This window comes from Mesorhizobium sp. ESP-6-2, assembly GCF_020164675.1.
Taxonomy (GTDB): domain Bacteria; phylum Pseudomonadota; class Alphaproteobacteria; order Rhizobiales; family Rhizobiaceae; genus Mesorhizobium.
Map to the genome: position 1 here is coordinate 443,140 of NZ_JAIUGT010000003.1, position 110,423 is coordinate 553,562.

The following is a 110,423-nucleotide window of genomic DNA, read 5'->3' on the forward strand; positions in this document are numbered from 1 at the left end:
CACCGACTTGCCGGCCTCGGCGGCGTCGACCAGCGCGCGCACGATCGGGCTGTCATTGGAGGTGCGGTAAAGCGTCTGCTTGATCGCCACCACTTCCGGGTCGGCCATCGCCTGGCGCAGGAACTGAACCACCACGTCGAAGGATTCGTACGGGTGGTGGACGATGATGTCCTTCTCGCGGATGGCGGCGAAGCAATCGCCGCCATGCTCGCGAATGCGCTCGGGGAAACGCGGATTGTAGGGCGTGAATTTGAGGTCGTCGCGAGCAACGGCGACGATCTCGGAAATCTGGCTGAGCGCCAGCGGGCCGGTCAGGACGCTGATGCGGCTCGACGAAACGCCGAGTTCGCCGGCGACAAATTCGCGCAGTTCGGCCGGCATGAGCATGTCGAACTCGATGCGAATGACGGAGCCGCGGCGGCGACGCTTCAGCGCGGTCTCGAACAGGCGCACGAGATCTTCCGATTCCTCCTCGACCTCGATATCGCTGTCGCGAATGATGCGGAACGTGCCGGAGCCCTTGACCTCGTAACCCGGGAACAACTTGCCGATGTAGAGGCCGACCGCCTCTTCCAGCGGGATGAAGCGGACATGCTGCTTGCGGTCCGGCAGGCGGATGAAACGCTTCAGCGCCACCGGCAGGCGCAAGAGCGCGCTCATCTCCTCGCCATTCTTGCGGTGGCGAAGCTGCAGCGCCATCGAGAAGCCGAGATTGGGGATGAACGGGAACGGATGCGCCGGGTCGATCGACAATGGCGTGAGAACCGGAAACACCTGGTCCTGGAAGTGCTCCTCCAGCCAGGCCTTCTCGTCCTTGGTCAGCGCGTCGCGGGTGATGCTCTCGATGCCTTCCTTGTTGAGCAGCACGGTCAGCGCCGAGAGGCTCTTCTGCTGGTCTTCCTGCAACCGTTCGACCTCGCGCAGCAGCTGTTCGAGCTGCTGCTCGGGGGTACGCCCGTCCGGGCTTCTCAACACGATTCCTTCGCGAACCTGGCCGGCGAGACCGGCGACGCGCACCATGAAGAACTCATCGAGATTGGCGGCGGAGATCGACAAAAACCGCACCCGCTCCAGCAGCGGATGGTTTGTGTTCTGCGATTCCTCGAGCACGCGGCGGTTGAACTGCAACCAGGAGAACTCGCGATTGACGAAACGATCCGGATTGCCTTCCGGGCTTGCCGCTTCCGCATTGATGAACTCGCTCTGGACCGGCTTCAGTTCGTTCATGGTTCCTGCTCTTCCCACGTCTGGTTGCTTCGCCGCTTTTTCGGGCGGCGCCCAGGCTGTTGTGCCTGGCTGCGATGCTCCAGCCGGTTAACCGGCTTAACTTATCCTCTGACAGGCTTTTGCGACAGTTTCATTTCATCGAACTTGCAAACAGACCGGTTATGATCCAAACGCTGAGCAGACTGCGCTAAAGGAGACGACGATGGCAGGCGGTTCCATTCCCCATTTCCAGAACGATGCGGGCCATCCGGCGATCGATATCGGCGTCAAGGAATTCATGTGCACCGGGGCCAACCCGCCCTTCGACCATCCGCATGTGTTTCTCGACATGGGCGACGACAATGAGAAGGTCTGCCCCTACTGCTCGACGCTCTACCGCTATTCGCCGAAGCTGACGGCGATGGAAACGCTGCCGGCCGGCTGCCTCTACATCGACCAGGCCGCCTGACTTCCAGCGGCCGGGCCAATGGCAGAGGCACAGTCCCGGCAAGTCATCATCGCCGGGGCGGGTATTGCCGGGCTGACCGCGGCGCTGGCTTTCGCCGAGCGCGGCTATCCCGTACGGATCTTCGAACAGGCGCAGCGCCTCGAGGCGGCGGGCGCTGGCATCCAGCTTTCGCCCAACGCGACACGCATCCTGCGTGAGCTCGGCGTACTCGACGCACTTCTTCCCAATGCCGTCAGGCCGGAAGCCGTGGTGCTGAAGAATGCGGCAACCTTGGGCGAACTGGCGCGCGTACCTCTTGGACGAGCCGGCGAGGCGCGCTGGGGTGCGCCCTACCTCGTGGCGCATCGAGCGGACCTGCAAAACGCGCTGATGACGCGCGTGGCTGCCATGCCCGATGTTCATCTCACTACCGGCGCGCGCCTTGGCAGCGTCACGATCAGCAGTTCAGGCATCACCGCGGCAGCCGATGTGGGTGGCAGGCCCGTCGCGGCGGAAGGCTTCCTTCTGGTCGGCGCCGATGGCGTCTGGTCGTCGGTGCGCGGACTTGCCGACCAAGGAAGGAAAACCAAGCCTGCGAAAAGCCACTTCTCCGGCGAACTGGCCTGGCGGGCAACCGTCAGCGCAGACGGTCCTGCCGGGCAAGCTTTTGCAGAGATCGGTGCGCCGGACTGCGTCACCACCTTCCTGCATCCCGGCTTTCACATGGTCGCCTATCCCGTCAGCAAGGGCAGCGCCATCAACCTCGTCGCTTTCACCAGGGGCGAGCGTATCGCCGAAGGCTGGTCCGGCCACGCCGATCCCGCAATCCTGGCCGGCGCCATGCGCCGCACCGCGCCAGCGCTGGCAAGGCTTGCGGCGTTGGCCGGGCCGTGGGCGGCCTGGCCGGTCCATACGGTCGATCAGAAGCAGCCATGGGTAAGGTCGGGCCGCATCGCGCTGGTCGGCGACGCGGCGCATGCCATGACGCCGTTCGCGGCACAGGGCGCCGCGATGGCCATCGAGGATGCCGCCACGCTTGCCGACGTCATGGCCGCCTCTCCTGCCGACCTGGCCGGAAGTCTTCAAATCTGGGAAGGCCTGCGCCGGCCGCGCGTCGTGAGAGTGGCACGTCGCGGCGCTCTCAACCGCCTTGCCTGGCATGCCTGGGGTCCGGTGGCGTTGGCGCGCAACCTTTTCCTGAAAATGCGGACGCCGGAGAAGCTCGCCGCGGATTTGGACTGGCTTTATGGGTGGCGGGTCTAGAACTCGAACGAGGCGTTGGCGTTATCTGCGCGACCTACCAATTATACAGCCGCAACGACCACCCGAGCGAGACCGGCAGCGGGTTCCACCAACCCGTGCGCAGGCCGGCGGTCCGCAAGGCGGCGGCGGTCCAGGTATTGCAGCCGGCCAGCGCATTGAAATGGCCGTTCGCCTCATAGAAGCGGTCGAAATCGGAATAGGCGGCCCCGGCGATGACGATCGGCCCGCCTGGTCCTTGCTGAAAACTCGCATCGATGAAGTCGAGTAATGCGGCAAAGCGGTCTTCCGGGATGTCGAAGCCGGCGACATCGGGTCCGGAGATATCGCCGGCGACCTCGACATGCATCACTGAAGCGTCAAGCGTCAGGGCCTTGAATACGGGCATAACCTTCAGCTGCGACCAGGTCGGCGTCTCCAGGTAGAAGGCGCGGCCGCCCCAGCCGAAGACGATGTAGCGCACCTCGGGCGCGTCGGAAGGCTGGCCGGCAACGGCGAGGAAGCGAAAGCGCCGGCGCACGCCGTCATCGACGGGAATGGCGATGTCGGTGTGGATCGGATTGTTCTGCACCAGAATGTGCCTGACGCCCTCGCCGGCCGCGGCAGCCGGCCAGAGTGGTCGCGGCACCAGCGTGCCGAGTGCCGCGACCAGCACCACCGCGGCAACCAGCACTGCCAGGAAACGAAGGCGTTTTCTCATCCGGGCATAGTTTTTGCGGTTCCATCACATTTCAATCGAAACGATCCGATCGGCCAAATGTGAAAAAGCCCGACCGTGGCGCGGCCGGGCTCCTTCCATTTCGACCAAGCAGCGCTCAGTGCAATATCTGCGACAGGAACAGCTTCGTGCGCTCGTGGCGCGGGTGATCGAAGAACTCGGCCGGCGTGTTCTGCTCGACGATCTGGCCCTGATCCATGAAGATCACCCGGTTGGCGACTTTCCGCGCAAAGCCCATTTCGTGCGTGACGCACAGCATGGTCATGCCTTCCTCGGCAAGGCTAACCATGGTCTCCAGCACTTCCTTGATCATTTCCGGGTCGAGTGCCGAGGTCGGCTCATCGAACAGCATGATGCGCGGGTTCATGCACAGCGAACGGGCGATCGCCACGCGCTGCTGCTGGCCGCCGGAGAGCTGGCCCGGATATTTGTTGGCCTGCTCGGGGATCTTGACGCGCTTGAGGAAATGCATGGCCATCTCCTCGGCCTGTTTCTTCGGCGTCTTGCGGACCCATATCGGCGCCAGCGTGCAGTTCTCCAGGATGGTCAGGTGGGGAAACAGGTTGAAGTGCTGGAATACCATGCCGACCTCTCGGCGCACCTCGTCGATCTTCTTGAGATCGTTGGTCAATTCCTTGCCGTCGACGAAGATCTTGCCCTTCTGGTGTTCTTCGAGCCGGTTGATGCAGCGGATCATGGTCGACTTGCCGGAGCCGGACGGGCCGCAGATGACGATGCGCTCGCCGCGCATCACCTTGAGGTTGATGTCCTTCAGCACATGGAACTCGCCGTACCATTTGTGCATGGCGATGATGTCGATGGCGACATCGGTGGTCGAGATGTGCATCTTCGCGGCATTGACCTTGATCTCTTCCGCGCTGACGGCGTTTTCGGTGGCCATGAACCAATCCCCTTTTTATCGTTTGTAACCGGTGTCGAGCCGGCGTTCCGTATACATTGAATAGCGCGACATGCCGAAGCAGAACAGCCAAAACACGAAGGCGGCGAACACGAGACCGGATTTCGCGGTCTGCGGCGTCGCCCAGTTGGCGTCCGAGAAGTTCTGCTTGACCACGCCGAGCAGGTCGAACATCGAAATGATGAGGACCAGGCTGGTGTCCTTGAACATGCCGATGAACGTGTTGACGATGCCGGGGATGACCAGCTTCAGCGCCTGCGGCAGCACGATCAGGCCCATCTTCTGCCAATAGCCGAGGCCGAGTGAATCGGCGCCCTCATATTGGCCCTTGGGGATCGCCTGCAGGCCGCCGCGCACCACCTCCGCCATATAGGCGGCGGCAAATAGCGACACGCCGATCAGGGCCCTCAGGTATTTGTCGAAGGTGACGCCGGCCGGCAGGAAAAGCGGCAGCATGACGCTGACGAAGAACAGCACGGTGATCAGCGGGATACCGCGCACGGCTTCGATGAAGATGATGCACAGCATCTTGACGATCGGCATCTTGGAGCGCCGGCCGAGCGCCAGCACGGTGCCCAGCGGCAGCGACACGGCGATGCCGACGAAGGAGAGGCTGAGCGTGATCAGCAGTCCGCCCCACCGCGACGTCTCGACATGCGGCAGGCCGAACACGCCGCCGACCAGAAGGAAGAAGGCGACGATCGGCAGCACCAGGAACAGCAGGATGGCGTTCAGGCCCTTGCGGGGCACGCTGGGGATCAGCATAGGGACCAGCAGCGCCGCGAACAGGATGGCGACCAGGATCGGCCGCCAGCGCTCCTCGAGCGGATAGGTGCCGAACATGAACTGGCCGAACTTGGCGTTGACGAACGCCCAGCAGGCTCCGCTCCAGCCATCGGGCTGGATGCCACCTTGTGCCACGGTCGCGCAGACGGTCCGGTCCGGTCCGGTCCACTGGGCATTGATGAAGGCCCAGTTGATGACCTGCGGCAGGACCCAGGCGACGATGATGATGCCGAGGAAGGTGAGGATGGTGTCGCCGACCGAACCGACGAGGTTCTTGCGGACCCAGGCATACAGGCCACGCTCGCTGATCGGCGCCGGCTCCGCCAGGGCCATTTCGGTGCGCACCCAGGACATGTCGTGTTCCTGCATGGCCCTACCTTTCCACCAGCGCCATTCTGGCATTGACCACGTTCATCACGGCGGAGGTCACCAGGCTGAGGATGAGATAGGCGATCATCATGATCAGCACGCCCTCGACCGCCTGGCCGGTCTGGTTGAGCACCGTGCCGGCGGTCGCCGTCAGGTCTGGATAGCCGATGGCGATGGCCAGCGAGGAGTTCTTGGTCAGGTTGAGATACTGGCTGGTCAAAGGCGGGATGACGATGCGCATGGCCTGCGGCACCACGACCAGCCGCAGGATCGATCCCGAGCGCAGGCCAAGTGCGGCGGCGGCCTCGGTCTGGCCCTTGCTGACACCCCTGATGCCGGCACGCACGATCTCGGCGATGAAGGCCGCTGTGTAGCAGGACAGCGCCAGATAGAGCGACAGGAACTCCGGCTTGACCTGGAAGCCGCCGGTCAGGTTGAAGGTCGACTGTTTCGGAAAATCGAAGCTCAGCGGAAAGCCGCTCAGCGCGTAGGCGAGCAGCGGCAGGCCGACGATGAGCGCGACGGACGTCCACAACACGGGAAACTGCTGACCCGTCGCCATCTGCCGCTGGCGCGCCTTGCGGGCGACGAACCAGGCCATGGCGATGCCCACGATGAGCGCCACGAAGATCAGCCATGAGCCCTCGCCCCAGACGGCGCGCGGGAAATAGAAACCGCGCTGGTTGAGGAAGGAACCGAAAGGCAGGTTATAGCTCTCGCGCGGCGGCGGCAGCACGGCCAGCACGCCCGAATACCAGAAGAAGATGACCAGCAGCGGCGGGATGTTGCGGAAGATCTCTACATAGACCGTGCAGATCTTGCGGATCAGCCAATTCTGCGACAGCCGGCCGATGCCGATGACGAAACCGATAATGGTCGCGGTGACGATGCCGGCCACGGCGACGATGATGGTGTTGATCAGGCCGACAATGATGGCGCGACCATAGGTCGAATCCGACGTGTAGGCGATCGGCGTGTCCGAGATGTCGAATCCGGCGCGACCCCTGAGGAAGCCGAAACCGGAGGCGATGTGAAGACGCTGCAGGTTGTCGATGACGTTCTGCACGATCCACCAGACAGAGCCGAACAGAACGACGACGACCAGTGTCTGGAAGAAGAGACTGCGGACTTTCGGGTCGTTGATAAAGGAGCCGCGACTTGTGTCCTCGCGAAGGATTTCCTGCGATGCCATATCACCGTCCCCTGTGAAAGAGAAACCGGAAGGCAGATGGTTCTGCCTTCCGGATCACATTTCGATCAGCGGATCGGCGGAGCGTATTGCAGGCCGCCCTTGGTCCACAGCGCGTTGATGCCGCGGGCGATCTTCAGCGGGCTGCCCGAGCCGACATTGCGATCGAACATTTCGCCGTAATTGCCGACCGCCTTGACGATGTTGACGACCCAGTCGTTGGAGACGCCGAGATCGGTGCCGATCTTGGTGTCGGCTTCCTGGCCGAGCACGCGCTTGATCTCAGGGCTGGCCGAGTTCTTCATCTCGTCGACATTGGCCTTGGTGATGCCGAGTTCCTCGGCATCGAGCAGCGCGAAATAGGTCCACTTGACGATATGGTACCACTGGTCGTCGCCCTGGCGCACCGCCGGTCCGAGCGGCTCCTTGGAGATGATCTCCGGCAGCACGACGTGATCGGCCGGCGCACCCAGCGTCAGGCGGATGCCGTAAAGGCCCGATTGGTCTGTGGTGTAGACGTCGCAGCGGCCGGCGTCATAGGCCGCGTTAACCTCTTCGAGCTTCTCGAAAACGACCGGATTGTACTCCATCTTGTTCGCCTTGAAGTAGTCGGCGAGGTTGAGCTCGGTGGTGGTGCCGCTCTGCACGCAGACGGCGGCGCCGGACAGCTGAAGCGCCGAATTGACGCCCGGCAGCTTCTTGGCGTTGATCATGAAGCCCTGGCCGTCATAGTAGGTGGTGCCGATGAAGTTCAGGCCAAGTGCGGTGTCGCGGTTTATGGTCCAGGTGGTGTTGCGCGACAGGATGTCGATTTCACCGGATTGCAAGGCGGTGAAGCGCTCCTTGGCGCTGAGCGGCGTGAACTTGACCTTGGAGCCGTCACCGAAGACGGCGGCCGCCACGGCGCGGCAGAAATCGGCATCGATGCCTTGCCAGTCACCCTTGTCGTCCGGCGCCGAGAAGCCGGCCAGGCCCGTCGAGACGCCGCACTGGATGAAGCCCTTCTGCTTGACCGTGTCGAGCGTGGTGGCTGAAGCCGTTGAAGCCACGGCTCCAAGCGCGGCGGCTCCAAGGATGCCGATTGCAATGTGTTTCATGACCCACAGACCCTTTTCTGTTTTCAGGCAAACCTGATCATTTTTTCCCGCGTGAACGCAGCCTTCCGTTCCGGCCCATTTCCGGAACTCCGCATCGCAGTCGACGCGCCGCCTCCCATTCACGAACAGCATCGAAGGCGATAATTCCTGTGAGGTCAAGGAAAATGACCGAATTCAGATGGGTTTGAAAATCGTTTGCCGCAATTGCCTGAATCGCAGACAAACGCGCCCGCAATTTAGTCACAAGCGCGAATAAAGCCGGCGAAGCTCGCCCCACGCCAGGCTGCGCTCTGTCCGCAAAAAGCCCATCCGCCGGGATTACTCTGCGTTACTGTGCTCTGCCGGCCGGTTGCGTGCCGATGTCTGCGCCCTCTGGCTGGATCTGGGTCATGGTGAGGTGCGCTTTGCGTTATCAGGCGACGCATGCCGCTGCCGGCGGCGGGCTTTCTGGCCGCCGCATTACCGCTTGCAGTGGGCCTGCGGCGGCTCGGCAATTGGCACATTCGAAGTCGGGGTCCTGGCGAAAGCCGGCTGTTGCGCGGTCCATGTCGCCGCACTATGGCTAGCGGCTTACCAAAAAAGGCGACGACGAATGGCAAAAGACGGCAACGGGCCGGTGACTGGCGAAATGGGCATCAACACGCGGCTTGCCCATTCGGGCAACAACCCGCACGACTATTTCGGCTTCGTCAATCCGCCTGTCGTGCACGCCTCCACGGTGCTGTTCCGCAATGCCGCCTCGATGGCGGGACGGGACCAGAAATACACCTACGGCACGCGCGGCACACCGACCACCGACGCCTTGGCCCAGGCCATAGACGCGCTGGAGGGGTCGGCCGGCACGATCGTGGTCCCGTCGGGCCTGGCGGCGGTGACGGTGCCGCTGCTTGCCTTCGTTTCGGCGGGGGACCACCTGCTGATCGTCGACAGCGTCTATCATCCGACGCGCAACTTCGCCGACACGATGCTGATGCGGCTCGGCGTCGAGGTCGAGTACTATGCTCCCGGCATCGGCGCGGGCATCGCCGCCTTGATCAAGCCGAACACCAAGGTGGTGTTCACGGAATCGCCGGCCTCAAACACGTTCGAGGTGCAGGACATACCAGCCATCGCCAAGGCCGCGCACGCCGCCGGTGCCATCGTCATGATGGACAATACCTGGGCAACGCCGCTTTATTTCCGTCCGCTCGACCATGGCGTCGACATCTCGATCCATGCGGCGACGAAATATCCCGCCGGCCATTCGGACGTGCTGCTGGGTACGGTGTCGGCCACCGAGGCCTGCTGGAAACAGCTGTATGAAAGCTTCTGCACGCTTGGCTGCTGCGCCGGACCCGACGACGTCTACCAGGTGCTGCGCGGCCTGCGAACCATGGGCGTGCGCCTCGATCACCATCAGCGCAGCGCGCTTGCCATCGCGGCGTGGCTGGAAGGCCAGAAGGGCGTGGCGCGCGTGCTCCACCCTGGCCTTCCCAGTCATCCCGACCACGCCCTGTGGAAGCGCGACTTTTCCGGCTCCAGCGGCATCTTTTCCATCGTGCTTGCCGGCGGCGGCCAGAAACAGCAGCACGCGTTCCTCGACGCATTGCGGATCTTCGGTCTCGGCTACTCCTGGGGCGGTTACGAGAGCCTTGCCGTGCCGGTCTGGCTCGGCGACCGCGTCGTTGCCAAGGGCCCCTATCAAGGGCCGTTGATTCGTCTGCAGATCGGCCTCGAGGATGTCGAGGACCTCATGACCGATATTCTTCGCGGGCTCACCGCCGCCGCAGCGGCCTGACGCGACCTTCCGGACCATACCAGCAACGCCCGCAACGCCTTGACGCGATTGAGCAAACGGGGGCCGCTCGCGGCACCCCGGTTCGGCCATGTCGGCAATATTATTCTCCCCATCCGCAGTTTTGCGGATTTGTTTGACTTCCAAATTGCCGGCTTCCGCTTCATTGCGGCAGCGGAAATTGTTCCCCCAGCCACCGCACCAAGAGCCTGCCCATGGCGTTCCGCCTCTTTGTTCCCATTCTTGCCGGCGCGACGCTGCGCGAACGCATCATCGCCTGCGTCGGTGCGATGATCGGCATTGCGCTGACTGGCGCGATCAGCGGACTCACACTGGGTAGCGGGCCACATGTGCCGCTGCTGGTGGCGCCGATGGGAGCATCGGCGGTGCTGTTGTTCGCGGTGCCCGCCAGCCCGCTGGCGCAGCCCTGGTCGATCATCGGCGGCAACACGATCTCGGCGCTTGTCGGCGTGATCGTGGTGCAGTTCGTCCATCAGCCGGTGCTCGCCACCGGTATTGCGGTAGCGCTGGCGATCGCCGCCATGTCGTTCACGCGCTGCCTGCATCCACCCGGGGGTGCGGCGGCATTGACCGCGGTATTCGGCGGTCCAGCCGTCATCAGCGCCGGCTTCCTGTTTCCCTTCATCCCGGTGGCGGTCAATTCGATGCTGCTGGTGGCGCTTGGCTACGGCTTCCACAAGCTGGCCCGGCGCAACTACCCGCACGTGCCGGCCCCGGCGCCGGTAAACAGCCACGGCACCATCGATCCGCCGGCGCAATTGCGCGTCGGTTTTCGCTCCGAGGACATCGATGCCGCGCTTGGAGCACTCGACGAGACCTTCGACATCGACCGGGGGGATCTCGACCGGCTGCTGCGGCAGGTCGAGTTGCAGGCCATGGTGCGCGAGCATGCGACGTTGCGGTGCCAAGACATCATGTCGCGCGACGTCATCTCGGTGGACGAGCACACGCCAGCCGCCGCTGCGCGCCAATTGCTGCTCGACCACAACATACGCACCTTGCCGGTGGTGGATGCCGAGGCAAGGCTGGCCGGAACCGTGGGCTTGCGGGAACTGACGCTGGCGGCCGGCACGGTCGGAGCCGTGATCTCGCCGGCGGCAACCGCAACTGCCGGCTCGGCCGCCATGGCGCTGCTGCCGGTGCTGACCGACGGGCGCAGCCACGCCGTCATCATCGTCGACGATAAAAACCACATCCTCGGGCTGATCACACAGACCGATCTGCTGGCCGCGACGGCGCGGATGCAAAACACCGGCAGGGAGCCGGCCAAAGTGCTAGCATAGGCAGCCAGGCGATCGGCCTGGCGTGATTTTTCGGGAACCTTTTTTCGAAACCTGCATCCAATCTTTCGTGCAAGGATCGATGGAGGACACATGCCCGCGCTGACGGCAGCATCAACCGCGACGGACGAACTCCAGCTCGTAGCCCGCGCGCTTGCCCGCGACAGCGATGCCTTTCGCAAGATCATGAAGCTGAATAACCAGCGGCTCTACCGACTCGCGCGCGGCATGGTGCGCAATGACAGCGAGGCCGAGGACATCGTGCAGGAGGCCTATGTCAGGGCCTTTACCAATCTTGGCACCTATCGCGGCGATGCTTCGCTTTCCACCTGGCTGTCGCGCATCGTCATCAACGAGGCACTCGGGCGGCTTCGCAAAGGACGGCGAACCGTGGCCATGCCTGAAAACCCGGAAGCGCAGATCATCCGGTTTCCCCTCAACCCAAGCGACGATCCGGAGCGGACGATGGCGCAGCGGCAGATCCTCGGGCTTGTCGAGCGGGCGACCGACAGCCTGCCCGACGCCTATCGCGCGGTTTTCCTGGCCCGCGTCATCGAGGGCCTGAGCATCGAGGAGACCGCCGACGTGCTTGGCGTGCGGCCAGAGACCGTCAAGACGAGACTGCATCGCGCCCGCGCTTTGCTGCGCAAGGCGCTGGACGACGAGATCGGGCCGGTGCTGCTCGACGCCTTCCCCTTCGCCGGCCGGCGCTGCGAGCGGCTGACGCAGGCCGTGATGAAGCGGCTCGGATTTGAGGGGTGATCTTCAAGGCCAGATCTTTCGCCGATTTGTCGGGAACGTTTCTGCGCCATCCTCATCCAATGAATGTCAACCCAGATGAAGCCCGCTGCCCAGGCTGTCGGGCGGAAGGAGATGCCATGCTTATCCGACACACCGCAGCGCTTGCCGCCCTCTTGCTGCTTGGCGCTGCCCCATTCGCGCAAGCTGCCGACAAGCCGACCGACCCGCAGATCGCCCACATCGCCTACACTGCCGACATAATCGACATCGAGGCGGCCAAGCAGGCAATCAAGAAATCCAAGAACAAGCAGGTCGTCGATTTCGCCAAGGACATGGAGCGCGACCACGAAGCGGTGAACAAGCAGGCGCTCGACCTGCTCAAGAAGCTCAAGGTGAAGCCGGAAGACAATGCCACAAGCCAGGCTCTGACCAAGGCGGCGAAAGAGGAACATGCCAAGCTCGCCAAGCTGAAAGGGGCTGCCTTCGACAAGGCCTATATCGAAAACGAGGTGGCCTACCACAAGCAGGTCAATGGAGCGCTCGAAACCCTGCTCATTCCGTCAGCCAGCAATGCCGAACTGAAGAGCCTGCTCGAAACCGGCCTCAAGATCTTCCAGGGGCATGAGCAGCATGCCGAACATGTCGCCGGCATGTTGAAATGAAAGCCGCGCTGATCCGACCGCTCCTTGTCGGGCTGGCGCTGGTGCTTGCCGCCGGCCCGGCGCCGGCCGCGACCATCGAGGTGATGATCGACAAGCTCGTCTTCTCGCCGGCAACCATCGACGCCAGGGTCGGCGACACGATCGAGTGGGTGAACAAGGATGGATTCGCCCACACGGCCACGGTGAAGGGCGGCTGGGAGGTGATGATCCCGCCGAAGGCGAAGGGAAAACTGACCCTCAAGACAGCGGGAACGGTTGATTATTTCTGCCGCTTCCATCCCAACATGAAAGGCCGATTGATAGTGGCGCCCTGAAAATCTGGGCCAGTGGCGGGACTTGCAGGCAAATACCAAGCCCCGCCACTCCGGAGCGCCCGTCACTCCGCAGCAATTGAGCACGGAACAGTCGCGCCAGGGATCAGAGCGCCAGCCATGCCGTGCCGGCCGCCAGCGTCAGCAGCGTCAATGGCAGGCCGACTTTGAAGAAAGCGCCGAACGACAGCGACGTGCCGGCGGCGCGCGCCTGCTCGGCAACGATCAGATTGGCGACCGAACCCAGGAGCGTGAAATTGCCGGCCAGCGTCGAGCTCATGGCGACGACCAGCCAGGCGCGCTCGGGGTTGTCCAGGCCGGGGATGAAGGGCCGCAGCGCCAGCACGGCCGGCACGTTGCTCATTATGTTGGAGAGCAAGGCGGTGAAGCCCGACAGGCGCCAGACGTCGTCCAGCCCGAGGTTCTTGGCCGATGCGACGATGTCCGGTGTCAGCAGCGTTCGTTCGGCGCCGGCAACCACGATGAACAGGCCGGCGAACATGAACAGCAGTGGCCCGTCGATTTCGCGATAGATGCGCTCTGGTTTGATGGCGCGGGTGAGCAGGAGGATGGCGCCGCCGATGAGCGCCGCCTTGGCGACAGGCACACCGGCGAAGAAGGCCACGGCCAGTCCGATGCAAACCACCACCGCTTTCAGCACCTGGCGGCGATGCATGCGGCCGCGCGAGACCTGCGGCGTCAATTCGCCGTTGCGCGCGAATTCGGTGCGGTAGACGATGCGAACAATGGCGATGACCGCGCCGAGACCGAACAGCGCAACCGGAGCCAGAGCCGCTGAAAAGGCCGGATAGGAAATGCCCGACAGCGCACCGATGACCATGTTTTGCGGATTGCCGGTCATGGTGGCGACACTGCCGCAATTCGAAGCGGTGGCGGTCGCGATGAGGTAAGGAACCGGGTTGCGCTTGATCGCGCGGGTGACGTGAACGACGATCGGCGCCATGACAAGACAGATGGCGTCATTGACCAGGAAAGCCGACAGCAGGCCGGTCAGCAGCGTCACCATAACCAAAAGCATGAACGGCGCATGCGCGTGCTCGATCGCAATGGCGCCAAGACCGCGAAAGGCGCCCGAGACCTTCAGATGCGCCACCACGATCATCATGCCGAGCAAAAGCGTGATGGTATCGAAATTGATGGCGCGATAGGCGTCCTCCATGCTGATCGCGCCGATGGCGATCATCGCGGCCCCGCCGAGCAGTGCGATGCCCGCCCGGTCGAGACGCAGCCCCGGTATGCGGCCGACAGCGACGCCGGCATAGGTCAGGACCAGGATCAGCAGTGCCGCCGCGCCCATCAATGTCATGCGAAGAAGGCCCTGCCCGATGCATTCAGCCCCGGCCGGAGCTGTGGCCACCACCTTTAGCGGGTGGCGCGCAAAGCGAAAATACCTTCTGCGTGATAGCTGTTGAAATCCCCGGCAACGCGCCCCCGGCCCCAGTGGCTGGCCGGATTCGCCTCAATGAACCGTGATTGTCGCGGCTGGCGGCGTTTGCTGGGAAACCATCGGATCGAAACTGACCTGGTCGCGTCCATTCGATTTGGCGGCATAGAGCCGCCTGTCGGCAGCAGAGAAGATCTCCTCGTATGTGGTCGGTCCGTTAAAGGCGGTGCCGCCAATGCTGACGGAAAGCGGACAGGACCGGCCGCCGGGCGAAAATTCCACCTCGCGAATTCGCCGGCGGATGCTTTCGGCAACCAGCCAGGATTGCGAGGGATCGACGCCGGGAAGAAACACGCCGAATTCCTCACCGCCGATGCGGCCGACGATGTCGGTGCCGCGGAGCTGATCCTTGATCGTCTGCGCGATCAGCTTGAGCGCCTGGTCGCCGCAGTCATGACCAAGCCGGTCGTTGATCGATTTGAAGTGATCGGCGTCGATGATCAGCAGCGCACCGGAATTGGCCGACGCCTGCTTGCGGACCTGTTCGAGATAGGCCTCGACAAGCATGGAGAAAGCGCCCCGGTTGAGCACTGCCGTCAGGCTGTCGGTGGCGGCAACGACGCTGAGGTCACGCTGGGCAATGGCCAACTGGCGTATCTTCCACATCAGGAAGAAGAGAAACGATCCACCCAGCACCAGCGGCAACAGAATGTCGGTCAGTTGTGCCCGCCACACAGCCTCGGGCGAAAGATAGGGGAAATTGAACGAATCGACGAAAAACGCCACGCCAATGAAGAACGCCGTGCCGGCGGCGGTGACGGCGATCACCCTGCCCCAACTCGTCGGCGACAGGTCGAGCTTCATCTCTTCAACTCCGTTAGCCGCGTCTACTATGACGCGCCAACGCAAACAAAACGATAAGACTTTCCCTTCAATTCGACAGCAGAAGTCGCAGGATCACGGCCGCCGGACCGGCGGCCGCCTCCGGCCTGCGTCTCGAAGATTTGTCCGGATGATCGATCCGGACCTACGACAGGAGGGGCCTGCCGTCAGCCGTTGGGCGCCGATTCGCCCAGCGTCTCTGCAACAAAGGATGCCGCGATCAGATCGTCGGCATCCAGGCCTAGAGAGCCTTCGCCCGCCCCCATGATGGCGGCAACCTTGTGGAAGGTCTTCATCTCATGGTCGGAAATCTGGGCGGTTTGCATCTTGGCTTTGAGCTCGGCGATACGTCGCCCCAAGGCGGGCGACGTTCCAATTTCACGTTTCGACATGACGGCGTTCTCTCCTTCCCCAACCCGTATTTGTTTGCCCGCCATTCGCAGCCCGCATGCTTATGTTTATGAGACGCCGCGAATACAAGGCCCCGAACGCCTGATCCTTGCGAAGGTTCCCGCGCGACAAGGTCACGAAATAATACGGAAAGGGCGCGGCGGCGGCGAGGTCCCGCCGGCTCGGCTGCAAGCGCATTCGTAAAGACGAAAAGGGACGAGAAGGCCCAACCGGGTTCCTGCCCGCGTTGGAACTTTTCCCTTCTGGAGCAGCTAAGCCGTTGAAAAAATTGGCGATCCCGACAGGATTCGAACCTGTGACCATCGGCTTAGAAGGCCGGTGCTCTATCCAGCTGAGCTACGGGACCGCTGGCCGGCTCGGAGCCGGTAAGATGTCTGCGCTGGCGCCCGCCCGGGCTTTTGCCGGTCAATGCGTCCAGGGCGTCCTGCGGTCATAGCGGAAATTTTCCGCATAGGAAATCTGGCGGCGCTTGGGCTCTTTCGGCTCCTCGACGCGGTAGGCGAGCCCTTCCTTCTCGGCATAGGCCACGGCCTCTTCGCGCGTGTCGAAGGTCAGCTTGATCTGGCTCCTCATGTCGCCGGAAGTGGTGTAGCCCATAAGCGGGTCGATCTTCTTGCGCATCTCGGGATCGAATTCCAGCACCCAGTGGCCGGTCTTGGCCGTGCCGGACTGCATCGCGGTTTTGGCTGGACTGAAAATGCGCGCGGACATGACCACCTCATTGCTGTGCAAGGCAGCATGGCCGCCTCTTCGCCCGTCATTACTGCGCAATGCCGACGGCGGCAAGGTTTTTGCACTTGCAGGTTTTTGCACTTGCCATGGAACACTGAAATGAATAGGCAACAGACCGTTCGGAGTGTAGCGCAGCCTGGTAGCGCATCTGGTTTGGGACCAGAGGGTCGGGAGTTCGAATCTCTCCACTCCGACCACCTTCTTCATATTCCGTGCGAACTATGCGCCCGCCACCAAAGACGCGATCACTTCCGCTGCCCTCGTCGTGCCTTTGATTGTCCTCTTTTCGTCGGGGAAGGCAATCCATCCCTCATTAAACCCATCGAGCATGCGCATGCGCGGCTGCGGGTTCTTCATGCCTTGCGAACGGAAAAGCGCTTCCCAGGTCTCGCGCGGTACAGGGACGGCGCGGACCGGCTTGCCAAGCGCGGCCCCGAAGGCCGCGGCGAGATCATCGGGCGATACACGTGCCGGGCCTTCCAGTTCGACGATACGCGTGCCGGTCCAGTCTTGCTGGATGAGTTCTGCCGCTATCCGTCCGACATCCCGGGCGGCCACCATCGGCAGCGCCCTGTCCGTCGGCGCGAGCGGGCTGTGGACGAGGCCTGTCTCGCGTGCCGATGCGACGTCCCAGACGGCATTGTCCAGGAACCAGGCGGGCCGCAGAAAGGTGACCGCCCCTGGAAGCGCGCTCAAGGCGGCCTCAATCATCGTATGTTGCGACAGCAAATTCTCCTCCGCCGCATCGGCACCGACCGTCGACAGGCAGACAAATTTGGCCGGCCTCGATGCCTTCCACGCCGTCACGACGCTGTCGATTACCGATTGCGCTTCGGGATAGCCGGGCTCCGGATCAAACACCGGCGGCGGCAGCACGAACACCGCCGTTGCGCCCTTAAAGGCTTGCGTCAGCGCTTCCGCATCCTCCAAGGCGGCGACCGCGACCTCGCAGCCGAGCGCAGCCCATGGCCCACCCTTGGCGGCATCGCGTACAACGGCGCGAACGGGCTCGCCGGCGGCGAGCAAGGCGTGCGCCAACGTGCCGCCGACTTTGCCGGTGATGCCGGTGATTGCATACATGATCCGTCTCCATTTCAGTGTCGGCGCGCCTGCATGGCGCGGATGACGGGTCTATAGGTCGAGACCAACTGTTGCAGTGAGTGCTATTAAATCATATGATTGTTGATCTGAAATCAACGAGTCCAGCCATGGCGTTCGATGGACGGGTGATCTCAAATGTCGGCGTGCTGGCCGCGATTGCCGAAGGCGGCAGCTTTGCCCGGGCGGCCGACGCACTCGGCCTGTCGCGCTCGGGTGTCAGCCGTGCGGTTTCGCGTCTCGAAGCCCGTGTCGGCGTCCGGCTGCTCGACCGCACGACGCGCGCGGTATCGCTGACCGACGAGGGCCGTCGGCTTTACGCCGAGGTCGCGCCATTGCTGACGGGGATCGAAGACGCAGTAACCGTGACCTCCGGCACGTCGGTCGCGGTGCGCGGCCGGCTGCGCGTCAATGTGGACGCCTTCTTCTCGCGCCAGCTGTTCGCGCCGCATATCCGCGAATTCCTGTCGCTCTACCCGGACCTTTCGCTCGAGCTGGTTGCGAGGGACCAGTTGGGGGATCTGGTGGCCGAAGGGTTCGACATCGCAATCCGCTTCGGTACGCCGCCGGTTTCGTCGCTGGTGGCACGGAAACTTGTGGAGACCCGCACGGTCACGGTGGCCGCCCCCACCTACCTGAAGACGCACGGGTATCCTGCTATCCCCGCCGATCTCGTTGACCATGCCTGCATCCAGGTTCGGGATTCGCTGACGGGCCAGCCAGTCGAGGAGTGGCGGTTTCGGTGCGGTGATGAGGTCGTCGATGTGAGGACCACCGGCCGCCTGATGGTCACCGAATTCGGCACGATGCTCGGCGCCTGTCTCGACGGTGTCGGCGTCGCCAGGATCAAGGCGATTGGCGTGCAGCACCTCATCCGGCAAGGCGCACTGGTCGAAGTCCTGCCGAATTGGCATGGCGAGAGCTTTCCGCTCTACGCGCTCCACCCTTCGCGGCATTTGCCGCCGGCCAAGGTGCGCGCCTTCATCGATTTCGTGCAATCGCGCATGGTTTGAACGGCCCGCACCGTATGGCAGTCCTCAAAGGATCGACTCGCATGTTCAGGCGACTCACCCCCTGTTGATCTGCGCGCGCTGCATCGTCCCACAACGGGATTTGGAACCCCCACCCCATTCAAAAGTTCTCCGGTTATGACCGATCCGTCAAAGACCCCGAAGATCGCTCGCATCTGGCGCGGCAGAACCTTGCCTGATAAGGCCGATGCCTATGAAGCCTACAACTACGAGGCCGGCATCAAGCCGCTGATCGAGAAGGCACTGGGCGTCCAGACCTTTCGCCAGGACACTGCCACGCATTCGGAATTCATGACCATCTCCTATTGGGAGAGCGTCGAGGCGATGGCGCGTTTCACGGGCGGGGACGCCAGCAGCATCCATCACCTCGATCGCGATGAGGAATTCCTGATCGAGCTTCCCTCGCATGTACAGATATTGCGGCTTCTCACCAGCCACGGCCGAACCGGGTGATCCTCGGCCGACAAAGGGGCGCAACTTTGGACGACATACATTAGAGCGCGCCTTCTATGTCCGTCTCCGAAAAATCGGATCCGACATAAAGCAGAGGGCAGCCGTGTTCCTTCGCCACCTCATAGGAGAAACAATCGCCGAAATTGAGCGCGGCCGGGTGAATGCCCTTACCCCATTGCATGTAAGCCTCAGCGATACGCCGGGCAGAGGCCGGCGTCACCGCCACCACCTCGAAACCCCCATCGATCAGGCTTGATAGCTCCTCGGCAACACCACGGTGCGGCGCGACGATAAGCGCCTCGGCGACCGAGCCGGCGGAATCAGCAAGCCGCTCTCTCGGCCACGCAGGCGTCGGCCTGCGGTTCGTCAAGCACGATCGCCATCAACGCCGACGTATCGACCACGATCATTCGGGCATGCCGTCATCGCCATAGAGAAAATCCTGGCTACGGGCGGCCGACGGTCCGGCCTTCGCTTTGGCCGCGCCAGCTGTGCGTGCCGCTTCCAGGAGCGCGCGACGGCTTCTCCTGTCGGGCACCGCCCTGATCGGAACCAGCCGCACCGCTGCTTGACCGTGACGGGTCAGAACAATCTCGTCGCCAGCCTCCGCGCGGCGCACCAACTCGGTTAGTTGCCCCTTGGCGTCGGTGGCGGATACCGGCATTGACGCTCCGCATGCTCCGGTCCATATCTCAAGAAATAGACCATCGAATGGTCCTTTTCAACAGATCACAAAATGGAAGCTGATGGTCGCCGTCCGTCCGACTACCGGCTTCGGCAGCATCGGCGATCACATGGTCCATAGAAGGCAAGCTCGCCGGGCGAGAACCCCAACCGCCCCACTCCCGGCGAGCCTACAACCTGATTTGGAACGCAATCAGGACCGGGGTCAGCCGGCAAGCTTGTATCGCAAGATCGGTGCCAGCTTTTGTTTCCCGAAATGGGACGGCTAAAGGGACATGGAACCACCGTTTGCTGGCCGGCCGACCATCGCGCGCTAGACCTCGAACTCGCCCTGCCCCTCGTCCATGGCGCTGACGGTTTCAGCCGCCAGCGCCCGGGTGATCGGCGTCTTGCGTTCGAGCGCGGCGCGGTCCAGCCGCTCCACCACGCGCATGGCCGTCGCAAGAGAGCGCTCGATGCGGCGCACCAGATATTGCACGACATGCGGCTCGACCTCGACCTGGCGGTCGGCGAACAGCTTGGTGATGACACCTGCCAGCAGGAGATCGTCGGGTTCGTGGATCTCGATGGTTGCCGCCGCCTTCAGCCGCGACGCCAGATCGGGCAGCGTAACGCCCCAGGCCGAGGGAAAGCGGCGCGCCGTCAAAAGCAAATGCGAGCCGCTGCCGCGCACCGCATTGATCAGATGAAACAGCCCTTGCTGGTCGACGGTCCCGGTATCGACATCGTCGATCAGCGCCGGCCGGGCACCGAGATTTGCGATGCTGTCACCGACGCGGCGCGCGTCGACCTGAACGGCATCCGCCCGTGCCCGCCAGATCGAGGCCAGATGGGTCTTGCCGGAACCAGCCGGACCGGCCAGCACGACCACCGGCGAGGGCCAGTCCGGCCAGCGGTCGACCAGCGCCACTGCCTGGTTGTTGGTGCCGGAGACGACGAGTTCGTCTCGCGAATAGCCAGTGCCATGGCCGAGATCGAGCGGCAGCTGGCGCGGCGGGTCGGCCCTCTGGTCGCTCATGCCAGGCTCAGCCGCGCGACCCGGCCAGGCCGGATCATGGATTGATGCCTTTGCGACGACCGGCCGGCAATGGCGGCACGGCCTTGCCGTGACCCTTGTAGAGCGGCGATTCCAGATAACGCGCAATGGCAAAGCGCACCAGCACCGCGACCGCGGCCGACGCAGGCACCGCAATCAGCAGGCCAACGAAGCCAAACAGCGCGCCGAAGGCGAACAGCGCGAACATCAGCCACACCGGATGCAAGCCGACGCTTTTGCCGACCAGCCGCGGCTGCAAGATATTGCCCTCGATGAACTGGCCGATAAAGAACACCACCGCAACCGCGACGACCATGGTCCAGTCCGGCCAGAACTGGACGAAGGCAACGCCGACGGCCAGCACCAGCCCGGTCAGCGAGCCGACATAGGGGATGAAGGAGATCAGCCCGGCGAACAGGCCGATGAGGATGCCGAAATTGAGACCGGTCAGCGTCAGGCCGGTGGCATACATGGCGCCCAGCACCAGGCACAGCGTGCCCTGCCCGCGCACGAAGCCGGCCGTTGCCGTGTTGATGTCCCTGGCGATGGCGCGCACCGTGGCGACATTGTCCCGCGGCACCCAACTGTCGATCACCGCCACCATGCGGTCCCAGTCCAGCAGCATGTAGAAGGCGACCACCGGCGTCACCACGAACAGGCTTATCACCGAGACCAGCGCCACGCCCGAACTCCATATCGAGGTGAACACGGTCGTCAGCAGACCGAAGCCGGATGTCAGCAGTGAGTTCAATCCGTCGCGCAGGCCATTGGCGTTGACGCCGAATTTCTGTTCCAGCCATTTCGGATCGAACGAGGTGATCAGGCTCTGAAGCCGGGTCAGGTACTCAGGCAATTTGCCGGCAAAATCGGCCATCTGCGTCGCCAGCACCGGGATGAGGATGACGAAGGCCAGCACCAGAACGACAAGGAAGGTGATGAGGATGACCACCGTAGCCATGAAACGGCTGAGGCCGAGCCGCTGCAGCCGGTCGGCCACGGGATCGAGGAAATAGGCGAGCACCATGCCGGCCACGAAGGGCAAGAGGATGGCGCTGAAAACATAGAGGAAAAGCGCGAGCGCGGCGACGCCGGCGAGCCAAAAGAAGATCTGCCGGCGGAATCCGGCGGATGGATCATCACCGGCTGCCGCCGGCGCGCTCGCCGCAGCTTCTTTGTCAGGTGCCCGGGGTGGAGCCTTCGCCATAGCCGCTCATATGCCTCAGCCAAGCCACGAGATAGGCTGCGGCCGAAGCCACGGTCAAGACCCCGGACAGCATTATGAGGGCGGGACGAAGTGGATCGAGATGGATCGAAAAAGCAAGCTCACCCAGCACCAGCGCCGCCAGTACAATCTGGACGGCGGTGTTGACCTTGGAGACGAGGAGCGGCTTCATCTCGACGGGATGGGCCATCACGGTGGACAACAGCACCGCGCAAATGATCAGCGCGTCGCGCGATACCATGGTGACGACCAGCCACAGCGGCAATTGCCCGATGAAGCCAAGGACGACGAACACGGAAACCAGGAGCAGCTTGTCGGCCACCGGATCGAGATAGGCGCCGAGCTTGGAATGCTGGTTGAACCGGCGGGCGATGAAGCCGTCGATGCCGTCGGAGACGCCGGCAACGAGGAACCCGGCAAAGGCCCAATCCCAGCGCGCCTGGAGCATGGCCAGCACCACGGCAGGCACCAGGACAAGGCGCATGATTGTTATCAGGTTGGGGATGGTCAAGCGCATGTCCCGTCGCTTCTGTCTGAACGATAGATGATGGAGATGGGGGATGGGTGCAAGAGAGAAGCTGCCGAGCTTCCCCTGGTGGGGAGCGGCAGTTTCAGTGCCGTTTTCCTTGCGGACCGAAACCGTTCATGCGAAGAGCCGCAAAGGAAACAGCGACAAGCCAGATATGAAGCGCGATACAGTCAAGCGTAAGAACGGGCTCACCTATGCCGATGCTGGCGTCGACATCGATGCCGGCAATCTCATGGTCGAGAAGATCAAACCGCTGGTCAAGGCGACGCGCCGGCCGGGCGCCGATGGCGAGATCGGCGGTTTCGGCGGCCTGTTCGACCTCAAGGCCGCCGGCTTTGCCGACCCGGTGCTGGTCGCCGCAAATGACGGCGTCGGCACCAAGCTGAAGATCGCCATCGACGCCGGCAAGCACGATACGATCGGCATCGACCTGGTCGCCATGTGCGTCAACGACATCGTCGTTCAGGGTGCCGAGCCGCTGTTCTTCCTCGATTATTTCGCCACCGGCAAGCTCGATCCAGACCAAGGTGCGGCGATCGTCGGCGGCATCGCCACGGGCTGCCGGCAGGCGGGCTGTGCGCTGATCGGCGGCGAGACGGCGGAAATGCCGGGCATGTATCACGGCAAGGACTATGACCTTGCCGGTTTTGCCGTGGGCGCGGCCGAGCGCGGCCAGCTTCTGCCCACCGACGACATCGTCGAGGGCGACGTGCTGCTGGGGCTGGGTTCGTCGGGCCTGCATTCCAACGGCTTTTCGCTGGTGCGCCGCATCGTTGCGACCAGTGGCCTGGCATGGACCGATCCGGCTCCCTTCAACGACGAGGCCACATTGGCAGAGGCGCTGCTCGAGCCGACCCGGATCTATGTGAAATCGATCCTGAAGGCGATCCGCAACACGCACGGCATCAAGGCGCTGGCCCATATCACCGGCGGCGGCTTCCCCGAAAACATCCCGCGCGTTCTGCCGAAGGAGTTCTCGGCCGAGCTCGATCTCGACGCCATCGACGTGCCGCCTGTGTTCTCATGGCTGGCCAAGACCGGCGGTGTGGCGCCCGAAGAGATGATGCGCACCTTCAACTGCGGCATCGGCATGATCCTGGCGGTGGCGTCCGGCCAGGCGGCGCAGGTCGCTGCCGTCTTGCAGGAAGCCGGCGAGACGGTGACGCCGATCGGCAGGATCGTGCCGCGCCGCGACGCCGGCGTCATCTACCGGGGTTCGATCGGTCTATGAGCGCGCAGAAGAAACGCACTGTCGTTTTGATCTCGGGGCGCGGTTCCAACATGACGGCGCTGATCGCCGCCGCCAGCGACCCGGCTTTCCCCGCCGAAATCGTCGGCGTCATCTCCGACAAGGCGGATGCCGCCGGGCTCGGCATGGCGAGGGCGCGCGGCATCGCCACCCAGGTGATTTCCCGGGCCGACCATGCCAGCAAGCAGGCGCATGACGCCGCGATCGATGCGGCGCTCACGGCCTTCAATGCCGAGATCGTGGCACTGGCCGGCTATATGCGCATTCTGACCACTGGCCTCGTCCAGAAATGGCAGGGTCGCATGATCAACATCCACCCCGCTCTGTTGCCGGCCTTCAAGGGGCTCGACACGCATGAGCGCGCGCTGGCGGCGGGCATGCGCATCCATGGCTGCACGGTGCATTTTGTTACCTCTGAGATGGATGACGGTCCGATCATCGCACAGGCGGCGGTGCCGGTAATGGTCGGCGACAATGCCGACACACTAGCCGCTCGCGTGCTCAAGGTCGAACACCAGCTCTATCCGCTGGCGCTGGGGCTGGTCGCCGAGGGCAAGGCGCGTATGGAAAAGGGCCGCACCGTGTTTGCCCGCTTCGCCGACGATGCCGACAATGCAACCTCGATGATCATTGCACCGAGCCCGCTGCGCGAGGAAATCGATTTCGAGCAATTGGCGCGGATCACGCCGTAAGGACTCGGATCGGGGATGACGGCATGTCGCGTGGCTCGGAATCGCTAAATCGGAATTCGCGCCAGATCGAAACGGATAGGCTGCGCAGAGCTTGGTTTGAGGGATTGGAAAGCGGCCCATTCGATTCCTTCGACACAGAGGCGATCAAGCAAAAGGCCCGCACGGGTCTGGCCAGATTCGCCGGCCCTGACCAATGCCTGTGAAACAGCTTCTGCTGCTGCGCCATGCCAAGTCGAGCTGGGACGATCCCAACCTCCCCGATTTCGACCGGCCGCTCGCCGGACGCGGATTGAAGTCGGCCCGATTGATAGGGCGCGAACTCGCGGCCCGCGGGTGGTTGCCGGACCGGGCACTGGTATCGCCGGCGCTGCGCACCCGCGAGACTTGGCGGCTGGTGGACGCGGAGTTACCGGCGCATCCACGGGTCGCGTTCTCCGATGCGCTTTATGAAGCCTCGGCGACGGATATCCTGGGCCAGATTCGTCACGTCGATTCGTCGAACGACAGCTTGCTGGTGGTCGGCCACAATCCCGGTCTGCAAGATCTGGCGAAACAGCTTGCCGGGCCAGGGTCAGAGGCCAAGGCGCGCAGGAGGCTCGAAGGAAAATTTGCAACGGCAGCCTTTGCGCGCCTCGTTTTCGAGGGCGCCTGGTCCAACCTGTCGTCCGCGCGGCTGACGCATTGCCTGCGTCCGAAGGACCTGCGCTAGAAATCCGGGGTTTAGCTGGCAACCAAAGGCCGCTGCATGCGCGGGACGTTAATTGCCCCAGATGCCCTGGCCGGGTTCGGGCCAGTCCGTAGCGGGCTTCGTCTTGGCATCGCCTGTCTCTTGGCCGGCCATGCCCGTATCCTTGAGCGCGCCGGTGACAACGTGGTCCACGCCCGCTATCGGGGCGACGGGCTGGTTGGCATTGTCGGAGCCATAATGGTCGCTGCCGGCAAAGGCGCTGCCGGTCGCAACGAGGATGGCGGCGGTGGCGAGGGCGATCTTGTTCATTTCAATCTCCTGGGTTCATCTGTCAGGCGGCGTCTTGGGAGGACGGTTCCGCTAAGGACAAGACCCCAGGCAGTCCTGTTTTATTCCTGGCTCGGATTGTTTTCTGCCGAGCTTGGAGGATTGGTAATGTGCAAAAAACAAGAGCGGCGGGCCAGGCCCACCGCTCTTTGTGGTCGAAGACCAACAGAATCAACGGCCCCAGATGCCCTGGCCAGACTGAGCCGGCACGTTGGCGTTCGCGTCGCCCTGCGCCTTTACGGACTTGGCGATCGAGCCGGTATGCGTGGTGTCGATGTTGGAGGTCGACTGGTTGGCAACCGGCTGATTGACATTGTTGGAACCATAATTGTCGCTGCCGGCAAAGGCGCTGCCCGTGGCAATGAGAATGGCGGCGGCGGTAAGAGCGATCTTGGTCATTTCTTTACTCCTGAGTTCAAGTGGTTGATGTCGGCAGTCGCAATTAGCGGCCGAAAAGGTTGCGGTCGGCGCCCTGCGAAGCCGGGGCCTGGACGGTTCCGTTCGTCTTCGAGGTCGAAGCGGTAACGGAATGGTCGACAGCGGCGGCGGGCTGATTGGCGTTGGCCGAACCATAATTGTCGCTGCCGGCGAAAGCTGTGCCCGTGGCAACGAGGATGGCGGCGGCGGTAAGAGCGATCTTGGTCATTTTGGTTACTCCAGTATGTTTGTTCTGTCCGTCTAGTGGCGTGCCCTTGGGAGGATTTCGCGTCGCTCGGACCACCCCGAGATGGGTCTGCGATGTTGTCGTTTCCAGTCACGAAAATGTGCCGAAAAAGCTCTGGGAATGACCCTTGAAATTGAAAACCCTCGCTGCATGCCACAATTTTATCGTTTCTATTCAGTGTCTTATTGAGGGAACTCTATTGCGCCTACCCGTTTTTGCGGAGCCTGCGTTCACCGTTTGATGCACGGTCCGTCAATAGAAATCGAACCGAACGGTTCGGTTTTATGCAGGAGCGGTCGCGCGAGCGGCATCCGGGCGTTGAGCTGGATCGGGATTATGGCTTGCAAACGGGGTGGAGGACGGCCCAGAGGCGCGCCGTATTCTCCACGGGGTGGCTTCGCACTCGCCGTGGCAGGCCCGAGCCTTCAGTCATTTGGCGACTGGAGAAATGGAAAGCGGCGGGTTCTGGCCCGTCAAGAAGCGCCAAAGCCAAGGACGTCGCGCATATCGTATTGACCGGGCGGTCGCCCGGCCACCCAGAGGGCTGCGGCGAGGGCGCCACGAGCGAACATGACGCGATCCTCGGCCGCATGCGACAGGGTAACGGTCTCGCCCCTGGTGCAGAAACTGACGCTGTGCTCGCCGACGATGCTGCCGCCGCGCAGCACCGCGAAGCCGATCTCGCCGGCAGGCCGCGCACCGGTGACACCATCGCGAACACGCCTCGCCATCGCATCGAGCTCGACATCACGTCCGTCGGCAATGGCTTGGCCGAGCATCAGGGCGGTGCCCGATGGCGCGTCGATCTTGTTGCGGTGATGCGCCTCGAAAATCTCTGCATCCCAGTCCGCGGAACCGAGCGCTCTCGCCGCCTGCTCGACCAATCCGACCAGCATGTTGAGCCCAAGCGAAAAGCTGCCGGAGCGCACGATGGCGACGGCTTTCGCGGCATCGGCGATGGCTGCCAATTCAGCGTCATCGAAACCGGTCGAGCCAATGACCATGGCAGGCCCGCGACGGCCGGCGCAGGCTCTCGCCAGATCGGCCGATGCCGCCGGCGTGGTGAAATCGATCACCACATCGGCCAGGCCGAGCGCCTCGTCGCGGCTGACCAGCCCATCGCCGGCAATCCCCGGTCGATGAAAGCGGGCAGTGAGCGCCAGCCGCGAGTCGGCCTGCACAGCGTCCGTCATCTGGCGCCCCATGCGGCCGAGCGCACCGGCAATTGCGATCCTGACTGGCGCCATCGCTGCGGCTATTTCCACATGCCGCGCATGCGCGCGCCAATGTCGACGCGTATCTCCGGCCGGGGCGCCCTGCCCGGTGCTGCTTGCGCTGCCGGCCATACCGTCTGTTCGAATGCCGCAAGGAGGGAAGCCGGGATGAAGCGCGTGCGCGAGGCATAGACATGGCGGTCGCCGCGCGCCGCCTGGCCATGCGGAAAGAAGCGCTGCGGCATGACCAGGTTGAGGCTGTCCTTGGCCCTTGTCATCGCCACGTAAAGCAGCCGGCGCTCCTCCTCGATATCTTCCCTGGTACCAACGCCGAGATCGGCCGGAATGCAGCCATCGACAGTGTTGAGCACAAACACGTTCTTCCATTCCTGCCCCTTGGCCGAGTGGATCGTGGACAGGATCAGATAGTCCTCGTCGCGATGCGGCGGCCCGGCCTGGTCGCTGGTTGCATCGGGCGGATCGAGGGTCAGCTCGGTGAGGAAGCGCTCGCGCGAAGCGTAGCCGGATCCGATCTGCTCGAGCTGCAAAAGGTCGGCCCTGCGCGTGGTTGCGTCCTCGTGGATGCGCTCGAGATGCGGCTCGTACCAGAGCCTGACCTGTTCGAGATCGGCCGGCCATTTGGCGCCGGCGCGCAGGCCGGAGTAGAGCGAGACGAACCCCGGCCAGTCATCCGCCGCGCGCTGCGGCGGCCGCCAGCCGGCAAGGCCCATCGCCTCGTCCAGCGCCGATGTCATCGTCTCCACGATCTGCGCGGCGGCCGAGGGGCCGATGCCCGGCAAAAGCTGCAGCACGCGAAATCCGGCGACGCGGTCACGCGGGTTTTCGGCAAAGCGCAGCACCGACAGCACATCCTTGACGTGAGCGGCATCGAGGAATTTCAGCCCCCCGAACTTGACGAAGGGAATGTTGCGCCGCGTCAGCTCGATTTCCAGAGGCCCGCTGTGGTGCGAGGCGCGAAACAGCACCGCCTGTGATTTCAGCGCCGTGCCGGCCTCGCGCTCGGCCAGGATCACCTCGCAGACGAAATTGGCCTGCTCGACCTCGTCGCGTACAGTCACCAGCCTCGGCTTGGCGGCGGATTTGCGCTCCGACCACAGGTTTTTGGTGAAGCGCTCCGAGGCCTCGCCGATCACCGCATTGGCGGCGGCCAAAATGGTTTCGGTCGAGCGGTAGTTGCGCTCCAGCATCACCACATCGGCGGCCTGCGCGAACTGGTTTGGGAAGTCCAGGATGTTGCGCACCTCGGCGGCGCGGAACGAATAGATCGATTGCGCATCGTCGCCGACCACCGTCAGGCCGGCGCCATCGGGTTTGAGCGCCACGAGGATCGAGGCCTGCAGCCGGTTGGTATCCTGGTATTCATCGACCAGCACATGGTCGAAGCGCCCGCCCAGGTGCGTCGCTATCTCCGGTTCTGCCGTCATCTGCGCCCAGTAGAGCAGCAGGTCATCGTAATCGAGCACGTTCTGCGCCTGCTTGGCCTCGACATAGCCGGCGAACAGCTGCTTCAGCTGTTCAGCCCATCCGGCGCACCATGGAAAGGCGGAGCCCAGCACCTCGCCGAGCGGCGCCTGCGCGTTGACGGCGCGCGAATAGATGGCAAGGCAGGTGCCCTTGGTGGGAAAGCGCGCTTCCGTCTTCGAGAAGCCGAGCTCGTGGCGCACCAGGTTCATCAGGTCGGCCGAATCCTCGCGATCGTGGATGGTGAACGCCGGATCAAGGCCGATCTCCTGCGCGTAGTCGCGCAGCAGCCGTGCACCGATGCCATGGAAGGTGCCGGCCCAGGTCAGCGCGTCAGTGACGATCGAGGCGTCACGGCCGAGCACCTCGCCAGCGATGCGCTCGACGCGCCTGGCCATTTCGGAGGCCGCGCGACGTGAAAACGTCATAAGCAGGATGCGGCGCGGATCGGCGCCCTTGACGATGAGATGGGCGACGCGATGCGCCAGCGTGTTGGTCTTGCCCGAGCCGGCGCCGGCAATGACCAGCAGCGGTCCGGCGATCCTGCCGTCGCCATGCTCGACGGCCTGGCGTTGGGCATCGTTCAGCCTTGCGAGATAAGCAGGCTGTTCGGTCGGTTCCCGAAATGTCGAATCAAGAGCGGCAAGGTTCATCGCCCATCAAGCATCGTTTCCGCTTTGTTCGCAACAAGGAAGCGGCGCAGCGAGCTCAAGGTCGACAGGTCAGCGTTCCGGATCGACACCCATCGCCGCAGACTGCCTGCGCAATGCCTCCCGATCATTTTTTGGGACCGGCAGCAACAGGGGATCGACGGTGTCGGGCACGTCCTCGATCAGCTTGCGCGCGAGGCGGTAAGTGACAAAGGCGATGGTGCAGGCCAAGAGCAGACGGATCATCCAGCAGTCCTCCTTTGCCTGATCCAACCGAAGACATGAGCTTTTGTTCCTCGGCTTGATCGTCGCAACCAAACCGGGGTCGTCTCGTTGTCAGGCGAGAGGAGGTAGCGATGAAGAAGCTCTCCCTAGGCCTCTTGCTGATCATTCTGGCAGTCTCGGCCTGCGACAACAACGTCCCGCCAACCAAGGCTCCGGCAGCGGAAAACCCACACGCCGACGGCAATCCTGTAGCCGATAAGACCGGCAAATGAGTTGGGCATGCGTGCAGCAACGCCGCGGACCATAGTGGGACAGCACCAGGCACAGGCTGGAAAAGACGGCCGGCGCCGCTTGGGAGGTGCCTGATAGCGCCGGCCAGGCGGATATCAGGTCCGCCGCAAAGTGGATGTTAGCTGAGTCTTGCCGCAGCGTCATGGGGATTCCACCCCTTTGGCTTCCCGCAAAGTTCCGGAAGGACCGCGCCGTTCATGCTCCCAATCGACGTCTAACGACCGCGGCATGGAAATTCGTGCCGAACAGCAGGCCGTCATCGTTGAAGTCGTAGCTCGGATTGTGCAGCGGCGCCGTATCGCCATTGCCGAGGAAGACAAAGCAGCCGGGCACGTGATCGAGGAAACGGGCAAAATCCTCAGAGCCGGTCATCGGTTCGCGGGCGAGGGCGACGCCTTCGGGCGCGAACACGTTTCCGGCGGCTGCAAAGGCCTCGTCGACCAATTCGGCGTCGTTGTGCAGCGGCACGAATTCCCTGCTGTAGGCGACCTCGGCGGTGACGTTGTAGGCGGCGGCGGTGCCGGCGGCGATGGTGCGCATCTGCTTCTCGATCTCGGCGCTGACCTCGGGGCGAAAGCTGCGGGCGTCTCCCAGGATACGGGCAAGGCCGGGCAGCGCGTTGCGGGTGCCGTCGGTGATCAGTTCGGTTACCGAGACCACCGATATGTCGGCCGGGCTCAGCCGGCGCGAGACGATGGTTTGCAAATTGGTGACCAGCGCGCAAGCGGCGACCAGTGTCTCCTGGCCGTCGTGCGGCCCGGCAGCGTGGCCGCCAAGACCTCTCAGAACGATCTCGAAGATATCCTCAGCCGACATCATCGGGCCGGGGCGGGTTTCGAAATGGCCAATCGGCAATCCGGGCAGATTGTGCAGGCCGAAAATCTCATCGAAGGGAAAGCGGCGCATCAGCCCATCGTCGAGCATGGCCAGCGCGCCCCTGCCCCACTCCTCGGCCGGCTGAAAGATGAAGCGCACCGTGCCGTTGAACCCGCCCTCCCCGGCCAGCAGCTTGGCCGCGCCGAGCAGCATGGTGGTGTGGCCGTCATGGCCGCAGGCGTGCATGATTCCGGGATTTTGCGAGCGATAGGCCACGGCCGACTGCTCGGTGATGCGCAGGGCATCCATATCGGCCCTGAGCGCGATCGCCCTGTTGCCGCTGCCGCGCTTCAGCGTGCCGACGACACCGGTGCCGCCGACGCCCTCGGTCACATCGTCGAGGCCGAATTCGCGCAGTTTGGCGGCGACGAAGGCCGCGGTGCGCTTTTCCTCGAACCCGAATTCCGGATGGGCATGCAGATCGCGCCGCCAGCCCGTCATCTCCTGCTTCAAGGCATCGAGATCGATTTTGGCCATTTCTCCGCCCCTCTCAACTAGGTTGCAAGTCGGGTGACGACATCGAGCAGAATGTTGGCGCCGGCGACGAGCTCGGTATCGCCGGTGTATTCGCGCGGATTATGGCTGATGCCGCCGGCGCTCGGCACGAAGATCATCGCGGCAGGTGCGATACGCGCCATCATCTGCGCATCATGGCCGGCGCCGGACGTCATGCGCTTCGAAACCAGCCCGCGATTGTCGGCGGCGGCCTCGATCAGCTCCACGATGCGGCTGTCGAAGATCACCGGCTCGAAGCGCGCCAGCCGCTCGACCGAGATCGTCACGCCTTCGGCGGCGGCGAGTTCTTCGAGGTGAGCGGCGAGTGCTGCTTCCTCCGCCTGCAGCCGGTGCTCGAAAGGATCGCGCAGGTCGATGGTGAAGACCGCTCGCGAGGGAATGACGTTGATGGCGTTGGGCTCGAAACGCATCGTGCCGACGGTGGCGACGGTCGGCGTGTTCGAAGCCTTGGCACGATCGTGCAGGAAGGTGACGACACGCGCGGCCGCATGGCCGGCGTCGCTGCGCATCGACATCGGCGTGGTGCCGGCATGATTGGCGACCCCGTCGATGGTGATGCGCTGCCAGGAGATGCCTTGCAGGTTTTCCACCGCGCCGATCGGCACGCCTTCGCGCTCCAGCACCGGGCCCTGCTCGATATGCAGTTCGAGATAGGTATGCGGCTTTAGGAAGCCCGGCTGTTCGTCGCCGGCATAGCCGATGCGCGCCAGTTCCTGCCCGAGCACGCTGCCGTCGGTCCCCACGGCCGCCAGCGCCTCCTCGATCGCGACGCCGCCGGCATGAACCAGCGAGCCCATCATGTCGGGGGAATAGCGCACGCCTTCCTCATTGGTGAAGGCCGCGATGGCCAACGGGCGCGACGGGACAAAGCCTGAGGCCTTCAGTGTCTCGATTGTCTCCAGTCCGGCCAGCACGCCGTAGCAGCCGTCATAAATGCCGGCATCTATGACCGTATCGATATGCGAGCCTATCAGGATCGGCGCCTGCCCGGCATTCTCAGGCGTGCGCCAGATGCCGAAGATATTACCCATGCGGTCGATGGCGACTTCGAGCCCCGCCTCGCGCAACCAGCCGACGAAGCGGTCGCGGCCCTGCCGGTCGGCCTCCGAGGCGGCAAGCCGCACCAGCCGGCCCTCGCCGTCGCGGCCGATCGCGCCGAGGGCCCGAATACGGCCAAGCAGCCGCTGCGCGTCGACCGAGATCATGGCGTTGCTCCAGCAAGTACCTTGCCCGCAAGCACGTCCGCGGCGGCCACGCCGACGAGTTCGGCATAACGCTTGGGATCGGTGGCGCCTTCGGTGTTGACGACGAGCACCCGCGAGGTCCGGTCGAGGCCGAGTTCGGCCCTGTTGTCGGCGAGCGCCCGGATCAGTCCGGCCAGGCCGACCCCGCCGCTTTCGCCGGCAACGATGGCCGGATCACCTCCGGCCGGCCGCGCAAGCCTCCGCATCACGGCGACCGCATCCTCCTCGTCGACGGTCATGAAGGCATCGGCGGCACGCGCCAGCACGCGCCAGGCGACAGGCGACGCCTCGTAGCATTCGAGCATCGCCATGACAGTCGCTTCGCCATGCGCGATCTTGACAGGATGGCCAGCCCTGGCGGCGCCCAAGATGCAAGCGGCACGTGCGGGCTCGACCACCGTGAAGACCGGCCTGGCATCGCCGAGCACGATGGCGAGATGACCAGCCAGGGCAGCGGCAATGCCGCCGACCCCGGCCTGGACGAAGACGTGGGTGGGCGGTTCGCCGAGCTGGCGCAGCGCCTCGCGCATGATCGCGGTGTAGCCTTGCATGACGAGGCCCGGAATGCGCTCATAGCCGGGCCACGAGGTGTCCGACACGACGGTCCAGCCTTTGTCCGCCGCCACGCGTGCGGCTTGCCTGACCGAATCATCGTAGTTGCCGTCGACGCGGATGATCTCGGCGCCGTAGCGGGCGATGGCCGTGATGCGTTCGTCGCTGACGCCGGCATGGACGAAGATCGCCGCCCTCGCGCCGACAAGCTCGGCGCCCTGTGCCACCGAGCGGCCGTGATTGCCGTCGGTGGCGCAAGCCATGGTCATGGAAGCGGCGACCGCCCTGACATCGGGCTGATCGAGATCGGCGATGTCGAGCGGCCTGCCAAGCCGGCGGCCGGCTTCCTCCAGCACCAGATGAACGACGGCATAAGCACCGCCAAGCGCCTTGAAGCTGCCGAGACCGAGGCGAAAACCCTCATCCTTGAGGTGGATGGCGCCAATGCCCAGTTCCGCGGCCAGCGCCGGCAACGCATGCAACGGCGTCTCCCGATTGATGTCGCGATGGGACAGGAAACGCTCGGCCGCGTCGGCCCCCGCAACCCCGAGCGTTTCGGCGTCGACCGGATCGAGTGGGCTGCCGTGAAAGGCATTGCGGTTGAGCAGGAACATCAAGGCCTCCTTGGCTGACAACGAGACTATATTGCAAGGCAGGCGCAAAAAGCGCTGTATTCAAGGCCCCGAAATGCAAGTTTGTTTCTTCAGGACATGCCATTGCCCGCCTTGCCATCCTCGCTCGACAGTTTCGACCTCGCCATTCTCGCCGTGCTGCAGAAGGACAACACGACGCCGCAGCGACTGATCGGCGAGGCCGTCAACCTGTCGGCGCCGGCGGTGCAGCGCCGTATCAAGCGCATGCAACAGACCGGCGTCATCGCGGCCAATGTCGCGGTCATCGAACCGGCGGCGGTCGGCCAGCCCATCACCATCTTCGTCGAGGTCGAACTCGAAAGCGAACGCACCGAACTGATCGACGCGGCCAAGCGCGAATTCCTGGCGGCGCCGGAAGTCCAGCAATGCTACTATGTGACAGGCGAGGCCGACTTCATCCTGGCCATCACAGTGGCCGACATGAGCGCCTATGAGGCGCTGACACGGCGCCTGTTCTTCGACAGCAACAATGTCCGTAAATTCCGCACCTTCGTGGCCATGGACCGCGTCAAGGTCGGCCTGACGGTGCCGCTGCCGGGATGAGCGATCGGGTTGCATGTCTGGCATGCTTTCGCCATTCTCCGCATCGCGAATTGGCGGGAGGCGCGCTTGGACGACACCACCCCGGTTGCGATTATCGGTGCCGGGCCGGCGGGCCTGGCCGTTGCCGCGTGCCTGCGGCAGGCCGGTGTCGACTTCATCCTGCTTGAAAAAGAACAGCGTCCCGCTCCCGCCTGGCGACGCCATTACGAGCGCGTCCACCTGCACACGACCAAGCGCTATTCATCCCTGCCCTTCGTGCCCTTCCCCAGGGATTACCCGCGCTATGTGCCGCGCGATCTGTTCGTCGAATATCTCGATGCCTATGCGCAACGCTTCGATCTGCGGCCCCGCTTTGGAGAAGCGGTGCGGGCGATCGGCCGGCAGGGCAGAAGCTGGCGCGTCGAAGCGACATCCGGCACCGTGCGCGCTTCCCATGTGGTGATTGCGTCCGGATACAATGCCGAGCCGCGGATGCCGGCATTCGCCGGCGCCGGCAGTTTCAAGGGCAAAAGTCTGCACAGCGCCGACTACCGCAACAACACGCAGTTTGCCGGCCAGTCGGTGCTGGTCGTCGGCATGGGCAACACCGGCGCCGAGATCGCGCTCGACCTGGCGGAAGGCGGCGCGCATCCGACGATCTCCGTGCGCGGCGGCGTCCATATCGTGCCGCGCGAACTGCTCGGTGTGCCCATCCAGGTCGTCAGCATGGCGACGCGCCTGGGGCCGCGACGCGTCAACGACGCCGTCTTTCCTATTATTCTCGATCTGGTGTTGGGCAGGCTGGAGAAATATGGGCTCAAACGGCCCAAGCAGGGATTGCTGGAGCAGATATCCCTGGCGTCGCGCATCCCGGTGATCGATGTCGGGACCATCGGCAAGATCCGCGAAGGCGCGATCAAGGTCGCGCCCGACATTGCCGAGATATCAGAAGGCGGCGCCCGTTTCGTCGATGGTCGGCACAGCGACTTCGACGCGATCATCTTCGCTACCGGCTACCGCCCAGCCTATGCCAAATTCCTCGAACCCGGCGTCGAGCCTGGCGCCAGTGGCGTGAATACGCGCGCTTCGGAACTCGGCCTTTATCTCGTCGGCTACCACAATTCGGTCACCGGCCTGCTGCGCGAAATCGGAATCGAAGCCCAGGCGATCGCCGACGACATCCGTCTCCTGCAGAACAGAAAAAGGACGGTAGAAGCCCTGCCGGTGTGAGCTGGTCAGACCGCTCACCCCGCCTTGCGCAGCCACACCTTGTTGTCGTGGAATGCCGCGCCGCCATAGGGTGCGGGCGCATCGGCGCCAGTCAGCACGTTGATGCCCTCGCCGCGCTCATGCGCGCTGTTCGGCCAGATGCCTTCGGCGATCACCACGCCGCGCTTGATGCCGTCGAACAGCCTTGCATGCAGCACCACCTCGCCGCGCGCATTACCGACCTCGACACGGTCGCCCTCTGCCAAACCGTGTGCGGCGGCATCGTCGGGATGCAAGAGCAATTCCGGCCGGCCCTCCTTGGCCTTCGACACCGGCGTTTCGGAAAAGGTCGAGTTGAGGAAGTTGCGCGCCGGCGACGTAGCCAGCCGGAACGGATGCGCCTCGTCGGCAACCTCGATCAGGTCGACATGATCGGGAAATTGCGGCAACTGCTCCACCGGGCCGAACAGGCCCATGCTTTTCGGCGGCCGGTTGGGGGCGGCTTGTCCGGCCCAGTCGGCGCGGAAGCGGAATTTGCCGTCAGCATGGCCGAAGCCCTTGGTGAAATGCGCGGTTTCGAAATCCGGCTGCAGGTCGACCCATTTCTGCTCCTTCAGACTGGCGAAGCTGCCCAGCCCGCGCTTGCCGAGGATGAGGTCGATGTGCTGCTGCTCGGTGAGGCCGAAGCCCGGCCTGTCGGCGACGCCGAGGCGCTCAGCCAATTGCTCGATGACGAAATGGTTGGTGCGCGGCCCTTCCGGAGGCTCGATCAATTTTGGGCCGAGCGTGATGTGCTGGTTGCCGCCGCCCTTGTAGATGTCGTCATGCTCGACGAACATCGTTGCCGGCAACACGACGTCGGCGAGCCTGGCCGTGTCGGTCATGAACTGCTCGTGCACGCAGGTGAACAGGTCGTCACGCAAGAAACCCTGCTTCACCAGCCGCTGCTCGGGCGCGACATTGGCCGGGTTGGTGTTCTGGATGAGCAGCGCCGTCACCGGCGGCCCGCCATACAGCGCATCCGGCGCCCCCGTCAGCACCGGGCCGATGCGCGAATGATCGAGATAGCGGATCGAGGGATCGCGCATGCGCGTGCCCTCCAGCACCTCCTGGTTGAGCTTGAAGATGCCGGAATTGGAGTGGAAGGCGCCGCCGCCCTCATATTGCCAGGCGCCGGTGACCGCGGCGATACAGGAGGCGGCATGCATGTTGACCGCGCCGTTGCGCTGGCGGGCAAAGCCGTAGCCGAGGCGGAAATAGGTTTTCCTGGTCGTGCCGACGAGACGGGCGAAGTTCTCTATCTCGGCCACAGTCAATCCGGTGATCGCGGCCGCCCATTCGGGTGAGCGCGTGCGCAGGTGGGCTTCCAGACCTTTCGGGTCATCGGTGTATTTCTCGAGATAGGCGCGGTCGGCCAAGCCTTCCCTGAACAGCACATGCATGACCGCGCAAGCCAGCGCGGCATCGGTGCCAGGCTTCAGGACAAGCCCCATATCGGCCTGCTTCATCGTGGCGTTCTCATAGACGTCGATGACCACGATCCTGGCACCGCGCTCCTTGCGCGCCTTGATGGCGTGGGTCATGACGTTGACCTGGGTCACCACGGCATTGGTGCCCCAGATCACCACGCAATCGGACTTGGCCATTTCGCGCGGGTCGGGACCGCGCAGCGCGCCCGCCCCCATCATCCAGCCGGTCCAGGCCAGGTTGGTGCAGATCGAGCCAAAGAAGCCCGAATATTTCTTCGCATGCCGCAGCCGCTCGATGCCGTCGCGCTGCACCAGCCCCATCGTGCCGGCATAAAAATAGGGCCAGACCGTCTCCGAGCCGTATTTTGCCTCGGCCGCGGTGAACTTTTCGGCGACGAGGTCCAGCGCCGCCTCCCAACTTGTTTCCTGCCAGGCGCCCTCGCCCTTGGCGCCTTTGCGCACCAGCGGCTTCAGCAAGCGGTCGGGATGGTGGACGCGGTCGGCATAGCGCCCGACCTTGGCGCAGACGACGCCCGACGTGTAGGTGTTTGCCTTGGCGCCATGGACGCGGCCGATGCGGTTGCCGTCAAGCAACTCGACCTCGAGCGCGCAGGTCGACGGGCAATCATGCGGACAGGCCGAATGGCCGATGCGAAGGCTGGCGTGCTGGTTCATGGCACTTGTTTAGCCGCTTTCGGGCAAGGCGGGTAGGGCCAGATCTGACCCTCCCCATGATGGGGAGGGTAACTACTCCGCCGTGCCTTCCTCGTACTCTGCCGACATGGTCAGCCATTTTTCCTCTTGGCCGGCAAGCGTCTGGGCGAGTTGCGATCGCTCCTTCGCCAGCCTTGTCGCCGTCGACGGATCCTTTTCGTAGATCGCCGGGTTGGCCAGTTCGTCCTCGATGCCGTCGATGCGCTTGCGGATGCGGTCAATCAGCGCTTCGGTGGCGCGAATTTCCTTGGCCAGCGGCTCAAAGGCGGCGCGGCGCTGGGCCGCCTCGCGGCGGCGGTCGGCCTTCGAGGCTTTTTCCGCCTCGCGCCGCTCGCGCCTGTCGCCCGACACGCCGGTGACCAGCGTCTTGTAGTCTTCGAGGTCGCCGTCATAGGGATTGACCGCGCCATCCTTGACCAACCACAGCCGGTCCGCCGTCGCCTCCAGGAGATGGCGGTCGTGCGAGATCAGGATGACGGCGCCGGGGAACTCGTTCAGCGCATGGATCAAGGATTCGCGGCTGTCGATGTCGAGATGATTGGTCGGCTCGTCAAGGATGAACAGGTTCGGCCCCTCGAAGGCCGACAGACCCATCAACAGCCGCGCCTTCTCGCCGCCGGACAGGTCTTTCGCCGCCGTGTTCATCTTTTCGGTGGTGAGCCCAAACTGGGCGACACGGCCGCGCACTTTCGATTCCGGCGCTTCCGGCATCAGCCTGCGAACATGCTCGTAGGCGTTTTCCTCAGGCCTGAGATCGTCGAGCTGGTGCTGCGCGAAGATAGCCACCTTCAGCCCGGGCGCCACGGTCATGGTGCCGGTCTCCTGCTTCAGGCGGCCGGAGAGAAGCTTGGCGAAGGTCGACTTGCCGTTGCCATTCGCGCCAAGCAGCGCGATGCGGTCGTCGGCATCGATGCGCAAGGTCATCTTCTTCAGAATCGGCTCACCGGGGGTATAGCCGACATTGACATTGTTCAGCGCGACGATCGGCGAGGCCACCGTCTTCACCGGCTCCGGGAAAGAGAATGGCCGCACCGTGTCGTTCACGATGGCCGTGATCGGCTTCATCTTTTCAAGCGCCTTGATGCGGGACTGAGCCTGTCTTGCCTTGGAAGCCTTTGCGCGAAAACGCTCGACGAAGGATTCCATATGCTTGCGGGCGGCTTCCTGCTTGATGCGGCCCTTTTCCTGCTGTTCTTTCTGCTCGGTGTACTGGCGTTCGAACTGATCGTAGCCGCCGCGCCAGAAGGTCAGCTTCTTCTGGTCGAGATGGACGATCGAATTGACGGCGCGGTCAAGCAGGTCGCGATCGTGCGAGATCAGCAGCACCGTGTGCGGATATTTGGAAACATAGTTCTCGAGCCACAGCGTGCCTTCGAGATCGAGATAATTGGTCGGCTCGTCGAGCAGCAGAAGATCGGGTTCGGAAAACAGCACGGCAGCGAGTGCCACGCGCATGCGCCAGCCGCCGGAAAACGAGGAGGCCGGGCGGCGCTGCGCCGCGTCGTCGAAGCCGAGACCAGCGAGAATGGTGGCGGCGCGCGACTCGGCCGAATGCGCGTCGATATCGGCCAGCCGCATATGGATGTCGGCGATGCGGTGCGGATCGGTCGCCGTCTTTTCCTCCTCGAGCAGCGCCGTGCGCTCGAGGTCGGCTTTGAGGACGATCTCGATCAGCGGCTCCTCGGTTCCGGGCGCCTCTTGCGCCACCTGGCCGATGCGGGTGTTCTTCGGCAGGCTGATCGAGCCCGTCTCGGAAGGGAAATCGCCTGTTATGGCCTTGAACAGCGTGGTCTTGCCGGTGCCGTTGCGGCCGACAAGTCCGGCCTTGGTGCCGGCCGGCAAGGTCAGCGAGGCATGGTCGAGAAGCAAGCGCCCCGCCATGCGCAGCGAGAGGTCGTTGATGATAAGCATGGCCGCGCTTTTGCACGGGAGACCGGCGCTTCGCAAGACCTTGCGGGCCGCTTGGCCACGCAAGGCATGAAAACGGCGCGCGCAATGGCGCCGTCAACATCGCAGCTCAGTGGCTTCCGGCTGCGGTCGGCCGCGCTCAGGCGCTGGCTTTGCCGCGCTTTGTCGCCTTGGCCACAGGGGCCGGCGCTGCCGGCTTGCGGCCAAGTCCCGTCGACTTCGCCAGCGCTGACCGTGTCGCTGAGTAGTTCGGAGCGACCATCGGATAGTCGGGGGGCAGGCCCCATTTGGTGCGATACTCATCCGGGCTCAGCCCATAGTCCGTCCTGAGGTGCCGCTTGAGCGACTTGAACTTCTTGCCGTCCTCCAGGCAGACGATGTAGTCGGGAAAAACCGACTTCTTCGGGTTCACCGCAGGAACCAGGCTTGGGCTTTCGGCGACAACCGCACCTCCGAGCTTTCGCACCGAGGCACTGACGCTGGCAATCAGGTCAGGCAGGCCGGAAACCGGCAGCGGGTTGTTGCCGACATAGGCCGAGACAATGTCAGCGGTCAGCTCGATAACGGTCTTATCCTCGATATTTGACAAATCTTTCACCCTATTTGCGACAAAATCGTCTACCCCAGAGAAGAATTTCGTCGATGCATTTATTTAACCGCATCCCCCAAACGGACCAGCAAATCTCAAAACGAATCAAGACTTGCAGTCAAATATTTTTTACGGAAATCGGCTCCGTGCAAATTAGAAAAGCTAATTTTTGGGGTCGGCAGACTTAGGCGGCCCGGTTGGGAGGCCAATATCTCTAAAACACGCGCCGCCGGTCATAACGCGCTCCAACGTCTTTCGGCCTTCAGTTCGCAGTTTCCGTGAAACGGTGAAAACTGCTCTACCGGAGCCGGCGGCCGAAATCAGGCGTATGCGCGCCCTTCCTCGGTGCGCTGGAAATGCGCCAGATCGAGCTGCACGGAAGGGCGGCCCAGAACCGTCAGGATCATATGGGCCTGGCCGCGGTGGTGGGTCTGGTGGTTGAAGACGTGGTCGAGCGCCGGAGCCAGCCGTTGCGAGACGGTGCGCATGTCCGATACCGTCATGTATATAAAGCGGCCCGACAGCGCCTTGTCGCTCAAACCGCCAACCCAGTCGACGATCCGCCGGTCCTCCGTCTCGCGCGCCATGCACAGGCCCGGCAACGCCTGGTACAGTATGGCGTCCAGCGCCGTCGGCGCATCGCCCTCGCCGGTAAAGCGCTTCATCCAGATGCGATCGGCGGCCAGGAGATGGTTGAGTGTGCCCTTCATCGAGCCGAAGAATGCGCCGACGTCGCGATTGAATTCCTCTTCGTCGAGATGGGCGGCGGCATCGTAGATGCGGCCATTGGCCCATTGATTATAGGCCGCAAACATCATGAAGTGCCGTTTCATCTTTTCTCCCGCCGGCCTGTGTCGAGGCGTTGCGGGATACCTAAACCGCAAGGAAGCCGCCGCCAATGACCATTCTGCTTTATGATCTCGTCGGACGCGACGCCAGCCGCCCCTTCAGCCCGCATTGCTGGAAGGCGACGATGGCGCTGGCGCATAAGGGGCTGGAGATCAGCGCGGTACCGACGCGTTTTCTCGAAGTGCCCCGCGTCGAGGGCGGTACCTCGAAACTCGTGCCGGTGATCCGCGACGGCAAGACGGTCGTCGCGGATTCCTTCGCCATCGCGCTTTATCTCGACGAAACCTATCCGGACCGGCCGTCGCTGTTTGGCGGGGAAGGCGGCAAGGCTATGGCGCGCTTCATCGAGCGCTGGTCGCAACTGACCATCCATCCCTATGTGACCACCGCAGCGATCATGGACCTTTATGCCATGCAGGATACGGAGAACGCCGCCTATTTCCGCCAGAGCCGGGAGCAGCGCCTGGGCAAGAGCCTGGAAGAGGTGATGGCCGCGCGGGACGCCGGGCTTGGCAATTTCAGAGCTTCGCTGGAGCCGCTGCGCTCGATGCTCGCCTATCAGCCATTCATCGGCGGAGATTCGCCCCTGTTTGCCGACTATATCGTGTTCGGCGCGCTGCAATGGGCACGCATCGCCTCGCCCTACCCATTGCTCGAAGACCATGATGTCGTGGCGCAGTGGTTCGCCCGCTGCCTCGACTTGCATGGCGGGCTGGGTCGGGCGGTTGCGGCGGCCGCGTGAAACCGTAGCGCCTGTCCTTGCGGCAGGGCTAACGACGAGCCATCGGCTCCGATATGGCCAAATCTTATTTGGCCGCCTTTTTTGGCTTGCCGGTCTTGGCCTCTTTGGGCGCGGTTTTTGCCTTGCCGGCGACGGGCGCCTTTCTTGCTGACTTCTTCACCGCGGATGACCCTGCATCCTCCTGGTCGATGTCGGCCGTCGCCTGTTGCCAATGGCGCTCATGCTGTCCGGCCGGTTGCCCTTCTTCCTGCCAGATCTGATGTGCGCGGCTGCGAATGCGCTCCTGGCGATCGTCTGTCATGGTCATGGTCTCCATCCGGGCCGACCTCAGCGCGGCGCCGACACGCGACTATAGCAAGCAAAGCCTTATATTGCAGCCGTCCGATCTCGGGCTGGCGGCGGCATCGCCGATAATCGGCCCGGCACGCAAACGCGCATGGCGTCGACTTCCCCCGTCGACACCTCTGGCGACTTCCTCTTGGCAATGGGCCGGCCGGCTTGTATAGAGCCCGCCACTCCCAATCCAACCAGACAAGGACGACCCATGGCGCTCGAACGCACCTTTTCCATGATCAAGCCGGACGCAACGCGGCGCAATCTCACCGGCGCCATCACCAAGATGCTGGAAGATGCCGGTCTGCGCGTCATCGCTTCGCGCCGCGTGTGGATGAGCCGCCGCGAGGCGGAAGGTTTTTACGCCGTCCACAAGGATCGTCCGTTCTTCGGCGAGCTGGTCGAATTCATGTCGTCGGCGCCGACGATCGTGCAGGTGCTGGAAGGCGAGAACGCCATTGCCAGGAACCGTGAGGTGATGGGCGCCACCAACCCGGCCAACGCCGCCGAAGGCACCATCCGCAAGGTGCATGCGCTGTCGATCGGCGAGAATTCGGTGCACGGTTCGGACGCGCCGGAAACCGCCGCGCAGGAGATCAAGTACTGGTTCTCCGACACCGAGATCGTCGGCTGAGCCGACCTTGGCATTGTGACCGAAAAGGCCGGCGGATTGCCGGCCTTTTTCATTGAAACGGATCGATCCGGCACTGCCGTTGAACCCTTGCCCGCGCTAAAGTCGGTCAGGCACAGGGAGCCGGCGAAGCATGACCAGCACCATTCCCGGTTTCTTCCAGGGCACCGAGATGCCATCGAGCGGCTGGTGGGAGGTGCTGTGGCCCGACCCCGGTGCCGTGCTTTCGTCAACGGGACTGAAGCCGGGCATGGAGGTGGCCGACCTCTGCTGTGGCGACGGCTGGTTTACGTTGCCCATCGCCAAAGTCGCCCGCCATGTCGTCGGCATCGATATCGATACCGACCTGCTCGACGTCACCCGTCGCCGGCTCAATGAAAACGGCACGAGGAATTTCGATCTCGTCGCGGGCGATGCCTATGAACTCGCGAGCCTGATATCCCGCCCAGTCGATTTCATCTTCATGGCAAACGCCTTTCACGGCGTGCCGGACCGGCCACGGCTGGCGCGAGCCATCAGCGAAGCGCTCGTCCCTGCCGGACGCTTTGTTGTCGTCAACTGGCATCGGCAGCCGCGTGAACAAACCACGGTGCTCGGCGAGCCCCGCGGACCGAAGACCGAATTGAGGATATCGCCGGAACAGACCATCACGGCCGTCGAGGCGGCCGGCCTCAAATTCATCGAGCTGGTCGAGGTGCCGCCCTACCACTATGGCGCCGTGTTCGAAAAAATGAGCGGCTGACCTCCGCCGACAGCCGTTTCATGACATCAGCTCGCGGCGCTGAAACGCAGGATCTCGCGGCCGTTCCCGTCGGCGATGGTCAACTTGCCGGCATCGACTTTATACGAAGCCGCCTTTGCCAGAGCCTCAAACAGCGCCTTTTCCTCCGCCATCACCTCGGGCGCGCAGGCCTTGTAGGTCGAGCCGATGTCGCTGATCGCGATCTCCTGGCCATTGAGGTTGGCGGTGGCAAAATAGCTGTTGCAGGGACCGTTGCCGCCCGCCTTGCCTGCTTCACTCACCCGGAATGTCGCTTGCGCGGTGATGGCTACGCCGTGGACATAGTCGAGCAGCCAAAGCTGATCGAGAACGGAAGCAATGGGCTCGGGGCTTGGCGTCACCATCTTGAGCATGATTGTTTGCGGCGCATAGGTCAGCGGATCGACTTGATGGCGCTCATCCGAGATGAACAGGAGCCTGTCGCCGACGGTGATGCGGGCCTGCAACGCATAGGTCATCCGCCGCTGGATCCGGGACGGATCGAATGTGACCGTAAAACTGATTGGCACCTGGCCTGCGGGCGTCAGCTTCTGCTCGCCGATGATTTTGGCGGGAGCGTCGGCGAGCGACACATCGGCAAGCTGGACCGAGAGCACGGCATTGGGCGGCAAGGCGATGCGCTCGCGGTAGGTCACCTCGCCCTTCAGGGCTTTTTCGGCGGCCACGGAGAGTTCCGGCACGGCAAGTATACCGACGACCAGAGGCACGAAACCGAAGACGAAGAACTCCGCTATCCTGTCCAGCATGACCATCTCCTTCCCCGGGCTGGCCACAGCCCAGGCTGACCAACAACGAATTGGCCAAAGGATTGCGGTCAATGCGTGGCTGAGGCCGAATTTATTCGGACGGTGGCCTCCAGCGTCCTGCCGCCTGTTCGTCTTTCTCCTTGGCCTCGACCCAGCCGCCTTCGGAGCCGTCAGCGCGATGCTCCTTCTTCCAGAAGGGAGCGCGCGACTTCAGATAATCCATGAGGAAATTCGCCGCCTCGAACGCGGCTTGCCGATGCGCGGAGGCCGCCACCACCAGCACGATGTTCTCGCCCGGCCGAATTCTGCCGTGGCGGTGGATGGCGGTGATGCCCTGCAGCGGCCAGCGCTGAACCGCTTCGGCCGCGATGCGGCCGATTTCGGCCTCGGCCATGCCCGGATAATGCTCGAGCTCAAGCGCCGAGAGCGTCCCCTGCTCGTCACGGCACAGGCCCGAGAAGGTGACCACAGCGCCGATGTCGGCGCGGCCTCGCGTCAGTCTGGCGATTTCGGCGGCAACGTCAAAATCTCGGCGCTGGACGCGCACGGCAGGTACGACCGCGCCGGCCATCTCAGCCCCCGGTCATCGGCGGAAACAGCGCGATCTCGCGCGCGCCTGATATTTTCTCGCCGTGCTCGACATGTTCCTGGTTGATAGCGACGCGGATCACGTCGGGATATCGCAGCGCATGCTCGTATTCCTCGCCGCGCGACTTCAGCCAGCGCAAGAGGTCCGCGACGGTGTCGACGCCATGCGGCAAGTCCACGTCTTCGTCCGGCTTGCCGATTCGCTCCCGCACCCAGGCGAAGTAGATGAGCTTCGTCATCCTATTCGTCCATGATGTGCTTGAGGCCGGCGCGGAAATAGTCATAGCCGGTGTAAAGCGTGACCAGGGCTGCGATCCACAACAGCACCAGGCCGGTCTGTGTGGTGAGCGGAAAAATCTTGTCGCCGGCCGGACCGGCGAGCAGGAAGGCGATAGCGACCATCTGGATGGTGGTCTTCCATTTGGCAAGCTGCGTCACCGGCACGGAGACCTTGAGCGCCGCCAGATATTCGCGCAGCCCCGAAACCAGGATTTCGCGGCACAGGATGATGATCGCCGCCCACAGCGACCAGCCGGCAATGCCGGCATGGCGGTCGGTGTCGGCGGCAAGCAGCAGCAGGCATGTCGCGACCAGCAGTTTGTCGGCAATGGGGTCGAGCATCTTGCCGATGTTCGAGGTCTGCTTCCAGGCGCGGGCGAAATAGCCGTCGAAATAATCGGTGATGGACGCAAGCAGGAAAATGATCAGCGCCGACCAGCGGGCGAAGTCGCTCGACTTCAGATGTCCCTCGAGGAAAAAGCACAGCACCACCAGCGGCACCGCGATAATGCGGGCGTAGGTGAGGATGTTCGGGAGGTTGAACGCGCGCTGAGCCATATTCGGGGGAACTCTTTCTGCCTGCGTACTCAAATCAGAAGCTGATGTAGGGGGTCAACAGGCCAAAATCGATTGGCCAGCAAAAATAGGCCAATCTCGTCATCTCGCGGGCTCCGCCGCGCCGCTCCTTGCTTCGCCCGGGAGCTGACGGCGGCTTTCGGGCGACATGCATCAGTTCTCGTGGAAATGGTTGTAAACCAGTCTGGCCACCTGCTCGGAAATGCCGTCGACCTTTACCAGGTCCTCGATTGCCGCGCGACCGACCGCCTTGGCGGTGCCGAAATGCATCAGCAGCGCCCGTTTGCGGCTGGGACCGATGCCGCCGATCTCGTCGAGCGGGCTCTTGACCATCTCCTTCTTGCGGCGAGCCCGGTGCGAGCCGATGGCGAAACGGTGAACCTCGTCGCGCAGGCGCTGGACAAAATAGAGCACGGGATCGCGTACCGGTAGGGAAAACGAGTCCCTGCCCTTGACGAAGAAGCGCTCGCGGCCCGCGTCGCGGTCCTGGCCCTTGGCGATGCCGATGGCCACGACCCGGTCCTCGATGCCGAGATCGGCGAGGATCTTGCGCACGGCGCTCATCTGGCCCTGGCCGCCATCGATCAGGATAACGTCCGGCCAAGCAGGGAAGCCGCCTGACATGTCGCCTTCATCGCTGTCCGCCTCGCCTGCCGCAGCATCGTCGGGCGTCACATCGCCATGCTCCTTGAGCAACCGTGAAAAGCGCCGCTCCATCACTTCGCGCATCATGCCGAAATCGTCGCCGGGCGTGATCTCGGTCGAGCGGATATTGAATTTCCGGTACTGGTTCTTCACAAAACCTTCCGGCCCGGCCACGACCATGGCGCCGACGGCGTTGGTGCCCATGATGTGCGAATTGTCGTAGACCTCGATGCGCACCGGCGGCTTTTCGAGGCCAAAGGTCTCGGCAAAGCCGGCAAGCAGCCTGGCCTGCGTTGAGGTTTCGGCCAGCCGGCGGCCGAGCGCCTCGCGGGCATTTTGCAACGCATTATCGGTCAGGTCCTTCTTCTCGCCACGCTGCGGCACCGAGATCGACACCTTGCGGCCGGCGCGGGTCGAGAGCGCCTCGGCCAACAGTTCCTGGTCCTCCACGGCGTGCGACAGCAGAATGGCCCGCGGGGTCGGCTTGTCGTCGTAGAACTGCGCCAGGAACGAGCCCAGCACCTCTGCGCCTTCCAGCGCCGGATCGGCCTTAGGGAAATAGGCGCGGTTGCCCCAGTTCTGGCCGGTGCGGAAGAAGAACACCTGGATGCAGACCTGGCCGCCCTCCTGATGGATTGCGAAGACATCGGCCTCGTCGACGGTCTGCGGATTGATGCCCTGGTGGCTCTGCACGTGCGAGAGTGCCGCCAGCCGGTCTCGATAGATGGCGGCGCGCTCGAAATCGAGATCTTGCGAGGCCTGTTGCATGGCGGCCGAAATCTCGGTCTTCACCTTCTGGCTGCGGCCGGAAAGAAAATCCTTCGCCTCCGCGACCAGCTCGGCATAGTCGCCATGCGAAATCTCGCCGGTGCAGGGACCGGCGCAGCGTTTGATCTGATAGAGCAGGCAGGGCCGCGTGCGGTTCTCGTAGAAGGAGTTGGTGCAACTCCTCAGCAGGAAGGCGCGCTGCAAGGAATTGATGGTGCGGCCGACCGCGCCCGCGGAAGCGAATGGGCCGAAATAATCACCTTTGCGCGAACGCGCGCCGCGATGCTTGTAGATGCCGGGCGAGACATGGTCACCGGTCAAGAGGATGTAGGGAAACGACTTGTCATCGCGCATCAGCACGTTGAAACGTGGCCGCAGCCGCTTGATGAGGTTGGCCTCCAACAGCAGCGCCTCGATCTCGGTGCGGGTGACGACGAACTCCATCGTCGCGGTTTCGCGCACCATGCGGCCGATGCGGTTGGTGTGGAAGCGACCTTGCGCGTAATTGGTGACGCGCTTCTTCAGGCTGCGGGCCTTGCCGACATAGAGCACGTCGCCATTGGCATTCATCATGCGGTAGACGCCCGGCGCATTGGGCAGCCGCTTGACCAGCGTCTGGATCACCTCGGCGCCGACCATGCCGTCGGCATCGCCGGCATGCGGCGTCCAGTCGATGGCGGTGAAGGCGACGTCCGGGCCGGCCGGTTCGACGATCTCCTCCGCCGCCTCGTCCTCGACGTCGATTTCGGGAGGCAGATCGTCGGCGCCGCCACGCATCTTGTGTTTCTGCTCTGCAGGACTCATTCCGTCATGCCTGTCACATCAGGTGTGCGCCATGCAAGATGCTGGCCGCCATCAAGCGCGATCATCTGCCCGGTGATCGAGCGGGCTTCCCAGAGATAGCGGATTGTGGCGCCGAATTCCGGCAATTGCGGGCCGCGTTTCAAAATGAGACCGGCGAGTTGCGCGGCAAAGTCGCTGTCGTCCTGGTGCGCGTTCTTCAGGGTCGGGCCGGGACCGATGGCGTTGACGCGGATGCGCGGGCCGAGCGCCTGCGCCATCATCTGGGTTGCCGTCCACAAGGCGGACTTGGACAGCGCATAGGAGAAGTAGCGCGGCGTCGGCCGCCAGACACGCTGGTCGATCATGTTGACGATCAGCCCCTCTCGCCTGTCCGGCAGTGCCCGGGCAAAGTTCTGCGCCAACAGCGCCGGGGTCTTCACATGAATGGCGAAGTGGCGGTCCCAGCCCTCCCAGTCGAAGTCAAGAACCGAATCGTCCTCGAACAGCGAAGCGTTGTTGACTAGTAGCGAGATCGGCCCGAGCGCGGCTTCGGCGCGGCCGATCAGGCCGCCGACGTCGGCCATGTCGGTCAGATCGGCGGCGACCACGGCGGCGTGGCCGCCGGCGCGGTTGATCCGCTGGGCAAGCGCATCCGCGTCGTCGCGCGAGCGGTTGCAGTGAATGGCGACGGCAAAACCGTGGGCGGCGAGATCCTCGACAATCGCGCTACCGATCCGTTTTGCCCCGCCCGTCACCAGCGCCGCGGTGGCTTTGCTCATCTGTTGTCAATCCTCGGTTTCGGCGCGAAGGAGGGCGCCGGCAAATTATGGCCCGCCACCCGTTAAATGGCGTTCGCACCTGCGGCAGCATTGTGGCGAAACGGCCGGTTCGGCATCTCTAGCCGGCCCGCAATGAGCCAGCTTCGAAACAATATAGGGGGCCGGACTCCTTGCACCAAGCCGCGTACGGCGAAGCACGGCCCATCTGCTGACATTTCGCTGTTGCGAAGATGCAACGTCACGTTTCTGCCTCATTCGCGCCGGGGAATGACCCAAGTTCAGGTTCGCTTCAGCCGCATTTCGACACGACATTTGGAACCGACGAACGCCAGATCCGTTTCACCCCCCGGACGGGTTGATGGGCGATCGTAAGAACAAGCCTGTGTCCTGTGGCTTAAGGAGTAACAACAATGCAAGCCAATCTCAAATTCGCACGGCCGCTGGCCGTAGCGCTCGGGCTCTTCGCCCTCGGTGGAACTGCCTATGCCGCCGATGTGGTCCAGGAAGAGCCGCCGGCACCTGCCCCGGTCGCCGAACTGCCCGTCGCGTCCTGGGCCGGCCCCTATGCCGGTATTAATCTTGGCTATGGCTTCAGTGGCCGTACCAAGGAAAAGGATTTCGACGTTGACACCGATACCAACGGTTTCATCGGCAGCGTCTTCGGCGGCTATCAGTGGCAGCAGGAGAACTTCGTCTACGGCGGTGAAGCCGAACTCGGCTACAACGGCGTTAAGGGCGACGATAATGGCATCGACTCCAAGGCCGGCTTCGAAGGTTCGCTTCGTGCCCGTCTCGGCTACGCTGTGACCCCGGAAATCCTGCTCTACGGCACCGGTGGTCTCGCCGGCAGGAGCCTGAAGGTGGAGGACAGCGTCCTCGGCGCCAGCGATCGCGCCACCATGATCGGCTGGACCGCCGGTCTTGGTACCGACATCAAGCTGACCGACAATGTGTTCGGCCGCGTCGAATACCGCTACACCGACTTCGGCAGCAAGGACTTCGATGGCATCGGCAAGGTCAAGGCCACCGACAACCGCGTCACCTTCGGCGTCGGTATGAAGTTCTAAGTCGTTCAAGCCACGACACGAAGAAGCCGGGCCTCGCGCCCGGCTTTTTTATTGTCTGCCGCTCACGCGGGAACGCAGGGTTTCAGGTCCGGGAATTTCTCATCGAAGCGCGCGGCCCAGCGGACCAGCCGGTTGCGGCCTTTTTCCCATTTCCCGGCGAAACGCAGCGCCAGGTACCCGAGGCAGGCGCGCAGCGCCATCTGGCCGGCGGTGATCTTCTTCGGCAGTTTCGGCGGATTGGCATTGAGCAGATCGAGCGCGGCGGTGATCTTCGCCCATTGGCGGTCGAGCCAGGGCTGGTAGACCATCTCCTCGGGCCGCGTGCGGCGCTCATAGACCATCGACAGCGCACAGTCGCAGATGCCGTCCGCCAACGCTTCCAGCACTTCCGCTTCCAGCCGCTTGTCGGGATTGCGCGGAAACAACGCGCTCTTCGACATCCGGTTGAGCTGCTGGGTGATGGCTCGGCTGTCGTGGATCGAGCGGCCGTCGTCGAGCACCAGCACAGGGATCTTGCCCAGCGGATTGGCGCCGATCAGTTCGGCCGGCTTGTCTTCGGTTTTGACAGGCGCCAGGTCGACGGCGATGCCGGCATAAAGGGCCGCCATTCGTACCTTGGAACTGTAGGGGGACGTGGAGGCGTAAAGCAGTTTCGGCATGATCGGGTTCCCGTTGGCAGGCCGTCACTGTTGACCGGGCGCCCTTCCCCGCGCAACAGCCAGAAGCGGAAAAACCAGCCGCCAGCAACCGGCGACCACTCCTGCATGCCTTGGTCTCTTGTACGCCTTTATCTGGATGCGCCACATGTGACGACGGCAACACTCCGACAGGCCGGACAAACCAACGATCGTTCCGCCGCCGCACGATAGCGCACAACAAAAGCCCACCGGACTTCGCCCTGCGGCGAAGTCCTGGGAGTTGCGAAAGATATCTGGCGTCCGCCCCTCTCGTTGCGCCCCAATGCCAGAGCAGAGGGCGAGGGCCTCAACGGCACCTGCCCTCATTTCTGCCGACACGGTCCCCGGCGCGAAGAAACGTGACTACTTCTTCGCGGTCTTCGCCGGCGCTGCTTTCTTGGCGGCGGGTGCCGCCTTCTTCACCGGTGCCGAAGACTTCGCCGCGGCGGCCTTGGCCGGAGCCTTGGCCGGAGATGCCTTCTTCGCAGCGGGCTTGGCTGCGGCCTTGGCAGCGGGCTTCCTTGCCGGAGCGGCTTTCTTTGCCGGAGCGGCCTTCTTGGCCGGTGCAGCCTTCTTCGCGGATGCGGCGCTGGCCTTGGCGGGCGCTGCCTTCTTCGCCGCCGGTTTCGCGGCGGCCTTGGCTGCCGGCTTCTTGGCCGGTGCCGCCTTCGCCTTGGGCGCTGCCGCCTTCGGCTTGGCAGCGGGTGCTGCTTTCTTGACTGCGGTCGCGGCTTTCGCCGCTGCCGCTTTTACAGGTGCTTTCTTTGCCGGTGCCTTGGATGCCGGCGCTTTTGATGACTGCTTAGCCATGCGATGCCCCTTGCGTTATGCCGACGACCGTTAATGGCCCGGCGTGTCATGCTTATCTGACTCGCGCCTCGCTAGCCAGCGAAGCAATGATATGATTTTCTCAGCTTAAATTTTCGTTGCGATCGACGCATGATCGCACTCATCATCGCAAAAATATGGCGTGATCTTCCGATATCGCCAGAAATTTGGCACCGACATTCTCGATACGCTGCGAGGGCGCGCCTGCCATGAGACTGCAAAGGTCAGGAAGCAGCTTCGCGCATTGATCTTCGCGCGCGAATATCATGAGCTGCGGCTTATAGAGAATGATCATCTTTTGCAGGCGACCGGTCCCTTCGGATTACAAGTGCAATGCGATGCGCCGATCTGGAGATCACCTTGTCAAGCCTGGTTTCATCACTGAATTGACAGATTACTCTGCATGCCAGAGTATTCTGTCAAATGCGTTCGATGTCGTTCACAAGGGCGAATGGTTAGTACTGCCCGAGGCTGCAGAGCCATAGGGTGACAGCTCAAAGTACGCAGCATTGGAGCCGATTGATGAGTGCCGACGACATCGTCCATCAGAGTACACGGCTCAGGATCATGGCCGCCCTGAACACGCTGGAAAGACGCGAGGCGCTGGAGTTCACGCAGCTGAAAGCCATGATCGAAACCACCGACGGAAATCTCGGCGCGCATCTCGATACGCTGGCCAAAGCGGGCTACGTCGATGTTGAAAAGCTTTTCATCGGGCGACGGCCGCGGACACGGATCAGAGCAACGACGATCGGGCGCCGCGCTTTTCGCGGTCACATTGCCTTTCTTCGAAAGATCATCGGTGAAGCCGAAGCAAAACGGGGCAGGAAATAGCACTGCGATCGGGGAGAAATTGTCGGCGCGTGGCGCGCGGCACATATTTTCGTCAGGGCCGATACCCCGGGTCGCAGAAAAGGCCCGCGGCTTGAGCCGCAGGCGCTAACGAAATCGAAACTGGAAACCGCCCGCTAGCGCAGGATGCGGCAGCGGCCGTTGTAGACCATCCAGCGGTCAAAGCCCGAGACGCAGAATTCGACATTGTCGCCGATCGAGGCAAAGCCCTGGCCTTCCTCGATCAGATACCAGATGGCGCGGTCGCGGCCATCCGAGAGGGCGACCGTAGCGCCGCAATAGCGACGGCCGATCGGCCATTCCTCGCTGGCCGGCAAGTAGCGATGCTGGTGGATGCGGTGGAAATCGGTGATCGCGACATCCGGCAGGTGCGGCACGTGCCGCACCTGGTAGGAGAAGCGGCTGGTGATCTTGTTCAGCACCCAGGCTTCGCCGCAAATGCCGCTGTCCTCGTCAGAATAGACGGCAAGATCGGCGGCTTGCGCCGCCTGGGTGAAGCCAAGCGATGTGCCAAACGGCGTGCAGAGCGAGATCAGGGCGGCAAGGGCGGAGCGGGCGAAGCGAGTCATGGCAGCCTCTCAAGGTCGATTGCGCGCACTGTGCGGGATTCGCCGGGCGGCGGTCAAGCGATTGCATTGACAATGGTTTCCAGGGTGTGGCCGCCGGCGTTGGCCACCGGTCATCAGCCGAGGCGCGCCGCCAGCAGCAGCCCGCCGATAACGGCGATGTTGACCAGGAAGGCGGACCTCAGCACCTGCCTTTCCGGCCCGTGATGGCGCCAGAAAGGCAGGACGAGCAGGTTCGCCGCCACCGTGAACAGGATCAGCGCGCCGGCGGCGTAGGGCACCGCGATGCCGGCGGCGAGACAGAAGCCAGCCACCACCTCCAGCACCGAGCCTGCGGCGAGCAGGAAGGCCGGAGCCGGAAACCGCCGCGCCACCAGATCCTCGCTGATGGTCCTGAACCTGACGAAATGCTCGACCCCGGCCCAAAGGAAAACGCCGCCGATCAGCAGCAGACCGAACGCAGATGCAATATCGGTGACCATGGCCAGGCTCCGCCCGCCTCAGTCTTCGGGAACGAAGGCAGGATTGTAGACGACCTCCCAGAGATGGTCGTCGGGATCCTGGAAGTAACCGGCATAACCGCCCCAGAAAGTCTTCTGGGCCGGCTTGACCAGGTGCGCGCCGGCCTTGACCGCCTCAGCCATCACCGCATCGACCTCAGCCTCGCTGGCCACATTATGGCCGAGGGTGAGCTCGGTCGGGCTGCGGCCACTCTGGCCGATGTCCGCATCATGGGCGATGCCTGCATCATGTGCGATGCTGCTGCGCTCGAAGATGGCGAACTTCAATCCGCCGTGCAGGGTGAAGAAGGCGACGGCGCCGTGCTCGAATTCGCGGCCGATGATGCCTTCGCTCGGAAGCCCCAGCCCGGTGCGATAGAATTCGAGCGATGCTTCCAGATTGTCAACGCCAAGCGTGATGACACTTATTCGGGCTTTCATGTCCATTCTCCTTTCAAGGATCAGCGTTGTTTCGCCGCCGGGCGGGGAGCGGGTATGACTGGTCCGCGCAACCATCGCCGACAGGCTGCGTTTGATTTGCCATGGCGGAGGCGCCGCGAATTGAAGATTTCGGCCAAAATGCCGGCGCGCAGGCCGGGAAAACTGGCGAGAGCGGATGAATGGAAGCGGTACTGGCGCAGACCACCGGCTCTTTCCGTGAACGCCCCGCACATCCGCGGCTGGGCGGCGCGTTCGCTTCGGTGTGGGTCCACTCCATGCAGGAAAAGGACGCACCACCCGTCATCATCACGCCGGATACGACGATCGACCTGCAATGGATCGACGGCCGGTTCCGCATCGCCGGGCCGGACAAGGAGCCGCAGGTCGAGGCGCTGCCCTCCGGCGCCCTGGTCATCGGCTTCCGCTTCCGACCAGGTGCCGCTGCGGCCTGGCTGGGCATGCCGGCGAGCGAGATCGTTGGACAGCGGCTCGACCTGAATGAGTTATGGGGTGCCAGGGCACGCCAGCTCGCGGGCCGTGTCCGTGCAAATCCCGATCTCGCTGCCCTGGTGAAATCCCTGGAGAACGCCGTCGGCCAATCCGGCGACGGGCATGAGGTCCTCGATCCGGTCATGCATCATGCTTATGACGCCATTAACCGCGGCCTGCCGGCCGGCGCGCCTCTGGTGCCCTTTCTGCTTCGCGCGCTGCACCTGAGCGAGAGGACCTTGCGCCGCCGCTTCGAAGAGAGTTTCGGCTACGGGCCGAAGACGCTCGACCGCATCCTGCGCTTCCATCGCTTCCGTCGCCTGCAACGGGTGTCCGGCGATGCCTCGACCGCGGTGCTGGCGGCCGAAGCCGGCTATTCGGACCAAGCCCATCTCATCCGCGAAAGCCGGCGGCTGTCGGGCATAACGCCCTCGGCATTGGCGCACGGCATATCGCGGAATCGGAGCGGAGCCGGGTCGGCTGAAGAACCGCTTTGACTGTTTAATCCAGTCCATTATGAGAACGCGGCCTGCACTCGGCATTCCGCCGCCGCTGCTACTCCCCTGCCAGCCAGTTCAGCGTCCAGTGCGCCGGCTTTTCCAAGACCAGCAATTTGTGCAGGGCCGGCAGGAGAATGCGCAATTCACCTTCCAGCGTGAAGGGCGGGTTGGCCACGACCAGGCCGCTGCCGTCGAGGCTGGGCTCTTGCGATGCGGGCCGGATTTCGAATTCGATGTCGAGCAATTTCGGAACGCCGGTTTCCTTCAGCGCCTTGCGGAAGCCAATCACCGCCTTGCGGTCCTTGATCGGATACCACAGCGCATAGATGCCGCCCGGCCAGCGCTTGTACGCCCTCGCCAGCCCGTCGACGAGGCGGCCGAACTCGCCCTCTTCCTCGAATGGCGGATCGATCAGCACCAGCCCGCGCTTTTCCTTCGGCGGCAGGTGCGCGCCGAGCGCCAGCCAGCCGTCGAGCTCGATCACCCTTGTCTGGAAATCGCCGGCGAATTCCGTCTTCAGCTTCGCGACATCCTTCGGGTGCAGCTCGATCGCCGACAGCCGGTCCTGCTTGCGCAGAAGGTGCCGCGCGACCAACGGCGAGCCCGGGTATTTTTTCAATTGACCGTCTGCGTTGCACGCACGCACCGCGTCGAGATAGGGCGCGAGCAGCATTGCGGCCTGGGCTTCGGGCGCAGCATTGACCAGCCGGCCGATGCCGCCTTGCCATTCGCCGGTCTTCTGCGCCTCGAGCGAGGACAGATCGTAGCGGCCGGTGCCGGCATGGGTGTCGATGATGCGAAAGGCCTTGTCCTTCCGCTTCAGATATTCGAGCAGCCGCGTCAGCACGACGTGCTTGACGACGTCGGCAAAATTTCCGGCGTGATAGGCGTGGCGATAGTTCATGTGGTGCCCCTGCCCCAGCGTGGCGGCGGTGGCTGTGAATTCGGATTTTGCGGCCGGCCGCCGGCAGAACGCAAGGACAGCAGGAAGCCGATCAGGCCGATCGCCATCAGCGCGAAGCCAACCGGTCGCGCACGGCTGTCGGTCTCGCCGACACCGGAGCGCAAGACAAGATCGACCGCGCGTATCGGAATGTCCTCGGCGTCGCCGGGACCGACGGTGAAGACGTAGGGGCCGGGGCCGACGGTCCGGATCACGCCAGCCTCGTCGCGGAAGATCTTGTCGGGCAGTTGCGGGCTCGCCTGACGCGGATTGTCGGAATGATTGAACTGAAGCGTCGAGGCAAGCGCCGTGCGACCGCCGGTGGCGGCTGTCAGCGTCAGCACCGTGCGCTGCTGCGAAACGATGCGCTCGGCCCTCGCGGTCAAGTCGACCAGCACTCTCACCGGCGCGTCGCGCGCGGCAAGCGGCACGGTGACTTGCTTGAAGCGGCCGCCCTCATAGACCCGCCAGCTGCCGATCTGGTGACCGGAGAAATTGGTCATCGCCCATGGATAGATGGCGCCGACGCCGATGCCGGCGAGCAGGATCAACAGGAACAGAAAGCGCATTCAGGGAATCACCTTGTAATCGGGCGTTGCCGGACAATTAGCCTGCATTGGCGCTGTCGCGCAGGCGCTCCATTTCGTCCAATAGCATGTCGAGGCCGAGTTCGAACGTCTTGTCGAAACCGCCGGTGCCGAAATAGGTCCCGGCCGCCATGACACTGGGGAAATCCTTCGCCAGTTGCTCGTCGTCGACGGTGGTCACCGCCGACGGGCCCTTGGCGTAGCCCGCGGTCTCGTCGAGGATCGCGCCCATGAGGTAATAGCTGGCGGTGCGAAATAGCCTGGCGCTGAGTTCCGGGCCGAAACCGCCAGCCTCGAACAGGCCGATGACACCGTTCAGCATGGCCAGGCAAGGCGGCGAATTCATCCGGTAGACGACAAGGAATGGTGCGAAGGCCGGGTGCTCACTCGCAACACGGCGAAACTCATGCATGACCATCCGAATCCTGTCGCGCCATGGCATGCTGTCGTCGGGGATAACCATCCCGCTGACCTGGCGATCGACCAACGCCTCATAGAGGTGCGCTTGCGAGGGGAAGTGATGATAAATGCTCATCGCCTCGCAGCCGAGCACGGCGGCGAGCTTGCGCATCGAAAACCCGGAAAGGCCCTCCTTCTCGATCACCTCGAAAGCGGCATCCTCGATCATCTCGCGGGACAGCCGTCCGCGTGCTCGCTTTTTTTTGATCGATGAGTCCATGGCCGCGCTTGACAACTTACAGCGTAAGGTTCATTTTTCACTTTACCTTACACAGTAAGGCTAACAAAGACCAGAGGAGGAACACATGTCACACCATCGCATTGCCAAATCCATGCATTCTTCCCTCCATCGTGCGTTGGCACTAACCGCCGTGGCCTGCGTCCTCGCCGCGGCCCCTGCCTATGCCGATGACTACGATGCAACCATAAAGGACATCCAGTCGACCATGGGCGGCGTGCCGAGCTTTGTGAAGCAACTTCCCAAAGCCGGTCTGCCCGGCGCCTGGGCCGAGGTCAAGGCCATCGAACTCAGCGACAAGACGGCGCTGCCGCCAAAGGTCAAATCGCTGATCTCGCTTGCGGTGGCGGCGCAGATCCCGTGCAACTACTGCATCTGGTCGGACACGCGAGACGCCAAGCGCGCCGGCGCTACCGATGAGGAAATCCAGGAGGCGGTGGCGATGGCGGCGCTGACCCGCCATTGGAGCACCATCTTCAATGGCATGCAGGTCGATTTCGACACGTTCAAGAAGGAAATGGGCGGGCAGTGAAACCACCTGCGGTGGTCCGCGCCTGCGGGCCATCGCAGAACCGCCGTCATCGGGCAGCGCCATGATCTTCGCCTTCGATTGTCATCCAGCGGGAAATGCCGCATTGAAAGTGCAACCGCAAAGCATGGACGAGGGCCGCTGATGGCGCCGGTCAAGGTCGACCCCGACAAGGTGCATGAATTCGAGGACGCCGAGAGCTTTTATACCTGGCTCGGCGAGCATCATGACAGGGAAACCGAGGTCTGGATCAAAATCCACAAGACCGGCTCGGGACTGAGGTCGATCTCACCGAAGGAAGCGATCGACGTCGTGCTGTGCTGGGGCTGGATCGACGCGGTGCGCAAGGGGCTCGACGACAAGAGCTTCCTGCAGCGCTACACGCCGAGGACGAAGAAAAGCATCTGGAGCCAGATCAACATCGACAATGTCGCCCGGCTGATCGACGACGGCCGGATGACGCGGCATGGGCTGGCCGAGGTCGAAGCCGCCAAGGCCGATGGCCGCTGGGCGCGTGCCTATGCCGGCGGCAAGGACATGAAAATTCCCGATGACCTGCAGGCCGCGATCGATGCCGAGCCAGAGGCTCGGCAAATGCTCGAAAAACTCAGCGCGCAGAACCGCTTCGCGCTCGCCTTCCGTATCCACAACATGAAGACCGAAGCCGGCCGCAGGAAGAAGATCGAGACTTTTGTCGAGATGCTCAAGTGCGGCGAGACGATCCATCCGCAAGTGAAGAAGTAAGGCTGCTCATGTGACGAGCGACAGGTTTCTTCCGGCTCGATGATCGCGATCCACATTATCAACAAGGCAGCGATCAGCCGCCGCTGACGTCCCTTAGGCTTTGCGCTCCCAGCGGCGGTCGGGCGTCTGCTGCCAGTAGGTCACCGCATGGCCGGCGTCTTTCATCGTCTTCCAGTGCCCGCGGGCGGCCTCGACCTGGGCGGCATCGTGACCGTCGAACAGGAACACGGCGCGCTCGTAGCCGCCAAGGTCAGGGGGTGCCGCTCCGTCCACCAGGAAACGTATCTGCGCCGCGTTCGGGTTGCCTTCGGCGGTGGTCAAAAGGATCGGCTGCTCGGCGGGATGGGCTTCGCGATCAGTGGCGTGCGCGAGGAAGGAATCGTCACGGAACGTCCACAGATGCTGGTCGAGCGCGTCGCGCCGCTCCTCGGTGCCGGTCTGCACCACGGCGCGCCAGCCGCGATCGACGCTGCGCTCAAGAAGGCCTGGCAGCGCATCCTCCAGCGTCGATTCGGTCAGGTGATAAAACAGCACGTCGGCCATGGGTCCGATCAGTTCTCGTAGTGGTCGCGCACGAGCCGGTCGAGCAGCCGCACGCCAAAGCCGGAGCCCCAGGACTGATTGATTTCGTTCGACAGCGCTCCCATGGCGGTGCCTGCGATATCGAGATGTGCCCAGGGCGTGTCCTTGACGAAGCGCTGCAAGAACTGCGCGGCGATGATGGCGCCGCCATAGCGGCCGCCGATGTTCTTCATGTCGGCGTTCTTGGAATCGATCAGCTTGTCGTATTCGGGACCGAGCGGCATGCGCCACAGCCGCTCCTGCGTCGACTGCCCGGCTGTCGCCAGGCGTTCCGCCAGTTCGTCATTGTTGGAGAACAGACCGGCATAGTGCTGGCCGAGCGCGACCATGATCGCGCCGGTCAACGTCGCCAGATTGACCATGAACTTCGGCTGGAAACGGTCATTGCAGTACCAGAGCGCGTCGGCCAACACGAGGCGCCCTTCCGCATCGGTGTTGAGCACCTCGATGGTCTGGCCCGACATCGAGGTAACGATGTCGCCGGGACGCTGCGCATGGCCGTCGACGGCGTTTTCCACCAGCCCGATGATGCCGACGACATTGGCCTTCGCCTTGCGGGCGGCGAGCGCATGCATCAGTCCGGTCACCGCCGCGGCGCCGCCCATGTCTCCCTTCATGTCCTCCATGCCGGATGCCGGTTTCATCGAATTGCCGCCGGTGTCGAAGGTGACGCCCTTGCCGATGAAGGCGACCGGGCTGTCCTTGGCCTTGCCGCCGCTCCACTGCATGACGGCCATGCGGGCGCCGCGCGGCGAGCCTTGCGCGACGCCGAGCAGCGACCCCATGCCGAGTTTCTTCATCTCCTTCTCGGCCAGGATCTCGACCTTGACGCCGAGGGCTTCCAGTTCCTTGGCGCGGGCGGCAAACTCGACAGGTCCCAGGACGTTTGCCGGCTCGTTGACGAGGTCACGCGCCAAAAGCACGCCGTCGATCACAGCCTCGGTCTCGGCGAAAGCCTTCTTCGCACCCGCCGGATCGGCGGTGTGGATGGTTATCTTGGCCGGCTTTTTCGGCTCGGCCCTGTCGCCTTGGCCATCGTCCTTGTCTTTCCTGGTCTTGTACTTGTCGAAGGAATAGCTGCGCAGAAGAATCCCGGCGGCAAGGCTGGCCGCCTGCGCACCGCTTGACGAGGCGCCGACCACGTCGAGCACCACCGCTACGTCGGTCGCCTTGCGCAGCGACGCTGCGATGGTGCCTCCCAGCTTCGTCCAGGCGTATTCGTCGAGCCCCGATACCTTGCCGGCGCCGATCGCGACCAGCCTGTCGAGCGAGCTTGCCTGCGGCGTCAGCACTTCCACCACGCTGGCAAACTTGGCCGTGAATTCGGCCACCGGGAAGGCCCGTTCCAGCGTCTTGCCGGGATCATACGCCGCGGCGGTTTCGCTCAGGCCGCCATCATCCGCCGCCAGCACGAAGACCGTCCCCTTCCTGTTCGCGGCGGTCTGCGGCGCGGCGAATTTTGCGAAGGCGATCGAGGGTCTCTGGTTCATCATGTCCTGCTTTCGGGGAATGCGCGGCTCGCGCGAAGCGGTTGGAAGCGATCCGCGACATTTGGTCGTTTTCCGGCATTTGGCAAGACTTTGCCAAGTTGGCTCCCCATATGGCACATGAATCGATGGCGATTCGTCGCGGCACGGCTCCGCTTTTTGGCCGCAACCTGTTGTTAACCATCGATGTTCGCCCTTTTTTATCCAATCCCGCCGACACTCCGGCCCAACGTGGCGCGCGATGTGGGACGGGAACCGGATCGTCTGCCTGACAGAGCCCGACGCAGCCAGTTGTGCGGGCGTCGCCGGACGGCTACCCTTATCTGGTGGCATGATGCCGTTCGAGAAAATTGAGAAAAGCCTTCATGAAGGTCGTTGAACGCTACATCATGCGCCGCGCTTTCGTGGTCTTTATTGCAGCGCTGGCCTGGACGCTGGCCATTGTCTGGACGACGCAAGTGCTGGCCAAGATCGACCTCGTCACCGACAGCGGCCAGTCGGCGCTGACCTTCTTCGAGGTTGCGGCCCTCATTCTTCCCTCGATCATTCCGATCGTGGTGCCCTTCGCGCTCGTGGTGGCGGTTGCCCAGACGCTCAGCGTCATGAATTCGGATTCGGAGCTCGCCGTCGTCAACGCAGCAGGCGCCTCGCGCTGGACCATCGTGCGGCCGATCATGATTCTCGCGGCCGCAGCCAGCGTCTTTTCCTTCGCCGTCGACAATGGCATCGACCCCTATGCGCGCCAGAAGAACCGGATGCTGGTGGCGGAGTCACGCGCGGATCTTCTGTCGCTGATCATCCAGGAGGGCACATTCCGCAAGATCGATGACGGGCTGTTCCTGCAGATAGGCGAGCGGCTCCCCGACAACCGGCTGGGCGGCATCTTCGTCGCGGATTCGCGTGAGGAAGGGGTCAACCTCGTCTATTATGCCAAGACCGGCAGCATCGTCGAACGCGGCGGCGAAAAGGTGCTGATGATGAATGACGGCGTCATCCATCGAAAGACGCTGACCGGCGACCTCTCGGTCATCCGCTTCACCTCCTATGCCTTCGACATGTCGGCCTTCATGGCGGCAGCGTCGGAGGTGACGCTGATGCCAAAAGACCAGACGACCCAGTACCTGCTCAACCCGAGTGCCAACGACAAGGTCTATCAGCAGCGCCCGAACGAATACCGGGCGGAGGTCGACCAGCGGTTCTCGGAATGGCTCTATTCCATGGTTTTCGCCCTGATCGCACTCGCGGTCGCCGGAGATGCACGCTCGCATCGGGAGGCGCGCGTCAATCCGCTGATCACGGCCATCGCGATATCGCTGTTCGTGCGCTGGCTGGGCTTCTTCGCCGCCAGCAAGGCCGACGAGGTCCCGCAATATGCGTATATGGTCTACGGCGTGCCCATCGTGTCGTCGGCGGTGGCAATCTGGTTCATCGCATCCAACCGGACGATGGAACTGCCGGTGGCCTGGGCAGATTGGCTGACGAATCTCGCCAGCCGCATGGCTGACGCCTGGAATGCCGTCAAGCTGCGCCTGTCCCGGCGCAGCGCCTCGGGCCAGGGGGTCAGCTAATGGGCTGGACGCTGGGACGCTACTTCTTCTTCCGCTATGTCACGATCACCGTGTGGTTCTTCATCGGCCTGCTTGCGCTGGTGTTCCTGATCGATTTCACCGAGCTTTCCGGCCGCACGACCGGCCTGCCCGGCTTCACCTATGGAACGGCGCTGGCCATTTCCGGACTCAGGATGCCGATGATCATGTTGCAGACCGTGCCGTTTGTCGGTCTCTTCTCGGCGATGGCGACGCTGGTCTCGCTCAACCGCAGGTATGAACTGGTCATAGCGCGCTCGGCCGGCGTTTCGGCCTGGCAGTTCCTTCTGCCGTGCTGCATCGGAGCGCTGTTGTTCGGCGTCCTGTCGGTCGGTCTCATCAACCCGCTCGCCGCGCACGCCTTTTCCTGGTCCGAACAGATCGAAACCCAGTTGCGCTCGGGCAAGTCGAATACGGTGTCGGCCGACGCCGCGCCCTGGATCCGGCAGAAAACCAGTTCCGGAGACACCATCATCGGAGCGCGCGCCATCCTCAACCAGGGCCTGGAGATGGCTGACGCTGTCTTTTTCATCCTCGACCCGCAAGGCGATATCGTCGAGCGCAAGGATGCCGCGCGCGCCTACCTGCGGGACGGCTACTGGGAATTGCAGGACGTCAAGACCTTCAGGAACGGCACCATCCAGCCTGCGGCAAACGATCGCGTGCCGACCAATCTGAAGCCCGAATTCGTGCAGGAGCGGCTGGCGCGCCCGGAGACCATTCCATTCTACGATCTGCCGGGAAAAATCGAGGTTGCCCGTTCCTTCGGCCTCAAGGCAAATGCCTTTGCCATGCAGTTCGATTCGCTGGTGGCGTTGCCGTTCCTGCTCGTCGCCATGACGCTGATTGCGGCAACAGTTTCAATGCGATTTGCGAGGATGGGGCAATCGGCAACGATGATTCTGGGTGGCGTCGTTGCCGGGTTTCTGCTTTATGTCGTTTCGGTGCTGGTGAAGGCATTCGGCGTGGCGGGGTTCGTGCCGACTGTCGTAGCTGCCTGGGTGCCGGTCGTGGTAGCTATGTTCTTCGGGGTGACTTTCCTGCTATACAAGGAAGACGGCTAGTGAGGGAGGCCTTTTTGCCCAGTAACAGGCAGGCCGGTTTGGCGCGCCTTTATGCGGCGACCGCCTTGGCATGGCTGTTTGCATGCGCGGTTCCGCTGCCTGCGTTCGCGCAGGATGTCGGCGACATGGCGACCAAGGTGCCGTCCGGCTCGCAGATGCTGCTGGCGGCCGATACGCTGGTCTATAACAACGACAATCAGACCGTGACCGCCGTCGGCGGCGTGCAGATCGACTACGGCGGCAACCGACTTGTCGCGCAGAAGGTCGAGTACAACCGCAACACCAAGCGCATGGTCGCAAGCGGCAATGTCGAGGTGATCAACAGCGACGGCACCAAGATCAATTCGGATCATATCGACATCACCGACGACTTCGCCGACGGTTTCGTCAACGCGCTCCGCGTCGAAACCATCGACAAGGCCTATTTCGCCGCCGAAAGCGCCGAACGCATGGGCGGCGTGCTGACCACCTTCCACAATGGTGTCTACACTGCCTGCGAACCGTGCGAAGACAAGCCCGACAAGGCGCCGACCTGGCGCGTGAAGGCCAGGAAGATCATCTGGAACGGCGAGAAGAAGACGGTCCGCTTCGAGAACGCGAATTTCGAATTCTTCGGCTTCCCGCTCGCCTACCTGCCGGCGTTCGAGATCGCCGACCCGACGGTGAAGCGCAAGAGCGGCTTCCTGATCCCCGGCATCGTCTTCAAAAGCGATCTGGGCGTGGGGGTGAAGGTCCCCTATTATTTCGCGCTCTCGCCGACTTACGACCTGACCGTCACCGGCACCGGCTTTACCAAGCAGGGCTTTCTCGGTGAGGCCGAGTGGCGCCAGCGCTTCAACAATGGCGAATACAGCCTGAAGATCGCGGGCATTCAGCAGCGAGACCCCGACGCCTTCATCGATGCCGCCGGCCGCAATGTCGATTCGGGCGAGGCGGGCGATCCCAACAAATTCCGCGGCATGATGGGCACACAGGGCCAGTTCGCCATCAATGCGCGCTGGAATTTCGGCTGGGACGTGCTGCTGCAGACCGACAAGAACTTCTCGAACACCTACGCCATCGACAAGTACAACGCATATGTCCACCAGTCATCGGTTTACCTGACCGGCCTCGACGGCCGCAATTATTTCGACGTGCGCGCAATGCATTTCGAGGTGCAGGAAGATACGCTCGACAGCAATATCGCTGCGCGAAGCGGCCAGCAGCCCTGGGTGCTGCCCTCGCTCGACTATGCCTACATTCCGGATACATCGGTCGCAGGCGGCCAGTTGTCGTTCAACGTCAATTCGCGCGTCATCCGCCGCGATGACCTCGACGAGACCTATTTCACCCCCTTCTACCCCCCTTCAGGCACCCAACGTGTGCGCGGCATCGAGGGCGAATCCGGCCGGCTCACCGCCCAAGCCGAGTGGAAGCGGTCATTCGTCACCGATGACGGGTTGGTGCTGACACCCTTGCTGGCGCTGCAGGGCGACGTCGACTATGTCAACGCGTCATCAGCTTCACTCGCAGCCGTCAACCAGATGGCGACGAATTTGGGCGAGCAGGACGATATGCGCTCGTCTTTCGCCCGCTATATGGCAACCGCCGGACTCGAGATGAGCTGGCCGCTGCTGTTTTCCATGGCCAGCGGCTCCAGTCATGTGTTCGAGCCGATGGCGCAGGTGTTCCTGCGCCCCAACGAACAATATGTCGGCGGCCTGGCTGTGCCGAACGAAGATGCCCAGAGCATGGTCTTCGACGCGAGCACCTTGTTCGAGCGCGACAAGTTCTCCGGCTATGACCGCATCGAAGGCGGCTCGCGCGCCAATGTGGGCCTGCGCTATTCCGGTTCCTACATCAACGGCTGGGGCACCAACGCCATCTTCGGCCAGTCCTACCAGATCGGCGGCGAGAACTCCTTCGACGCGCCGGACCTGGTCAATGTCGGCGCCTATTCGGGCCTCGAAAACACCAAGTCGGACTATGTCGGCCTGTTTGGCGTCAGCAGCCCGAACGGGTTCGCCGCCTCGGTCAGCGGTCGTTTCGACGAGCAGAGCTTCGAGGTTCGCCGCGCCGAGGTAAAGGCCGCCTATTCCGGCCTGCCGGTGTCGCTGAGCGCCAAATACGCCTTCATCCAGGCTCAGCCGCTCTATGGCTTCACCACCGACCGCCACGAGGTCACGCTCGGCGCGTCCACGCATCTTGCCGAGAACTGGCGCGTGTTCGGGACGGGAACCTATGACCTCGAGGAAAGCGTGCTGGTCAAGGACGGGGTCGGTTTCGCGTACAATGATTCCTGCTTCACCTACCTGATGACGTACTCGCAGTCGCGCGACCTGCACACCAGGGAGGTGACGCAGAGCGTCGGCTTCAACCTGTCGTTCCGCACCCTCGGCGATTTCGGATCGTCGAGCAGCGCCTTCGATACCACCCAGTAGCCCGCGACATCGTTTCGCCGCATAGGGCTGGCAGGGACTTCACAAACCCCGAAGAAGGATGAAGTTGGGCGGGACCGGGACAGAATTGGGATGTTTGCGATGAGGAAATACCTCTTTTCAGCAGGGTTGGCGCTGCTTGTGGCGGCGACATCCGTGTCGATGACCATCATCACGCCGCCGGCTTTCGCCAGCGAGATCAAGTACGTCGTCAACGACATACCGATCACCAGCGGCGACATCGCGCATCGCGCCGCCTTCCTCAAGCTGCAGCGCAAGAAGGGCGACGCCGGCCAGGAAATGATCGATCAGACCTTGCGCATGGCCGAAGCCAGACGGCTTGGGATTCACATCAGCGACGCGCAGGTCGAGGCCGCGTACCAGCGCTTTGCCTCGAGCAACAAGATGCAGCTCAGCCAGCTCGACGGCGTCATGGAAAAGTCCGGCGTCAGCAAGGGCCATTTCAAGGAGTTCATCCGCGCCCAGATGGCCTGGAATCAGGCCTTGAGCGCACGGTACCGTTCCGGCGAGGGCGGCAGCGTGACCGAGCAGGACGCGGTCAGGCGCATGCTCGACAAGGGCGGCTCCAAGCCGAGCGCCACTGAATACATGCTCCAGCAGGTCATCTTTGTCGTGCCGGCGGCCGAACGCAGCGCGACGCTGGGCAAGCGCAAGCGCGAAGCCGACGCCATGCGTGCCCGCTTCAACGGCTGCAACACGACGCGGCAGTTCGCCAAGGGCCTGATCGACGTCACCGTTCGCGATCTCGGCCGGGTGCTGGCGCCGCAACTGCCGCCGGACTGGGCCGAGCAGATCAAGGCCACCAAGGTTGGCGGCGCCACGCCTACCCGCCAAACGGAGCGCGGTGTCGAGTTCATCGGTATCTGTTCGTCGCGCGAGGTGTCCGACGACAAGGTCGCCCAGATGGTGTTCCAGAACGAAGGCTCCAACGACAAGGCGGCCGACGATCTCAGCAAGAAATATGTCGACGAGCTGAAGGCAAAAGCCCGCATTGTCAAGCGCTGAGGTGGACAGGGCGATGCGCGCGCTGGCGTTGAGCGTCGGCGATCCTTCCGGCATCGGACCGGAAATCGCGATTGCCGCGTTTCTGGCGCGTACAGCCGCAGCCCTTCCGCCCTTCTATCTCCTCGCTGATCCCGCGCTGATCGCCTCGCGGGCGCGTCGCCTCGGCGTTTCGCTGCCCATCGAGGAAACGACGCCAGCGCAGGCAACCGAGGTCTTTGGCCGCGCACTGCCGGTCGTTACGCTGGCTGCCCGTTTCATCGACAGCCCCGGCCAGCCGGACCCGGCCAATGCGGCGGGCATCATCGAAGCGATCGATCGGGCGGTGGCCGCTAGCCTCGCCGGCGATGCCGCGGCCGTCGTCACCTGCCCTATCGCCAAGAAGCCGCTCTACGACGCAGGCTTCCGCTTTCCCGGCCACACCGAATATCTGGCGTATCTGGCGGCGCGGCATAGCGGCGTGGAAGCGATGCCGGTGATGATGCTGGCAGGCCCCGACCTGCGCACCGTTCCCGTCACCATTCACATCGCGCTGGCCGAAGTGCCGAAGGCGCTGACCACCGACCTGATCCTCGCCACGACGCGGGTCACCGCCGCCGACCTCAGGGACCGCTTTGGCATCGCCAACCCACGGCTCGCCCTCGCCGGCCTCAACCCGCATGCGGGCGAGGATGGCTCCATGGGCTTGGAGGACCAGCGCATCATCCGACCGGCGATCGAGATCCTGCGGGCCGAAGGCATCGACGCGTTCGGGCCGTTGCCCGCGGACACCTTGTTCCATGCCCGGGCCCGGGCCGGCTACGACGTGGCGCTGTGCATGTATCACGACCAGGCGCTGATACCGGCCAAGGCGCTGGCCTTCGATGAAGCGGTCAATGTCACGCTCGGCCTGCCCTTCATCCGCACCTCGCCCGACCACGGCACCGCCTTCGATATCGCCGGCAAGGGCATCGCCCGGCCCGACAGCCTGATGGCGGCGCTGCGGCTTGCACGGCAGTTGGCCGACACCGACGCCAAATTTGTCACGCAATGAGGCTCAACTCATGAGCATGGATGGGCTGCCGCCGCTGCGCGAGGTCATCGAGCGCCACGGCTTGCAGGCAAAGAAGGCACTGGGCCAGAATTTTCTGTTCGACCTCAACCTGACCGGCAAGATAGCGCGCGCCGCCGGCAGCCTGGCGGAGACGACCGTAATCGAGGTCGGCCCCGGCCCTGGCGGGTTGACAAGGGCCCTGCTTTTCAACGGCGCGCGCAAGGTCGTCGCCATCGAGCGCGACGAACGCTGCCTGGCGGCCCTCGCTGAGATATCGGCCCATTATCCCGGTCGGCTGGAGGTCGTTTCCGGCGACGCCCTGAAGATCGACTTCCCCACGCTTGCCGCGACCGGCGGTGACGGCGGGCTGGTCAGGATCGTTGCCAACCTGCCCTACAATATCGGCACGGAACTGCTGGTCCGCTGGCTGACTGTCGCGGAGTGGCCTCCCTTCTATGCCTCGATGACCCTGATGTTCCAGCGCGAGGTGGCCCAGCGTATCGTCGCCGCGCCTGGCAGCGAGGCCTATGGCAGGCTCGGCGTGCTGGCGGGGTGGCGCACGCAGGCCAGGATAGCGTTCGACGTGCCGCCCCAGGCGTTCACACCGCCGCCCAAGGTAACCTCTTCCGTCGTGCATCTCGAGCCGCGCGTGACGCCGCTATGCGCCGACGTGAAAAAACTCGGCCGCGTCACGGAAGCCGCCTTCGGCCAGCGCCGAAAGATGCTGCGGCAGAGCGTTAAGAGCCTCGGCGGCGAGGCCCTGCTCGAACGCGCCGGGATCGACCCGACCCGGCGCGCCGAGACGCTCGATGTCGAGGAATTCGTGCGGCTGACCAATGCGGTGTAGCGCCGCCGGCCCTGGAAGCGCGGCGCAATCCGATCCTTGTCGAGCGCATGCTTCGAACTACACGCCCAACACCGCTTTCACGCGCTCGCGCGTGTAGGGCAGGTCATAGATGCGTTTTCCCGCGGCGTGGCGGAAGGCGTTGGCGATCGCGCCGGCTGTCGGGCCCTGCGCTGCTTCCGCAACGCCGAGATAGGGCGTGCCGGGATTGTCGACGACATGCACTTCCACGCTGTCCGGAACAGCGCTGAAGCGCAGGATCGGATAGGCCGACCAATCCGCGCTCAGGATGCGGGTGTCGTCGAAATGGACGGCCTCGTAAAGCGTCCAGCTCAGCGACTGCAAGATTCCGCCTTCGGTCTGGTTGACGATCGAATCCGGCGCCACCGCTTCGCCGCAGTCGACTGCCGAGACCACGTGCGAGATGGCGATGGCGCCGCTGTCGCGATCGACCTCCGCTTCAAGCGCGACTGCGAGATAGGCGGCGTGGTTCTTGTACTTGGCGAAGGCGAACCCCCGGCCGCGGCCCTCCGGCATAGGATTATTGCTCCAGCCGAATTTTTGCGCCGCAACCTCGATCACCTTCCTGGCGCGCGGGTCCTTCATGTGCCTCAGCCGGTATTCCACCGGGTCGGCGCCGGCCGCGAGGGCCAGCTCGTCCATGAAGCTTTCGATCGAGAACACGTTGCAGTAGGCGCCGAGGCCGCGCAGCGACGAGACGCGCACCGGCATGTCGGCGACGAAATGCCAGTTTACCCGCTGGTTCGGCACGTCGTAGAGCGGGATGGCGTTGCGGTCGCCATTGCCGAGCGGCGAGATCTGCAGCTTGGCCGGATCGGGCGGGAAATGCTTCGCCATCAGCCGGCCGGCGATCAGCGAACCGGCCGTTCCCGGCCGCGTGCCGTGGCTGTTGCTCCACAGATCATAGTGCCAGTTGACGATCTTGCCGCTGGCGTCCAGCGTTGCGCTGGCGCGCGTCAGCATGCCAGGGCCATAAGGCTCCCACAAATGCTCCTGATCGCGCATCCACTGCACGCGCACCGGCGTGCCGGGCAGCGCCTGCGCGATCAGCGCGGCGTCGGCCGCCGCGTCGTCGGCACCATTGTGGCCGTAGCAGCCTGATCCCTCGGTGTGGATGCAGCGCACCTTTTCCGGTCCGACGCCGAGCATCTCGGCGATCGCCTTGCGGTCTGGATAGACGCCTTGAGTATGCGTCCACACCGTGATGAGACCCTTGTCCGACAGGGCAACGGCAGCGGAGGGGCCGATCGACCCATGCATCTGGTAGGCGCGGGTGAACTGTGCCTGCAGCGTCTTTGCGCCGGCTGCCGTTTCCGCGCCGACCGAGGTCACGGTGCCGACCTCGGCGACCGAGCGTTCGAGGAAGGCGGGGATATTGTCCTGGTCCGGCAAGGCCGGCTGCTCCTGCCACTTCGCCTTGGCGGCCATGGCGCGCATGGCCTGGACCGCCTGGAATTCCTGCGTGGCCACAACGGCCAGGAAGTCGCCATCGTGGATCACCGCCACCACGCCCGGCATCGTCTTGATGGCGGCCTCGTCGACGCTGACGAGCTTGGCCGAATAGCTTGGCGGGCGAACGACGCGGGCATGCACCATGCCGGGAAGCCGCATGTCCTGGACATAGGCCTCGCCGCCCGTCACCTTGGCCGGAATATCGACGCGCGCGAACGGCTTGCCGATCGCGTGATAGCTGTCCGGCGATTTCAGCGCTGTGTCGGCCGATGCGTCCACATGCAGCAAATCCGCCACCACGAGTTCGCCATAGCCCACGGACTTCCCGTCCGGCCCGGTGATCCTGCCGCTTGCCGCCTTGAGCTGGTCGGCCGGAACGCCGAGCTTCTCGCTCGCCTTGGCGATAAGGATCTGGCGCACCTGCGCCGAGGCGTAGCGTATGGCGGTGCCGCTGTTCTGGATCGTCTGGCTGCCGGCGGTATAGCCTTCGTTCGGCGTCAGCGCGGTATCGGCGGTGATGAGCTTGATGGAAGCCGGCTCGACCTCCAGTTCTTCGGCGGCGATCTGGCGCAGCGACGTCCTGGTGCCCTGGCCGAGCTCGGCCTTGCCGGTGAAGACGGTGATCGAACCGTCGGCATCCAACCTGATCCAGGCGTCGAGCGAGGGGGTATCGGCAAGGCTGCCCGGCAGTTTCTTGGCCGGGGCCGGCGTCGCGGGCGTCTGCGCCGGGGGCGCGGCCTCCTGAGCCTGCACGGGAATGGTGAAGGACACGACCAGCGCGCCGGTCCCGGCGAGAAAGCCGCGTCGTGTCAGCTCGGGAAAGGTTGGCGCGTTCATCATGCCCTCCCTGCGGCCGCGGCCGGCGCCAAGCCAGCCGATTTCGATTTCATCAGGTCGCGCGCGCGGCTCACCGCCCGCAGGATGCGCATATGCGTGCCACAGCGGCAGAGGTTGGGTTCCAGCGCCTGCCGGATATCGGCGTCACTGGCATCGGATTTAGCCTCGAGCAGCGCCTGCGCCCGCATCATCATGCCGGCGATGCAATAACCGCATTGCGCCGCCTGCTCCTCGATGAACGCTTTCTGCATCGTACCCGGGTTCTCGATCGTGCCCAAACCCTCGACCGTCTTGACCTCGCGGCCTTCCACCAGCATCGCTGGCGTCAGGCAGGAGAAGACGGGCTTGCCGTCGACCATCACCGTGCAGGCGCCGCATTGGCCAAGGCCGCAGCCGAACTTGGCGCCGTTCAGCTTCAAATCGTTGCGCAGCACATAAAGCAGCGGCGTCGCGGGATCGACGTCGACGTCGTGGGAGATGCCGTTGACGTTGAGCTTGATCATCTGTCCTTCGCTCCTACATTGTCCGGGCCGCGCTCGATGCCGTCCGAGGGCCGGACGCTGACCTCGTATTTTCCGCTCCTGGTGTCGGCGATCCTGGCCGCCGCATCCTGCCAGGCCGGCTTGCCGGCAAAGGCATCGCGCAGATAGGCCAGCAAGTCATTCACCTGGTCGTCCTTCAGCGTCGCCGCGAATCCCGGCATGATGGCGCTCGGGCGTCCACCCGCCGCCGGCAGGCCGAACAGCACGGTGTTGATGACGTTCTGCGGATCTGGCGCGTTGACCGCGCTCGACAGATGGAAATTTATACCGCCAAAAGGCGGCGGACGGCTGCCGTCGTGGCAGGTGGCGCATGCTGCCTGGTAAATGACGGCTCCACGCGCCGCCGGCGTATCGGCGGATGTCGGCACCACGGCGGCGGTCGACGCCGGGTCGGCCGCGGCGCGGCCGCGGGTAGCCTGCGCGGCTGCCGTCCGTTCGGCGGATGGTTCGCCCATGAGCGACATGACGTAAGTGGCCATGGCGTCGATGTCGGCGTCGGGAAGCCGGCCGAGATTGCCCGTCACTTCGCCCATCGGGCCATTGGCGACGCCGTGGTCGGCATGCCAGCCTTGCCTGAGATAGGCAAACAGGCTGTCATGCGTCCACGGTATGGGCGCCGGTGAAGTGCCGTCGAGCGCAAAGGCCGTCCAGCCTTCCGCCTCGCCGCCGGCCATGTGCGAACCCTTTTCTTCCGCGCCGAACCGATTGCGCGGCGTGTGGCAGGCGCCGCAATGGCCGAGCCCATCGACCAGATAGGCGCCGCGGTTCCACTGCGCGCTTTGCGAAGCATCGTTTTGATAGGCGCCCCTGTCGAAGAACAGCAGCTTCCAGCCGGCGAGCACGAGGCGCACATCGAGCGGGAAAGGCAGCTCGTTCGGAGGCGGCCGGTTGTTCACCGGCTGGCGCGTCATCAGATAGGCATAGAGCGCACGGTTGTCCTCATCGGAAACACGCGTGAAATGATCGAACGGGAAGGCCGGGTAGAGATGCCTGCCCTCGCGGTCGACGCCTTCGCGCATGGCGCGGTTGAAGGCTGCCTGCGACCAGCGGCCGATACCGGTCTGCGGATCTGGCGTGATGTTGGTCGAATAGATGGTGCCGAACGGCGTCGGCACGGCGAGCCCGCCGGCAAAGGACTTTTCACCGGGCCTGGTGTGGCAGGAGGTGCAATTGCCGACCGAGGCCAGCACAGCGCCTTTCTCGATCAGCGCCGGGTCGAACGACGATCGTTGCGGCGGCTCGACAGGATCGATCGCCGGCTTCCACGCATAGGCGAAAAACCCGGCGCCGCAGACAATGACAATGGCAAGAACGCCCAGCCAGAAGCGTTTCAATATCTGCTCTCCCTCATGGCTACGGTGAGACTCCGCCGAACCGGCCGTTACCGACCACGCGCGCGCGTTCGTGCCGGAGAAACTAGGGGCATTACCCTCTTCGTCAATTGTCTGATTTATGTCGCCGAAAAATGCATCTGGCGCGACCTGCTCGGGCACATCGTTTCGGACTTGTCGGCCTTCGGCCTGTCCGCCGGCCCATGTTCGTGGGCAGAGGAAAGTGCTAGCTCGTCTTCTCGTCCAACAGTCCCGAGACGAAATCGAAGAGCCCGGGCCGACGATCGCGCCGCAACCGCTCGGCGACAACGATGCCGCGCACTTCGGCGAAGGCGCGATCGAGGTCATCGTTGACGATGACGAAATCATACTCCTTCCAGTGTTCGATCTCATTGCGCGCGTTCTTCAGCCGCGTCTCGATCACCGCTTCCTGGTCCTCGGCGCGGCGCTTCAGCCTTGCCTTCAACTCCTTCATCGACGGCGGCAGGATGAAGATCGAGACGATGTCGGCGCGCATCTTCTCCTTGAGCTGCTGGGCGCCTTGCCAATCGATGTCGAACAGCATGTCGCGCCCTTGAGCCAGCGCCAGTTCCGCCGGCTCGCGCGGTGTCGCGTAGCAATTGCCATGCACCTCCGCCCATTCGAGCAGGGCGTCCGAATCGCGCAGCCGCTCGAACTCGCGCATGGTGCGGAAATGATAGTGAACGCCTTCGATCTCCGAGCCGCGGCGCGGCCTGGTGGTGACGGAGACCGAGAGTTCGAGGCTGGAATCGCTTTCCAGAAGGTTGCGCGCAATCGTCGACTTGCCGGCGCCCGACGGCGACGACAGCACGAGCATCAGGCCCCGGCGGCGAATGCGGGACCCCAAATCCCTGGCGACCATCGGCTACTCCAGATTCTGGACCTGTTCACGAAACTGATCGACCACGGCCTTCAGTTCCAGCCCGATGGCGGTGACCGCGGCGGCGTTCGACTTCGAGCACAGCGTATTCGATTCGCGGTTAAATTCCTGTGCCAGAAAATCGAGCTTGCGGCCGACGGCGCCGCCGCCGGAAAGCAATGCCCGACCCGACGCCACATGCGTCTTCAGCCGGTCGATCTCCTCGCGAATGTCGGCCTTGGTGGCGAGGAAGGCCGCTTCCTGGTGCAGGCGGGCGGCGTCGAGGTTGGCCGAAGCATCCATCAAGAGCCGCACCTGCTCGGCGAGGCGTTCGCGGATCGCCGCCGGTTCGCGCGAGGGATCCGCTTCGGCATTCAGTGTCAGCGCTTCGATGGCGTCGATGTGGCCCAGCAGAAGGGTGCGAAGTGCCGCGCCCTCACCCTGGCGGGACCGCTCCAGCCCCGCCAGTGCCACCTCGAGGGCAGCCATGACGGCGTTGTCGAGCGCTGTGCGCACATCCTCGGTTTCGGTGGTCTCGGGAATATCGAGCACGCCGCGCAGCGACAACAGTCCGTCGGCGGTCGCAGGCGCAACACCAAATTGTTCTTCGATCCGCTTGGCGAGCCCGGCCAGATCCTTGAGGAAGGCCTCGTTGACAACGGGCTGGGACTGCATTCCGGCGGCGCGCGTGATGGTCAGCGTCGCCTGAAAATTGCCGCGCGCGAAACGTTTCTGAAGCGTCTGCCTGATGGCCGGCTCCAGCCGCTCAAAACCCTGCGGCAGCCGCAGCCGCACCTCGACGCTCTTGCCGTTGACGGATTTGACCTCCCAGGCAATCGAGGTGCCGTCATGTTCGGCGACAGCACGCGCAAACCCGGTCATGCTCTGCAAATTCATCGTGCCTGCATACCCCTGGCGCGTACTGCGGATACTGCTTGATCCGGCTTCGCGCACCTTCAGAAGCCGAAATGCCCGCCTGCCAACCGGCTTGCGAGGCGCCCCGATAAAATCCAACGCTCCTGCCTTCAACCAGCGTGGACGAGTTGGAAAAACCGTGCGCCGCTACTGGGCCGCCCCCGCGTCGCCGTCAATGGGAGCGTCGGTCTGCCCCTCCACCTTGGCATCAGCCTTGGCCGCGTCGTCGACCTGCTTCTTCTGCTGGGCTCGATAGCGCGCGACGTTCTCATTGTGCTCGTTAAGCGTGGCGGCGAAGACGTGTCCGCCAGTGCCGTCGGCAACGAAATAGAGGTCGTCGGTCTTAGATGGATTGGCTACCGCCTCCAGCGCCGCGCGGCCGGGATTGGCGATCGGCGTCGGCGGCAGGCCGTTGATCACATAGGTGTTGTAGGGCGTCGGCTTCTGGATGTCCGACTGATAGATCGGCCGGTCGGCGGGTTTGCCCTTGCCGCCGAACAGACCGTAGATGATGGTCGGATCGGATTGCAGGCGCATGCCCTTGGCCAGCCGGTTCAGGAAGACCGCGGCGACGCGCGAACGCTCATCGCCCTTGCCTGTTTCCTTCTCGACGATCGAGGCCAGCGTGACGAAGTCGTCAATGCTGGCGAGCGGCAGGTCGGCGGCGCGCCGCTGCCAGACCTCCTCGACCAGCTTCTTCTGGTCGGCCAGCAGCTTGTCTATCATCTGCTGGCGCGTGGCGCCGCGCGTGAAGCGCAGCGTATCGGTGGCGAGGCTGCCCTCTGGAGGCACGGTGGCCGGCATGTCGCCGCTCAAGGCGGGCTCGCCTGCGATGCGCGCCAGCGCCTGCTCGACGGTCAGCCCTTCGGGAATGGTCAGCGAGTACATGACCGACTTGCCGCTCTTCAGCAATTCCATGATGTCGCGCATGGACGCCCTGGGCTTGACCTCGTATTCGCCGGCCTTCAGCGCCGAATCATTGCCGAAGGCTCGCACGCCAAGACGGAATATGCGGGCGTCGCTGATCAGGCCGCGCCGCTCGAGCTGGTCGGCGATATCCTGGACGCCGGTGTTCGGCTTGACCAGGAAGGTGTCGCCATTGGCCGATGGGCCGGGCTCGGTGAATTCCTGCTTGCCGAAGTAAAGCGCGATACCCGCCGCCAGAACCATCAGCATCACCAACGAGATGACGAAGTTCATGAACACGACGACCTGGCTGCGCGAAGCACGCGAGCGCTTCGGCGGCGGGGTCCCGGCCTCCGGCCGCAAGGCTTCGCTGGCTGTCTTCGGCATGATCGGTCCCGATGTCGCCTGCCCTTGCCCGAACTCTCCGTTGCCGGCCGGATTTGTGTTCATTTCGCCCTACCGTTTGATCTCTCAACGAATCCCCTGCGGCAGAGTAGGGGCGAATATGGCAAAATTGACGACACGCCGAAGCGCCGTCCGGCAGGCCGACGGTCAGCCATTGTAGCGCTGGAAGACCAGCGAAGCGTTGGTGCCGCCGAAGCCGAAGGAATTGGACAACGCCACGTCGATCTGGCGGGCACGCGGCTTGTTCGGCACCAGGTCGATCGCGGTCTCACGCTCCGGATTGTCAAGGTTGATGGTCGCCGGCGCGATATTGTCGCGGATGGCGAGGATCGAGAAGATCGCTTCGGCAGCCCCTGCCGCGCCGAGGAGATGGCCGATCGACGACTTGGTCGACGACATCGAAATCTTCGATGCGGCATTGCCGACCAGCCGCTCGACGGCGCCGAGCTCAATCGTGTCGGCCATGGTCGAAGTGCCGTGCGCGTTGATGTAATCGACATCGGCGGGCGTCAGCTTTGCCCGGTTCAACGCCGCCGTCATGCAACGGAATGCGCCGTCGCCATCTTCAGCCGGTGCGGTGATGTGATAGGCGTCGCCGGTCAGGCCGTAGCCGGTCACTTCCGCATAGATCTTCGCGCCGCGCGCCTTGGCATGCTCGAGTTCCTCAAGCACGACGACGCCGGCGCCCTCGCCCATGACGAAGCCGTCGCGATCACGGTCATAGGGCCGCGACGCCGTTTGCGGCGCGTCGTTGCGCTCGGTCGACAGCGCACGGCAGGCAGCGAAGCCAGCGATCGACAGTCGCGTCACCGGCGCTTCGGCGCCGCCGGCGACCATGACGTCGGCATCGCCCCAGATGATCAGCCGGGCTGCGTCGCCGATGGCATGCGCGCCGGTTGAGCAAGCGGTGACGACGGCATGATTGGGGCCTTTCAGCCCATGCCGGATCGAAACCTGGCCGGAGACGAGATTGATGATCTGGCCGGGGATGAAGAAAGGGCTGATGCGGCGCGGGCCGCGCTCCTTCAGGATCATCGCATTCTCAGCGATGCCTTCGATGCCGCCAATGCCCGAACCGATCAGAACGCCGGTGGCGCACTGCTCGGCATGGGTCTTCGGCTGCCAGCCGGAATCCTTCAGCGCCTCGTCGGCGGCCGCGATCCCGTACAGGATGAAGTCGCCGATCTTGCGCAGTTCCTTCGGCTCGAGCACCGCCTCGGGATTGAAGGTGGCGTTGCTGCCGTCACCACGCGGAACGACATGGGCGATCTTGCAGGCAAGATCCTCCACCTCGAACTCGGTGATGCGCTTGGCGGCGCTGCGGCCGGTCAGAAGTTCCTTCCAGCTGTGCTCGAAGCCCATGCCGAACGGCGACAGCAACCCAAGGCCCGTGACGACGACACGCCTCATCGCAGGTCCTCCCCGGTGATGACTGCGGAAAGCGTCAGGCCGAAGCCTTGTCGATGTACTTCACGGCATCGCCCACCGTCAGGATGGTTTCAGCCGCGTCATCGGGGATCTCGACGCCGAATTCTTCTTCGAACGCCATGACGAGTTCGACCGTGTCGAGACTGTCGGCGCCCAGATCATCGATGAAGCTCGCCTGCTCCGTCACCTTGTCGGCATCGACGCCCAGGTGCTCGATGACAATCTTCTTGACGCGCTCTGCGGTGTCACTCATTTGGGGCATCCTCGTCTTTTGGTTGTCTGTCTTCGTTAGCGGGCGGAATGCCGCTAATCAAGCTGAAAGATGGTCCCGCCGGAAACGCAATGGCCGCAGACCGGTTTTTGCCCGAACCGCCGGGTTGCGGGCCGCATTACACGAAAAATCGTGGGCGTCCAAGCCGAAATGGTCGCTTTTCACAGCCCGCCCAGGCGTCGCCTGTCGCCGTCTCAAAGCCACCGCGAATGCCCGGGCCCGGCCCGAAATGCATGCTTTGGCCGACCCGATCAGATCATCGCCATGCCGCCGTTCACATGGATGGTTTGGCCGGTGACGTAGCCGGCCTCGCTGGAGGCAAGATAGGCGACGGCGGACGCCACCTCGGCGCTGGTGCCCATGCGGCGCGTCGGGATGGCGGCCATGATCGCCTCCTTCTGCTTGTCGTTGAGCTTGTCGGTCATCGCCGATTCGATGAAGCCCGGGGCGACACAGTTGACGGTTATGCTGCGGGTGGCGATCTCCTGCGCCAGCGATTTGGAAAAACCGATCATGCCGGCCTTGGAGGCGCAGTAGTTGGTCTGGCCGGGATTGCCGGTGACGCCGACCACCGAGGTAATGTTGATGATGCGGCCGTGGCGACGGCGCATCATCGGATGGGTAAGCTCACGCGTCAGCCTAAACACGGCCATCAGATTGACTTCAAGCACGCTGTCCCAGTCGGCGTCCGACATGCGTACGAACAGTCCGTCCTTGGTGATGCCGGCATTGTTGACCAGGATATCGACGCCCTCGAGTTCGGCCTCCGCTTTCTGGCCCAGCGCCTTGACCTCGTCGCGGTTCGACAGGTCGGCCGGAAACAGCTTCACCCGGTCGCCAAGTTCGGCGGCCAGCGCCTCCAGTTTCTCTATACGCGTGCCGTGCAGGCCGACGACGGCGCCCTGCGCATGCAACACCCTGGCGATCGCCTCGCCGATGCCTCCCGACGCGCCGGTGACAAGTGCCTTGCGGCCGGTCAGTTCGAACATGTGTTTTCCTCTTTGGTTTCGGAAGCTCAGCGAGCAACCTCATCTGTATACGTCGTGCCGGTGTCCGATTGCCATCACCAACGGAATATCTTCAGCGATACAAGCCGCGCCATCAAATTCACACGCGGCGCTTCACCCGAGCGCCGCCAATGCGGCCTCGACCTCGGCCGCGGAACCGACCGATGTCGTGGCGATGTCGCGGTTGATGCGCCGGGCCAGCCCTGAAAGCACTTTTCCCGCGCCGACTTCATAGAGCGTGGTGACGCCGTTCGCGCCGAACCACTCCACCGTCTCGCGCCAGCGCACGCGGCCGATCACCTGTTCGAACAGACGGCGCGCAATGATTTCGGGATCGCTGGTCGGAGTGACCGTGACATTGGAGACGAGCGGCACGACAGGCGCGTTCTTGGTTACCCCGGCCAGCGCTTCCCGCATGATCTCGGCTGCAGGCGCCATCAGCGCCGAGTGGAAGGGCGCGGAGACCTGCAGCATCAGCGCCCGCTTGGCGCCCTTCTCGGTGCACAGTTTGGCGGCCAGTTCGACCGCTGCCTTGGCGCCGGAAATCACCAGCTGGCCACCGCCATTGTCGTTGGCGATCTGGCAGACCGATCCTTTGGCAGCCTCGGCGCAGGCGGCTTCGACATCGGCCTGCTCCAGCCCGATGATCGCCGCCATGGCGCCTTCGCCGGCCGGCACCGCCGCTTGCATGGCATTGCCGCGGATGCGCAGCAGCCTGGCGGCATCGGCAACCGAGACGAAGCCGGCGGCGGCGAGCGCCGAATACTCGCCCAGCGAATGGCCGGCGACGTAAGCGACCTTGTCCTTCAGCGAAAAACCGCGTGCTTCCAAGGCCCTGATCGCGGCCAGCGATACAGCCATCAGCGCCGGCTGCGCATTGGCGGTCAGCGTCAGCGTCTCTTCCGGCCCTTCCCAGATCAGCTTCGACAGGTTTTCGCCGAGCGCGTCGTCGACTTCGCTAAAAACCCTGCGCGCCTCGGGGAAGGCATCGGCGAGGTCCTTGCCCATGCCGACAGCCTGGCTGCCTTGTCCCGGAAAGGTGAATGCAACGGCCATGTGTGGGCTCCCAAAGCTCGGTTCTGCTTGCCTGATACACGAATTTTCCTGCCTGTGACGCAACGCGGCCTGCCAAGTCAAGCCCGGTTTGGCCCGGCCCCCTGGCAGCTTTGCGGGCCGAGTGCCTGTTCCAAAAGGCTTTTTGGCGATCACTCCTGATGAAAACCGCTCACGAATCGTTTGCTGGCTCTTCTTATTTCCGCCACAGGCGCTAGCTTTGCGTGACAATTCCATGACAATCGAGTGACGGGTCTGTCGCTGGGTGGGGAAGTTAAAGTGGCTAGGATTTCGAAAGGCGCAGGCAAAGCCGCGCCACAGTTTCTGGAAGACGATCCTTCCACCGGCTACCTGCCGGGACGGAAGTGGCCGACCATACGCTATGGGCTGACCAGCCTGCTGATCGCGGCCGTCCTGGTGTTCGCCATCGAATTGATCGTGCGCGGCGACTTCGGCGGCACGGTTTCCTTCTTCCTGCAGCCGCTCAAACCGGGCTGGACCACGATCGTGGTGTTCGCCCTGGTTCTGATCGGCCTCGATGCCGTTTTCGGCCGCAGCTATCAAAGCCTGATGATCGTCGCGCCGCTGACGCTCTCGCTGGCTTTCATCGGCCATCAGAAATCGCATTATCTCGGCGATCCCCTCTACCCGACCGATTTCCTCTACTCCCGCCAGATCGTGGCGCTGCTGCCGCTTCTGGTGCGTGACCGCCCGATAACTGCCCTTGCCATGGTTGTCGGCATCGTCGCCGGCCTGTCGCTGCTCATCTATGGCTGGCGGGTCTGGCGTCGAAAGGTGCCGATACTCAGCCGCAAGGGCCGTCTCGCCCGGCTGACGCTGGCGGTGCCGCTGCTCGCCTTCTTCGTCTCGATCATGGACTATGCCACCTTCTCCTGGACCCGGGACCGGCTGCAGATCATCCCGATCATGTGGGACCAGAAGGAGAATTACGCCTCCAACGGCTTTGCACTCGCCTTCGCGCTCAACGTGCCGATGGCGCATGTCTCGGCGCCGCCAGGCTATTCGGCAAAGACGATCGCGGCCATCGACAGGCCGCAGGTGACCGCCTCGGTGCCCCAGGAAAAGCCCGACATCATCGTCGTCATGAGCGAATCCTTCTGGGATCCGACCAAGCTGCCGGGGGTCACCATCACGCCCGATCCGATCCCCAACGTGCGGGCGTTGCGTTCGGGCTCCATGTTCTCACCCGAATTCGGCGGCATGACCGCCAATATCGAGTTCGAGGCACTGACCGGCTTCTCCAACGCCTTCCTGCCGGCCGGCAGCATCCCCTACCAGCAATATGTGCGCACGCCGACGCCGTCGCTGGCGACTTTCCTGAAGAGGGAGGGCTACAGGGCGCGCGCCATCCATCCGGGCACCAACTGGTTCTGGAACCGCGGCGCGGTCTATGCCGATTTCGGCTTCGACGACTTCAGATCGGAAGAGACGCTGCCGCCGATGCAAAAGCGCGGGCCGCTGGCATCCGACGCGGCGATGACGGACGAGATCATCAGCGAGGCCGATGCCAGCGATGCCCCCGTGTTCTTCTTTGCCGTCAGCCTGCAGAACCACGGCCCTTACGAGCCGAACCGCTACTACAACCCGACCCACACCGTGCAGGCGCCTACCAGCCAATGGGCGCGTGAATCGCTGCTGAGTTACACCGAGGGCTCGGCCGACGCGGACCGCGGTCTCGGACGCCTGATCGAATGGGCAAAGAAACGCTCTCGCCCCACCGTCATCGCCTTCTTCGGCGACCATCTGCCGCCACTTGGGCCGGTCTATGTCGAGACGGGGTTCATGAAGGACAATGTCGCGCCGCGCAAGGAGGCTTCCGCCGAGGCGGCGCTGGAGCATCATCAGACGCCACTGGTCATCTGGTCGAACCGCACAGGCCCGGCCAAGGACATGGGCGCCGTCAGCCCCGCCTTCCTGCCCTATCACATCCTGAAAACAGCCGGCATCACCCACCCCTACTACACCGGCTTCCTGGGCGAGATGCGCGAACGCTACCGCGTGGTCGACCGCAATCTGCTGCTGACGCCGGCGGGAGAAGCCACGCCCGATTGGGCGCGGCAAAAGCAGATCGACCCGGCGATCCGCGACTTCCGGCTGCTGCAATACGACATGATGTTCGGCAAACGCCATGCGGCGCCCGACTTCTTCCCCGAAACGGTGGACAAGGTCGTCGCCCATATGAGCTGATATTCGCGGCATCCTTCAGGATGCCGCACGTCGGGGTCGGGCGTTCAATTCGTCAGTTGCAATTTCGAGAATTTGTTGGCGATCTGCTGGAACACGTTCGGCAATTTGTTTGGATCGTTGACGGCGTAATAGTCGCTGGGATCCGAGGCGCAAGCGCTGTAGAGCGTGCGGTTGGCGGCGGTGTCGGATTGCAGCACCATCGTGTAGATTTCGGCGCCCTGATTCTTCAGCTGCGTGCAGACGCTTTTGGTCCATCCGTCGACATTGCGCGCGGCGGTCGTCTGATTGTCCGATCCAAGCCGACCGGCAGCGCCATAGGCTGAGCCGGCGAGAAAACCATAGGATGTATAGTCGGACTTCGTCGTCTCGTTGCTGGCGCCGTAGACGACATTCTCCCCGTCGGTGAGCAACATGACGATCTTGCTCACCCCGGGCGTCTTCCAAGGCGTCCCCTCAGCATAGGGCGCACTCGGCGACAACACCCGCTGGCCCCAGGCCAGGCCCTCGGAAACATTGGTGCCGGACCCCGCCCATGCAAGCATCTTGGCGGCCGCCTGGCGAAGCTTTGTAAAGTCTTCCGTCAAGGGGACGATTGGCGAGGGACAGGACCGGTTTGGCCCTACCGTCAGTTGCAAGGCGTTTGGATCGCTTGTGACCGCGGTGGCAATGGCGGTGTTCTGCGGCGCCACATATTTGGCGACCGTTTCAAGATCACCCCTCAAAGGGCCGGCAGCACTTCCAAGCAAGCCGCTCAGATCTATTCCGAGAACATTCAGTCCGCCATTCTGAGCAAGTTTGGTCTCATCGGGGGCGTCGTCGATAAAGGAGTTGTTGTAGTGATAGGCGTCGTTTGAATAGCCGCTGGAAGGCTTCGTGCCGTTTCCCGGACTGTCCGGCGCGAAATACGGTACGAACAGAGTGTCAGGGTAACGTGGATCGGGCGGCGTATCGGCGATATTAAGGGCACCAGGGCGCGCCTCGACGCAGCCTTTCCAACCCGTATCCTCCCCCTTGCCGTCCTTCCACCCCGTTAACTTCGCGGCAGAGGCCGGATCTTTCATCAACTGCCTGAACAGCGCCATATGATTGGGACGCTTGTGGTTGATGGCGGGGAAATTGATTCCATTGGTGGATGACTTGCCGTCCATATCGATCCAGGACGGGTCGAACCCGTCGCCGTTGACATTGACTGCCGTGACGAAGGGTACCAGCGCCACGCGGACCTTGCGCGTCGGTGATTGCGCCGCCTCCAGATATTTGAGCAGATTGTCCGTCGCTGTCTTCAGGGCAGCAATTTTGGCGCCGGCCATCGAGCCGGTGTTGTCCAGAACCAGCACGACTTCGAGCTGGTTGTTCGATTCGACCGCCGAGGCATCGACCACGATGTGCCTGCTCTGGCCGAGCAGGAAGGCGAAGTTCAAATTGACGTCAGCCGAGGCGACCGCCTTCGTCTTGACGAAGTTGACGCCGCTGTCGACCGTCAACGTGGCCCGCGCGTTTGTGAGTTCGCTATGGCCGGCTACGTTGGCCTGGAAATAGCGGTTGAAGGCGTCGGTGCGGGTGATGTCCAGATCGCCGAGATGCGAGGAAGCGAGATTTGCCGCGTCGAGCGCATTCTGCAGGTTGCTTCTGGCCCGCATGATGGTGGAGACATCGGTTGCGAAGGCCACGGCCGACAGGATGGCCGGCAAGCCGATCCCGAGCAAAAGCGCGAAATTGCCGCTTTTCGAGCGCCAGAATTTCTTGAGAAGCATCCTTACCCCCGGAAAAATGCCTAGCCCGTTGCTGACAGCGGGATGCCGCTTTTTGCGCCAGACATGATGAATCGGCGGTTGATGCCGGGGCCGCGACCCCATACAACCTGTCTTGGTGGTTAAGGTCTGGTTTCCGGGAACCATGAAGTCCTGTCGCCGCACCTGCCGGTTTTCCGGCCCTGCGACATCCGGGATTGCCACCTGCTCTTGCCTTCCACGTGGATTGCTATATAGACGCCGCCAATCTGCCGGTCCCAGCTGGGGGCTGAACGGAGGGCCGGAGGTTTTCGAAACCTTCGCGTGAAGCCAGAAGCGCTTCCGCCTCCCGTGTCTCCGCTCTCGACCGTCTCGTCATGCTCCTTTCTTCCCCGCTCCTGGCGGGTCAGAGAAGTTGCAGAGGCTTTTGCCGCCGGGAACCGGGAGAGAAACGAAGAAAGGCGAAAAGACATAATGGCTCTTTACGAACATGTGTTTCTTGCCCGGCAGGACCTCTCGCAGCAGCAGGTCGATGCGCTTGTCGAACAGTACAAGGGCGTCATCTCCGCCAATGGCGGGTCCGTCGGCCGGGTCGAGAACTGGGGACTGAAGTCCCTCACCTACCGGGTCAACAAGAACCGGAAGGCATACTACACGCTGATGGATCTTGACTGCCCGCCGGCAGCGCTCAACGAAATGGAGCGCCAGATGGGCCTGTCCGAGGACGTGCTGCGTTTCCTGACCATCAAGGTCGATGCGCATGAGGAAGGTCCCTCCGCCATGATGCAGAAGCGCGAAGAGCGCTCGGAACGCGGCGGCTTCGGCGACCGTGACCGCGGCGACCGTGGTCCGCGCTCGTTCGGCGACCGTGATCGCGGCGATCGTCCGCCACGCAGCTTCGGCGGCGACGCCGGTGGCGATCGTGGTCCGCGCCGTCCGCGCGAAGGCTTTGAAGGGGGTGCAGAATAATGGTCGACATCAACCAGATCCCGACCCGGCGCCCGTTCCATCGCCGCCGCAAGACCTGCCCGTTCTCGGGCGCCAACGCGCCCAAGATCGACTACAAGGACGTGCGCCTCCTGCAGCGCTACATTTCCGAGCGCGGCAAGATCGTGCCGTCGCGCATCACCGCCGTCAGCCAGAAGAAGCAGCGCGAACTCGCCAAGGCGATCAAGCGCGCCCGCTTCCTCGGCCTGCTGCCCTACGTGGTTCGCTAATCCTTGACGCGGGGGGGGGCCCCCCCCCCCCCCCCCCCCCCCCCCCCCCGCTTCTCTTCCACGGCGACGGGCGCCGCTGGATTGCGCATCAAATCCCGAGTTGAGGCCAAAAGCCTCTAACTGCCGCGACAGGCAGGACAGCGACACTGGCGGCAACGCCCTTTTGCTTCCTGACCTGTTCCAGAGAATTCGGTGCCGATCCCTCGATTGGTGCCCTAATGAAAGGAACAAAACCATGGAAGTCATTCTTCTCGAACGCGTTTCCCGCCTCGGCCAAATGGGCGATACCGTCAAGGTCAAGGACGGCTTTGCCCGCAATTTCCTGTTGCCGCAGGGCAAGGCGCTGCGCGCCAACGAAGCCAACAAGAAGAAGTTCGAAGGCCAGCGCGCCCAGCTTGAAGCCCGCAACCTCGAGCGGAAGTCCGAAGCCTCGCAGGTCGCCGAACAGCTCGACGGCAAGAGCTTCATCGCCGTTCGCTCGGCCGGCGAGACCGGCCAGCTCTACGGCTCGGTGTCGACGCGCGACATCGCCGACCTGCTGACGGCGGAGGGCTTTTCGGTCAACCGCAACCAGATCCAGCTCAACCAGCCGATCAAGACCATCGGCGTGACCAATGTGGCGATCGCGCTGCATCCGGAAGTCGAGGTCACCATCACGCTCAACATCGCCCGCACGGCCGACGAAGCCGAGCGCCAGGCCAAGGGCGAGACGCTGACCACCGCCGAGGCCATCTATGGCGAGGACATCAACGACAATGCCCGGCCGGAGAACTTCTTCGACCCGAACGCAGAGTTCGAGGGCGAAGAGAACGCCTGATATCGGTGCGGCGCGCCTGCCGGCGCGCCGCATTCGGCTTCGGCCTCAATAGCTCCAATCAGACTGGCAGCTCCAGACTGGCAGCTCCAGTCAGACTGGACCAATGCCCGGGTTCACCACCTGGGCATTTTTGTGCCAAAAGGAACTTTTCGAAACCCTATATATTGATGCAGAGTAGGACAGCCTGTCTGACCGAGAGGGGACATTTGGGTCATGAATATTCTGTTGAAACGCGTTCTCGACCGCCTGGTGCGCACAGGCCATCTCAAGGTGACCGGCCCACAGGGCACGACATTCGTGTTCGGTGACGGCAGCGGCGAGCCGGTGCACCTGCACATCAAGACCAGGCACGCCGAGCGCGCCGTCACCTTCGATCCGATGCTGGCCGTGCCGGAAGCCTACATGGATGGCGAACTCGACATCCTCGAGGGCGGCGTCCTTGGCCTGATGCGCATCGCTTTCCAGAACATGGGCAGCGGCGGCATCGACGCGACGTGGTCGAAAGCCATCGAAGGCCTGCGCCACGCTTTCCGCCGCCTGCAGCAGATCAACACCGCGTCGCGTTCGCGCCGCAACGTGCAGCGCCACTATGATCTGTCGGGCGAGCTTTACCGGCTCTTCCTCGATGAGGACATGCAGTATTCCTGCGCCTATTTCGAGCAGCCGGACATGACGCTGGACGAGGCGCAGGCAGCCAAGAAGCGCCACATCGCCGCCAAGCTCAGGCTGAAGGCCGGGCAGACGGTGCTCGACATCGGCTCCGGCTGGGGCGGGCTGGGCCTCTACCTCGCCAAGGCCTTCGACGTCGACGTACAGGGCGTGACACTGTCGACCGAGCAGCACGGTGTCGCCACCGACCGGGCGCATGCCCAGGGCCTGGAAAACCACGTCCATTTCGAGCTGAAGGATTACCGCGAGCTCAACGAACGCTTCGACCGCATCGTTTCGGTCGGCATGTTCGAACATGTCGGGGTCAACCATTACCGCACCTTCTTCGACAAGAGCGCGACGTTGCTGAAGCCCGACGGCGTCATGCTCCTGCACACGATCGGCCGCTCCGGCGTGCCGTGGGCGACCAGCGCCTTCATCCGCAAGTATATCTTCCCGGGCGGCTACATTCCCGCGCTTTCCGAAGTCATGCCGGCGATCGAGAAGTCAGGCCTCGTCGTCACGGACATCGAGATCCTGCGGCTCCATTATGCCGACACGTTGAAGCATTGGGGCCAGCGCTTCGGCGCCAACCGCGACAAGGCCAAGGCGATCTATGACGAGCGCTTCTGCCGCATGTGGGAATTCTATCTGGCAGCCTCGGAAGCCGCCTTCCGCTGGCAGGACCTGGTCATCTTCCAGATCCAGCTTGCCAAGAAGAACGACACGCTGCCGATGGCGCGCGACTATATGGTCAAATGTGAAAAGGCGCTCGAAATGCGCGACATGGGCCATCGCGAAGCGGCTCCGGTCGAAAAGCCCGCCAAGCCCGCCCGGCGCCGCAAGGTGGCGGAGTAGGAACAGACCGCTTTGCGACATTGACGCTTGCCATTCCCGGCTCGTGCCCTGAAAAAGGCCTCGTGATCGTCGCGGGGCCTTTTTCATGACCTATTTCCTCTATGCAGCCGCGGCGCTCGCCGAGATCGCCGGCTGTTTCTCGGTGTGGGCGTGGTGGCGGCTGGAGAAGTCGCCGCTGTGGCTGCTGCCAGGTTTCGTTTCGCTCGTTCTCTTCGCCTGGCTTCTGGCCCTGGTCGACACCAGCGCGGCCGGCCGCGCCTATGCCGCCTATGGCGGCATCTACATCGCGGCGTCGCTCGCCTGGCTTTGGCTGGTGGAAAGCGTGCGTCCCGACCGGTGGGATCTTGCGGGGGCGGCGCTCTGCATAGTGGGTGCCTCTGTCATCCTGCTCGCACCACGAGGAGCATGAGCCGTGGAACTGCCTGCCCCGCTTCGACAGGCCGTCGACCGTGCCCTCGAAAACGTGCCGCTGCCGGTGCTCAGGCAGGCGGCGAAAACCCTGTCGGATCGCTATCGCGCCGAGACGCGCGACGGTCGCCTGCATATGGCGCAGGATATGGCGGTCAAAGCCTATCTGGCGACGCGGCTGCCGGCGACCTATGCCGCCGTCCGCGCCAGCCTCGACGCGGTGAACGAAGCCCTGCCGGAATTCGCGCCGAAAACGCTGCTCGATGTCGGCGCAGGCCCGGGCACCGTGCTTTGGGCCACGGCGGACCTGTGGCCCGGTCTCCAACAGGCGGTTTTGCTGGAAGCCAGTCCTGCGGTGCGCAAGGTCGGCGAGGCGCTTGCCGCCGACGCGATCGCTGCCCGGATCGCCTGGCAGGCCGGCGATGTGACCATCGACCTTGACGGTTTGCAGCCGGCGGATCTGGTCACCTGCGCCTATGTGCTGGACGAGATCGCACCGGCATCCCTGCCCAAAATGGTCGATCGGCTGTGGCAGCTCACGACAGACACGCTGCTGATCGTGGAGCCGGGCACGCCGGCGGGCTGGCAGCGTGTTCTCGCGGTTCGCCGGCAACTGACGGAAGCGGGCGCGCACGTGCTGGCACCTTGCCCGCACGAAGACCCCTGCCCGCTCATCCCGCCCGACTGGTGCCACTTTTCGCGGCGCGTCGCCCGCTCGCGCCTGCACCGGCTGGCCAAGGACGCCGAAGTGCCATGGGAGGACGAGAAGTTCATCTATGTCGCGGCTTCGAGGCAGCCGGCGCCAGTCCGCGCGGCGCGGGTGATCGCGCCGCCGAAAACCGGCTCGGGCAAGGCCGCGCTCAAGCTTTGCCGGCCGGATGGCAGTGCCGGCGAGACGCTTTTCAGCAAGCGTGACGGTGAACTGTTCAAGGCGGCGCGGCGGTCGGACTGGGGCGATGTGCTCGATACAGCCCAGGGGTTCGGATGACGATTGTTCTTGCTTTGTTCCAAACCGTCGCGTAGAATCAGCCCCTTGTCGAGTCAATCGGAATCAGGGCACGGGAATACTGTCCTGTGGACGGTTTTCTGTTTCTGTGAACAGTGGGCATCAAATCTGCTTGGGTGATAACTGTTGCAGATAAGTCAGCACTCAATTTTCCGATTCTGATATCGAGAGACCGGGATCGAAATCGGGGACATCATGGCAGAGGCAGCGCGGAAATTCGGCGTGGCGGAGCAACCGCTCTATCGCGAGGCGCCGAACAACATCGAGGCGGAACAGGCGCTGCTCGGCGCGATCCTGGTCAACAACGATGCCTTCTATCGCGTCTCCGACTTCCTGAAGGCCAGCCACTTCTACGAACCCCTGCATCGCAAGATCTTCGAGATCGCGGCCGAGCTCATTCGCATGGGCAAGGTGGCGACACCGATCACGCTGAAGACCTTCCTGCCGGCCGACGAGAAGGTCGGCGACATGACGGTGGCGCAATATGTCGTGCGCCTGGCGGTCGAAGCCGTCACGGTCGTCAACGCCGCAGATTACGGCCGCGCCATCTATGACCTTGCGACGCGCCGCGCCCTGATCACCGTCGGCGAGGACATGGTCAACATCGCTTATGACGCGCCGGTCGACATGTCGCCGTCCGAGCAGATCGAGGATGCCGAACGGCGCCTGTTCGAGTTGGCCGAAACCGGCCGCTATGACGGCGGTTTCGAGAGCTTCACCGATGCGGTCAAGACCGCGGTCGACATGGCCAATGCCGCCTATATGCGCGACGGCCACCTGTCGGGGCTGGCCACCGGCATGCGCGACCTCGACCGCCGCATGGGCGGCCTGCAATCGTCCGACCTGATCGTCCTTGCCGGCCGCCCGGGCATGGGCAAGACGTCGCTCGCCACCAACATCGCTTTCAACGTCGCCGAGGCCTATGTGCCGGCGCAGCAGGCCGACGGGTCGTTCAAGGCTGCGAATGGCGGTGTCGTCGGCTTCTTCTCGCTCGAAATGTCGTCGGAACAGCTCGCGACCCGTATCATCTCCGAACAGACGGAAATCTCCTCCTCGAAGATCCGCCGCGGCGAGATCACCGAAATGGACTTCGAAAAACTGGTCGCCTGTTCGCAGACCATGCAGAAGATCCCGCTGTTCATCGACCAGACCGGCGGCATCTCGATCGCCCAGCTCTCGGCCCGCGCCCGGCGCCTGAAGCGCCAGCGCGGCCTCGACCTCATCGTCATCGACTATATCCAGCTGATGCAGGGCTCCAGTGCCAGGGCCTCGCAGAACCGCGTGCAGGAAATCACCGAGATCACAACCGGCCTCAAGGCACTGGCCAAGGAGCTTGCGGTGCCGATCATCGCGCTGTCGCAGCTCTCGCGCCAGGTTGAAAGCCGCGACGACAAGCGCCCGCAGCTCTCGGACTTGCGCGAATCCGGCTCGATCGAGCAGGACGCCGACGTCGTGATCTTCGTCTACCGCGAGGAATACTACCTCAAGAACCGCGAGCCGAAGCTCGGCACCGACGAATACATCAAGTGGGAAAACGAGATGAACGAGATGCGCGGCAAGGCCGAGGTGATCGTGGCCAAGCAGCGTCACGGACCGACGGGCACGGTCACGCTCGCGTTCCACGGCGAATTCACCCGCTTCTCGGATCTGGCGGAGGAACATCATATCGCGGAAAGATTTGAGTAGCTTTTTGACTCACCGTCGCGCTCCGTCACACCCCCCTGGCCTGCCCACCTATCCAGCATCGGCGATCCCGAAGAGGCCTCGCTAATGGCTAAATCCCGCGTCCAGTTCATCTGCCAGAACTGCGGATCGGTGCATCAGCGCTGGGCCGGCAAATGCGATGCCTGCGGCGAATGGAACACGCTGGTCGAGGAAGGCACGTCCGGCGGCATCGGTTCCGGGCCGGCCAATACGCGCAACGCCCGCAAGGGCCGCGCGGTGGTATTGACCACGCTTTCCGGCGATATCGAGGACGCGCCGCGCATCGTGTCGGGCATCGGCGAGCTCGACCGGGCCACCGGCGGCGGCTTCGTGCGCGGCTCGGCGCTGCTGGTCGGCGGGGATCCCGGTATCGGCAAGTCGACACTGCTCACCCAGGCAGCCGCGGCCCTGGCCTCAAGGGGCCACCGCATCGTCTATGTCTCGGGCGAAGAGGCGGTCGCCCAGATCAGGCTGCGTGCGCAGCGCCTCGGCGTCGCCTCGACGCCCGTGGAACTGGCAGCCGAGACCAATGTCGAGGATATCCTTGCCACGATCGCCGACGGCAAGCGGCCGGACCTGGTGATCCTCGATTCGATCCAGACGCTGTGGACCGACCTCGCCGATTCGGCGCCCGGCACCGTCACCCAGGTGCGTGCCGCCGCCCAGGCGATGATCCGCTACGCGAAATCCACGGGTGCTGCGATCGTGCTCGTCGGCCATGTCACCAAGGAAGGGCAGATCGCCGGCCCGCGCGTCGTCGAGCACATGGTCGACGCCGTGCTCTATTTCGAGGGCGAAGGCGGCCATCACTACCGTATCCTGCGCACGGTCAAGAACCGTTTCGGGCCGACCGACGAGATCGGCGTCTTCGAGATGTCGGACAAGGGGCTGCGCGAAGTTGCCAATCCGTCCGAGCTGTTCCTCGGCGAGCGCCACGCGAAATCGCCGGGAGCGGCGGTTTTCGCCGGCATGGAAGGTACAAGGCCGGTGCTGGTCGAAATCCAGGCGCTGGTCGCGCCCTCCTCGCTCGGCACGCCGCGCCGCGCCGTCGTTGGCTGGGACGGCGCCCGGCTGTCGATGATCCTGGCGGTGCTCGAGGCGCATTGCGGCGTGCGCTTCGGCCAACACGACGTCTATCTGAATGTCGCCGGCGGCTACCGCATTTCCGAGCCCGCGGCCGATGTGGCGGTGGCGGCCGCACTGGTTTCCTCGCTCACCGGTCTTGCCCTTCCCGCCGATTGCGTCTATTTCGGCGAAATCAGCCTTTCTGGCGCCGTGAGGCCGGTTGCGCATGCGCAGCAGCGTCTCAAGGAGGCCGAAAAGCTGGGTTTCGGAAGCGCGGTTCTGCCCTTGGGCAGCGAGGAACTTGCCGGAGGAATCGGGGCCGGCGCTTTCCAGCCCACCGAGCTCGCCGACCTCGTGGCGCGCATAGCCGGCTCACGGCGCAGCCGCGCCAACGACGAAGAATGACGGGCTCACCTAGTGGTGAGCGACAGGGAGTGGGGCGACAAAGATGCCGATAACGCTGCTTGACGGAATTCTCGTCGGCTTCACCCTGGTCTCGGCGATGCTCGCCATGGTTCGCGGCTTTTCACGCGAGGTCCTGTCCATCGTGTCCTGGGCGGCGGCAGCCGCGGCGGCATTCTTTTTCTACAAGCCCGTCCTGCCCTACCTGAAGCCCTATATCGACAATGAAAAGATCGCCATGGCGGCCTCCGCCGGCGTCGTCTTCATCATCGCTTTGATCGTCGTCAGCGTCATCACCATGAAACTCGCCGACTGGATCATCGATTCCCGCATCGGCGCGCTCGACCGCACGCTCGGCTTCCTCTATGGCGCGGCCCGCGGCATTCTGGTGGTCGCCGTGGCCTTGCTGTTCTTCAATTGGCTGGCCGGCGCCAAGGCACCGGCCTGGGTCACGGAGGCCAAGTCGCGGCCGCTGCTGGAACAGATCGGCGCCAAGCTCGAAAGCCTGCTGCCCGAGGATCCGGAAAACGCCATCCTCAAGAAGCTCAATCCGAATCAGCCGGCCGCCGAAACGCCCGCCGCACCGGATGCACCGGCCACGGATGCTCCGGCGGGAGGGGACGATGCCAATGCGCCGGCCCCCGACGACAGCGATGCCGGAACGCCTCCCGCGGACAACGCACCGGCCAATCCGGCCCCGGCTGCGCCGGCGAATTGATGAGTGATCGGGCGCCGCGGAACAGGCGCCCAAGACTGACGATGATCGTGAACCATCGCCGGACGCGTTGCTTTCACGACGCTATCGCCTTATATGGCGATTTTAGCGGAGCTTGAGCCCCATGGCAGATGCAAACGACGTGCTTTCCGCGGAAGCTGACGATCACTTCCACGACGAATGCGGCGTGTTCGGCATTTTCGGCCGACAGGACGCGGCGGCCATCGTCACGCTCGGTCTGCACGCGCTGCAGCATCGCGGCCAGGAAGCGGCCGGCATCGTCTCCTACGACGGCACCCAGTTCCATGTCGAACGCCATGTTGGCCTGATCGGCGACACCTTCACCAAGCAACGCGTCATCGACAGCCTGCAAGGCAATCGCGCCATCGGCCATACGCGCTATGCCACGACCGGCGGCGCCGGCATGCGCAACATCCAGCCTTTCTTCGCCGAACTGGCCGATGGCGGCTTCGCCGTGGCCCATAACGGCAATCTGACCAACGCCATGACCGTGCAGCGCGCGCTGCAGAAGCAGGGCGCGATCTTCTCCTCGACCTCCGACACCGAGACGCTTCTGCACCTCGTCGCCACCAGCAAGGAGCGCGATCTGAACTCGCGCTTCATCGATGCGGTGCGCCAGGTCGAGGGCGCCTTCTCGCTGGTGGCGATGACGGCCAAGAAGATGATCGGCTGCCGTGACCCGCTCGGCATCCGTCCGCTGGTGCTGGGCGACCTCGACGGTGCCTGGATCCTGGCCTCCGAAACCTGCGCCCTCGACATCATCGGCGCGCGTTTCGTGCGCGACTTGAAGCCCGGCGAGATGGTCGTCGTTACCTCCAAGGGCATCGAAAGCCTGTTCCCGTTCGAGCCGCAGAAGACCCGCTTCTGCATCTTCGAATATGTCTATTTCGCACGCCCGGATTCTTCGGTCGAAGGCCGCAACGTCTACGAGGTGCGCAAGCGCATCGGCGCGGAACTCGCGCAGGAAAATCCGGTCGAGGCCGACATCGTCGTGCCGGTGCCGGATTCCGGCACGCCGGCGGCTATCGGCTTTTCGCAAGCCGCGGGCATTCCCTTCGAGCTCGGCATCATCCGCAACCACTATGTCGGCCGCACCTTCATCCAGCCTGGCGATTCCATCCGCCATATGGGCGTCAAGCTGAAGCACAACGCCAACCGCCGCATGATCGAGGGCAAGCGCGTCGTGCTGGTCGACGATTCCATCGTGCGCGGCACGACCAGTCAGAAGATCGTGCAGATGGTGCGCGACGCCGGCGCCAAGGAAGTGCACATGCGCATCGCCTCGCCGCCGACCAGCGCCTCCTGCTTCTACGGCGTCGATACGCCGGAAAAATCGAAGCTTTTGGCATCACGCATGTCGATCGAGGAGATGGCCGAATTCATCCGCGTCGATTCGCTCGGCTTTCTGTCGATCGACGGACTCTATCGCGCCGTCGGCGAAGCCAGCCGCGACAACGAGCAGCCGCAATTCTGCGACGCCTGCTTCACCGGCCAGTATCCCACCCGCCTGCTCGATTTCGAAGGCCACGACAATGTACGCACGCTGTCGCTGCTGGCGACGAGCGGCGCGTAGGATCGCCGCACCGCCAGTTGCCATAGCCATATTTCCGGAATCTGTCGCATGACCCTCGACCTCTCCGGCCGCGTTGCGGTCGTTACCGGCGCCTCGCGGGGCATCGGCTACTTCATCGCCAGGGAACTGGCTGCCGCCGGCGCCCACGTCATTGCCGTGGCGCGCACCGTGGGCGGGCTGGAAGAACTCGACGACCAGATCAAGGCGGAGCGCGCCAAAACCGGCAAAGGCGAAGCGACGCTGGTGCCGCTCGACCTTGCCGACATGGCCGGCATCGACCGCCTGGGCGGCGCCATCCACGAGCGCTGGGGCAAGCTCGACATTCTCGTCGCCAATGCGGGCGTGCTCGGCGTGATCTCGCCGATCGGCCATGTCGAGGCCAAAACCTTCGAGAAGGTGATGACCATCAACGTCACCTCGACCTGGCGGCTGATCCGCTCGGTCGACCCGCTGCTGCGGCTCTCCGACGCCGGCCGGGCCATCATTCTTTCGTCCAATGCCGCTCACTCGGCGCGCGCCTTCTGGGCGCCCTACGCGGCTTCCAAGGCGGCGGTCGAGACGATGATGCGCTCCTGGGCGCATGAGACGCAGAGCCTGCCGCTCAGAGTCAACGCGGCCGACCCCGGCGCCACCCGCACCGCGATGCGCGCGCAAGCCGTGCCCGGCGAGGACCCGGAAACGCTGCCGCATCCCTCCGAAATCGCCAAACGCATCGTGCCGCTGGCAAGCCCCGACCTGAAAGAGACGGGACTGATCTTCCAGGCCAAGCACAACCGTTTCGTCGCCTACCGGCAGCCGGAATAGCCGCATCCTTTTTATCGGAAGAATTCGGCTCCGGGCGGCGTTCCTCGAATGTACTTTCGAAGCTCAAACCCCGGAGGATCGACATGCGCAGACTTATTCTCATCGCCGCCACCGCCACTATCTCCGCCTTGGCCGCCGGCACAGCTTTGTCACAAGATGCCAGAATGAGTTTCTTCGTCACCAGCGTCGGCTCGGGCAAAGGGGCAGACCTCGGCGGCCTGAAGGGCGCGGACGCGCATTGCGCCTCGCTGGCGGAAGCAGCCGGCGTCACCGGCAAGACCTGGGCCGCATACCTGTCGACCAGCACCGAGGATGCGCGCGACCGCATCGGCAAGGGACCATGGGTGAATGCCAAGGGCGTCAAGATAGCCGACGACGTCGCCTCGCTGCACGGCGATGCCAACGGCATCACCAAGCAGACGGCGCTCAACGAAAAAGGCGAGATGGTCAACGGCCGCGGCGACACGCCCAACCGCCACGACATGCTGACCGGCTCGAAGCCCGACGGCACCAGGATCGCCGACCAGACCTGCGGGGACTGGACCATGAGCGGCACGGAAGGCGCTGCCATGATGGGTCACCACGACCGCGCCGGGCTCGATGATTCGGCTGCCGCCAAATCCTGGAACTCTTCGCATGCTTCGCGCGGCGGCTGCGGCCAGGAGGCGCTGAAAGGCACCGGCGGCGACGGCCTGTTCTATTGTTTCGCAACGAATTGACCAGGCCCCGCCCGCCCCGCCACATCACGCGGCCGTGATGTGGCGGCGGAAAGCTGCGTCGCGGTCATGCTTTCGTCATTTCCGCAGAGTTGATAGGATCACATAGATTCCCACAACAAGCCCGGCTGGGCAGAGCAAGGAAATTCCCATGGCTTCGAGCGTAGCGTTGGTCTGGTACCTAGTAATTGCCGGTCCGCAAGGCGGCATGGTCGTGTTGCCCAGCACGTTCGACAAGCGCGAACAATGCACCGCCGCCATCACCGAATACCAGAAGCAGCCGGCCCCGACCGGCTGGTCGCTGCAATGCGTGCCGAGCGCATCACCCTTCACCGACGAGGGCGACGCGGAGGAACCGGCAGCGCAGTAAGGCGTGATGCGGCGTCAGCGCCGTGCGCTGACCGTCAGTTCCGGCTTCTGATTGATGGTCTGGAACACCACGCAGTAGCGTTCGGTCAGCCTCAGCAAGGAATCGATGCGCTCCTGCGGCTCATCGGTGTCGAGACTGAAATTCAGCCTGATGGCGCGAAAACCGACCGGCGCATCCTTGGCAACGCCGAGCGTGCCGCGAAAATCAAGGTCGCCTTCGGCCTCGACCGTGGCGGCGCCGAGCTTGAATTCGAGCGCCGTCGCCACCGCCTTGAGCGTTACGCCGGCGCAGGCCACAAGTGCCTCCAGCAGCATGTCGCCCGAGCAAAGCTCGAGCCCCGAGCCGCCGGTTGCCGGATGCAAGCCGGCAATCGCGAGAGCCCTGCCCGTCTCGACCTTGCAGGCGATCGACTGGTCATCGAGACTGCCTCTGGCCCTGAGCGTGATGAGCGCGCGCGAAGCATCATCGCGATAGGTCTCTTTCAGCGGCGCCTGCATGGCCTTCAGTGCGGTGGCGTCCATTTCGCTGCCCCTTTCCGACGATTGTTTCTGGCGCTGGCATGCGCCAACCGACCGAGATTTGACCCGATCACACCGGAAAGCAAACATAATCATCGCGTTGGAACACAGGCGCGCGCAACCACTATCCCAAATGGGACATTGACGGACGAGGGCTCAAAAACTGTCTGATCCATGGGGAGTGCCGTCGTTCCATTTTCCGGTGACCGACTCGGGTCAACGAAGGCTGGCGATGGGCAGTCGAGTGTGCGGGCGGTCTCTCGTGATAGGAATTTTTTCTTGACAGGGTGAAGGCAGCTATGGTACATATCTGGTTATGGTGCTGAGTTGCGCCAGGGACCCGCCGCACAGGCGGGTTTTTTCATTCAATGCTCTCTCAATAGTGCGCCGAGAAGGCTTGCACGGAACCCGCTGACCCGGATTCGTTGCCCTGATGGCAGGCGATCGTCTTCAGCCGGACAGGCCTTTCCTTTGACTTCGATCGCATCGGCTATAGCTATGCGACAAGCGTTCTCGCGGAGGCTTCATGCCGTTCAAGTTGAAACTGATCTCTCTCATCCTACTGATGCTTGCTGCCTTCGCACAGCCTGTGCTGGCTGAAACGCCGGAGAGGCCGGCGCCGACCGGCGGTGTGCTGTCGCTGCTGCCGCAGCCGCAGGTCACCAGCCATTCGATCACGGTTGCCGGACGCAAGCTGGACTATCAGGCCAAGGCCGGCACGCTGTCGCTGCTTTCAGGCAAGGCCGACGTCACGGCGGAGATCTTTTATGTCGCCTACACGCTGCGGCCACCGGCCGATGCGACAAAAACGGCACCACGCCCCATTACCTTCGTCTTCAATGGCGGCCCCGGGGCGGCCTCCGCCTATCTGCATCTCGGTGCGCTCGGTCCGCGCATCATCACGACCGGAGCCGACGGCGAATTCCTGCCGCCGCCGCAAAAGCTCATCGACAATCCGGACAGCTGGCTCGACATGACCGACCTCGTCTTTGTCGATCCGATCGGCACCGGCTACAGCCGCGAGGCTCCCGGGCAGAACACCCACGATTTTTGGGGCGTCAACCAGGATGCCAGCTCGATCGGCGCCTTCATCCGGCTCTATCTTGCGCAGAACGGCCGCAGCGGCTCGCCGCTTTTCCTTGCCGGGGAAAGCTATGGCGGGTTTCGCGCGGCACTGCTGGCCAGAATGCTGCAGGAGGATGTCGGCCTTAGCCCGAGCGGCATCGTGCTGATCTCGCCGGCGCTGGAATTCATGCTGGTGCAACCTGACGAATTCGAGCCGCTGCACTGGGCCCTCGAACTCCCCTCGCTGGCATCGGTGCGGCTCAGTGCCGACGGCGTTACGGGCGAGGCGCTGCGGGCGCAGTTGGCCGCGGTCGAGCGCTATGCGCTTGGCGAATACCTCACGGCGCTGGCCAGCGGGCTGGAGCAAGGCGGGGGGCTCGCGAGCCAGCGGGTGGCCGAGATCACCGGCCTGCCGCTCGATCTCGTGCAGCGGAACTTCGCGCGTATACCGACCAGCCTTTTCGCGAGGGAGTTCGCCCGCTCGAAGAGCAAGGTGCTCAGCCCCTATGACGCCATGATCGGCACGGCCGACATCGCTCCTGAAAGCGCTCGCAACGCCGGACCCGATCCGGTGCTCGACCGCAGCGTTCCAGCATTGACCTCGGCTTTTGTCGGCTATGCCCGCGACGAATTGAACTACCACACCGATGTCAGCTATCGGCTGCTCAATGGCGAGATCAGCCGCAATTGGGACTACGGCACATCGCGGCAGGGCTATGCCGGCGTGATGAACGATCTGCAGCGGGCGCGCTCGCTCAATCCCGCGCTCGGCGTCGTCATCGTCAACGGCTACACCGATCTCGTCACGCCCTATCTGGCGTCTCGCTATCTGGTGAACCAGATACCGACGCTCGCCGGTGCAAAGCCCATCCGCGTCGATGTGCTGGACGGAGGACACATGATGTATTTCAGGCCGGACGGAAGGCGGGCGCTCAAAGCAGCGGCGGCGGAGCTTTACCAAGCGACGCAGTAAGCGCCACGGGATACGCCGGAAGCGCGGTGTGACGAGCATCCGCGATACGCTGGCGGACAGTGCCCCCCACTGTCCTGCCAGACAAAGGAGGCGTGAAGGAACCCGACGGATCGCAGTTCATCTTGGCCGCCGGCTGGCTTCAACCGGCCTGCGACGCCGAAGCGATCTCACACCCGTGGCTGTGACTTCACATGGGCAATGTAGCCGCGCACGTCGCTGGCCGGGTCTGCATAGGCCTTGCCGAGCTTCTTCTCCATCGCGGCCATGTAGTCGCTGGCCCATTCGGGCAGGGCATAGTCGATGACGACGAGAAATTCGAGTGTCGCCGCCAGGCGGATGTCGGCGATAGACGGGTTCTTGCCTCCAATGAAGGGCTTGCCGTCCCTGAAGAAAGAGTGGAACACCTCCAGCGGTTCGGAGATGGCGGCGATCGCCGCCTTCTGCGCCTCGGCCTTCCTGTCGGGATGAGCGTCGCTGTGGCCGACCTCTCCGGCATATTGCGGGAAACCGAGCGCCGGATAGGTGGCGCGCGCCACATAGGGATAGAGCGTGCCGATCAGGTAGAACATGGCGCTGTCGATCATCGCCCGCTTGGCAGGCGCCTTGGGGTAGAATTTCTCCAGCCCGTGCTTGTTGGCGAGATACTGCATGATGGCGCAGCTTTCCCAAAGCACCCCTCGCGGCAGGCCCTTGTCCTCGATCATCGGAGTCAGATGGGCCGGGTTGCGCGCCATGAATTCGGGCGAACGCGTGCTGCCCCAGGCGTCGGCCTCGACATGGTCCAGCCCGGCGGCGCGGGCAAACACCCGAACCGTCATGTTGTTGACGCTGGGCTTCAGCATGCTGATCATCAGGGCGGGGTTCTTCGCCGATTTCCCCTTGGTCCTGGACGCGGTTTTGCCGGCGGTTGCTGCTTTTGACGCCGCCTTGGCCGAAGGCTTTGCCGATATTCTTGGCGCCGGCTTGGTTGAAGCTTTTGCTGCTGGTTTTGCCATAACCTTTGGTGTCGCCTTGGCTGCCGGCTTCCTCGCACCCTTCGTCGCTGTCTTTGCCATGTGTTCCTCCCTTTGCTTATTCAAAAATCAATATGGATTGCGCGGCGTCCTGTCGGCCGACAATGTCGCGCGCGAGCGCTCGACCAGTGCCTGGATGGCGTCGGCCAGATGCGCCTCGGCGATGTTGTAGTCGCCCCGCGCGACGCGGAGCTTGTGCGCTTCCATCAGCACGTCGGCATGGCCAAAGCCGGCCGGCGGCTCGAAACGGTAGGAAGCAAGTTCGATCAGCAAGCCGAGCGGATCCTCGAAATAGATCGAATCCATGAAACCGCGGTCCTTGACGCCACTGTGCTTGATGGCGCGCGCATCAAGCCGGGCGACCGCCTGCAGGAAGGTGACGCGCGACACGGCAAAGGCGATGTGGTGGACGCAGCCGGTGTCGGTCGGGGTGCGTCGCTTTACCGGCGTGCGGGTCTCGTCGGTAAAGATGGTGATCAGCCGCCCGTCGCCCGGATCGAAATAGAGATGGCTTTCGGCCGCCTTGTCGAGGTTGGGCTGCTCGAAAATGAAAGGCATGCCCAGCACGCCTTCCCAGAAATCGATCGAGGTCTGGCGACCGGCGCCGACCAGCGTGATGTGATGTACGCCTTGCGATTGCAGTTTCTGCATTGCGTTCTCCCCCCGATCTCGGCGTCTCGATGTCCGTACTGCCGGCTGTCAGGGCCCGCTGCCATGATGCGAATGGCGTCTCTTATGCGAGCGCCGGCTTCTTGATCCGCACCGTTTCCCTGGCCCGCCGAGCCTATGCGCCGGCTTTGTGAGACAATGCTAAACCAATCAGTCGCGCCGCGCCAGAAGCCGCATCCGGGATCGGACCTGCCCCAACGCAAGCATGGCGCTGGAGCAGCGCCTTGCAAGGTTTCGCCCCTATAGCTGGCGGGAGCGGAGCCGACAGGGGCCGGAGCCGTTTTCACACAAGGCCGCTTGCCGCATGGCCGACGTCGCCATTCTCGAAACACGCGAAAGGGTTCTCGCCGGCATCCTCCTGACCGGCGTCGCCTATTTGCTTTTTTCCACGCAGGACGCGTCGATCAAGCTGCTGGTCGCCAGCATGAGCGTCTGGCAGATCATGTTCTTCCGGAGCATCACCATACTGACCGCCTGCGCGGCGATCGGCGGACGGCATCTCTATACCGAGACAGCGCGGTCGCCGATCGTGTGGCCGATGCTGTTGCGCAGCGTCTTCACCCTGGCGGCCTGGCTCTGCTACTACAATGCCGCGCGCAGCCTGCAGCTCGCCGAACTGACCACCGTCTACTACGCGGCCCCGATCATCGTCACCGTGCTTTCCGTGGTGATGCTTGGCGAAAAGGTGCCCATGCTGCGCTGGCTGGCGGTGGCAATCGGCTTCGCCGGCGTCTTCGTCGCCTGCGACCCTGCCCATCTCGGCCTGTCCGTGCCGGTGCTGCTGGTGCTGGCCGCCGCTTTCCTGTGGGGCATCGCCATCGTGCTGTTGCGCAAGACAGCCCTTGCCGAGCGCTCGATGGTCCAGCTCCTGCTCAACAATTTCTATTTCCTGATATTCTCGGCGGTGCCGGCGCTGCTCTGGTGGCAGACGCCCGGCTGGAGCGAACTGCTTCTGCTTGCCAGCGTCGGCGCGCTCGGCGGGTTGGCGCAGTATCTTCTCTTCGAAGGCATGAAACGGACGCCGGCCTCGATCATCGCGCCGCTGGAATACACCTCGCTGTTGTGGGCCTTCGCGCTCGGCTTCGCCATCTGGGGCGACGTGCCGCGCCGCGAAGTGTTCTTCGGCGCTGCTCTCATCATTGCCGCAGGGCTGCTGATCGTGGGCGGCGAGCATTTCCGCAAACGGCTGTGATGGCCAGACTGCTGACACTACGATGTCAGGACAGAACCACGTAGATTGGCTTTCATGACCGACGTAGCAGCCGCCACCGACACCGCAGAACGGACACTTGGCATCATTCTGGTGTCGTCGTCGGCGGCGGTGTTCGGGCTGACCGGTGTGCTGACCAAATCGATCCATGCCGATCCGCTGACCATCACCTGCTGGCGCGGCTTCGTCGGCTTCATCCTGATCAGCCTCTATGTGCTGTGGCGCCGCCACCGCTCCGGCAACCGCGAAACGCTGCGGCTCGGCTGGCGCGGCTGGCTGCTGGCGGTGGAAGGCGCGCTGGCCAGCATCGCCTTCATCTCCGCCTTCAAATTCACCTTCGTCGCCAATGTCACGGTCATCTACGCGACGTCGCCTTTCATTGCCGCGCTGCTCGCCTTCCTGCTGGTTCGCGAGCCCTTCCGCCTGCAGACGATGTTAGCCGCAGCGGTCTCGCTTGGCGGCGTCGCGGTCATGGTCTGGTCGAGCTTCGGCACCGGCAATCTGTTCGGAGACGGGCTGGCGCTGCTGATGACGATCGGCAGCGCGCTCTACATGATCATGGTGCGCGCCTTCCGCGACACGCCGGCGGTCTGGGCAGGCGCGGTCTCGGCCCTGCTGTTGTTCATACTCGGCTGGTTCGTCACCGACCCGCTTGCCGTCTCGGCAAGAGACGCCGTGCTGCTGGTCGCCTTCGGCTCGAGCTTCGCACTCTCCTCCATCCTGTGGACGGAAGGAGCGCGGCTCATCCCTGCGGCTGAATCCGGCCTGCTCGGCTCTGCCGAAGTGCCGTTCGCGATCCTGTTTGCCTTCCTTTTCCTGGCCGAGATACCGCCCGTGGCCAGCATGATCGGCGGCGCGATCGTGCTTTGTGCGGTGTTTGCCCATGCCGGCCGCGACTGGCTGTCGGCAAAGCAGCAACAAGCGCCAGGTCCGTTGTGAAAGCCGAGCCCAAAAAAATTTGCGCAGTCACGGAACCATCATCCGGTTCAGGCATTGTTGAGCAGACGGACCACCCCCCGAGTCCCCCCAAACCCCTCGGTCCGTCCTACTCCAAGCCGACCGCAAGGTCGGCTTTTTCTTTGGCCCCGCGCCTGACGATGGACGGCTCTCTGCCAAAAAGCCCTGGTAGAGCCAGGCCGGCGCCGAGCAGTGCGCCTAGATCCCGCGCCGGGCTCTCGGCGTCGGCGCGCAGCCGGACGGCGAATTCAGCAACGGGCACGGGCGGCAGGTCAAATGCGTGGGGTGCTTCGACAATCCCGGAATGGGCAAAGCGTGCGGTGCGCAGCGTCAGCGCAATGCCGGCATTGACCGCCGTGCGCAGGCCGGCCAGGCTGCCGCTGCCGGCCGCGATGCGATAGCGCCGGCCGGCCGCATCGAGCGCCGAGATCGCCGCTTCGCGGAAGCCGCAATGCGGATCGAGCAGCGCAAGCGGCAATTCGTCCTGTCGCGCAGCCAGCCCTTTCTGCGAACAGAGCCACATCATCGGCTCGCGCAGCATGCCGATTTCGTCCGGCGTCGCCGCTTGCCGCATAACGATCGCCAGATCCAGGCTACCGCCCTGAAGGGCGTGCGCCAGCTCGGCGGAGCGGCCGACGCGCAGCTCGATCCTGACGCGCGGATGGCTTTCGGCGAAGGCACGCAGCAGATCGGGCAAGCCGCTGTCGGCGAAATCCTGCGTCGTGCCGATCGCGATGCGTCCATCGGCCTTTGCGCCCTTCAAGCCGAGCCAGGCTTCACGATGCGCTGCAAGGATACGCCGGGCATAGCCGACAAGCTCCTCACCGGTCGGCGTCAGCCCGCGGCTCCTGCCCTGCGGCGCCAGCAGCGGTTCGCCGACAGCCTCTTCCAACCGCTGCATCTGCGCCGTCACAGCCGACGGTGAACGGCCGACAACGGAGGCCGCTTGCGCCAGCGAGCCACTGTCGGCGAAGGCGAGGAATGTCCTCAAGAGGTCGGGATCGAGCATTTTCATAGTTCGATATTATCGAACTATTTTTTGAAAACAATTCGATTTTCATGACTCATGATTGGTGACATGGTTGCGTCATTGGCTGACAGAGCCCGCCAGAACCAAGGAGAAGGACAATGCCCATCATCAACGTCAGCGTCACCGGAACGCCCGACGCCACGCTGTCCGCCAGGATCGCCAAGGAGGCCACCGAACTCACCGCCACACACCTCCGCAAGGATCCGACCATAACGGCGGTTGCCGTTTCCTACCTCGATCCGCAGCACTGGTTCGCCGGCGGCACATCGCTGGCCGAGCATGGGACCAATACGTTCTGGCTCGACATCAAGGTGGTCGACGGCACCAACACCAAGCTCGAGCTGGAAGCCTATCTCAAGGCGATCTTCGCCGCCTTCGGGCGCCTGCTCGGGTCCGTGCACGAGGAAAGCTACGCCTTCGTGCACGAAGTGCCGGCCGCCGCCTACGGTTATGGCGGCAAAACGCAGGAATTCCGCTTCATCAGCGGGAGACTGAAGACGGCGTAGAAGATGCCGCTTTTGCCCTCCCTTCGTGAGAGGCGGCAGGAGGCCTCCTCATTGACCTTGCCCGCACATCGTCTAGGTTCTTGCCGAAGCGGCCGCAGAGCCGAGGTGCAAGGACCGTTGGGAGAGACGCGGCATGATCCTGACACTGGCGCTGCTTGCGGGTCTGGTCGTGGCCTGGCTGCTGATCGGGGTGATGGAAAAGTTCCGCCTCGGCCTGCGCTTTACCCAGGCGCTGCTCTACGTGCCGTTCAAGCTCGCCTACCGGATCAGCGACAGCCGCATCGCAATCGCGCGCGATGCGGCGGCGCCAGTCATCTATGTCATCTCACATCAGTCGCACTTCGAACCGGCGCTGATGCTGTCGCTGCTGCCTGACGACACGCTGCACATCCTCGACGGAGCCTCGGCCAGGGCGCCATGGCTGGAGCCGTGGCGCGAGCTTGGCCGCACCATCGCCTTCAACGCCGAGCACGTCTTCGTCAGCCGCAGGCTGGTGCGCGTGCTGAAGGGCAAGGGCCGGCTTGCCGTCTACCTGCCGGACGCGGTCGAGCCCGACGTCAAGTCGTTCCGGCTGTTTCGCGCTGTCACCCGCATCGCCATGCAGGCCGACGCCCGCATCGTGCCGATCTTCGTCGGCGGCGCCCGCGACCTTCCTGTCTCGTTGACACCGGCCAGCATCGCGCCACGGCGCTGGTTCCCGCGCCTGTCGATCAGCGCATTGGAACCAATGACCATCGCCGAGCTGGTGGCGCGCATTCCCGACCAGGCTTCGAACACCAACGCGCTGTTCGACCGCTTCTCCGAGGCGCGCTTCGCAGCCGCCGATCTCGATCGCGGCCTGTTCCTGGCCATGCGTGACGCCGCAACCAGGGTCGGCGCGTCGCATCCGATTATCGAGGACGTCGTCTCGGGCGCGCTGAGCTATCGGAAACTGTTTATCGGCGCGCGCGTGCTGGGCAGGCGTTTCGAGGCGGTGACGGCGCCCGGCGAAGCGGTCGGCCTGCTCCTGCCCAACGCCAATGGCGTGGTGCTGTCCTTGGTCGGGCTGCTCTCGGCCGGGCGGGTGGCCGCGATGATCAACTATACCGCGGGTCCGGCCAGCATTACCGCGGCCATCCGCACGGCGGTGATCCGCACGGTCGTCTCCTCCCGCGCCTTCATCGAGAAGGCCGACCTCGGCGATATCGTGACGGCGGTCGAAAAGGGCGGCGCGAAGTTTCTCTGGCTGGAGGATACACGCGCAAGCGTGACGGCGCTGGAAAAGCTTACCGCCGCCTTGCTGTGGCGCTGGCCGCTGCAGCGTCAGGACGCAGCCAAACCCGCGGTCATCCTGTTCACCTCCGGTTCGGAAGGCACGCCGAAGGCGGTGGTGCTGTCGCACAAGAACCTTTACGCCAACGCCATGCAGGCGGAAGCCCGTGTCACCATCTCGCCGGCCGATATCCTGCTCAACGTGTTGCCTGTGTTCCACTCCTTCGGGCTGACGGGCGGCACCATCCTGCCGCTGGTCACAGGCGTAAAACTGTTCCTCTACCCCTCGCCTCTCCACTACAAGATCATCCCCGAGATCGCCCGTAAGGTGAAGCCGACGGTCATGTTCGGCACCGACACTTTCCTCGCGAACTACGCGCGCACCGCCAAGGACGGCGATTTTTCCAGCCTGCGCTTCGTCGTCGCCGGCGCCGAAGCGGTAAAGCCGGAAACCCGCGGCGCCTATCGGGAGCGTTTCCAGGCCGAGATCATCGAAGGCTTTGGGCTGACCGAGGCCGCGCCCGTGGTTGCCGTCAACACCGCCATCCATAGCCGCGACGGCACCGTCGGGCGGCTGCTGCCGGCCATCCGCATGAAGCTCGAACCCGTCGAAGGCATCGAGGGCGCCGGCCGGCTGTGGCTCGACGGCCCGAATATGATGATGGGTTACATGACCGCCGACCGGCCGGGCGAATTGCAGCGGCTGGAAGGCTGGCACGACACCGGCGACATCGTTTCGGTCGACCGCGAAGGCTTCATCACCATTCGCGGCCGGGCCAAGCGTTTCGCCAAGATCGCCGGCGAGATGGTGTCGCTGGGTGCGGTCGAGATGCTGGTCCAGTCGCTGTGGCCGGAAGAGCGCCATGCCGCCGTGGCAGTGCCCGACAAAAGGCGCGGCGAGCGCATCGTGCTGGTCACCACCGCCGACGATGCGAGTGCCGAGGAACTGCGCCAATTCGGCAAGAAAGCCGGGGCGGCCGAACTGATGGTGCCCAACGACATCGTCAAGGTGGAAGAGATCCCGGCGCTGGGCTCAGGCAAGACCGACTACGTGTCGGCCCGCAAACTGGCCATCGATCGTCTGGGGCTGAGTGCGGCGGCGTAAGTGAAGAGGCCAGAGGGGGCCGTCTCACCTAAATCGCGGACCCGGGCGCAAAGCGCTGGCGTTCAATGCGCCCTCTGTCGCCTTCGGCGACATCCCCGCCTCAAGAAAGCGATAACAGCGCTATCCGATATCCGAAGGCGGCACCTGCTCCCCTTCCAGCCTGGCGCGCTTCGAATAGGCACGCACGCTGAAGGGCAGGAAGAGGAGATAGCCGGCGACGGAGGCCGTCAGCGTGTACCAGGGATAGGTCATCAAGAGCAGGATGTAGAGCACGACGCCCAGGATGACCGGCAATACCTTGTCACCCGGCACCTTGACGCTCTTTCCCGAATAGACCGGCAAACGGCTGACCAGCAGGAAGGCGACCAGGACGGTGAAGCCGGTGGCGATGAAGGCGGCCGGGCGGCCGGGCTCCAGCCCAAGCCGCAGGAAATACAGATAGAGCGGCAGCATCACCAGCACGGCGCCCGCCGGCGCCGGTACGCCAACGAAATATTCGGTCTGCCATGCCGGCCGCTCGGCCTTTTCCTCGTCAAGAACATTGAAGCGGGCGAGCCGCATGCCGCAGGCGATGGTGAACAAAAGGGCGGCAATCCAGCCCGGCGATCCCGCGCGGTCGAGCAGGAAAGCGTAAAGCACCAGCGCGGGCGCGACGCCGAAATTGACGATGTCGGCTAGCGAATCCATCTGCGCGCCGAATTTCGACGTCGCTTTCAGCATCCGCGCCAGCCGGCCGTCTATGCCGTCGAGAAACGCGGCGAGCAGCACCATGACCACCGCGGGCTCGAAGCGGTTCTCGAAAGCGAAGCGGATGCCGGACAGGCCGGCACAGATGGCGAGCACCGTAACCAGATTGGGCAGCACCATGCGCATCGGGATTTCGCGGATGCGCGGGCCGCCGCTGGCATGCGCCTCGAATTTCTTGAACGGCGCGCCCACCGGTCAGGATATCCGCACGAGAGGCGTGGCGGCGACACCGCCGAATTCCGCCAGCACCGTTTCGCCGGCAACCGCCGTCTGGCCGACGGCCACGCGTGGTGTCGCCGCCTCCGGCAGGAAGACATCGACGCGCGAACCGAAGCGGATCAGGCCGAAACGTTCGCCTATGGCGATCGAGCCGCCGGTCTCGGCCCAGCAGACGATGCGCCGCGCCACGAGGCCGGCGATCTGCACCGCCGCGACGGTGCCGTTGGGGCTGTCGATGACCAGCCCGTTGCGCTCGTTCTCGGTGCTTGCCTTGTCGAGTTCGGCATTGAGGAACTTCCCGGGCCGATGCTCTATACGGGAAATCTTGCCGCGCACCGGGGCGCGGTTCACGTGGCAGGAAAAGACGTTCATGAACACCGATATGCGGGTCATTTCGGCATTGCCGAGGCCAAGCTCGCGCGGCGGCACGGCCGGGCCGACCGCCGAGATGACGCCGTCGGCGGGGCTCACCACCAGACGGTCATCGACCGGCGTCACCCGCTCGGGATCGCGGAAGAAATAGGCGCACCAGGCGGTGAGGATGAGCCCGATCCAGAACAGGATCGAGGAGAAATAGCCGAGGAAAAGCGTGCCCGCGCCGAAGGCGACGATGAACGGATAGCCCTCGCGATGGATCGGTACGAACGCGTTCTTGACCGTATCGACAAGGCTCATGGGATGGGGCAGTCCCTGTTTCAGGTCCGGCCTCAATAACCGAAACACCCTCTGCCCGCAACGCGACAATGGGGAAGGGTGTTCCAGCTTGGCAAATACGGCGCCAGTACCCTTCAAGCGTCTCGGCGCTATGCGCCGATCCACCTTCTTCCACGAGGAGAAGGAAAGCGGCCGCTAAGACAGCTCCGACGTGCGCCTGCGCACCACTATGCCCAGTTCGTCGCTTTCGCGAGCGATGCGCAGACGCTCCTCGGCTTCGGTCGCCTCGCGCTGGCGGTCCCACATCGAGGCGTAAAGCCCGTGCTTGCGCATCAGATCGGCATGGGTGCCGCGTTCGGCGATCTGGCCGTCCTTGAGCACGATGATTTCGTCGGCCGTGATCACCGTGGACAGCCGGTGGGCGATGACGATCGTGGTGCGGCCCCGGCTGACCAGGTCGAGCGCGGCCTGGATCTCCTGTTCGGTATGGCTGTCCAGCGCCGAGGTCGCCTCGTCGAGCATCAGGATCGGCGGCGCCTTGAGGATGGTGCGGGCAATCGCCACGCGCTGCTTCTCGCCGCCGGAAAGCTTCAGACCGCGCTCGCCGACCATCGAGCGGTAGCCTTCGGGCAGCCGTTCGATAAAGGGGCCGATCTGGGCGAGTTCGGCCGCCTTGCGCACCTCCTCCTCGCTGGCGCCGATGCGGCCGTAGCGAATGTTGTAGGCGATGGTGTCGTTGAACAGCACGGTGTCCTGAGGCACCATGCCGATCGCCGCACGCAGGCTCTCCTGCGTCACCTCCCTGACATCCTGGCCGTCGATCAGTACCTGGCCCGACTGGATGTCGTAGAAGCGGAACAGCAGCCGCGAGATGGTCGACTTGCCCGCGCCCGAAGGACCGACGATGGCGACCGTCTTGCCGGCCGGCACCTCGAAGCTGATGCCTTTCAGGATCTTGCGGTTCGGATCATAGGAGAAATGCACGTCGCGGAATTCGACCTTGCCGGCTTCGATCGCAAGGGGCCTGGCACCGGGCTTGTCGACGATCTCCTGCGGCACGTCGAGCAAGTCGAACATCTGCTCGATATCGGTGAGGCCCTGGCGAATCTCGCGGTAGATGAAACCGATGAAATTGAGCGGCACCGAGAGTTGCATCAGCATGGCGTTGATGAAGACGAAATCACCGACAGACTGCGTACCGCGCTGCACTTCGAGCGCGGACATGCACATGACGATGACCGTGCCCAGCCCGTAGATGACGCCCTGGCCGAAATTCAGCCAGCCGAGCGAGGTCCAGATCCTCGTCGCCGACATCTCGTAACGCGCCATGGAGCGGTCGAAGCGCTCCGCCTCCATGGCCTCGTTGTTGAAATATTTAACCGTCTCGAAGTTGAGCAGAGAGTCGATCGCCTTGGTGTTGGCGTCGGTGTCGCTGTCGTTCATGTCGCGGCGGATCGAAATGCGCCAGTCGCTGGCGCGAACCGTGAACCAGACATAGAGCCAGACGGTGACCGCCACCACGGCTACGTATTTCCAGCCATAGGTGTAGGCGAAGATGCCCGTGGTCAGCGCGAATTCGAGGATGGTCGGCGCCGTGTTGAGCATGATGAAGCGCACGATCGTCTCGATGCCCTTGGTGCCGCGCTCGATGATGCGCGACAGGCCGCCGGTGCGCCGCTCGAGATGGAAGCGCAGGGACAACTGGTGCATGTGGACGAAGGTGCGGAAGGCAAGCTGGCGCACCGCGTACTGGCCGACGCGGGCAAACAGCGCGTCGCGCAACTGGTTGAAGCCGAGTTGCACGAGCCGCACGACATTGTAGGCGACAACCAACATGACCGGGGCGAGCAGGAAGGCGGGCAGCGGCGGCGTCGATTTGCCGTCGCCGGCCAAGGCGTCGGTCGCCCATTTGAAAAAATAGGGTCCCGCGACCAATGTCAGTTTGGCAACCACCAGCAGAATTGTCGCCCAGGTGACCCGCGCCCGCAGATCGGCACGGTCCGCCGGCCACATATAGGGCCAGAGGTTAAGCAGCGTCTTGAAGGTCGGGGAATCGGCGGAGACGGTTTTTTCGGCCACTTTTCTTGCCTTTTGGGTGAGAGGGTCAGCGGCTGGTCGAGCAGGAAACGACGAGCGCGCTCAGCGAAGCCGACACGCCGGCAAGCGCGGCGTGGTCGACCTCGTAGCGCGAGCGCTGGCGGTCAGGCGCGAAGCGCACCAGCCCCGCCTCGACCAGGATCTTCAGATGCTGCGAGACGGTCGACTGGGCGAGATCGAGATGGTCGACGACGTCGCGACAGCAGCAGAAACCGCTGGCGGACAGGCGTTTCAGGATCTCGATGCGCGCAGGGTGCGAGAGCGCGGCGAGGCGGGCAGCGATGGAGTGGCTGTCGGTGGTGCAAGATGTTGGCGCGCTCGTCGCGCGGTCCGGTTCAGGCAGGGATTCGGTCATCGTTCATCGGCGATAGACGATGAACGGTGACGAGGCAAGCTGGCCGGATGGGGAGATTGCAGGCGGAGGTTGCGAAGGATCGGCTGCGGAGCGGCTTGCAGCCGCCCCGCGGACGCTTGCCTACTCCGTCTTCGCCGAATGCGTCGTCATCTGGTCACCCATCGCCTTGAGGTCGGCGGCCTCACCTTCCTTCGACCGAGGCGGGACCTTGAACACCTGTCCCGGCCAGATGCGGTCGGGATTGCGGATCTGGTCCTGGTTGGCGAGATAGATGGTCGAGTAGCGCATGCCATAACCGTAAACGCGCCGCGAAATCCGCCACAGCGTGTCGTGACGGCGGATGATTACGGCGCCGTTGGCATGTTCGAGCTTAGGTGAAACGGTCTCGGCCACATCGGAAGGCGGCGTGGCCGCTGCATCGGCCGGAGCCGGTTCCGCCGGGTTGGGCGCGACAGCGGCGGGCGCTTCAGCGGCAGCCGACGGTTCGGCAGGCTTTACATCGGCCGCCTTGGATTCGGCAGGCGCGACGGCGGCGACCGCCTCGCCCGGTTCGCGCTCGAACGGCACGGCGGCGCGGGCCACCACCTTCACCCCGTCGGCATCGAGCCCATCGACACGGATGGTGTAACTGCCGACCGGCACGTCCCGCCTCGCCTCAACCAGGAAATGGCCATCCGGCGATGCCTGCGCTTCGCCAAGCAGGATATCGTTGGCATAGGCGCGCACCTTGCGGCCCGGGTCGGCGAGGCCGGCGACAAAGATCTTGCTGCCGTCAATCTCGACCGCTTCG

General features: G+C 63.8%; 115 protein-coding genes, 2 tRNA genes and 1 pseudogene (2 of these 118 only partly in view). 51 read left to right on the plus strand and 67 right to left on the minus strand.

The features are described from left to right. Positions 1-1,227, minus strand: partial view of an RNA degradosome polyphosphate kinase gene (locus tag LB532_RS11680; RefSeq protein WP_140637681.1) — the 5' portion only. Its footprint begins 966 nt before the window's first position; 1,227 of the gene's 2,193 nt are visible here — the first part of the coding sequence; it begins with the start codon at positions 1,225-1,227; its stop codon lies off the left edge, out of view. A 202-nt stretch (positions 1,228-1,429) separates the two neighbouring features. Here LB532_RS11680 and LB532_RS11685 point away from each other — a divergent pair, with 202 nt between their 5' ends. Then, positions 1,430-1,675, plus strand: coding sequence for a zinc-finger domain-containing protein (locus LB532_RS11685; protein ID WP_140494310.1), 246 nt, complete (start codon positions 1,430-1,432; stop codon positions 1,673-1,675). Positions 1,676-1,693: 18 nt separating this feature from the next. Continuing rightward, positions 1,694-2,917: an FAD-dependent monooxygenase gene (locus LB532_RS11690; RefSeq protein ID WP_140637680.1), complete on the plus strand. Its 1,224-nt coding sequence runs from the start codon at positions 1,694-1,696 to the stop codon at positions 2,915-2,917. A gap of 34 nt (positions 2,918-2,951) precedes the next feature. On the opposite strand, the gene LB532_RS11695 is transcribed toward LB532_RS11690, so the two are convergent. From LB532_RS11695 to LB532_RS11715, 5 genes are all read right to left on the minus strand, one after another. Continuing rightward, positions 2,952-3,614, minus strand: coding sequence for a TIGR02117 family protein (locus LB532_RS11695; RefSeq protein WP_140637679.1), 663 nt, complete (start codon positions 3,612-3,614; stop codon positions 2,952-2,954). A gap of 115 nt (positions 3,615-3,729) precedes the next feature. Further along, positions 3,730-4,479, minus strand: a complete 750-nt coding sequence (locus LB532_RS11700; protein ID WP_181165173.1) for an amino acid ABC transporter ATP-binding protein — start codon at positions 4,477-4,479, stop codon at positions 3,730-3,732. Between the two features lie 69 nt (positions 4,480-4,548). After that, positions 4,549-5,706, minus strand: coding sequence for an amino acid ABC transporter permease (locus tag LB532_RS11705; protein WP_140637678.1), 1,158 nt, complete (start codon positions 5,704-5,706; stop codon positions 4,549-4,551). Between the two features lie 4 nt (positions 5,707-5,710). Continuing rightward, positions 5,711-6,898 (minus strand): amino acid ABC transporter permease, encoded by a 1,188-nt coding sequence (locus tag LB532_RS11710; protein WP_140637677.1) that lies wholly within the window; start codon positions 6,896-6,898, stop codon positions 5,711-5,713. Between the two features lie 65 nt (positions 6,899-6,963). Continuing rightward, positions 6,964-7,992, minus strand: a complete 1,029-nt coding sequence (locus tag LB532_RS11715; protein ID WP_140494320.1) for an amino acid ABC transporter substrate-binding protein — start codon at positions 7,990-7,992, stop codon at positions 6,964-6,966. A gap of 592 nt (positions 7,993-8,584) precedes the next feature. On the opposite strand from LB532_RS11715, the gene LB532_RS11720 reads away from it, so the two are divergent. The 5 genes from LB532_RS11720 (at position 8,585) to LB532_RS11740 (ending at position 12,784) form a co-directional block, all read left to right on the plus strand. Then, on the plus strand, positions 8,585-9,769 hold the full coding sequence (locus LB532_RS11720; RefSeq protein ID WP_140637676.1) for a cystathionine beta-lyase: 1,185 nt from the start codon (positions 8,585-8,587) through the stop codon (positions 9,767-9,769). A gap of 212 nt (positions 9,770-9,981) precedes the next feature. After that, positions 9,982-11,070 carry an HPP family protein gene (locus tag LB532_RS11725; protein ID WP_140637675.1) on the plus strand — a complete coding sequence of 363 codons (1,089 nt, stop codon included), beginning with the start codon at positions 9,982-9,984 and terminating at the stop codon, positions 11,068-11,070. A gap of 90 nt (positions 11,071-11,160) precedes the next feature. Beyond that, a complete protein-coding gene (locus tag LB532_RS11730; RefSeq protein WP_140637674.1) occupies positions 11,161-11,829 on the plus strand; it encodes an RNA polymerase sigma factor in 669 nt (222 codons plus the stop codon). A gap of 116 nt (positions 11,830-11,945) precedes the next feature. Further along, positions 11,946-12,470: a DUF4142 domain-containing protein gene (locus LB532_RS11735; RefSeq protein ID WP_140637673.1), complete on the plus strand. Its 525-nt coding sequence runs from the start codon at positions 11,946-11,948 to the stop codon at positions 12,468-12,470. Continuing rightward, positions 12,467-12,784 carry a cupredoxin family copper-binding protein gene (locus tag LB532_RS11740; RefSeq protein ID WP_181169233.1) on the plus strand — a complete coding sequence of 106 codons (318 nt, stop codon included), beginning with the start codon at positions 12,467-12,469 and terminating at the stop codon, positions 12,782-12,784. Before LB532_RS11735 ends, LB532_RS11740 begins: the two co-directional genes overlap by 4 nt. Positions 12,785-12,887: 103 nt before the next feature. Here LB532_RS11740 and LB532_RS11745 read toward each other — a convergent pair whose 3' ends face one another. The 5 genes from LB532_RS11745 to LB532_RS11765 form a co-directional block, all read right to left on the minus strand. Next, positions 12,888-14,108 (minus strand): anion transporter, encoded by a 1,221-nt coding sequence (locus tag LB532_RS11745; RefSeq protein WP_140637672.1) that lies wholly within the window; start codon positions 14,106-14,108, stop codon positions 12,888-12,890. 153 nt (positions 14,109-14,261) lie between these two features. Next, complete coding sequence (locus LB532_RS11750) at positions 14,262-15,050, minus strand: GGDEF domain-containing protein (protein WP_140549233.1); 789 nt, start codon at positions 15,048-15,050, stop codon at positions 14,262-14,264. A 185-nt stretch (positions 15,051-15,235) separates the two neighbouring features. Further along, entirely contained in the window at positions 15,236-15,460 is a 225-nt protein-coding gene (locus tag LB532_RS11755) for a hypothetical protein (RefSeq protein WP_140638286.1), read from the minus strand. Between the two features lie 288 nt (positions 15,461-15,748). Beyond that, a tRNA-Arg gene (locus LB532_RS11760) sits at positions 15,749-15,825 on the minus strand. A 59-nt stretch (positions 15,826-15,884) separates the two neighbouring features. Then, positions 15,885-16,190, minus strand: a complete 306-nt coding sequence (locus LB532_RS11765; RefSeq protein ID WP_140494338.1) for an ETC complex I subunit — start codon at positions 16,188-16,190, stop codon at positions 15,885-15,887. A 141-nt stretch (positions 16,191-16,331) separates the two neighbouring features. Here LB532_RS11765 and LB532_RS11770 point away from each other — a divergent pair. Beyond that, positions 16,332-16,408, plus strand: a tRNA-Pro gene (locus LB532_RS11770). Positions 16,409-16,430: 22 nt separating this feature from the next. On the opposite strand, the gene LB532_RS11775 is transcribed toward LB532_RS11770, so the two are convergent. Then, positions 16,431-17,291, minus strand: a complete 861-nt coding sequence (locus tag LB532_RS11775) for an NAD(P)H-binding protein (RefSeq protein WP_140637671.1) — start codon at positions 17,289-17,291, stop codon at positions 16,431-16,433. A gap of 128 nt (positions 17,292-17,419) precedes the next feature. On the opposite strand from LB532_RS11775, the gene LB532_RS11780 reads away from it, so the two are divergent. After that, complete coding sequence (locus LB532_RS11780) at positions 17,420-18,322, plus strand: LysR family transcriptional regulator (RefSeq protein WP_140637670.1); 903 nt, start codon at positions 17,420-17,422, stop codon at positions 18,320-18,322. A 135-nt stretch (positions 18,323-18,457) separates the two neighbouring features. Then, on the plus strand, positions 18,458-18,793 hold the full coding sequence (locus tag LB532_RS11785; RefSeq protein WP_140637669.1) for an antibiotic biosynthesis monooxygenase family protein: 336 nt from the start codon (positions 18,458-18,460) through the stop codon (positions 18,791-18,793). 40 nt (positions 18,794-18,833) lie between these two features. Here the strand turns inward: LB532_RS11785 and LB532_RS11790 are convergent. The 5 genes and pseudogenes from LB532_RS11790 to LB532_RS11810 all read right to left on the minus strand — a co-directional run bounded on the left by LB532_RS11790 (position 18,834) and on the right by LB532_RS11810 (position 22,246). Next, positions 18,834-19,203: pseudogene (locus LB532_RS11790) on the minus strand (type II toxin-antitoxin system VapC family toxin). Continuing rightward, positions 19,200-19,457 (minus strand): type II toxin-antitoxin system Phd/YefM family antitoxin, encoded by a 258-nt coding sequence (locus tag LB532_RS11795; RefSeq protein ID WP_140637668.1) that lies wholly within the window; start codon positions 19,455-19,457, stop codon positions 19,200-19,202. Before LB532_RS11795 ends, LB532_RS11790 begins: the two are co-directional and overlap by 4 nt. Positions 19,458-19,790: 333 nt before the next feature. Next, positions 19,791-20,495 (minus strand): DnaA regulatory inactivator HdaA, encoded by a 705-nt coding sequence (gene hdaA, locus LB532_RS11800; RefSeq protein WP_140637667.1) that lies wholly within the window; start codon positions 20,493-20,495, stop codon positions 19,791-19,793. 34 nt (positions 20,496-20,529) lie between these two features. Beyond that, positions 20,530-21,717: an AI-2E family transporter gene (locus LB532_RS11805; RefSeq protein WP_224556802.1), complete on the minus strand. Its 1,188-nt coding sequence runs from the start codon at positions 21,715-21,717 to the stop codon at positions 20,530-20,532. Next, positions 21,689-22,246: a CDP-alcohol phosphatidyltransferase family protein gene (locus LB532_RS11810; RefSeq protein ID WP_140638285.1), complete on the minus strand. Its 558-nt coding sequence runs from the start codon at positions 22,244-22,246 to the stop codon at positions 21,689-21,691. Before LB532_RS11810 ends, LB532_RS11805 begins: the two co-directional genes overlap by 29 nt. A 172-nt stretch (positions 22,247-22,418) precedes the next feature. Between LB532_RS11810 and purM the strand changes: the two genes are divergently transcribed. The 3 genes from purM to LB532_RS11825 all read left to right on the plus strand — a co-directional run bounded on the left by purM (position 22,419) and on the right by LB532_RS11825 (position 24,914). Next, the gene (purM, locus tag LB532_RS11815; protein WP_140637665.1) at positions 22,419-23,495 is read left to right on the plus strand and encodes a phosphoribosylformylglycinamidine cyclo-ligase; all 1,077 of its coding nucleotides are present in this window, start codon (positions 22,419-22,421) and stop codon (positions 23,493-23,495) included. Then, positions 23,492-24,205, plus strand: coding sequence for a phosphoribosylglycinamide formyltransferase (gene purN / locus LB532_RS11820; RefSeq protein WP_140637663.1), 714 nt, complete (start codon positions 23,492-23,494; stop codon positions 24,203-24,205). Before purM ends, purN begins: the two co-directional genes overlap by 4 nt. Before the next feature lie 193 nt (positions 24,206-24,398). Continuing rightward, entirely contained in the window at positions 24,399-24,914 is a 516-nt protein-coding gene (locus LB532_RS11825) for a SixA phosphatase family protein (protein ID WP_181169232.1), read from the plus strand. Positions 24,915-24,962: 48 nt separating this feature from the next. On the opposite strand, the gene LB532_RS11830 is transcribed toward LB532_RS11825, so the two are convergent. The 6 genes from LB532_RS11830 to LB532_RS11855 form a co-directional block, all read right to left on the minus strand. After that, positions 24,963-25,202, minus strand: coding sequence for a DUF680 domain-containing protein (locus tag LB532_RS11830; RefSeq protein ID WP_140637661.1), 240 nt, complete (start codon positions 25,200-25,202; stop codon positions 24,963-24,965). Between the two features lie 189 nt (positions 25,203-25,391). Then, positions 25,392-25,619, minus strand: coding sequence for a DUF680 domain-containing protein (locus LB532_RS11835; RefSeq protein WP_140549242.1), 228 nt, complete (start codon positions 25,617-25,619; stop codon positions 25,392-25,394). A gap of 43 nt (positions 25,620-25,662) precedes the next feature. Further along, the gene (locus LB532_RS11840) at positions 25,663-25,866 is read right to left on the minus strand and encodes a DUF680 domain-containing protein (RefSeq protein ID WP_140515477.1); all 204 of its coding nucleotides are present in this window, start codon (positions 25,864-25,866) and stop codon (positions 25,663-25,665) included. A gap of 491 nt (positions 25,867-26,357) precedes the next feature. Next, complete coding sequence (dapB, locus tag LB532_RS11845) at positions 26,358-27,131, minus strand: 4-hydroxy-tetrahydrodipicolinate reductase (RefSeq protein ID WP_140637659.1); 774 nt, start codon at positions 27,129-27,131, stop codon at positions 26,358-26,360. Between the two features lie 8 nt (positions 27,132-27,139). Beyond that, on the minus strand, positions 27,140-29,233 hold the full coding sequence (locus LB532_RS11850; protein ID WP_140637657.1) for an ATP-dependent helicase: 2,094 nt from the start codon (positions 29,231-29,233) through the stop codon (positions 27,140-27,142). A 69-nt stretch (positions 29,234-29,302) separates the two neighbouring features. Then, a complete protein-coding gene (locus LB532_RS11855; protein WP_181169231.1) occupies positions 29,303-29,476 on the minus strand; it encodes a hypothetical protein in 174 nt (57 codons plus the stop codon). 110 nt (positions 29,477-29,586) lie between these two features. Here LB532_RS11855 and LB532_RS11860 point away from each other — a divergent pair, with 110 nt between their 5' ends. Then, on the plus strand, positions 29,587-29,727 hold the full coding sequence (locus LB532_RS11860; protein WP_181169230.1) for a hypothetical protein: 141 nt from the start codon (positions 29,587-29,589) through the stop codon (positions 29,725-29,727). Between the two features lie 214 nt (positions 29,728-29,941). Here the strand turns inward: LB532_RS11860 and LB532_RS11865 are convergent, their stop codons facing one another. From LB532_RS11865 to LB532_RS11875, 3 genes are read right to left on the minus strand one after another with little or no spacing between them, the layout of a single operon-like run. Then, a complete protein-coding gene (locus tag LB532_RS11865; protein ID WP_140637656.1) occupies positions 29,942-31,099 on the minus strand; it encodes a M20 aminoacylase family protein in 1,158 nt (385 codons plus the stop codon). Between the two features lie 17 nt (positions 31,100-31,116). Continuing rightward, positions 31,117-32,343: a Zn-dependent hydrolase gene (locus LB532_RS11870; RefSeq protein ID WP_140637654.1), complete on the minus strand. Its 1,227-nt coding sequence runs from the start codon at positions 32,341-32,343 to the stop codon at positions 31,117-31,119. Next, positions 32,340-33,548 (minus strand): diaminopropionate ammonia-lyase, encoded by a 1,209-nt coding sequence (locus tag LB532_RS11875; protein WP_140637652.1) that lies wholly within the window; start codon positions 33,546-33,548, stop codon positions 32,340-32,342. The genes LB532_RS11870 and LB532_RS11875 overlap by 4 nt, the downstream gene beginning before the upstream one ends. 102 nt (positions 33,549-33,650) lie before the next feature. Between LB532_RS11875 and LB532_RS11880 the strand changes: the two genes are divergently transcribed. Together LB532_RS11880 and LB532_RS11885 are read left to right on the plus strand one after the other, a co-directional pair. Beyond that, complete coding sequence (locus LB532_RS11880) at positions 33,651-34,130, plus strand: Lrp/AsnC family transcriptional regulator (RefSeq protein ID WP_140637650.1); 480 nt, start codon at positions 33,651-33,653, stop codon at positions 34,128-34,130. Positions 34,131-34,196: 66 nt separating this feature from the next. After that, complete coding sequence (locus tag LB532_RS11885) at positions 34,197-35,339, plus strand: flavin-containing monooxygenase (RefSeq protein WP_140637648.1); 1,143 nt, start codon at positions 34,197-34,199, stop codon at positions 35,337-35,339. A 14-nt stretch (positions 35,340-35,353) separates the two neighbouring features. On the opposite strand, the gene LB532_RS11890 is transcribed toward LB532_RS11885, so the two are convergent. From LB532_RS11890 to LB532_RS11905, 4 genes are all read right to left on the minus strand, one after another. After that, entirely contained in the window at positions 35,354-37,462 is a 2,109-nt protein-coding gene (locus LB532_RS11890; RefSeq protein ID WP_140637646.1) for a molybdopterin-dependent oxidoreductase, read from the minus strand. A gap of 72 nt (positions 37,463-37,534) precedes the next feature. Further along, a complete protein-coding gene (locus LB532_RS11895) occupies positions 37,535-39,412 on the minus strand; it encodes an ABC-F family ATP-binding cassette domain-containing protein (RefSeq protein WP_224556803.1) in 1,878 nt (625 codons plus the stop codon). Between the two features lie 136 nt (positions 39,413-39,548). After that, complete coding sequence (locus tag LB532_RS11900) at positions 39,549-39,998, minus strand: MucR family transcriptional regulator (protein WP_140494381.1); 450 nt, start codon at positions 39,996-39,998, stop codon at positions 39,549-39,551. A gap of 320 nt (positions 39,999-40,318) precedes the next feature. Continuing rightward, entirely contained in the window at positions 40,319-40,831 is a 513-nt protein-coding gene (locus LB532_RS11905) for a DinB family protein (RefSeq protein ID WP_140637643.1), read from the minus strand. Positions 40,832-40,896: 65 nt separating this feature from the next. On the opposite strand from LB532_RS11905, the gene LB532_RS11910 reads away from it, so the two are divergent. Continuing rightward, complete coding sequence (locus tag LB532_RS11910; RefSeq protein WP_140637641.1) at positions 40,897-41,589, plus strand: glutathione S-transferase family protein; 693 nt, start codon at positions 40,897-40,899, stop codon at positions 41,587-41,589. A 64-nt stretch (positions 41,590-41,653) separates the two neighbouring features. On the opposite strand, the gene LB532_RS11915 is transcribed toward LB532_RS11910, so the two are convergent. Beyond that, positions 41,654-41,905, minus strand: a complete 252-nt coding sequence (locus tag LB532_RS11915) for a DUF2934 domain-containing protein (protein ID WP_224556804.1) — start codon at positions 41,903-41,905, stop codon at positions 41,654-41,656. A gap of 228 nt (positions 41,906-42,133) precedes the next feature. Between LB532_RS11915 and ndk the strand changes: the two genes are divergently transcribed. Further along, positions 42,134-42,556, plus strand: coding sequence for a nucleoside-diphosphate kinase (ndk, locus tag LB532_RS11920; RefSeq protein WP_010915217.1), 423 nt, complete (start codon positions 42,134-42,136; stop codon positions 42,554-42,556). Positions 42,557-42,686: 130 nt separating this feature from the next. Then, the gene (locus LB532_RS11925; RefSeq protein ID WP_140637639.1) at positions 42,687-43,295 is read left to right on the plus strand and encodes a class I SAM-dependent methyltransferase; all 609 of its coding nucleotides are present in this window, start codon (positions 42,687-42,689) and stop codon (positions 43,293-43,295) included. Positions 43,296-43,321: 26 nt separating this feature from the next. On the opposite strand, the gene LB532_RS11930 is transcribed toward LB532_RS11925, so the two are convergent. From LB532_RS11930 to LB532_RS11955, 6 genes are all read right to left on the minus strand, one after another. Continuing rightward, a complete protein-coding gene (locus LB532_RS11930; protein ID WP_140637638.1) occupies positions 43,322-44,080 on the minus strand; it encodes a YbaY family lipoprotein in 759 nt (252 codons plus the stop codon). A gap of 91 nt (positions 44,081-44,171) precedes the next feature. Further along, positions 44,172-44,651 carry a molybdenum cofactor biosynthesis protein MoaE gene (locus tag LB532_RS11935; protein WP_140637636.1) on the minus strand — a complete coding sequence of 160 codons (480 nt, stop codon included), beginning with the start codon at positions 44,649-44,651 and terminating at the stop codon, positions 44,172-44,174. A 1-nt stretch (position 44,652) separates the two neighbouring features. Next, a complete protein-coding gene (gene moaD / locus LB532_RS11940; protein WP_140637634.1) occupies positions 44,653-44,907 on the minus strand; it encodes a molybdopterin converting factor subunit 1 in 255 nt (84 codons plus the stop codon). 1 nt (position 44,908) lies between these two features. Next, positions 44,909-45,505, minus strand: a complete 597-nt coding sequence (pgsA, locus tag LB532_RS11945; RefSeq protein ID WP_140494400.1) for a CDP-diacylglycerol--glycerol-3-phosphate 3-phosphatidyltransferase — start codon at positions 45,503-45,505, stop codon at positions 44,909-44,911. 171 nt (positions 45,506-45,676) lie between these two features. After that, complete coding sequence (gene uvrC / locus LB532_RS11950; protein WP_140637633.1) at positions 45,677-47,740, minus strand: excinuclease ABC subunit UvrC; 2,064 nt, start codon at positions 47,738-47,740, stop codon at positions 45,677-45,679. Beyond that, positions 47,737-48,498 (minus strand): SDR family oxidoreductase, encoded by a 762-nt coding sequence (locus LB532_RS11955; RefSeq protein WP_140637631.1) that lies wholly within the window; start codon positions 48,496-48,498, stop codon positions 47,737-47,739. The genes uvrC and LB532_RS11955 overlap by 4 nt, the downstream gene beginning before the upstream one ends. 410 nt (positions 48,499-48,908) lie before the next feature. Here LB532_RS11955 and LB532_RS11960 point away from each other — a divergent pair, with 410 nt between their 5' ends. Then, positions 48,909-49,565, plus strand: coding sequence for an outer membrane protein (locus LB532_RS11960; RefSeq protein WP_140637630.1), 657 nt, complete (start codon positions 48,909-48,911; stop codon positions 49,563-49,565). A gap of 62 nt (positions 49,566-49,627) precedes the next feature. Here LB532_RS11960 and LB532_RS11965 read toward each other — a convergent pair whose 3' ends face one another. Both LB532_RS11965 and LB532_RS11970 read right to left on the minus strand, forming a co-directional pair. Continuing rightward, positions 49,628-50,224: a glutathione S-transferase family protein gene (locus LB532_RS11965; RefSeq protein WP_140494408.1), complete on the minus strand. Its 597-nt coding sequence runs from the start codon at positions 50,222-50,224 to the stop codon at positions 49,628-49,630. A gap of 381 nt (positions 50,225-50,605) precedes the next feature. Beyond that, on the minus strand, positions 50,606-51,052 hold the full coding sequence (locus LB532_RS11970; protein WP_140637628.1) for a histone: 447 nt from the start codon (positions 51,050-51,052) through the stop codon (positions 50,606-50,608). A gap of 540 nt (positions 51,053-51,592) precedes the next feature. Here LB532_RS11970 and LB532_RS11975 point away from each other — a divergent pair. Continuing rightward, positions 51,593-51,904: a transcriptional regulator gene (locus LB532_RS11975; protein WP_140637626.1), complete on the plus strand. Its 312-nt coding sequence runs from the start codon at positions 51,593-51,595 to the stop codon at positions 51,902-51,904. A 134-nt stretch (positions 51,905-52,038) separates the two neighbouring features. Here the strand turns inward: LB532_RS11975 and LB532_RS11980 are convergent, their stop codons facing one another. The 3 genes from LB532_RS11980 to LB532_RS11990 form a co-directional block, all read right to left on the minus strand. Then, positions 52,039-52,491, minus strand: coding sequence for a hypothetical protein (locus LB532_RS11980; protein WP_140494414.1), 453 nt, complete (start codon positions 52,489-52,491; stop codon positions 52,039-52,041). A 113-nt stretch (positions 52,492-52,604) separates the two neighbouring features. Further along, positions 52,605-52,970, minus strand: coding sequence for a DoxX family protein (locus tag LB532_RS11985; RefSeq protein WP_140637624.1), 366 nt, complete (start codon positions 52,968-52,970; stop codon positions 52,605-52,607). Between the two features lie 18 nt (positions 52,971-52,988). After that, the gene (locus LB532_RS11990; protein WP_140637623.1) at positions 52,989-53,429 is read right to left on the minus strand and encodes a VOC family protein; all 441 of its coding nucleotides are present in this window, start codon (positions 53,427-53,429) and stop codon (positions 52,989-52,991) included. A 179-nt stretch (positions 53,430-53,608) separates the two neighbouring features. Between LB532_RS11990 and LB532_RS11995 the strand changes: the two genes are divergently transcribed. Next, positions 53,609-54,415, plus strand: coding sequence for an AraC family transcriptional regulator (locus LB532_RS11995; RefSeq protein WP_140637621.1), 807 nt, complete (start codon positions 53,609-53,611; stop codon positions 54,413-54,415). A gap of 58 nt (positions 54,416-54,473) precedes the next feature. Here LB532_RS11995 and LB532_RS12000 read toward each other — a convergent pair whose 3' ends face one another. From LB532_RS12000 to LB532_RS12010, 3 genes are read right to left on the minus strand one after another with little or no spacing between them, the layout of a single operon-like run. Next, a complete protein-coding gene (locus LB532_RS12000) occupies positions 54,474-55,322 on the minus strand; it encodes a 23S rRNA (adenine(2030)-N(6))-methyltransferase RlmJ (protein ID WP_140637619.1) in 849 nt (282 codons plus the stop codon). Further along, positions 55,319-55,930 carry a hypothetical protein gene (locus tag LB532_RS12005; protein ID WP_140637617.1) on the minus strand — a complete coding sequence of 204 codons (612 nt, stop codon included), beginning with the start codon at positions 55,928-55,930 and terminating at the stop codon, positions 55,319-55,321. The genes LB532_RS12000 and LB532_RS12005 overlap by 4 nt, the downstream gene beginning before the upstream one ends. Before the next feature lie 37 nt (positions 55,931-55,967). After that, positions 55,968-56,627, minus strand: a complete 660-nt coding sequence (locus tag LB532_RS12010) for a TetR/AcrR family transcriptional regulator (RefSeq protein WP_140624563.1) — start codon at positions 56,625-56,627, stop codon at positions 55,968-55,970. Positions 56,628-56,712: 85 nt separating this feature from the next. Here LB532_RS12010 and LB532_RS12015 point away from each other — a divergent pair, with 85 nt between their 5' ends. Together LB532_RS12015 and LB532_RS12020 are read left to right on the plus strand one after the other, a co-directional pair. Continuing rightward, positions 56,713-57,177 carry a carboxymuconolactone decarboxylase family protein gene (locus tag LB532_RS12015; RefSeq protein WP_140637615.1) on the plus strand — a complete coding sequence of 155 codons (465 nt, stop codon included), beginning with the start codon at positions 56,713-56,715 and terminating at the stop codon, positions 57,175-57,177. A gap of 141 nt (positions 57,178-57,318) precedes the next feature. Then, a complete protein-coding gene (locus LB532_RS12020; RefSeq protein ID WP_140637613.1) occupies positions 57,319-57,918 on the plus strand; it encodes a YdeI/OmpD-associated family protein in 600 nt (199 codons plus the stop codon). 93 nt (positions 57,919-58,011) lie between these two features. Here LB532_RS12020 and LB532_RS12025 read toward each other — a convergent pair whose 3' ends face one another. Together LB532_RS12025 and LB532_RS12030 are read right to left on the minus strand one after the other, a co-directional pair. Next, positions 58,012-58,461 carry a DNA polymerase III subunit chi gene (locus LB532_RS12025; protein WP_140637612.1) on the minus strand — a complete coding sequence of 150 codons (450 nt, stop codon included), beginning with the start codon at positions 58,459-58,461 and terminating at the stop codon, positions 58,012-58,014. A gap of 8 nt (positions 58,462-58,469) precedes the next feature. After that, complete coding sequence (locus tag LB532_RS12030) at positions 58,470-59,990, minus strand: leucyl aminopeptidase (protein WP_140638282.1); 1,521 nt, start codon at positions 59,988-59,990, stop codon at positions 58,470-58,472. A 41-nt stretch (positions 59,991-60,031) separates the two neighbouring features. Between LB532_RS12030 and LB532_RS12035 the strand changes: the two genes are divergently transcribed. The 7 genes from LB532_RS12035 (at position 60,032) to rsmA (ending at position 67,957) form a co-directional block, all read left to right on the plus strand. Further along, a complete protein-coding gene (locus tag LB532_RS12035) occupies positions 60,032-60,259 on the plus strand; it encodes a hypothetical protein (RefSeq protein WP_140637610.1) in 228 nt (75 codons plus the stop codon). A 93-nt stretch (positions 60,260-60,352) separates the two neighbouring features. Continuing rightward, positions 60,353-61,555, plus strand: a complete 1,203-nt coding sequence (lptF, locus tag LB532_RS12040; RefSeq protein ID WP_140494430.1) for an LPS export ABC transporter permease LptF — start codon at positions 60,353-60,355, stop codon at positions 61,553-61,555. After that, positions 61,555-62,637 carry an LPS export ABC transporter permease LptG gene (gene lptG, locus LB532_RS12045; protein ID WP_140494432.1) on the plus strand — a complete coding sequence of 361 codons (1,083 nt, stop codon included), beginning with the start codon at positions 61,555-61,557 and terminating at the stop codon, positions 62,635-62,637. Before lptF ends, lptG begins: the two co-directional genes overlap by 1 nt. Continuing rightward, positions 62,637-65,057 (plus strand): LPS-assembly protein LptD, encoded by a 2,421-nt coding sequence (locus tag LB532_RS12050; RefSeq protein ID WP_181169229.1) that lies wholly within the window; start codon positions 62,637-62,639, stop codon positions 65,055-65,057. The genes lptG and LB532_RS12050 overlap by 1 nt, the downstream gene beginning before the upstream one ends. Positions 65,058-65,147: 90 nt before the next feature. Continuing rightward, positions 65,148-66,080 carry a SurA N-terminal domain-containing protein gene (locus LB532_RS12055; RefSeq protein ID WP_181169228.1) on the plus strand — a complete coding sequence of 311 codons (933 nt, stop codon included), beginning with the start codon at positions 65,148-65,150 and terminating at the stop codon, positions 66,078-66,080. Between the two features lie 13 nt (positions 66,081-66,093). Beyond that, positions 66,094-67,110, plus strand: coding sequence for a 4-hydroxythreonine-4-phosphate dehydrogenase PdxA (pdxA, locus tag LB532_RS12060; protein WP_181169227.1), 1,017 nt, complete (start codon positions 66,094-66,096; stop codon positions 67,108-67,110). A 10-nt stretch (positions 67,111-67,120) separates the two neighbouring features. Then, positions 67,121-67,957, plus strand: coding sequence for a 16S rRNA (adenine(1518)-N(6)/adenine(1519)-N(6))-dimethyltransferase RsmA (gene rsmA / locus LB532_RS12065; protein WP_140637605.1), 837 nt, complete (start codon positions 67,121-67,123; stop codon positions 67,955-67,957). 57 nt (positions 67,958-68,014) lie between these two features. On the opposite strand, the gene LB532_RS12070 is transcribed toward rsmA, so the two are convergent. From LB532_RS12070 to fabD, 10 genes are all read right to left on the minus strand, one after another. Continuing rightward, positions 68,015-70,264: a xanthine dehydrogenase family protein molybdopterin-binding subunit gene (locus tag LB532_RS12070; protein ID WP_140637604.1), complete on the minus strand. Its 2,250-nt coding sequence runs from the start codon at positions 70,262-70,264 to the stop codon at positions 68,015-68,017. Beyond that, entirely contained in the window at positions 70,264-70,767 is a 504-nt protein-coding gene (locus tag LB532_RS12075; RefSeq protein WP_140637602.1) for a (2Fe-2S)-binding protein, read from the minus strand. Before LB532_RS12075 ends, LB532_RS12070 begins: the two co-directional genes overlap by 1 nt. Next, the gene (locus LB532_RS12080; protein ID WP_224556805.1) at positions 70,764-72,140 is read right to left on the minus strand and encodes a c-type cytochrome; all 1,377 of its coding nucleotides are present in this window, start codon (positions 72,138-72,140) and stop codon (positions 70,764-70,766) included. Before LB532_RS12080 ends, LB532_RS12075 begins: the two co-directional genes overlap by 4 nt. Before the next feature lie 223 nt (positions 72,141-72,363). Further along, positions 72,364-73,020, minus strand: a complete 657-nt coding sequence (gene gmk / locus LB532_RS12085) for a guanylate kinase (RefSeq protein ID WP_140494448.1) — start codon at positions 73,018-73,020, stop codon at positions 72,364-72,366. 3 nt (positions 73,021-73,023) lie between these two features. Beyond that, positions 73,024-73,914: a YicC/YloC family endoribonuclease gene (locus tag LB532_RS12090; protein WP_140637601.1), complete on the minus strand. Its 891-nt coding sequence runs from the start codon at positions 73,912-73,914 to the stop codon at positions 73,024-73,026. 165 nt (positions 73,915-74,079) lie between these two features. Then, on the minus strand, positions 74,080-75,288 hold the full coding sequence (mltG, locus tag LB532_RS12095; protein WP_140637599.1) for an endolytic transglycosylase MltG: 1,209 nt from the start codon (positions 75,286-75,288) through the stop codon (positions 74,080-74,082). A gap of 102 nt (positions 75,289-75,390) precedes the next feature. Next, positions 75,391-76,653 (minus strand): beta-ketoacyl-ACP synthase II, encoded by a 1,263-nt coding sequence (fabF, locus tag LB532_RS12100; protein WP_140494455.1) that lies wholly within the window; start codon positions 76,651-76,653, stop codon positions 75,391-75,393. A 34-nt stretch (positions 76,654-76,687) separates the two neighbouring features. Further along, a complete protein-coding gene (locus tag LB532_RS12105; protein WP_006203723.1) occupies positions 76,688-76,924 on the minus strand; it encodes an acyl carrier protein in 237 nt (78 codons plus the stop codon). A 269-nt stretch (positions 76,925-77,193) separates the two neighbouring features. After that, a complete protein-coding gene (gene fabG, locus LB532_RS12110) occupies positions 77,194-77,931 on the minus strand; it encodes a 3-oxoacyl-[acyl-carrier-protein] reductase (protein WP_140637598.1) in 738 nt (245 codons plus the stop codon). Positions 77,932-78,063: 132 nt separating this feature from the next. After that, a complete protein-coding gene (fabD, locus tag LB532_RS12115; protein ID WP_140637596.1) occupies positions 78,064-79,005 on the minus strand; it encodes an ACP S-malonyltransferase in 942 nt (313 codons plus the stop codon). Positions 79,006-79,281: 276 nt separating this feature from the next. On the opposite strand from fabD, the gene LB532_RS12120 reads away from it, so the two are divergent. Further along, positions 79,282-81,210 (plus strand): LTA synthase family protein, encoded by a 1,929-nt coding sequence (locus LB532_RS12120; protein WP_224556807.1) that lies wholly within the window; start codon positions 79,282-79,284, stop codon positions 81,208-81,210. A 44-nt stretch (positions 81,211-81,254) separates the two neighbouring features. Here the strand turns inward: LB532_RS12120 and LB532_RS12125 are convergent, their stop codons facing one another. After that, positions 81,255-82,964, minus strand: coding sequence for a pilus assembly protein (locus tag LB532_RS12125; protein ID WP_140637595.1), 1,710 nt, complete (start codon positions 82,962-82,964; stop codon positions 81,255-81,257). A 450-nt stretch (positions 82,965-83,414) separates the two neighbouring features. On the opposite strand from LB532_RS12125, the gene rpsF reads away from it, so the two are divergent. The 13 genes from rpsF (at position 83,415) to LB532_RS12190 (ending at position 95,264) form a co-directional block, all read left to right on the plus strand. Then, entirely contained in the window at positions 83,415-83,909 is a 495-nt protein-coding gene (gene rpsF, locus LB532_RS12130; protein WP_140494463.1) for a 30S ribosomal protein S6, read from the plus strand. Beyond that, positions 83,909-84,157 (plus strand): 30S ribosomal protein S18, encoded by a 249-nt coding sequence (gene rpsR / locus LB532_RS12135; RefSeq protein WP_006203718.1) that lies wholly within the window; start codon positions 83,909-83,911, stop codon positions 84,155-84,157. Before rpsF ends, rpsR begins: the two co-directional genes overlap by 1 nt. 235 nt (positions 84,158-84,392) lie before the next feature. Next, on the plus strand, positions 84,393-84,974 hold the full coding sequence (gene rplI, locus LB532_RS12140) for a 50S ribosomal protein L9 (RefSeq protein WP_140637593.1): 582 nt from the start codon (positions 84,393-84,395) through the stop codon (positions 84,972-84,974). 213 nt (positions 84,975-85,187) lie between these two features. Further along, positions 85,188-86,480: an SAM-dependent methyltransferase gene (locus LB532_RS12145; protein ID WP_140637592.1), complete on the plus strand. Its 1,293-nt coding sequence runs from the start codon at positions 85,188-85,190 to the stop codon at positions 86,478-86,480. Positions 86,481-86,565: 85 nt separating this feature from the next. Then, positions 86,566-86,889, plus strand: a complete 324-nt coding sequence (locus tag LB532_RS12150) for a YnfA family protein (RefSeq protein WP_140637590.1) — start codon at positions 86,566-86,568, stop codon at positions 86,887-86,889. A gap of 3 nt (positions 86,890-86,892) precedes the next feature. After that, the gene (locus tag LB532_RS12155; protein WP_140637589.1) at positions 86,893-87,876 is read left to right on the plus strand and encodes a small ribosomal subunit Rsm22 family protein; all 984 of its coding nucleotides are present in this window, start codon (positions 86,893-86,895) and stop codon (positions 87,874-87,876) included. A gap of 213 nt (positions 87,877-88,089) precedes the next feature. Beyond that, on the plus strand, positions 88,090-89,580 hold the full coding sequence (locus LB532_RS12160) for a replicative DNA helicase (RefSeq protein ID WP_140494474.1): 1,491 nt from the start codon (positions 88,090-88,092) through the stop codon (positions 89,578-89,580). A gap of 84 nt (positions 89,581-89,664) precedes the next feature. Continuing rightward, positions 89,665-91,068 (plus strand): DNA repair protein RadA, encoded by a 1,404-nt coding sequence (gene radA / locus LB532_RS12165; RefSeq protein ID WP_140637587.1) that lies wholly within the window; start codon positions 89,665-89,667, stop codon positions 91,066-91,068. A 43-nt stretch (positions 91,069-91,111) separates the two neighbouring features. Further along, complete coding sequence (locus LB532_RS12170) at positions 91,112-91,783, plus strand: CvpA family protein (protein WP_140494478.1); 672 nt, start codon at positions 91,112-91,114, stop codon at positions 91,781-91,783. 121 nt (positions 91,784-91,904) lie between these two features. Further along, complete coding sequence (gene purF, locus LB532_RS12175; protein ID WP_140637586.1) at positions 91,905-93,374, plus strand: amidophosphoribosyltransferase; 1,470 nt, start codon at positions 91,905-91,907, stop codon at positions 93,372-93,374. Between the two features lie 48 nt (positions 93,375-93,422). After that, positions 93,423-94,178, plus strand: a complete 756-nt coding sequence (locus LB532_RS12180; RefSeq protein WP_140637584.1) for an SDR family NAD(P)-dependent oxidoreductase — start codon at positions 93,423-93,425, stop codon at positions 94,176-94,178. Positions 94,179-94,261: 83 nt separating this feature from the next. Further along, positions 94,262-94,897: a hypothetical protein gene (locus LB532_RS12185; protein ID WP_140637582.1), complete on the plus strand. Its 636-nt coding sequence runs from the start codon at positions 94,262-94,264 to the stop codon at positions 94,895-94,897. Between the two features lie 148 nt (positions 94,898-95,045). Beyond that, positions 95,046-95,264, plus strand: coding sequence for a hypothetical protein (locus LB532_RS12190; RefSeq protein ID WP_140494486.1), 219 nt, complete (start codon positions 95,046-95,048; stop codon positions 95,262-95,264). A 14-nt stretch (positions 95,265-95,278) separates the two neighbouring features. On the opposite strand, the gene LB532_RS12195 is transcribed toward LB532_RS12190, so the two are convergent. Next, positions 95,279-95,785 carry an OsmC family protein gene (locus tag LB532_RS12195; RefSeq protein ID WP_140637580.1) on the minus strand — a complete coding sequence of 169 codons (507 nt, stop codon included), beginning with the start codon at positions 95,783-95,785 and terminating at the stop codon, positions 95,279-95,281. A gap of 523 nt (positions 95,786-96,308) precedes the next feature. On the opposite strand from LB532_RS12195, the gene LB532_RS12200 reads away from it, so the two are divergent. Next, complete coding sequence (locus LB532_RS12200; RefSeq protein WP_140637579.1) at positions 96,309-97,820, plus strand: S10 family peptidase; 1,512 nt, start codon at positions 96,309-96,311, stop codon at positions 97,818-97,820. 167 nt (positions 97,821-97,987) lie between these two features. Here LB532_RS12200 and LB532_RS12205 read toward each other — a convergent pair whose 3' ends face one another. Continuing rightward, the gene (locus LB532_RS12205; protein ID WP_224556826.1) at positions 97,988-98,770 is read right to left on the minus strand and encodes a glutathione S-transferase family protein; all 783 of its coding nucleotides are present in this window, start codon (positions 98,768-98,770) and stop codon (positions 97,988-97,990) included. On the opposite strand from LB532_RS12205, the gene LB532_RS30190 reads away from it, so the two are divergent. Continuing rightward, positions 98,661-99,005 carry a hypothetical protein gene (locus LB532_RS30190; RefSeq protein WP_224556830.1) on the plus strand — a complete coding sequence of 115 codons (345 nt, stop codon included), beginning with the start codon at positions 98,661-98,663 and terminating at the stop codon, positions 99,003-99,005. The two genes, LB532_RS12205 and LB532_RS30190, sit on opposite strands and share 110 nt — an antisense overlap. Here LB532_RS30190 and LB532_RS12215 read toward each other — a convergent pair. Beyond that, a complete protein-coding gene (locus LB532_RS12215) occupies positions 98,903-99,484 on the minus strand; it encodes a VOC family protein (protein ID WP_140637575.1) in 582 nt (193 codons plus the stop codon). The genes LB532_RS30190 and LB532_RS12215 overlap by 103 nt on opposite strands. Before the next feature lie 322 nt (positions 99,485-99,806). On the opposite strand from LB532_RS12215, the gene LB532_RS12220 reads away from it, so the two are divergent. Together LB532_RS12220 and LB532_RS12225 are read left to right on the plus strand one after the other, a co-directional pair. After that, positions 99,807-100,694 (plus strand): DMT family transporter, encoded by an 888-nt coding sequence (locus LB532_RS12220; RefSeq protein ID WP_140637573.1) that lies wholly within the window; start codon positions 99,807-99,809, stop codon positions 100,692-100,694. 54 nt (positions 100,695-100,748) lie between these two features. Beyond that, complete coding sequence (locus LB532_RS12225) at positions 100,749-101,651, plus strand: DMT family transporter (RefSeq protein WP_140549304.1); 903 nt, start codon at positions 100,749-100,751, stop codon at positions 101,649-101,651. Between the two features lie 106 nt (positions 101,652-101,757). Here the strand turns inward: LB532_RS12225 and LB532_RS12230 are convergent, their stop codons facing one another. Beyond that, on the minus strand, positions 101,758-102,684 hold the full coding sequence (locus tag LB532_RS12230) for a LysR substrate-binding domain-containing protein (RefSeq protein WP_140637572.1): 927 nt from the start codon (positions 102,682-102,684) through the stop codon (positions 101,758-101,760). A 113-nt stretch (positions 102,685-102,797) separates the two neighbouring features. On the opposite strand from LB532_RS12230, the gene LB532_RS12235 reads away from it, so the two are divergent. Further along, a complete protein-coding gene (locus LB532_RS12235; RefSeq protein ID WP_140637570.1) occupies positions 102,798-103,205 on the plus strand; it encodes a tautomerase family protein in 408 nt (135 codons plus the stop codon). 133 nt (positions 103,206-103,338) lie between these two features. Further along, the gene (locus LB532_RS12240) at positions 103,339-105,561 is read left to right on the plus strand and encodes an AMP-binding protein (RefSeq protein ID WP_140637569.1); all 2,223 of its coding nucleotides are present in this window, start codon (positions 103,339-103,341) and stop codon (positions 105,559-105,561) included. A gap of 120 nt (positions 105,562-105,681) precedes the next feature. Here LB532_RS12240 and LB532_RS12245 read toward each other — a convergent pair whose 3' ends face one another. The 5 genes from LB532_RS12245 to LB532_RS12265 form a co-directional block, all read right to left on the minus strand. Then, positions 105,682-106,500: a CDP-alcohol phosphatidyltransferase family protein gene (locus tag LB532_RS12245; RefSeq protein WP_140494505.1), complete on the minus strand. Its 819-nt coding sequence runs from the start codon at positions 106,498-106,500 to the stop codon at positions 105,682-105,684. A gap of 3 nt (positions 106,501-106,503) precedes the next feature. After that, on the minus strand, positions 106,504-107,202 hold the full coding sequence (locus LB532_RS12250; protein ID WP_140637567.1) for a phosphatidylserine decarboxylase: 699 nt from the start codon (positions 107,200-107,202) through the stop codon (positions 106,504-106,506). A 174-nt stretch (positions 107,203-107,376) separates the two neighbouring features. Then, a complete protein-coding gene (locus LB532_RS12255; protein ID WP_140637565.1) occupies positions 107,377-109,260 on the minus strand; it encodes an ABCB family ABC transporter ATP-binding protein/permease in 1,884 nt (627 codons plus the stop codon). 25 nt (positions 109,261-109,285) lie between these two features. After that, complete coding sequence (locus LB532_RS12260; protein ID WP_140637564.1) at positions 109,286-109,633, minus strand: ArsR/SmtB family transcription factor; 348 nt, start codon at positions 109,631-109,633, stop codon at positions 109,286-109,288. Between the two features lie 120 nt (positions 109,634-109,753). Further along, positions 109,754-110,423, minus strand: partial view of a LysM peptidoglycan-binding domain-containing protein gene (locus LB532_RS12265; protein ID WP_140637562.1) — the 3' portion only. 710 nt of this gene lie beyond the right edge of the window; only the last 670 of its 1,380 coding nucleotides appear in the window; the start codon falls outside the window, past its right edge; it ends in the stop codon at positions 109,754-109,756.

Coding starts and splice junctions, on each gene's coding strand:
- LB532_RS12055 (WP_181169228.1), top strand. CDS start 65,148: ATGTTTGCGATGAGGAAATACCTCTTTTCAGCAGGGTTGGCGCTGCTT.
- purN (WP_140637663.1), top strand. CDS start 23,492: ATGAGCGCGCAGAAGAAACGCACTGTCGTTTTGATCTCGGGGCGCGGT.
- LB532_RS11865 (WP_140637656.1), bottom strand. CDS start 31,099: ATGGCCAAAATCGATCTCGATGCCTTGAAGCAGGAGATGACGGGCTGG.
- LB532_RS11955 (WP_140637631.1), bottom strand. CDS start 48,498: ATGAGCAAAGCCACCGCGGCGCTGGTGACGGGCGGGGCAAAACGGATC.
- LB532_RS12145 (WP_140637592.1), top strand. CDS start 85,188: ATGAATATTCTGTTGAAACGCGTTCTCGACCGCCTGGTGCGCACAGGC.
- LB532_RS12260 (WP_140637564.1), bottom strand. CDS start 109,633: ATGACCGAATCCCTGCCTGAACCGGACCGCGCGACGAGCGCGCCAACA.
- LB532_RS11970 (WP_140637628.1), bottom strand. CDS start 51,052: ATGGCTAAGCAGTCATCAAAAGCGCCGGCATCCAAGGCACCGGCAAAG.
- LB532_RS12170 (WP_140494478.1), top strand. CDS start 91,112: ATGCCGATAACGCTGCTTGACGGAATTCTCGTCGGCTTCACCCTGGTC.
- LB532_RS11745 (WP_140637672.1), bottom strand. CDS start 14,108: ATGACATTGATGGGCGCGGCGGCACTGCTGATCCTGGTCCTGACCTAT.
- LB532_RS30190 (WP_224556830.1), top strand. CDS start 98,661: ATGCTGATCATCAGGGCGGGGTTCTTCGCCGATTTCCCCTTGGTCCTG.
- LB532_RS12020 (WP_140637613.1), top strand. CDS start 57,319: ATGGCGCCGGTCAAGGTCGACCCCGACAAGGTGCATGAATTCGAGGAC.
- rsmA (WP_140637605.1), top strand. CDS start 67,121: ATGAGCATGGATGGGCTGCCGCCGCTGCGCGAGGTCATCGAGCGCCAC.
- hdaA (WP_140637667.1), bottom strand. CDS start 20,495: ATGAGCGACCAGAGGGCCGACCCGCCGCGCCAGCTGCCGCTCGATCTC.
- LB532_RS12075 (WP_140637602.1), bottom strand. CDS start 70,767: ATGATCAAGCTCAACGTCAACGGCATCTCCCACGACGTCGACGTCGAT.
- radA (WP_140637587.1), top strand. CDS start 89,665: ATGGCTAAATCCCGCGTCCAGTTCATCTGCCAGAACTGCGGATCGGTG.
- LB532_RS11765 (WP_140494338.1), bottom strand. CDS start 16,190: ATGTCCGCGCGCATTTTCAGTCCAGCCAAAACCGCGATGCAGTCCGGC.
- moaD (WP_140637634.1), bottom strand. CDS start 44,907: ATGACGAAGCTCATCTACTTCGCCTGGGTGCGGGAGCGAATCGGCAAG.
- LB532_RS12000 (WP_140637619.1), bottom strand. CDS start 55,322: ATGAACTATCGCCACGCCTATCACGCCGGAAATTTTGCCGACGTCGTC.
- LB532_RS11965 (WP_140494408.1), bottom strand. CDS start 50,224: ATGCCGAAACTGCTTTACGCCTCCACGTCCCCCTACAGTTCCAAGGTA.
- lptF (WP_140494430.1), top strand. CDS start 60,353: ATGAAGGTCGTTGAACGCTACATCATGCGCCGCGCTTTCGTGGTCTTT.
- uvrC (WP_140637633.1), bottom strand. CDS start 47,740: ATGAGTCCTGCAGAGCAGAAACACAAGATGCGTGGCGGCGCCGACGAT.
- LB532_RS12160 (WP_140494474.1), top strand. CDS start 88,090: ATGGCAGAGGCAGCGCGGAAATTCGGCGTGGCGGAGCAACCGCTCTAT.
- LB532_RS11990 (WP_140637623.1), bottom strand. CDS start 53,429: ATGAAAGCCCGAATAAGTGTCATCACGCTTGGCGTTGACAATCTGGAA.
- LB532_RS12235 (WP_140637570.1), top strand. CDS start 102,798: ATGCCCATCATCAACGTCAGCGTCACCGGAACGCCCGACGCCACGCTG.
- LB532_RS11905 (WP_140637643.1), bottom strand. CDS start 40,831: ATGAAACGGCACTTCATGATGTTTGCGGCCTATAATCAATGGGCCAAT.
- LB532_RS12250 (WP_140637567.1), bottom strand. CDS start 107,202: ATGAGCCTTGTCGATACGGTCAAGAACGCGTTCGTACCGATCCATCGC.
- LB532_RS11700 (WP_181165173.1), bottom strand. CDS start 4,479: ATGCACATCTCGACCACCGATGTCGCCATCGACATCATCGCCATGCAC.
- LB532_RS12015 (WP_140637615.1), top strand. CDS start 56,713: ATGTCACACCATCGCATTGCCAAATCCATGCATTCTTCCCTCCATCGT.
- LB532_RS12090 (WP_140637601.1), bottom strand. CDS start 73,914: ATGAATTTGCAGAGCATGACCGGGTTTGCGCGTGCTGTCGCCGAACAT.
- LB532_RS11930 (WP_140637638.1), bottom strand. CDS start 44,080: ATGCTGGACAGGATAGCGGAGTTCTTCGTCTTCGGTTTCGTGCCTCTG.
- LB532_RS11985 (WP_140637624.1), bottom strand. CDS start 52,970: ATGGTCACCGATATTGCATCTGCGTTCGGTCTGCTGCTGATCGGCGGC.
- LB532_RS11895 (WP_224556803.1), bottom strand. CDS start 39,412: ATGCTTATCATCAACGACCTCTCGCTGCGCATGGCGGGGCGCTTGCTT.
- LB532_RS12030 (WP_140638282.1), bottom strand. CDS start 59,990: ATGAACCAGAGACCCTCGATCGCCTTCGCAAAATTCGCCGCGCCGCAG.
- LB532_RS12215 (WP_140637575.1), bottom strand. CDS start 99,484: ATGCAGAAACTGCAATCGCAAGGCGTACATCACATCACGCTGGTCGGC.
- gmk (WP_140494448.1), bottom strand. CDS start 73,020: ATGGTCGCCAGGGATTTGGGGTCCCGCATTCGCCGCCGGGGCCTGATG.
- LB532_RS11755 (WP_140638286.1), bottom strand. CDS start 15,460: ATGTCGAAACGTGAAATTGGAACGTCGCCCGCCTTGGGGCGACGTATC.
- ndk (WP_010915217.1), top strand. CDS start 42,134: ATGGCGCTCGAACGCACCTTTTCCATGATCAAGCCGGACGCAACGCGG.
- LB532_RS11690 (WP_140637680.1), top strand. CDS start 1,694: ATGGCAGAGGCACAGTCCCGGCAAGTCATCATCGCCGGGGCGGGTATT.
- fabF (WP_140494455.1), bottom strand. CDS start 76,653: ATGAGGCGTGTCGTCGTCACGGGCCTTGGGTTGCTGTCGCCGTTCGGC.
- LB532_RS12150 (WP_140637590.1), top strand. CDS start 86,566: ATGACCTATTTCCTCTATGCAGCCGCGGCGCTCGCCGAGATCGCCGGC.
- LB532_RS11705 (WP_140637678.1), bottom strand. CDS start 5,706: ATGCAGGAACACGACATGTCCTGGGTGCGCACCGAAATGGCCCTGGCG.
- rplI (WP_140637593.1), top strand. CDS start 84,393: ATGGAAGTCATTCTTCTCGAACGCGTTTCCCGCCTCGGCCAAATGGGC.
- LB532_RS11740 (WP_181169233.1), top strand. CDS start 12,467: ATGAAAGCCGCGCTGATCCGACCGCTCCTTGTCGGGCTGGCGCTGGTG.
- LB532_RS11750 (WP_140549233.1), bottom strand. CDS start 15,050: ATGAAGCTCGACCTGTCGCCGACGAGTTGGGGCAGGGTGATCGCCGTC.
- LB532_RS11875 (WP_140637652.1), bottom strand. CDS start 33,548: ATGTTCCTGCTCAACCGCAATGCCTTTCACGGCAGCCCACTCGATCCG.
- LB532_RS11870 (WP_140637654.1), bottom strand. CDS start 32,343: ATGATCTCGGTCGACGCGCAGCGGCTGCTTGGCCGTATTCGGGCCCTC.
- LB532_RS12220 (WP_140637573.1), top strand. CDS start 99,807: ATGGCCGACGTCGCCATTCTCGAAACACGCGAAAGGGTTCTCGCCGGC.
- LB532_RS11975 (WP_140637626.1), top strand. CDS start 51,593: ATGAGTGCCGACGACATCGTCCATCAGAGTACACGGCTCAGGATCATG.
- LB532_RS11910 (WP_140637641.1), top strand. CDS start 40,897: ATGACCATTCTGCTTTATGATCTCGTCGGACGCGACGCCAGCCGCCCC.
- LB532_RS11995 (WP_140637621.1), top strand. CDS start 53,609: ATGGAAGCGGTACTGGCGCAGACCACCGGCTCTTTCCGTGAACGCCCC.
- fabD (WP_140637596.1), bottom strand. CDS start 79,005: ATGGCCGTTGCATTCACCTTTCCGGGACAAGGCAGCCAGGCTGTCGGC.
- purM (WP_140637665.1), top strand. CDS start 22,419: ATGAAGCGCGATACAGTCAAGCGTAAGAACGGGCTCACCTATGCCGAT.
- LB532_RS11860 (WP_181169230.1), top strand. CDS start 29,587: ATGAAGAAGCTCTCCCTAGGCCTCTTGCTGATCATTCTGGCAGTCTCG.
- rpsF (WP_140494463.1), top strand. CDS start 83,415: ATGGCTCTTTACGAACATGTGTTTCTTGCCCGGCAGGACCTCTCGCAG.
- LB532_RS12010 (WP_140624563.1), bottom strand. CDS start 56,627: ATGGACTCATCGATCAAAAAAAAGCGAGCACGCGGACGGCTGTCCCGC.
- LB532_RS11710 (WP_140637677.1), bottom strand. CDS start 6,898: ATGGCATCGCAGGAAATCCTTCGCGAGGACACAAGTCGCGGCTCCTTT.
- LB532_RS11855 (WP_181169231.1), bottom strand. CDS start 29,476: ATGATCCGTCTGCTCTTGGCCTGCACCATCGCCTTTGTCACTTACCGC.
- LB532_RS12225 (WP_140549304.1), top strand. CDS start 100,749: ATGACCGACGTAGCAGCCGCCACCGACACCGCAGAACGGACACTTGGC.
- pgsA (WP_140494400.1), bottom strand. CDS start 45,505: ATGGCTCAGCGCGCGTTCAACCTCCCGAACATCCTCACCTACGCCCGC.
- LB532_RS12005 (WP_140637617.1), bottom strand. CDS start 55,930: ATGCGCTTTCTGTTCCTGTTGATCCTGCTCGCCGGCATCGGCGTCGGC.
- LB532_RS11715 (WP_140494320.1), bottom strand. CDS start 7,992: ATGAAACACATTGCAATCGGCATCCTTGGAGCCGCCGCGCTTGGAGCC.
- LB532_RS11720 (WP_140637676.1), top strand. CDS start 8,585: ATGGCAAAAGACGGCAACGGGCCGGTGACTGGCGAAATGGGCATCAAC.
- mltG (WP_140637599.1), bottom strand. CDS start 75,288: ATGAACACAAATCCGGCCGGCAACGGAGAGTTCGGGCAAGGGCAGGCG.
- LB532_RS11840 (WP_140515477.1), bottom strand. CDS start 25,866: ATGACCAAGATCGCTCTTACCGCCGCCGCCATCCTCGTTGCCACGGGC.
- LB532_RS12185 (WP_140637582.1), top strand. CDS start 94,262: ATGCGCAGACTTATTCTCATCGCCGCCACCGCCACTATCTCCGCCTTG.
- LB532_RS11825 (WP_181169232.1), top strand. CDS start 24,399: ATGCCTGTGAAACAGCTTCTGCTGCTGCGCCATGCCAAGTCGAGCTGG.
- LB532_RS12105 (WP_006203723.1), bottom strand. CDS start 76,924: ATGAGTGACACCGCAGAGCGCGTCAAGAAGATTGTCATCGAGCACCTG.
- LB532_RS11850 (WP_140637657.1), bottom strand. CDS start 29,233: ATGAACCTTGCCGCTCTTGATTCGACATTTCGGGAACCGACCGAACAG.
- LB532_RS11890 (WP_140637646.1), bottom strand. CDS start 37,462: ATGAACCAGCACGCCAGCCTTCGCATCGGCCATTCGGCCTGTCCGCAT.
- LB532_RS12180 (WP_140637584.1), top strand. CDS start 93,423: ATGACCCTCGACCTCTCCGGCCGCGTTGCGGTCGTTACCGGCGCCTCG.
- pdxA (WP_181169227.1), top strand. CDS start 66,094: ATGCGCGCGCTGGCGTTGAGCGTCGGCGATCCTTCCGGCATCGGACCG.
- LB532_RS11780 (WP_140637670.1), top strand. CDS start 17,420: ATGGCGTTCGATGGACGGGTGATCTCAAATGTCGGCGTGCTGGCCGCG.
- LB532_RS11980 (WP_140494414.1), bottom strand. CDS start 52,491: ATGACTCGCTTCGCCCGCTCCGCCCTTGCCGCCCTGATCTCGCTCTGC.
- LB532_RS12125 (WP_140637595.1), bottom strand. CDS start 82,964: ATGCTTCTCAAGAAATTCTGGCGCTCGAAAAGCGGCAATTTCGCGCTT.
- LB532_RS11735 (WP_140637673.1), top strand. CDS start 11,946: ATGCTTATCCGACACACCGCAGCGCTTGCCGCCCTCTTGCTGCTTGGC.
- LB532_RS12070 (WP_140637604.1), bottom strand. CDS start 70,264: ATGAACGCGCCAACCTTTCCCGAGCTGACACGACGCGGCTTTCTCGCC.
- LB532_RS12230 (WP_140637572.1), bottom strand. CDS start 102,684: ATGAAAATGCTCGATCCCGACCTCTTGAGGACATTCCTCGCCTTCGCC.
- rpsR (WP_006203718.1), top strand. CDS start 83,909: ATGGTCGACATCAACCAGATCCCGACCCGGCGCCCGTTCCATCGCCGC.
- LB532_RS11685 (WP_140494310.1), top strand. CDS start 1,430: ATGGCAGGCGGTTCCATTCCCCATTTCCAGAACGATGCGGGCCATCCG.
- LB532_RS12240 (WP_140637569.1), top strand. CDS start 103,339: ATGATCCTGACACTGGCGCTGCTTGCGGGTCTGGTCGTGGCCTGGCTG.
- LB532_RS11835 (WP_140549242.1), bottom strand. CDS start 25,619: ATGACCAAGATCGCTCTTACCGCCGCCGCCATTCTCATTGCCACGGGC.
- LB532_RS11960 (WP_140637630.1), top strand. CDS start 48,909: ATGCAAGCCAATCTCAAATTCGCACGGCCGCTGGCCGTAGCGCTCGGG.
- purF (WP_140637586.1), top strand. CDS start 91,905: ATGGCAGATGCAAACGACGTGCTTTCCGCGGAAGCTGACGATCACTTC.
- dapB (WP_140637659.1), bottom strand. CDS start 27,131: ATGGCGCCAGTCAGGATCGCAATTGCCGGTGCGCTCGGCCGCATGGGG.
- LB532_RS11785 (WP_140637669.1), top strand. CDS start 18,458: ATGACCGATCCGTCAAAGACCCCGAAGATCGCTCGCATCTGGCGCGGC.
- LB532_RS11805 (WP_224556802.1), bottom strand. CDS start 21,717: ATGGCGAAGGCTCCACCCCGGGCACCTGACAAAGAAGCTGCGGCGAGC.
- LB532_RS11795 (WP_140637668.1), bottom strand. CDS start 19,457: ATGCCGGTATCCGCCACCGACGCCAAGGGGCAACTAACCGAGTTGGTG.
- LB532_RS11925 (WP_140637639.1), top strand. CDS start 42,687: ATGACCAGCACCATTCCCGGTTTCTTCCAGGGCACCGAGATGCCATCG.
- LB532_RS12200 (WP_140637579.1), top strand. CDS start 96,309: ATGCCGTTCAAGTTGAAACTGATCTCTCTCATCCTACTGATGCTTGCT.
- LB532_RS11935 (WP_140637636.1), bottom strand. CDS start 44,651: ATGGCCGGCGCGGTCGTACCTGCCGTGCGCGTCCAGCGCCGAGATTTT.
- fabG (WP_140637598.1), bottom strand. CDS start 77,931: ATGTTCGAACTGACCGGCCGCAAGGCACTTGTCACCGGCGCGTCGGGA.
- LB532_RS12025 (WP_140637612.1), bottom strand. CDS start 58,461: ATGGCCGACGTGCTGTTTTATCACCTGACCGAATCGACGCTGGAGGAT.
- LB532_RS11725 (WP_140637675.1), top strand. CDS start 9,982: ATGGCGTTCCGCCTCTTTGTTCCCATTCTTGCCGGCGCGACGCTGCGC.
- LB532_RS12190 (WP_140494486.1), top strand. CDS start 95,046: ATGGCTTCGAGCGTAGCGTTGGTCTGGTACCTAGTAATTGCCGGTCCG.
- LB532_RS11695 (WP_140637679.1), bottom strand. CDS start 3,614: ATGAGAAAACGCCTTCGTTTCCTGGCAGTGCTGGTTGCCGCGGTGGTG.
- LB532_RS11915 (WP_224556804.1), bottom strand. CDS start 41,905: ATGGAGACCATGACCATGACAGACGATCGCCAGGAGCGCATTCGCAGC.
- LB532_RS11730 (WP_140637674.1), top strand. CDS start 11,161: ATGCCCGCGCTGACGGCAGCATCAACCGCGACGGACGAACTCCAGCTC.
- LB532_RS11775 (WP_140637671.1), bottom strand. CDS start 17,291: ATGTATGCAATCACCGGCATCACCGGCAAAGTCGGCGGCACGTTGGCG.
- LB532_RS11830 (WP_140637661.1), bottom strand. CDS start 25,202: ATGAACAAGATCGCCCTCGCCACCGCCGCCATCCTCGTTGCGACCGGC.
- lptG (WP_140494432.1), top strand. CDS start 61,555: ATGGGCTGGACGCTGGGACGCTACTTCTTCTTCCGCTATGTCACGATC.
- LB532_RS12195 (WP_140637580.1), bottom strand. CDS start 95,785: ATGGACGCCACCGCACTGAAGGCCATGCAGGCGCCGCTGAAAGAGACC.